The sequence below is a fragment of the Streptosporangium sp. NPDC051022 genome, from assembly GCF_040683035.1.
Lineage (GTDB): Bacteria > Actinomycetota > Actinomycetes > Streptosporangiales > Streptosporangiaceae > Streptosporangium.
The window spans coordinates 110308-199074 of record NZ_JBFBCF010000017.1 but is presented as its reverse complement, the minus strand read 5'-3'; the positions used below and the strand labels follow the sequence as shown (position 1 = coordinate 199074).

Here is an 88767-nt window from a genome sequence, read left to right as displayed (position 1 = left end):
CCCGCCCCGGCCACACCCCCACCACCACCGACCTGCGCACCCACCTGACCCCCCACCTGCCCGACTACATGATCCCCACCACCTACCTCCACCTCCCGTCCATGCCGCTGACCCACAACGGCAAAACCGACCGCAACGCCCTGCCCCCACCCCACACCTGCACCCCCCTCCCCACCACCGGAGAGGGAGAGGAACAGCAGGGACCGGCCACCCCCCTGCACCACACCCTCGCCCACATATGGACGGAGGTCCTCGATGTGCCGAACATCGCCCTCGGGGACAACTTCTTCACACTGGGCGGGCATTCGCTGGCCGCCGTACGGCTGCTGTTCATGGTGCGCGACCAGCTGAAGGTCGAGCTGTCGCTGCGCGACCTGTACGAGACCGAGGACTTCGCCGCCTTCAGCGCGCGGGTCGACGAGCTGCTCCCGCCCGACACCGGTTCCGCACCCGGCATGGAGCCCGCCGCTTCCGCATCCGATGTCGGTTCCGCGCCCTCCGGCGGCACGGCCGCCTCGGCGGACTCCCATGACGGACGTTGACGTGCCGAGGCGTTGCATATGACCCGGACCGACCGCGACGGCGCCGAACATCTCGCGCTGTCCCCCGCGCAGCAGCGGCTCTGGTTCCTCCAGCAGTTCGACCCCCGCTCGACGCAGTACAACGTGTGCCTGGGCTACGAACTGTGCGGTCCGCTCGACGTCGCCGCGCTGCACCGCTCCCTGAGCGAGGTGGTCGCCCGCCACGACGCCCTGCGCACGGGCTTTCCCGCGGAGCGGGGACGGCCTCGGATCCGGATCCGGCCGCCGGAGGAGTGGGTGCCGCTGCCGTACACCGACCTGTCGATCGTGCCGGACGCGGACTCGCGCGCCGCGGAGTTCGCCGCGGACCAGGTGGCGCGGCCCTTCAACCTGGCCAACGACGCGCTGGTGCGGGCGAACCTGCTGGGCTTCGGACCCCACCGGCACATCCTGCTGCTGACGCTGCACCACATCGTGGTCGACGCGTGGTCCGTGCAGATCATCCTCGCCGAGCTGGAGGCCCTGTACTGCGGGCACGCACGAGGAACGCCGGCCGATCTGCCGGCTCCCGAGACGCAGTACGCGGACTTCGCGGCCTGGCAGCGCGGCATGCTGGGCGGTGAGAACCTGGAGCGGGAGTTCGCCTACTGGGGCGAGCGGCTGGCGGGCGCTCCCGCCGTGCTCGACCTCCCCGTCGACAGGCCGCGCTCGCCGGAGCCGACGTCCTCCGGCGGCGAGTTGCCGAGCGCGGTGCCGTCGTCCGTGGCGAAGCGGCTGCGCGGGCTGTCGGCCGGGCTCAGGTGCACGATGTTCGTCACGACCGTCACCGCTTTCATGGTGCTGCTCGCGCGCTGGACCGGGACGCACGACATCGTGCTGGCCGTTCCGGTGGCCGGTCGCTCCAGGCCGGAGTTCCAGTCGACCGTCGGGTTCTTCGTCAACACCGTGCCGTTGCGCGGCGACCTCTCCGGCGACCCGACCTTCCGGCAGGCGGCGGCCCGGATCGGCGCGGCCACGCTGGAGGCGCTGGAGCACGACCTGGTCCCCTTCGACATGCTGGTCGACCGGCTGGAGGTGCCGCGTGACCCCGCGTGCAACCCTCTCGCCCAGGTGGGCTTCCAGCTCCTTCGCACGCCGCACCGCGCCGGTCCGACGCGCTGGCACGACGTCGAGGTCGGCGAGTGGGACGGGGTGCGTCAGCGGGTCACCCGGCTTGATCTGGAACTGCACCTGCTCGACACCTCGGCCGACGTCCTCGAAACGCTGCTCTGCTACAGCACGGACCTGTTCGACCGGAGTACGGCCGAGCGTCTCGCCGCCGACTACCAGGCCATCCTCGCCGAGGTGGCGACCGACCCCGACCGGCCCCTGTCGAAGCTGACGTTCGCGCCGGGCCGGACCACGGAGGGGACGCGCCCGGACGAGGCCGATGAGGACACCACGGAGAACGGGAGAAAGTGATGGCGTCGCCGATGCTGGTGACCGAGTGGTTCTGGGTGCCGGTGCCCAGACCGAACGCCGAGACCCGGCTGTTCTGCTTTCCACACGCGGGAGGGGACGCTCCCGCCTTCGCCGAGCTGGGCCGGGCGTTGCCTCCCGACATCGAGGTGTGGGCCGTACGCCTGCCGGGGCGTGGCGGCAGGTTCACCGCACCGCACGCCACCGACGTGAACGAGCTGGTCCACTGGGTCAGCGCGGCGATGCGGCCCTTCGTCTCCGGCCGGTACGCCCTGCTCGGACAGAGCCTCGGCGCGCTCGTCGCCTACAACGTGGGCAGGGAGCTCTCCTCGCTGAACCCTCCCTCGGCGTGCGTGCTGGCCGCGCTGCTGCCGCCGAACCTGTGGCAGGGGCCTCCCGGGCCGACGGGCCGGCAGGATGTCGTCTCCTTCCTGCGCAGCATCGACGACAGCGTGACGCAGATCCTCGCCCACCCGGACCTGAGCGCCCTGCTGCTCTCCGTCGTGCACGCCGACCTCAACCTGTGTCAGGACTACGTGCACCGGTGGGATCCGCCGCTCAGCTGTCCGGTGCTCGGCCTGGTCGGCACCGACGACCCGACCGTGACCGGCGACCAGATGTGGGGCTGGGCGCGGAGCACCACGGGACCGTTCAGCATGCGGGTTCTCTCCGGGGGGCATCTGGTGGTCCAGACGGCGCACGCCATGCTCGCGCGGAGCGTGTCCGAGTTCCTGAGCACTCCGGCGGGGGCGGCATGAACCGCCACGGCGACGCCCCCGCGGTGATCTCGGAGTCGGGCGTCCTGACGTACGGGCGGCTCGACAGACGGGCCGCCCGCTACAGCGCGGCGCTCGTGCGTGCCGGGCTCCGTCCGGGAGACATCGTCGTCATCACCGTGCCGGACGGCCCGGACGCCATCGCGGCGCTCCTGGCCGCGCAGCGGGCGCGCACCCCGTTCGTCTGGCTGACCGTCGACCAGCCACTGGAACGGCGGCTGTCGATCGTGGCCGACTGCGCGCCGCGCGCCGTACTCGCGCCCGCGGGCTCGGATCCCTTCCCCGTCGCGCTCGTCCAGGTCGACGGTGACGAGGCCGTGGTGGTACGGCGGGCCACCGGCACCCCGCCGCGGAGCGCGGTACCGCCCGGCACCGAGTACGTGGCGTACACCTCGGGCTCGACCGGCACCCCCAAGGGCATCATGCAGCGCACCGGCAACCTCGACCAGCTCGCGAAGTGGCTGACCGCCGAGAACGGCGTGCGCGAGGACTCGCGCCTGCTCCAGTGGGCCAGGCTCACCTACGACGCGGCCTACGTCGAGATCCTGACCGCCCTCCACGGGGGAGCCGCCCTGATCGTCCCGCCGGAGGAGGCCAAGGGAGACGCGGCGCGGATCCACGAGTGGATCGTCCAGCACGAGGCGACGCACCTGCAGACCGTGCCGAGCCTCTGCCGGCACCTGCTGGACGCCTGCCCGTACGGTTCGGCCCCCGTCGAGGGCGTCAGGACGCTCAGCCTGTTCGGCGAGTCGCTGCACGTCGACCTCGTCCACGCGGCCCGCAGGCACTTCCCCAAGGCGGTCGTCCACAACTTCTACGGACCCACCGAGTGCATCCTCGCCACCTGGCAGCCGGTGCCCGAGGAGGTCATCGACCCGATCCCCCTGGGCCGGGCCATCCCGGGGCGGGAGATCCTGCTGACCGACGACAACGGCGACCCGGTGCCGGACGGCGAGGTCGGCGAGATCCGCGTCCGCAGCGGGTTCCTGGCCCACGGGTACCTCAACCGCCCCGAGGAGACGCGGGAGGTCTTCCTGCCGGAGCGTACGTACCGCACCGGTGACCTCGGCCGCCGCACCCCGGACGGCGGGCTCCTCTTCGCGGGCAGGAGCGACGACCAGATCAAGATCAGGGGCGCGAGGGTGGAGCTCGGCGAGATCGAGGCCGCCCTGTACCGCGAGCCGACGGTCGCCCAGGGCGCCGTCCGCACCTACGGCGACAACCCCGAGTCGCTGCGCCTGGCCGCGTACGTCCAGCCGCGCCCGGACACGGTGGTCGACGTTCCCGCGCTCCACCGGCGGCTGACCCGGACACTGCCCACCTACATGATCCCGGCCTCCTACGTCGTCGTCGACCAGATGCCGCTGACCGCGACGGGCAAGATCGACCGGCTCCGGCTGCCCGCCCCCGACGCCCGGCACCGCGCCGTCGAGCCGGTCGAGTTCAGCACGGAGACCGAGCGCGGGCTGGGAGTGATCTGGTGCGAGGTCATCGGCTGTGAACAGGCGGGACCCGACGACGACTTCTTCACCGTCGGCGGATACTCGCTGCTCGCGCCGCAGATCACGGCCGAGGTGCTGGAGCGGTTCGGGATCGAGCTGCCGGTGCGGGCGGTGTTCGACCACCCGACGCTGCGGGAGCTGTCCGCCCGCATCGACCACGAGCTCGCGAGCGCGTCACCCCGGACATCGGACCACACGCCGGACCACACGCCGGATCACGCGGTGGACCAGGTGACGGAGCAGGTGGTGGATCACGCGCCGGACCGGACGGCGGCTCAGATGGCGGACCAGACGGTGGAAAGGAACCCCGATGCTGCTGGACACCTATGACCTGACCGATCCCGGATTCTGGGCCAGGGACGACGCGTACCCGATCCTCGACGAGATACGGCGCGAGGGCGCGGTCCAGCGGCACGAGTCGGCCGCCGAGGGACCGCTGTGGGCGGTGCTCACCCACCGCGAGGCCCTCGCGGTCCTCGGGGACGCGGGCTCCTTCAGCTCGCTGGGCGGCTCGCTGCTGGGCACCGGTCACGGGCCGCCCGCGGGGTCGGGCCGGATGATGGCCCTGAGCGACCCGCCCCGGCACCGCGCCTACCGGGAACCGGTTGTGCCCTTCTTCTCCGCCAGACGCGCGGCGGTGCTGGAGGAACGCGTACGCGAGCTGACCGAGCGGGTCGTCGAGCGGCTACTGGTCCACGAGAAGATCGACTTCGTCAGGGACGTCGGGGCGGTCGTCCCGCTCACCGTCATGTGCGACCTCATGGGCATCCCGGACGACGACCGTGACGAGATCGTGGACATGTGCGACCAGGCGTTCCTCGGGCGCAATCCGGCCGAGCGGCGGGCCGCCCACCAGAGGCTGCTGCCGTACCTCCTCCAGCTCGCGATGGAGCGCCGCGAGGAGCCGGGTGACGACATCATCAGCGCGCTGGCCACCAGGCTCGAACTGGACGAGGTGGTGCTGAACTGCGACAACATCATCGTCGGCGGGATACAGACCGTACGGCACACGGCCGCCATGGCGATGCTGGAGCTGATCCGGCACCCGGACGCGTGGCGGGAGCTGGGCGAGAAGGCCGATCCGGGACTCGCGACCGACGAACTGCTCCGCTGGACCTCGGTCGGGCTCCACGTACTGCGCACGGCGACGACGGACGTCGAGCTCGCCGGGCAGCGGATACGGGCGGGGGACCGGGTCGTGGTGTGGACCCCGGGCGCCAACCGCGACGCCGCCGTCTTCGAGGAGCCCCACCGTCTCGACCTGGCCCGGCGTCCCAACCGGCACATCGCCTTCGGCTGGGGTGAGCACTACTGCATCGGCGGCCCGCTGGCGAGGACCGAGCTCAGGGTGCTGTTCACGACGCTGTCCACGCTCGTGGCCGAGGTCGAGCCGCTCGGCGCGTTCGAGTACAACCAGTCCATCATCAACTTCGGGCTGGACTCCTTCCCGGTCCGTCTCCACCGCAGGTGACGCCGTGTGGATCCCGGACGCCCAGGTGGCGGACGCGCACGGTGTCCCGGCTCTCCGGTCTCTCGGCCAGGCGTTCCGCGACGTCGGCTTCACCGAGGACGGCACGGTACGGGCCCTGTCCGCGGAGAGCCCGGCCGAACTGCTGAGCAACGCGGCCTTCTACGCCTTCTGTTCGACCGACCGGGTGGACGAGCTGGTCACGAGCGCGGCCGGCGTCATGGTCCAGCTCTTCGTGCGCAACGGCGACGTGGCGTGGACCCGGTACGCGCGGGTGGTGCCCGCCCCGTTGCGCGGGCTGCTCGGGACGCTCGGGCTGGTCTCGTCCGACGGTGACGTGGTGACGTCGACGGTCTCCGTCTCCCCGGTGCGTTCCATGTACTTCCTGTCGGACCAGCTGTTCAGAACCGGCGCGCGGATCGCGATGTCCCGCAGGTCCACGGTGGTCATGCCGCCGCACGCCTCCAGCTTCGAGCTGCTGGACAACCTCGGCGCGGTGGACGGCAGGCTGGTCGACGTCGGATGCGGATGCGGCGTCCTCGCCCTCGCCCTGGGAGCGCGGTGCTCGTCGGTCGCCGGCGTCGACCTCAACCCGCGGGCGGTCGCCTACTCCCGGGCGAACGCCCTGGTCAACGGAGTGGAGGCCGGATTCCACGTCGCCGACCTCCGCTCGGACCTCGACATCGGCGGGCCCGCCGACCACATGCTGTTCAACAGCCCCACCGGTCCCGGACACCACGCGGAGGCGGAGATCGGGTGGATGAGCGCGGAGGACGCGCTCAAGTTCGTGGTGGCCGCCGCGCCGAAGGTACTCCGCCCCGGGGGGCGGGCCGAGGTGCTGCTGATCCTGGAGGTACCGGAGGACAGGGCGTCGGCGTCGGAACTGGTGCGGGGCTGGCTGCCGAGGGAGCCGGGCGTCGCCGTCACCGAGCTGCGCCGTTCCCCGCTGTCGATCTCCGCCGGGGCGGTGGCCCGGGGCAGGATCGACCCCGGCTGCCTCCTGGCGGACGACGCCCAGGAGGCGATGCGTCTGATCGCCCATCTGCGTGCCCGCCGGATCCGCGAGGTGGTCCCGGCCCTGGTCGCCCTCACCAGGCCGCACGCTTGACCTAGACGGTCGTGAGCTGTGGGGACCTGCGCAGCAGTACGGTGCCGGAGAGCATGAGGACCCCGCAGCACACGGCCAGCAGGATCCGGTAGTCGACCGCCGCGATGAGCGCGGCGCCGAGAGCGATGGAGAGCGTCTGCGGGCCGACCGTGAACAGGTCGGCCGCGGCGGCGACCCTGCCGAGGATCTGCTGTGGCGTGGACCGCTGCCACGCCGTCGTGTAGCCCACCACGAGCCACGGCACGCCGCAGCCGATCAGGGCGAAACCCGCGATCACCACGGGCAGGCTCGGGACCGCCAGCAGCGCGGTGCCCGCGGCGCCCAGCAGGAGGCCGGCGCCGACCGTCCTGGCTTCGCCGTACCGGCGGATCATCGCGGCGACCGTCAGCCCGCCGCAGATCCCTCCCGCGCCCTGGATCGACATGAGGACCCCGAAGAACGAGGGAGGCTGTCGCAGGCCGAACTCGATGACGGCGAAGTCGACGGTGTCCAGCAGCCCGATCACCGCGAAACTGGCGGCGACGGCCACCGTGGTGAAGGCGACGAGTGGGGTGCGCGCGATCTGCGCGGCGCCCGCCGTGATCTCCCGCAGGAACGGCTCGCGCGTCTGGGGCGGGGTGGGGGCGCTTTCCCGGACGCGGAGTCCGGCGAGCACCACGACCGCGACGGCGAAGGTGAGCGCGTCGAGCGCGGCGAGCATGTGGCCGCCGACCGCGGTGTAGAGGGCGGCGCCGGCCAGCGGGCTGAGCAGCCGCGTCCCCTCGCCGATCGTGCGTATCGCGGCGTTCGCGCCCGCGAGGTCCTCACCGGGGAGGATCTCTTTGATCAGCCCGATCTGGGCGGGGCGCAGAAGGATGAAGGAGAGGCCGTATCCGAAGGCGACCGTGTAGATGATCCACAGATCGGCCTCGGAACGCACCCCGAACAGGGCCAGCACTCCGAGGCCGGCGACGGTGTTGACCGCGATGAGCAGCGGTCTGCGGCGTAATCGGTCGACGATGTGCCCGGCGAAGGGGGCGAGGAGCACCGGCAGGGACAGGCAGAGGAAGACGGCTCCGGCCGCGGAGTTCTCGCCTGTCAGGTCCTTGGCCCAGATGCCCAGCGAGAGGTAGAGGGCGCTGTCTCCGAAGGAGCTGAGCGACTGCCCGACCAGGAGCCTGCGGAACCGGGAGTCGGAGAGCGCGCTCACCGCGGGGTCTCCTGACTGTCGGACGCATCGGGATAGTGCTCCGCGCTGCCGGCCATGAGCAGCCGTACGGGCCGCGCGCCCTCCGGCCTGAGCTCGGCCTTCTCCACCCGGTCGAGATAGCCCATGACCACCGATCGCAGAAGCTCACGGAACTCCGACAGCTCCGAGGAGGTCATCCACAGCGTGGCGCCCAGGAGCAGGCTCGCGCTCTGCCACTCCTCCGGCTCGGACTCCATCCGGCGCCGCCAGGCGCGCAGGCGTGCGAACTCCTTCTCCAGGAACACCTCGGTGAGCGCGTTGCCCATCGGGGTGTTCTCCGCGACGGTGTCGATGGACTGGACGGGCCTGGCCAGCCGCCAGGGCTTCTCCCTGGTGTTGGAGGGAGCCCGTTCGATGAACCCGTACTCGGCGAGGGTGCGGAGGTGGAACGAGCAGCTCGCGACGCTCTCTCCGGTGATCTCCGAGCACCGCGTCGCGGTGGCCGTTCCGACCACTCCCAGGGCCTCAAGCAGCGCCAGCCGGATGGGGTGTGCCAGGGCGCGCAATGCGCGAGGATCGGTGATGGTGGGGTGCTCGTCCATGGCGCCATTATGATGAGACAAGAAATCTTTCGCAAGGATCCTTTAGGATGCTGCGGCAGATGACGGAATGTCACCGAACCTTTCGTTCGAGTGAGGTGGCATGGCGGGCCTGCCCAGGCAGAGGCCCCTTTCCCCCTCGGGAAAACGGGATCGTTCCCGGCTTGCTCCCTTCGGGAGCGGAACCCTCCAGGCCCGCTGGTCGGGCGTCACATGGGCGACATCCTGAACCATTCGCCCCCGGCGTACGTCTCATCTCCGTGAAGAGAATCCTGACAGTCTGCACCCTCGCCGGCGTCATGGTGAGTGTCACGTCCCCCGTCTTCGCGGCCGCGCCCTCCGGCGCGATCCCCAGGGGGTTCCTGCTGTACGAGAAGGTGGCCGAACAGAAAGCCACCACCGCGGCCAAGTGGTCGATCAACCAGAGCAGAGACGCCAAATTCACGGTGAACCCCTGCCAGAACGCGTCGCTGGCGCTCCAGGGCCGGATCGCGGCCCGCACGATCAGCTATCTCTCCTTCAACTTCCAGAAGTGGGAGCAGGTGATCCTCTACTCCTCGGCGAAGGCGGCCGAACAGGCCCTGGCCGAGGTGCGCAGGGCGCTGCCCGTCTGTCCTCCGTTCAGGACGTCGCAGACGGCCTACAAGTACTCCGGCACGGCCGTGGCGCTGGGCGACGAGGGGCTGGCCGTCACCGGCCAGCTCTACCAGGGAGGAAAGGCCACGGTGGGCGGTGAGCGGGCGATCCTGGTCCGCAAGGGCAACGCACTGATCGTCTACTCGCAGGCGGGAGAGTCCGGCGCACCGGATAAGGCGGACTTCGCGCAGCAGACGAGGGACGCCAGGAGCATGCTCGCCAAGATCTGCCAGGTGGCGAGGTGCTCATGACCCACGGATCCGTGCCTCGCGGACTCAGGATCCGTGGTCTCGGGTCTGTGGGCCTGGGCCTGGGCCTGGGCCAGCCCGTGAGCCCGTGAGCCCGTGAGCCTGTGAACCCTGTGGTTCATGGACCCACGGTCCGTGAACTCGGAGTTCGTGGCCTCGTGGTCTGTGGATTCGAGCTCAGTGGCTTCGTGGTCCGTGGCCTCGTGACGTACGGGGCCGCGTCGTCGGCGGAATGAGGCCGCCCGCCCCCGGCGCTCTCGCGCCGGGGGATCGCCGCCGTCTCATGTCCGGGAGGCGTCGCGGTTTCATGTCCGGGAGGCGTCGCCGTCGAGCATGGCCAGTGCCTCGTCGGCCCAGGCGATGGCGGCGCGTGCGGAGTGCTCACCGGCCGAGACGGTGATCAGTGAGTAGGACCGCTGTTCCGCCGTGTCCTCGGCCGCTATGGCGGTGTGCAGCGACTCAAGGGTCGCCAGGCGTTGCTCGGCGTCGCACCTGGCCTGCTCCAGCAGGGCGCGGCACGTGTCGGAGCCGAGGAAGCGCCCGAAGAACAGGCGCAACAGCAGGCCGTTCCTGGGCGGAGTCCGCTGGACCGGTTCCCCGAGCAGTTCCTTGAGACGGGCCTCGCCGTCGGCCGTGATGGCGAACGTCGAGGACCCGGAACGGGTGCCGTGCTGACGCCGGACCAGCCCCTGCCGCTCCAACTCGGCCAGCGCGGGATAGATCTGGCCGACGCTTTCACCCCAGAAGTGCCCCAGCGTGCTGCGGATGGCCTCGTGGACGGCATAGCCGGTCATGGGCTCCAGACTGAGCGCACCCAGTACGGCGATCGTGGTCTGTCGGGTTCTCTTCACCTCTCACCTCATCGCCTTCCTGCCAGTACGTGACCGGAAACCCCCACCAGGCTGAGCGCCGCCCACCGGCACCGATCCGGCGGAGGCCTGCGTCTCCTCGCGCTGCTTTGGGCCATTGGGACGCCGATACGGCGAGTGGTGACGCGGGCCTGGTCGGCGCTGATGCGCCAGTGCGGTGACCGCTTGTCTTCGCCGCGTTCGTGACCGTTCCGGGCGCCGGTACGGCGAGCGGTGGAGCGGGGCGGATCGGCGCCGACGAACGGCGTCCGGCCCGGTGAACGTTCCCGGTCACAGCGCTGGGCGTCACCCGGTGGGCGTTCCCACTCCCGACCTCGGGAAGGTGATCCCGATGGTCTAGGGATGCGCGGTATTCATGATTTAGGGCGTGATCTGATGCTATGACTGACCGGTACTGAACGGAAGTCGAGCGTCACCGTCCCTCTTCGGCATCGGAAGGCACCTCCCGGCATCGGGAAGGCATCTTCCGGCATCGGGAAGGCATCTCCTGACATCGGAAGGCTCGGACACGGTCGCCCCGGCGCTCGCCGACTCCCGCCACGCTCGCCGGTATATGTGAGCCCGCCCCCATCTTCGAGACGAATGTGCCGGACGGCGGAACCACTCGTCGCGACAGGTCGCTGACAGAGCGATAGGCGCGGTTCATGGTGGTGCCTGACCATGGGGGCGATTACGGGGGCTTTTTTCGAAAAACGCATACATCAACCTGTGTGCTCCCCTACCCTCTGCAAGGTCGGACCCCGCACATCAAAGGAACAATGGCGTGGCGCAGTCGTGGGCCGAGTTGCCAACGCGCCGCGTCGTGTGGGTACGGGAAAAGAATTCCGCGACCGCCGAGGTGCCGGCCGACGCGTTACCCGAAGGTTTTCCCGCGATATTCCCCTATACCGCGAGCAGGGGCCGGGCCGTGGGGGAAACGGTCGCCGACATGCTCCACGAGCTGGAAAGGGCCGTCGTCGGTCTCTTCCCCGCCTGGCTCCCCGGTGCCGAGGAGATCGACGGTTCAGGGGGTACGGCCGTGGCCGCCGTACGCGAGCTCGCCAGGCGGGCGGCCTCCGGCCACCGCCACCTCGCGTCCTTCCTCGCCGAACTCGCCGTGCGCTCCCTGACGGGAGCGGCGTTTCGCGACCGCCGGCCGGACGCCGCCGAGGTACGCGCCGAGGGACTGGCCCTGGTGTTCGCTGCGAGTTTCCGCCGTTCTCGGACGGCGCTCCTCGTCCAGGTGCCCGGGGGACTGTCACCGGCCGAGGAGGAGGCGCTGGTGGCGGCCGGTGAATGGCTCGTCCAGCGGGACGGGCTCGGTGTCTGGTTCACCGGTGCCGCGCCGGTCGCCGTCGACCGGATCCGGACGGTCACCGTACGGCCCGCCGTACTCCCCGGGCTGCCCGCGCGGGCCGTACGGCCAGCACATCCCGCACGCCCCTCGCAGACTGCGTATCCCGCACGACCCGCACCACCCGCTCCGTCCCCGGACCCCGAACCTGCCCCATCCCGTCCCGCCGGTTCCCCGGCCACGGCGGGACGCCCGCATCCGGCGAGTCTTGTGGAGTCCGCGCTGGAACGGGCGCTCAGCTCCCAGGTCTGGGCCGAGGGGCGAGCCTGGAACCAGACCTATCAACCGCACCCGCTGGCCAACCCCATCCGGGTGGACCTGCTGTGGCGGACCGAGCGCTGTGTCGTCGAGCTCGACGGCCCCGAGCATCGTCGTCCGGACCGGCTCGCCGAGGACCGGTCACGGGACGCGCGGCTCCGAGAGGACGGGTACGCGGTCCTGCGGTTCAGCAACGAGCGGGTCATGGCCGATATGCCGGCCGTACTCCGGGAGCTGAAGCGGTTTCTCAAAGCCCACCGTGGTACGTACGAAGGATAGAGATATGTCGGAAAAAGGTCTTTCATTCTCTGAGATAACGATTTTGATGATTTTGATGGTTGAAGGGAAGGAGGTTTCCAACCCTGACCTCAAGGAACGCTACGGCGTGACCCTCGACGGGAAGTCGCGCCTGAAGCTGAACGATCTCAAACTCGTCGAGAGCCGGAAGCAGGGCCGCGCGTTCACTCACCTCCTCACCGACGACGGCTGGGTCAGGGTGGCCGAGGAGATCGCTTCCGGCATCCCCATGCCCCGTGGCGCGGCCGGGGCGATGAACCTCGCCCTGGTGACCCTGGTGCGAGGCATCCTGGCGGGGACCGGTCAGTCCCTCGCCGACCTCGTCCTCTCCGCGAGCGTCCCTGCCGATTCTCCGGCCGAGCCCGAAGCCGTTCTCACCGAACCCGACGCGCTCCTCCCCGCCGAGCCCGAAGCCGCACTCCCCGCCGAGTCCGAAGCCGCCCTTCCTGCCGGGACCGGAGACGGGGGAGGTGAAGGTGGCGGGGACGTCACCGAGCGGATCCGCGCCGCCTACGCCGAACTGGCCGCCGAACCCGGTGCCTGGGTCGGTCTGGTACGGCTGCGGCCGCTGCTCGGCGATGTGCCGAGGGCGGAGGTGGACAGGGCGCTCAAGGGAATGAATCGTCTGACGGAGGTGAGCATCGAGCCGGATCACAACCAGAAGCTCCTCACCCCGGAGGCCAGGGCGGCGGCGGTGACCATCGGCGACCAGGATATGCACCTGATCTCGATCGAGGCACGATGAGCGGCCGGGAACTCGAAGTACTGCAGACGCTCCGGTTCAACTGGGCCGAGGGGCCGGAAGACGTGTGGAGTCCCTCGGTCTTCCACGTGGAGGGTCTCAACCGGGCCGTGGAACGCGGCATTCTCGGCGGGCTCGCCGACGTGGCCGCCGGTGGTGCCACCAGCCCGATCGGTCTGGTCCTGCGCGGGTCGAAGGGTACGGGCAAGACCCATCTCCTCGGCTGGATCCGGGAGAGGATCCAGCTGGAGGGCGGCTACTTCTTCCTGGTCGGTCTGCTGGACGCCCGGAGCTACTGGGAGAGCACCCTGATCTCCATGCTCGACGGCCTCTCGCGGGACGGCAGCGAGGGGGAGACTCAGCTCAAGATCCTGCTGCGACGGCTGTCCGAACTGGCCGACATGCCGCGTGGGGTGCAGCGCGAGGTGATCGGGAACCGCTCGGTGACGCGCGAGAGCCTCGACACCTTCGTGGCGGGGGTACGCGGGGTCAACCCCCACGTCGGCCAGGCCGCCAAGGACACCCTGCGTGCGCTCGTGTTGCGCGCCTGCGCCGACTACGCCGTCCAGGACATCGGCTACGGCTTCCTGGCCGGGCTGCCCGAGGAGGAGACCGGCGAGCGCGCGGCCTGGGGGATCCGGCAGCTCCCCAAGACGCCGCAGGAGATCGTCAAGGACCTCTCCCACCTTCTCGCGCTGACCGGGCCGTCCGTCATCGCCGTCGACCAGATCGACGTGCTCATCGCACATTCTCCGGTCACCGGTGAGAGCGCGGCGGCGCGCGACTGGCACGACCTCATCGTGGTCGACCAGGTGGCGAGCGGGCTGATGGCGCTGCGCGAGGTCACCCGCAGGACCCTGACGATCGTCTCCTGTTTCCCGCAGACCTGGACCCTCATCGAGGAGTTCGCCACCTCCAGCGCGCGTGACCGGTTCCGGCCGATGCCCAGTCTCAAACCGCTCCCTGACGCCGAGGCCGCCCGTGCCCTGATCGAGAAGCGGTTCGCCACCCGGTTCGCCGAGTCAGGTTTCGAGCCGCCCTACCCGACCTGGCCGGTACGGCCGACGGCGTTCGAGGGCGCGGACGAGTACACCCCCCGGCAGTTCCTGATCAAGATCGACACGCACATCGGGGCCTGCCTGGACCACGAGGAGGTACGGGAGCTGGAGCGCCTCGACCAGGAGGCGGGCTCACACCAGCCGCGTGTCCGCGAGGACTCCGACCTCACGAGCATCGACGCCCGTTTCGCCGAGCTCAGGCAGCAGGCGCAGGTGGCCGACGCCCTGAACGCCGCCGTCGAGGACACCGTGATGCCCGCGCTGCTGGCGGCGGGGCTGTCGGCCTGGATCGACGGGCTCGGCGAGGGCGGGCGCCGGTTCGGCGTCGACCCGTCACCCAGCAGTAAGCCTCCGCTCCACGCCCGTCTGCGGCTCACCCTGAACGAGGAGACCGAGGACGAGGCGCACTGGGCGTTCCGCGCCATCGCCGCCACGCATCCGATCGCCGCGCTGAGCCGCCTGCGTGCCGCCTCCGTGACGGCCGGACTGAACGCCGAGGTTTCCCGGCGGCGGCTGTTCGTGCTGCGCAACGAACCCTGGTCGAAGGGGCCGCGCACGGTCGCGGCCGTCGCCGCGTTCGAGGAGGCGGGCGGCCGGGTGCTGGAGGTGAACGAGGAGGATCTCAAGGTCCTGGCCGCGCTGCGGCAGCTGTACGCGGACAACCCGCCGAACCTGCGGGCCTGGCTCGCCACGCGGCGACCGGCGGAGCACGTCACGCTGCTGAGCGAAGCCCTCGGCGACGCAGCCACCTACACCGCTCCCACGCCCGCCGATTCCACACACACGGCCCCCGCATCCACCGCTTCCGCGTCCGTCGACTCCACGCCCACCGTTCCCGCTCCCACCGATTCCACGTCCACGGCTCCCGCTCCCGCCGTTCCCACTCCTGCCGGCCCCGTGTCCGCCAGGCCCGTGGTCGCCGATTCCACGTCCGACGAGTCCACGACCCCCGCATCCACCGTCGGCCGGTCCGTGATCGCCACCCCGGTGCATGCCACCTTCGTGCCCGTCGGTACCGTTCCGACCGCCTCCACGATTCCCCACCCCGCGGTCGTCGGCTCCGAATCCACCGCCCCCGTGTCCAGCCGGCCGGTGGCTCCCGAACCGGTCGTCTCCGAGTCCACAGGAACCGGATCCACGGTCACCGAGCCCACAGGCGGGGAGTCCACGGTCAGCGAGCCCCCGGGCATCGGGGCGGCGGTCGCGGAGGTGGCGGGCGGCCTGCCGTACGTCCCCCTCGGTACCGCCGTCTCCGACGGTCGGCCCATCGGGATCGAGCTGGAAGCCCTCAGGAAGCACGCCGTGATCTTCGCGGGGTCCGGGTCGGGCAAGACCGTCCTCATCCGGCGTCTGGTCGAGGAGTGCGCGCTCCAGGGGGTGTCGGCGATCGTGCTCGACCCGAACAACGACCTGGCGCGTCTCGGGGACGGCTGGCCCGAGCCGCCGTCGCACTGGGGGCCCGGTGACAAGGAGAAGGCCGCCGAATACCTGGCCGCCACCGACGTCGTCATCTGGACGCCGCGCCGGGTCGCCGGACGGCCGCTCAGCTTCCAGCCCCTGCCCGACTTCGCCGGTGTCGCCGCCGACGCCGACGAGTTCGGTACGGCGGTCGACACGGCCGTGGCCGCGCTCGTGCCGCGCGCCAAGATCGACTCCAGGACGGCCAAGGCCCAGGTCGGACAGGCCGTACTGCGGGAGGCCGTCGCGCACTACGGGCGTGGGGGCAAGCAGGGCATGACAGGTCTCATCGAGTTGCTGGCCGCGCTGCCGGAGGGCGTGAGCAGGCTCGCCAACGCCGAGCGGATCGCCGCCGACCTGGCGCAGACCCTGAAGGCGGCGATGGTCAACGACCCGCTGTTCGCCGGTGCGGGCGTCCCGGTGGATCCCGGTGTCCTGCTCACCCCGCCGCCGGGCAAGCGGGCGCGGGTCTCGGTGATCAGCTTCATCGGCCTGCCGTCGGACGAGCAGCGCCAGGGCTTCGTCAACCAGCTCCAGATGGCGCTGTTCGCCTGGATCAGGAAGCACCCCGCCGGTGACCGCCCGCTGGGCGGCCTGTTCGTGATGGACGAGGCGCAGACCTTCGCGCCGTCGGGCGCGATGACCCCCTGCACCCAGAGCACGCTGGCGCTGGCGGCCCAGGCCCGGAAGTACGGTCTCGGCCTGGTGTTCGCCACCCAGGCCCCCAAGGGGCTGCACAACTGGATCCCGGGAAACGCGGCGACCCAGTTCTTCGGCCTGCTCAACGCCCCCATCCAGATCGAGGCGGCCAAGGAGATGGCCAGGTCCAAGGATGGCGTGGTCACCGACATCTCCCGGCTGACGACCGGCCAGTTCTATCTGGCCGCCGAGGGGACACCGTTCACCAAGACGCGGGTGCCGCTGTGCCTGACCCACCACCCCAAGGCCCCTCTCACCGCGGAGGAGGTCATCGCCAGGGCGGGCATCTGAGAGGCCGGGGCAGGCGTCCGAGGAGGACGCCCCTCCCGGAACCCGGAGATCGTCATGTCGCCGGGCGTGGGGCGGCCGGGCGGGAGAGTTCCCAGCGCAGCTGGATCTCGCTCGGTGACTGCGCGGGCAGGAAGGCCGCCTCGCGCAGCCGGCGGTTCGTCGGGCTGGACGTGACGTAGCCGAGCCCGCCACGCGCGGTCGCTTCGAGCCGTGTCGCCGCCAAGGTGAGCGCGGCGGCGTCGAAGCGGATCTGGGTGACCACGCGTGGATCCGCCGCCGTGGGCGCCCACTGGGCGTGGCGGGCACGGTCGCGCACATCGGCCAGGCACCCGGTGACCTCTTCGATGTCGGGCAGGAGCACGGAGCCCTCACCGGTCGCGGCGGAGCGGGCCTCGTCGAGGGCCCGGCTCGCCAGCCCGACGCAGAACGCGGTCTGCAACAGCAGGAGCACCGGGCGGGCGCGCCGGACGAACGCGTGCAGATCGTCGGTGACGACGTGCTCGGCTCCGGCCCACGCGCCCGAGAGGGTCACCGATGACGACGCGGTCGCGTCGAGAGCCAGCAGCCGAGGGGACGGGGCGATCGAGACGCCCGGGTCACCGGCGCGCACCACCACGACGACCCGGGCGTCGGTGTCCCCGACCCGGGCGGGCAGCACGATCGCCGCGCCGGGCACGAGGTTGGAGGCCCACCTGATCGGGCCGTCCAGCCGGAAACCGCCGGCCTGCGGGGTGGCGACGACGGGGACGATCCGCATGCCCGCGGCCTCCTGAAGTGCCGCGGCCATCGCGGTCGAGCCGACCTCCGTGCCCGCGACGAGGTCGTCGCGTAACCGTCCGAGGACCGTGTCCTGTCCGGTCTCGCCGAGGTACTCGATCACCATCCGGTGCGCCCAGAACGAGAAGGCCGAGCTCAGGCACTCGGTGGCGATCAGCTCGATCAGTTGCGCGACGTCGGTGACGCCCGCGCTCCCAGGTGCGGAGTCCAGGCCGAGCAGACCTCTTTCTCCGAGGTGGCGCAGAGTGTCCCGCAGGTCCGTCTCGCCGCGGTCGGTCGCGTCGGCCCGTCCCGCGACGTACTCGCGGAGATCGGGCAGATGCCGGTGCCAGGATGGCGGGGCGGTCGCCGTCCCGTTCACCGCGCCGTCCCCCGGTCCGCCGCCGTCCCCTGGTCCGTCGTCCCCTGGTCCGCAGTCGTTCCCCGGTCCGCGGCCTCCTGCTCCGCCGCTTCCCGGCCGGATCCGCGCTCCTGTCCGAGCCCGTGGTCGAGGCCGAAGAGCCTGCTCACCGGGGTGGAGACGGCCTCGCGGGCACGCAGTACGGCGGATTCGTCCGGACCGTCGTAGAAGCACAGGCACTTGGCGGTGTCCTCGCGCACGTAGGTGCGCAGGAAACTCACCTCGGGGACCTGCGCGTACAGCGGCGCGCGGGCTTTCTTGCGCGCGAGGTAGTCGTCCATGCCGAGGTCCTCGGGAATGTCCCATTCGACGAGGTAGTCTGCGGCGCCCCTGGCGCGCACGACGTCCTCGAGTGCGGCGCCGACGAGCCGGACCTCGTCCGGTCCCGTGACCGCCGCGACGCCCGGCAGCCGCGACGCGTCCAGCCGCAGGTCCGCGCACGAGTCGGCCTGGACGACGACGTACACCCGCGACAGGTCCCCCGTCACCTGTGACTCGATCAGCTCACCGCCCGCCCCGGCGGCCTGCCGGGAGACCTCGGCGATCGCGGCCTCGACCGTCGGCCGGTCAGCGGCTTCAACGCCCAACTCGATGAGGTACAGCGCCATCATGCCTCCTTTGGAACGGACGCACCCGGTTCTGGCGCGATGGTGGGAACCACGGTGGCTGTCCCATAATTCTCTAGTAGACAGATCGGTATATCGGGAAAAGCATACGCCATGCTTTGCCGGACACAACCCCGCCCCGGGCGTGGGGCGTAAACTGCCGTGGTGACCGCCCTCTCGTCTCCCAAACCCGCCGAACGCCTGCTGGAGACCGCGGGCAGGTTGTTTCCGATCCGGGGCATCCGGGCGGTGGGGATCGACCAGATCATCGCGGAGGCCGGGGTCGCGAAGGCGAGCCTGTACCAGGCGTTCGGTTCGAAGGACGCCCTTGTCGTGGCCTACCTCGAACGGCAGGACGCGGCTGACCGCGCCGTCTACCGGGCGGCGGTGACGGGGCTCACCGACCCGGCGGGGAGGGTGCTCCTCTCCTTCGACCTGGCCATGGCCGCGGCGCGGCGGCGTTCCTATCGCGGTTGCCTGTTCCTCAACGCGGCGACCGAGTTCCCCGATCCCGGCCATCCGGTCGCGGAGGCCGTCGAGGCCCACCGCGCCTGGATGCGCGCCCGGTGGGCCGAGGCGCTCGCCGGCCGGGGTGTCGAGAGGGCGGCTCTGGTCGAGCGGGTCCAGGTTCTCTACGACGGGGGAGTCGCCGGGGCGAAGGCCGCGCGCTCGACGGCGCCGATCGCGCTGGGGCGCGAGATGGCGCGCGAGCTGCTGGCCGGGTGAAGTCCACGGCGGGCATCTTCATGTAAAACCGATCTGTCTGATAGGTTTTCAGGGCGGGTGCTTCTCGTACCGTGCGCCCGTCGCCGCGTCCTGCCCTCGTGGCCGCCGCGGCGCTGAACACGGCCGTCGCGCCCACCGGCCAGGCCCCCCTCCAGGGACAGTCACATGCCGCAGCACGCCACCCCACCGCCGCACACCACCCCACCGGCCGTCGTCTCGCCGTACGTCGCCGAACTCTCCGCCGTCGGCGTCCGCTACGGCCGGCACGAGGTCCTCACCGGCATCGACCTCGCTCTGGAAGCGGGTGAGTTCCTCGCCCTCGTCGGCTCGTCCGGAGCCGGCAAGTCAACGCTCCTGCGGGTCCTGTCCGGGCTCCAGGCCCCGACCTCGGGTACCGTACGCCGTCCCGAGGACGAGGGGGGTGCGACCCGTTCGGTCTTCCAGGCGCCGCATCTGCTGCCGTGGCGGACGGTCGCGCGCAACGTACGGCTCGGCCTGGAGTACCGTGCCAACGGCGGACGCCGGGGCGGCGACAAGACCGCCGCCGACCGCCGGGTGAGTGAGGTCCTCGCCGAACTGGGCATCGCCGACCTGGCACATCGCTATCCGTCGCAGCTCTCGGGCGGGCAGGCCCAGCGGGTCGCGGTCGCGCGGGCCGTGGTCGCCGGGCCCTCGCTGCTGCTTCTCGACGAGCCCTTCGGCGCGCTCGACCCCCTCACCCGGGCCGATCTTCAGGACTGGCTGCGGGCCGTCCACGAGCGGCTGGGGCTCTCGACCGTCCTGGTGACCCACGACCTGGACGAGGCGCTGCTTCTCGGCGACCGGATCGGGTTGCTGCGCGCCGGTCCCCACCCGCTCGACGTGGTGCCCTCTCCGGTGAAGCGGCGCGAGGAACTCGCCGACGGATCGGCCAGGCGCGACCTTCTGTCGCACTTCACCTCCCGCGCCGAACGGTCCGAACCGGGCGGCCCCGACGCCGGCGCCACGAGGTCCGGAGCCCCGCCCGGCGTGCCCGGTTCCGGTTCCGGTGCCGCGGCGTCCGGAGTCGTGTCCGGGGTGTCCGGTGCCGTGCCGTCCGGTGACACGGGCGGCGGGGGTGCCGCCCCGGGCGCGGTACCGGTCGGAGCCTCCGGCGCCACCCGCAGGGAGGCGCTGGTCGTCGCGGGCTCGCTCGCCCTGCTTTCCGCTCCCGCCGTCGGATCCGCACTGACCTCCGGCGGCCGGGCGGGTGCCGCAGGTACGGCGGGCGCGGCCCCCCTCCAAGGGGAGCCCGCGACCCTGCGCGTCGGCTACCTGCCCATCACCGACGCCGCCCCGCTGCTGCTGGCTCACGACTCCGGCCAGTTCGCCAGACGCGGCCTCACCACCCCGACCCCGATCCTCTACCGGGGCTGGGCTCCGCTCGTCGAGGCGTTCCAGGGAGGAAACGTCGACATCGTCCATCTTCTGATGCCGCTCGCGATCCAGCTGCGCTACGACGCCAAGGTGCCGGTGAAGGTGCTCGCCTGGAACCACACGAACGGCTCGGCGCTGACCGTCGCCCACGAGGTCGGTTCGGTCGAGGACCTGGCCGGCACGAACGTGGCGATCCCCGCCTGGTTCTCCGTGCACAACGTGGTCCTGCAGAAACTCCTGCGCGGGGCCGGCGTCACCCCGGTCGTCGACACCGCGCCGAGCGCGGCCTCCCGTACGGTCCAGCTGGTCGTGATCCCCCCGGCGGACATGCCCGTCGCACTCAAGTCGGGATCCATCTCCGGATACATCGTCGCTGAGCCGTTCTGCGCCGTGGGAGAGGCCCTCGGAATCGGGAAGATCCTGCGGTTCACCGGCGACGTGTGGAAAGAGCACGCGTGCTGTGTCACGGTCGTGCGCGAGCCGCTGGTACGCGACCGGCCGGACGTGGTCTCGCGCGCCACCGAGGCCGTGGTCGCGGCGCAGCTCGCCATCCGTAACGATCGGGAGGGAGCCGCCCGGCGTCTGTCGGCGGGAGGCTACCTTCCCCAGCCCCTGCCCGCGCTGGAACGGACCCTCGCGGCGCGCCAGGATCCGGCCTATGTCAGATCCGGTGCGGTCCGGCACCCGCGGTGGGGGGCCCACCGCATCGACTTCCAGCCCCATCCCTATCCCGGCTACACCGCCGAACTCGTACGGGCGATGAAGGAGACGATCGTGGACGCGGATGTGAGCTGGCTCGACGCCCTCGATCCCGCAGGGGTGCACGCCGACCTCGTCGCCGTCGGCGTCGCGTCGGCCGCGATCGACGCCGTGGGCGGGCTGGGCGCCTTCGGCGTGACCGGGACCCGCACGGAGGTGGTCGAACCGTGAGCGTCCTCGCGGGATCCGCGGCGCGCCACCGGAGCGGGGAGCCACGACCTACCGTGCCGGACGGGCGGAGCGGGAGGGCGACCGTGACCCGTGTCATGGCGCGTGCGGGGGTGGTGGTCGTGGCCGGTGCGCTGTGGTGGCTGGCCACCCGGTTCGCGTTCGCGGACAACGTGATCCTGTCCCGGATGGGGCCGGACTCGGCGCTCCCGGCGCTGCTCGGGATGCTCGGCGAGCACTCCACTCTCTCGGCGATCACCGTGTCGTTGCGTCGGCTGCTCCTCGGGCTGCTGCTCGCGGCGGCCGCCGGTGTGCCGCTGGGACTCCTGTTCGGCTCCAGGGCACTGGCCGAGTACGCCACCGCCCCGGTGATCCAGTTCCTGCGCATGACGTCCCCGCTGGCGTGGGCGCCGCTGGTGATCGTCCTGCTCGGCTCCGGTGACGCCCCGGTGATCACGCTCATCGCGCTCGCCGCGGTGTGGCCGATCGTGCTCGGAGTCTCCGCGGGAACGCGCGCGCTCGACCCGGGCGCGGCACTGGTCGCGCGCTCACTCGGCGCGACCCGGTGGGAGATCGTCCGCAGCACCGTCCTCCCCGGACTGGCCGGCTCGCTGCGGACGGCGTCCCGGGTGGCTCTCGGCGTCGCCTGGGTGGTGCTCGTGCCGGCGGAGATGTTCGGCGTCTCCAACGGGCTGGGCTATTCGATCCTCAACGCCCGCGACAACCTCGACTACGAGGGGCTGGCCGCCACGATGCTGCTCATCGGGGCGATCGGCTTCCTGCTCGACCGGATCCTCGGCGGAGGACGCCCGGACCACCGCGCACGGTGACGCACCACCCGGACCCCACCACGGAGCTCCGCCACGCGGACCCCTTCGCCCTGCGGACCCCTTCGTCACGGAACCGCTGGCCTGGCCCACCCGCCGTCAGCCCTCCAGGCTCAGGGCGAGCCGGAGGGCCAGGCCGGTGTTCCTGCGGTGGCCGAGCCGGTGCACCGCCAGCTCCAGCGCCTCGCGCTGACCGACGAGGACCACCCATGCCTTCGCCCTGGTGACCAGGGTGTACAGCAGCCGGCGGCGCAGCATCACCCCTCCGGCCTCGGCCACGACCGGCGCCACCACGAAGGGGTACTCGCTGCCCTGGGAGCGGTGCACGCTGATCGCGTAGGCGTGGGTCAGCTCGTCCAGCTCGCCGAAGCCGTACCGCACGCTCTCCCCGTCGTCGGTGCGGACCTCGACCAGCCGGTCCTGCGTGTTCACCGCGGTGACCGTGGCGATCTCCCCGTTGAAGACGCCCTTGTCGTAGTTGTTGCGGATCGGCATGACGCGGTCGCCCACCCGGAAGACCGCAGGCCCCGACCAGTGCTCGTCCGTGCCCTCGCGCGCGGGGTTCAGCCGCTCCTGCAGCATGCGGCCGAGTTCGGCGGTGCCCGTGGCGCCCCTGCGCATCGGGCACAGCACCTGGACCTGGTCGCGGCCGATGTTCTGCTTGCGGGGAATGGCCTCCGTCGCCAGGTGGACCACCCGCTCGGCCACCTGGCCCGGGTCGTCGAGCTCCTCGAACCAGAAACCGCCCCGGCCGGGCAACGCGGGCAGCTCGCCCGCCCTGATCCGGTGGGCGGCCTGGACGATCCCGCTGTCCTGCGCCTGCCGGAAGACGTGGGTCAGCCGGATGCGCGGGATCTCCGGCACGTGGAGCAGGTCGGCCAGCACGCTGCCCGGCCCGATGCTGGGGAGCTGGTCGCCGTCGCCGACCAGCAGCAGGTGACTGCCCGCCGGTACGGCCGCCGCCAGCCGGGTGGCCAGCTGCAGGTCCAGCATCGACGCCTCGTCGACCACGATCAGGTCCGCCTCCGCGGGGGACTGCTGGAACAGCGTGCCCTCCTCCGGCTCCGGCTGCCGGGCGAGCATCCGGTGCACGGTCATGGCGGGCAGACCGGTGAGCTCCGACAGACGTTTGGCGGCCTTGCCCGTCGGCGCGGTCAGGGTCACCGTGCCGCCCATCGCCCGCACGGTCGCCGCGATCACCTTCACCGTGTGGCTCTTGCCGCAGCCCGGACCGCCGGTCAGGACGGACACGGTGCTGGTCAGCACCAGGTTCACAGCCGCCCGCTGGTCCTCGTGCAGTTCCTCGTCCTCGGCGTACGGCCGCAGCGGCAGCGTGGAGGGGGCCTGCCAGAGCCTGGCCAGGTGCGCCGCCAGCGCGACCTCGCGGCCGTGCTGCTCCTTGGCGTACACCACCGGCCGGTCCGGGTCGGCCGGTGACGCCTCGACGACCACCTGGCGCTCGGCGGTCAGCGCGTCGAGTGCCCGGCGGATCAGCTCCTCCTCCTGCTCGACCAGGGCCGCCGCCGCGGCGACGAGCGCGGGCAGCGGCAGGAAGCAGTGCCCGTCGCGGGCCGCGGCCGTCTCCAGCCGGTCGAGGACCGCCGCCTTCATCCGCTGCGGGCTGTGCTCGGGCATCCCCGACCGCAGCGCGATCCGGTCGGCGGTGTGGAAGGCGATCCCTCTGACCTGGCCGATCAGCCGGTACGGATCGGACCGCAGGACCTCGCGCGAGTCGTTTCCGTACACCTGGTAGATCTTGGCGGCGAGCAGCGGGCTGATCCCGAAGCCCTGCAGGACGACCATCAGCGCGGCGACCGCTTTCTGTTCCGCCCACGCCTCGACGATCTGCGCCTGCCGTACGGTGCCGATGTTGACGACCTCTTTGAGACGCTCGGGCTCGGTGTCGATGACCGTGAGCGTCCGCTCGCCGAAGTGGCTGACGATGGCGTGGGCGAGTCGCGGCCCGATGCCGCGGATCAGGCCGGAGCCGAGGTAGAGCGTGATGGCGCGCACGGTGGAGGGGGTCACCCGCTCGCACCGTTTGACCAGCAGGCGGCTGCCGTGGCGCGGGTGCTCGTCCCACTCGCCGGTCAGCCGCAGGGTCTCGCCGGGCTGCACGCCGGCCAGCGCGCGGCCGGAGGCGACGAACCCGCCCAGGCTCTCGGCGCTCACCCGCGCCACGGTGTATTCGTCGTCGCGGACGTAGACCAGCTGCTCGACGGAGGCCTCCACGTCCGCCGGGCCCGGCTGTGCGACCACGGTCACCGTACGCTCCCCGGAAACTCTGCGCGGTACCCCGGAAACTCTGTGGGAACTCTGTGCGGGTACCTCGTCACAGGACACTAGCGGGCGGCTGCGACAGTCCGGGATCCGTCACCGACGGCGCGTCGGCACCCGGCGAACGGGCGGAATGATCAAGTAGGGCGTGGGATCTGTGCCGGGAGATCCCACAAGAGTGCAGCCATCGTCAAGCTTTGGCACCGAGGGCGGTCCTACGGTCGTCGCGTGCTCGACGAACTCTCGAAGATGCCCATCGCACCGCGACGGCGACTGGGTTCGCGCTGGGGGCTCGGCGCGCTGCTGCTGGCGGTGACCGCCCTGCTGCTCTGGACCGTCGTCACCAGTCCCAACCTGGACTGGGAGGTGATCGGATCCTACCTGTTCGCCGAACCCGTTCTCAGCGGGGTCGGCGTGACACTGCTGCTCACCGTCTCCACCCTGCTGCTCGGCCTGCTCATCGGGATGCTGCTGGCCCTGATGAGACAGTCGGGCAACCCGGTGCTCAGCGCGGCCTACGCCGCCTACGTCTGGTTCTTCCGGGGCACGCCGCTGCTGGTGCAGCTGGTCTTCTGGTTCAACCTCGCCCTGCTGTTCCCCAGGATCGGCATCGGGATCCCCGGCACCTCCCTCGGCTGGTACGGCGAGGCCAACACCCTCATCACCCCGTTCGTCGCGGCGCTGTTCGGCCTGGCCCTGCACGAGGCCGCCTACATGGCGGAGATCATCCGGGGCGGTTTCCTGGCGATCCCGCGCGGCCAGGTGGACGCCGCACTCATGATCGGCATGACGCCGGGGCAGGCGTCGAGACGGATCGTCGTGCCGCAGGCCGTACGGGTGATCCTGCCCGCGCTCGGCAACCAGTTCATCCTCATCCTCAAGGGCACCTCGATGGTCTCGGTCATCGGCGGCGGCGACCTGCTGACCCGCGCCCAGCAGATCTACGGCCAGAACTACCAGGTCATCGCCCTGCTTCTGGTCGCCTCCCTGTGGTACCTGGCGCTGGTCAGCCTGGCCTCGATCGGCCAGCACTACCTGGAACGGGGTCTGCGATGAAGGGCGCGGTGAGCGTACGGGGCCTGCGCAAGTCCTACGGCGACACGCCGGTACTGCGCGGCATCGACCTGGACGTCACGCCGGGAGAGGTGGTCTGCTTCCTCGGCCCCTCCGGCGGCGGCAAGAGCACGCTGCTGCGCTGCATCGCGCACCTGGAGACGGTCGACGCGGGGCTGGTCGCCGTCGACGGCGAACTCGTCGGGTACGAGCCGCGCGACGGCAGGCTGGTCGAGTCGTCGCCGAAGCGGCTGGCCATGACCCGCCGCCGGATGGGCATGGTCTTCCAGCAGTTCAACCTGTTCGCGCACCTCAGCGCGCTGGAGAACGTCATGCTCGGCCCGGTGACGGTCCTGCGGCGTGACCGGGAGGCGGTCAGGAAACGGGCGGAGGAACTGCTGGCGCGGGTGGGGCTGGCCGCGCACGCGGACAAGCGTCCCGCGCAGCTGTCCGGCGGCCAGCAGCAGCGGGTGGCGATCGCCCGCGCGCTGGCGATGGACCCGTCGGTGCTGTTGTTCGACGAGCCGACGAGCGCGCTGGACCCGGAGCTGGTCGGCGAGGTCCTCGGGGTCATGCGCGACCTGGCCGGTCAGGGCATGACCATGCTCGTCGTCACGCACGAGGTGGGGTTCGCGCAGGAGGTGGGGGACACCGTGGTGTTCCTCGACGGAGGCGTCATCGAAGAGCAGGGCCCGGCGAAGCAGGTACTGCGTTCGCCCGCGTCGGAGCGCACCGCCGCGTTCCTGGCCCGCGTCCTGTAAGGCCCTTCGGGGCTCTGTACGGCCCTGAGGACACCGCAGTCCTCGGGGCACCGAAGTCTTCGGGGCGTCAAGCCCTCAGGGCGTCGAAGCCCTGAGGACGAGAAGTCCTGAGGGCTCCGTAAAGGCAGCAAGGAGCGACATGTCAGTCATCACTCGTGGTTCCGTCCTGGTCATCGCGGTGGCCGTACTCGCCGGGTGCGGCACCTCGACGCCCGCCGCGTCGCCGTCCGCGGCACCGGCCGCGCCGTCCGCAGGGGCTTCGGAGGCTCCGGCCGCGGGGTCGTCCGCCGCGGCGGACGGCGTGCCCGACCGGATCAGGCAGGCGGGCGTCATCAACGTCGGCACCACCCTGCCGAACCTGCCCTACCTGCTGACCGACGAGGCCAACAACATCACCGGCGGCATCACCCCCGACGTCGGCAAGGCGGTCGCCGCCAAGCTCGGCCTGAAGTACAACATCCAGAACGTGGCCTGGGAGGCGCTGCTGCCGGGTGTCGCGGGCGGGCGGTACGACATGGCGGACGACGGCATCTCCGACACAGTGGAGCGGCAGAAGCTCGGTTACTTCGTCGACTACATGGAGTCCTCGCAGGTCCTGGTGACCAGCAAGGACAAGGCGGCGACGATCAAGTCGCTCGACGACGTCTGCGGCAAGAAGGTCGCGGCGATCCGGGGCACCACCGACGTGCAGGTCGTCAAGGACGCCTCCAAGCAGTGCACCGACGGCGGCAAGCCCGCCGCGCAGGCGGTGGAGTTCCCGACCGCCCAGGACTCCGACCTGGCGCTGCGTTCGGGCCGGGTCGACGTGGAGGTCCTGGTCGCCGAGACCGCCAAGTACGCCATCAGCCAGGGCTCGCCCGTGGCGATCGTGGCCGAGGGCTTCGCGCCGACCTACGTGGGCATGTTCGTCGCCAAGAAGGACAAGGCCCTCGCCGACGCCCTTCTCGTCGCGCTGAAGGAGCTCAAGGCCGACGGCACCCTCGACAAGATCCTGGGAGGGTACGGCCTCAAGCCCATCGACGAGCCCGGAATCAACCTCGCCACGTCTTGAGTGTCTCAAGTCCGGTTTCCGCGTTCGGAGGTGTGAACCAGGTGCTGCCGATGCACGAGATCGAGGTGCCGGTACCGATGGGGCTCTCGCCCTTCGCGGTCGGCACCTTCGACGAGATGGGATCGTGGTCGCGGGCGGCCTTCCCGCACCGCCACGTGTTCTACGAGGTCCTCTACGTGAGCGCGGGAAGCGGCACGCACACGGTCGACTTCAGATCGACTCCCATCCGCCCCGGCACGATGTACTTCATCGCGCCGGGGCAGGTCCACCACTGGAACTACGACGTGCCCATGCAGGGCACCCTGGTCCTGTTCACCGAGGAGTTCCTGCTCTGGCAGGAGGAACCGCCCTTCTTCCACGGGCTCAGCGAACACAACGAGCTGAGCCTGACGGGCGACGACGCGGTCCGGATGACCACGCTGCTCGCGCGGATGTGCGAGGAGTACCGGGGGCGGGGGCCGGGGTTCGCCTCGATGCTCCAGTCGTACCTGCAGATCCTGCTGGTCACCAGCGGGCGGCTGGTGGAGGCGTGCGGCGGCGGCGGACGGGGCACGCGCTCGTCGGTCCTGGCCCGGGCCTTCACCCGGCTGGTCGCCCGGCACGTGGTCGACGTCCGCTCGGTGAGGGCCTACGCCGACCGGCTGGGCGTCACCTCGGGGCATCTGGCCGAGACGGTCAGGGAGGCGACGGGCCGCAGTCCCGGCGAGATCATCCGGGACGCCCTCACCCTGGAGGCCAAGCGGCTGCTCGCCCAGAGCGACCTGTCGATCGCGCAGATCGCCAGGTCGCTGGCGTTCGAGGACGTCTCCTACTTCGGCCGGTTCTTCAAGCGGGAGGCGGGTGTGACACCGGGGCACTTCCGCCGGGAGATCCGGGAAAAGTACCATCCTGGCCAGATTCAGTCCCTGTCTGCTCAGGTCAGTGGCTCCTTAGTGTGAGGGAAACCCTCGCACGGCTCCTTAGCGTGAGGGAAACCCCCGCACCAAGGAGGCCGCATGGCCGGCGCCCACGAACACCTGTCCGTCCGTGACAGGGTCCGCGAGGAACCGCCCAACGGGGAGTACGTCTCCTGATGGACGAGACGGTGTCGGTGACGTACGTCTCCGCCGACGACGTCGAGATGCTGGTGCTCGTACTGCCACGGCACCTGATGGCGGACGCCGCCACCGTGGAGCGTCTGAGGGATGTCGTGCAGGACACCGTCACCGGCATCGTCTCCGCCTCGGCAGGCCCCCGAGACGGTCTCCTGCCCCGCATCCGCGCCTACATCGACGACCACCTGGGCGACCCCGACCTGTCGCCGGAGGCGATCGCCGCGGCGCACCACATCTCCACCCGTTATCTGTACAAACTGTTCGCCCGGCAGGGCACCTCGGTGGCCCGCTGGGTCAGGCAACGCCGCCTGGAACGCTGCCGCCGCGACCTGTCCGACCCCCGGCTCGGCGGCAGGGCCGTCGGCGAGGTCGGCGCCCACTGGGGCTTCTCCGACTCCTCCTACTTCAGCCGGGTCTTCCGGGAGACGTACGGCTGCTCCCCCCGGGCCTACCGCCACGGCCTCAGGGCCTCCTGAACGCGGTCCGTCACGGTTTCAGGGCCTCCTGAACGGCACGGATCCGGGGGCGGGGAAGGCGGCCGGAAACCTCCGCCGGTCGCCTTCCCCGTCCCCGGGGGCCGAGGCGAGGTGGTCCTGGAGTTCGGCGTGGCGGAACTGCCAGATGGGGCCCACCGTCCGCAGCAGACCCAGCCGGTGCGCGTCGTCCAGAAAGGACATCAGGCCGCGGGGCAGGAGGCGACGGCGCGCGAGCCGGTGGGTGGCGATCAGATAGGCCACCCACGCGTGGTGTTCTCCCACCGCGAGGGCGAACAGGGACCCGAACATGAGCGCGATCCCCAACGTGCTCACGAGCCCGAACACGAACCTGTGCGTGTCTCCGAGGGGGTGTCCCAGCGCCTGTCTGGGTATGGCGTCGGGCAGGAGCGCGTAGGCGAGCCCGAACAGGAGGCCGAACACGAGCCCGAGTGCGACGAGGCGGACGAGGTTGAGGGCGCGGTCACCGCGCAGGCTCGACAGCGGGGTGCCGGCGGTCCCGGCCGTGGCGGGCGCCTCCAGCCGTCCGGCTATTCCGGACACGAGCCCGTACACCAGGCCGGACACGAGCCCGAACACGAGGCCGAGGACGAGCCCGAACAGCAGCCAGGCTCTGGGGCCGGAAACGAACACGTACGCGGGAACGGATGCGGACCCGTAGACGGGCCCGGCGATCGCCCCGGCCGCGAATCCGGCCGCGGCCCCCCTGAAGAACCTGGCGGCGAACCCCCTCCGGGGCCGGCCGGGAAGGCGGACCCCGCCGGACAGGGGAAACCGGGTGAAGCCCGGCGCCTCACGACTCCAATCCTTGATCTTGAACGCGAACACGAGCCCGAACACGAGCCCGAACAGGGCGTCGCTCAGGAGCCATTCCCGGACGTTGTGTGTGAGCCACCCCATCCCGAACACGGCCCCGTAGACGAACCGGCCCACGAACCCGATCACGAGCCAGGCGGCCATCGCGGTCATCGATCCGATCAGGAACCCGGTGCGGAACCGTCCGATGCCGGTGTGCCGGGCCAGGTGCCACCAGGCCAGGTCGCGGGTGTCGTCGGCGGTCAGCAGCCGGGCCAGGTAGACCAGGTGGTCACGAGTTCGGTCGGCGGCCCAGGGGCGGCGGGGGCGGAAGTGCTCGGCCGGATCATGGGTGGGCGGCCGGGAGCCGATGGCGGCGGGGATCAGCCGGTCCAGCAGGTGCGCCCGCAGCCGGACGGTGTCCTCGGCCGGCGGGCCGACGAGCGGGGCGGGATCGGCGGCGGGGACGACGTAGACGGTGCGGATCAGCCACAGTCCCAGCGCGGTCGAGGCGGCCTCGGTCAGGGCGGGCGCGGTACCGCCGGTCAGGGCGGCGAAGACGGGCTCCCAGTCGTGGCGGGGGCGCGGCGGCAGGCAGGTGCGCAGGTAGCGGACGGCCATGGCGGGGGTGAGGGGGCGCGGGGCGATGACGGCCGCGGCGGTCAGCACGTCCCCGGCCTGCCGTACGGCGGCGGCCAGCTCGTCGGTCCGGCTGGTCAGCACCAGCCCGTCCCGGTCGGACAGCGAGCCGTTCAACGCCCCGATCACCGCGACGCGCCGCTGCTCGGGCAGCTCGTCCAGACCGTCCAGGAAGGGCAGTACGTGCCCCTGGCCCACCAAAACCTTCGCGACGTCGGGGCCGAAGGCCGGGGCGGTCAGCGCGGGGTAGTCCCGGGCCAGCCGTACGGCCAGCCAGTCGTGCAGCCGGGGATGGGCGGTGGTGTCCCAGCCGTTGAGGGTCACCAGCACCGGCACCGGTTCGTCCGGGGTGGCGGAGTCGAGGAGTTCCAGCAGCAGTTGCACGGCCAGGGTGGTCTTGCCGCTGCCCGGCCCGCCGGTGACGATCAGCCGCCGCCGGCTCAGGGCGCGAAAGCTCTCGGCCAGTTCGGGGATCCGGCCGCTGGAGGCGGTGAAGGTGAGCGGCTCAGGTCCGACCAGGTGGGGGTGGTCCATCAGGCCCGCGTCGCCGGCGAGCCGCCAGGAGACGGGGATCGGCCGCGGGTCGCCCAGGGAGCGGATCGTCGCCTCCCGCCGCCACTGCTCGGCCACCAGGAGGCCGAGAGTCCTCTTCGCCGCCTGAACGGTCTCCTCGGTGGCCGGCGGCGACGGACCGGTACGGCGGGCGGCGAACGTCCCGTGGATCGCCAGGGCGAGACCGGCCACGCCGACGAACGCGCCCAGCACACTGGCCGCCTGGTCAGCCGTCCCCAGGTCGACCCGGGTGAAGTAGCGGACCATCCCGGCCACGGCACAGACGAACAGGGCGACGCCCGCCCACTGGAGAACGCGTCCCGGCATGCCCCCATCGTCGTGCGATAACAAGATCCCCGAAGGGAATCACGGCACACCCGCCACTTCCGGTCACGGCCAGGGGCCGAAACCCCGGGTTCCGTTCCGTGGATCACCGAGCGTTGAGGTGCGGCCCGCCCGCATGGGCCTCGCCGAGTCCGCTCGGCAGGGCCGGTCCCCGGGGCCCGGTCTGCCCGACGAGGCCCGCCGGTCAGGGTGTCGTCGCCGTCACGCGCTGTTCGGGACCTTCGCCATGATCAGTTCCCGGCTCACACCGTCGGCCAGGAGATCGCCCGGCTCGCCGGTGTCCTCGAAGCCGTGGCGCCTGTAGAGCGCGACGGCCCTGTCGTTGTCCGGCACCACCGCCAACCGCAACGTCGTGGCCCCCCGCTGCGCGGCCCACCGCTCGACCTCTCCGATCAGGAGGTCTCCCACCCCCTGACCTCGGGCTGCGGGACCGACCCACATGGAGATCAACTCCACACTGTCCGCCTCCTCGGCAGGGAGGCCGCTGACCATCCCGACCGGCCAGCCGTCGAGGAGCGCGACGACGTTGTGCGAGCCGGGAATCCTCAGACGCCCCCGCCAGCGTTCCTCACGGTCGCCGTCTCCCTGCCACTCCGCCAGCGTCGACCCGAAGGCGTACGCCGCCTCGGTGAGCGCCGTCAGCCGCAGCTCCCGCCATATCGGCCAGTCGTCCGGTTCCAGGGCGCGTAGTTCGATCACGTCTCCGACATTGCCGGTGGACGGGGGCGACGGCAACGGAATTACCGGCGGCACGGACGACACGGCCCGTTTGAAAGCCCGGCGACGCGTCGCCGACGGTCATCGGGGTCCCGCGGTGAAGCGGACGGGGAGATGTTCGACCCCGTGGTGGTGTCCGCCGCCGGTGAGGCCGGTCACCGTCGGTTCGCCGGCGAGTTCGTACTCACCGAGACGGGCCAGGACGACGTCGAGGGCGGTGACGAGTTCGACGCGGGCGATGAACTGGCCGATGCACGCGTGGGTCCCCGCGCCGAAGGTGAGATGGTCGCGGGCGTTCGGGCGGGTGAAATCGGCCTTCGCCGGGTCGGGGAACTTCTCCGGGTCCCGGTTCGCGGCCCCCCAGCCGAGCAGTACGGGGTCTCCGGCCTGGATCTCCCGCCCCCCGACGGTGGTGTCGCGGGTCGCGTCGCGCCGGAAGTTGTGGAGAGGCGCGTAAAGACGCAGCAGCTCCTCCACGGCGGCCGGAATCAGGGACGGATCGTCGATCAGCTGACGGCGCTGTTCCGGATTGCGCGCGAGGTGCAGCAACATGCTGCCCAAGACGAGGATCGTGGTGTCATGACCGCCGAAGGACAGGGTGAACATCAGCCGGGCGATCAATCGGTCAGAACCGTCCCACTCCCCGAAGTTCGCCTGGGTGAGGCTGGTGAGCAGGTCGTCGGCGGGTTCCTCACGGCGCTCGGCGGCCAGGCGTTCCCAGCGGGACAGCATCCGCTCCAGAGCCTCCGCCGCGTCCGGGGAGCCACTCGCGCACGCCAGGAAATCGAAGGCGTCCTTGCGTACCTGTGCCCGGTTCTCCGGGCTCAGGCCGAAGACCTCCCCGATCACGGTGAGGGGAAGCGGTTCGGCGAAGTCGGCGACGAGGTCGGCTTCCCCGCGGTCGACGAAGGAGTCGACGAGTTCGTTGACGATCTCGCGGATGCGGGGCTCCCACCGCTTGGCGACCATGTTGTTGAACCTCGACGCGAGCACCTTGCGGTACGCGCGGTGCTCGGGGTCGTCCATTTCGAGAAGCGGGAACCGCTCCTCGGAGACGGCGGGGAGGTACACGCCGTGGGCGGAGGAGAACGTGTCGGCGTCCAACGCGGCCGCACGAACATCGTCGTAGCGTGTGAGCAGCCAGTAGCCGCCGTACTTGCTGCCGCGGCTGACCGGGCATCCGCTCCGGAGGTCGTCGTAGATTTCGTGCAGGTTCGACGCCGTGATCGACGGATCGTGCGGATCGAACTCGAGCGTGGACGACGCCCGCTCAGGGTGGACTTGTTCGGACATCGGGAACCCGCCTTCCCAAAAGTGGATCATGATCGGTCGCGGGTGACCGATGACTGGGGACAGTAGGTGCGTATCGGCCTCCGGCGCAAGGACGGCGGCGTTCTGCGATTCGATTGCATTATTGAGGCAGATTTCTGCGTTTGACCTGGGGAAGTCGGTGGGCGACCGTGTTGAGCTGACACATGCGGGACTGCGCCCGCCTCGTGCTTGGGAGACCAGATGACCGCGTTGACCGGGGCGACCCCGCCACCCGTGACGGACGCCGATGTCACGCTCGAGGAGCTCTACGACGACCCGTTCCCGATCTACAGGCGGCTACATCGGCGGGCCTCCGTGCACCGGTTCCCTGCGATCGGGCGCTACCTCGTCATCGGCTACGAGGCCTGCCGCCAGGTCGAGATGGATCCGGAGACGTTCTCCAGCGACGACCCGGGCTCCCTGCAGCGCCGCAGCATGGGCCATTCGATGATCCGTAAGGACGGCGACCAGCACACCGCCGAGCGGAGGAGCTACGGCAACGTGCTCAAGCCCAAGGCGATCGCGCAGACGTGGAACGCCGTCTTCGCCGAGACGACCCGTGAGGCGGTGGAACGATTCAGGGCCTTGGGGCCCGGTGCCGACTTCCACACCGGGTTCGCCGCACCCCTCGCGGGCGAGAACCTGAGACGGGTCATCGGCTTTGCCAACGCCACCTCCGACGACCTGCGTCGCTGGAGCCAGGATCTCATCGACGGTGCCGGAAACTACCCCGACGACCCGGCGGTCTGGGCTCGTGCCGAGCGCTCTTCCGCGGAGGTCGACGAGGCGATCCGTGAGCTCCGGGGCGCCCTTGTGGCCGAGCCGAACGAGACGCTCCTGTCGCACGTCGTGAACTCGGGTCAGCCGTTCGAGTCGGTCTGCGCCAACATCAAGCTCGCCATCTCCGGAGGGCTCAACGAGCCACGCGACCTGATGGGGATGATCGTGTGGGCGCTTCTCGACCATCCGGACCAGCGTGATCTCGTGCTCGCCGAGCCGTCCCGCTGGAACGACGTCTTCGACGAGGCCGCGCGATGGGTGTCGCCGCTGGCGATGTACGTGCGCACCACGACGACCGAGACGGTTCTGGACGGGTACCGGATTCCCGCCGGCAGCGGCCTGGCCGTCGTGGTCGGGGCCGCCAACCGGGACCCCGCCCACGTCGAGGATCCGGACGGGTTCGACATACGCCGGGAGAAGAAGCCGCATCTGGCGTTCGGCAACGGCCCTCACTTCTGTGCCGGTTCGTGGGTGGCGCGCGCGATGGTCGCCGGCCACGCCGTGCCGGCGTTTCTCGACGCGTTCCACGACCTGCGGCTGGACCCGGACAACCCGCCGACGGCGGGCGGCTGGGTGTTCCGCGGGCCGCTGAGCCTCCCCCTGCTGTGGACCGAGTAAGAACGCAATCGGAAGGCGACGACCATGCCCGAAGTGACCTTTCACGAGCCGGACGGCACCTCGATCACCGTGACCACCGTACGTCCCGTCTCGGTGATGCACGCCGCCGTGACCAACAACGTGCCGGGCATCGTCGGTGAGTGCGGCGGGAACGCCATGTGCGCCACCTGCCACGTGTACGTGCGCGAGATCGACCTCGACCGGCTGCCCGGCATGGAGGAGGACGAGGACGAGATGCTCGAAGGCACGGTCGCCGAGCGGACCGGGCGGAGCCGTCTGGGCTGCCAGCTGATCCTTGACGACCGGCTCGACGGCATCGAGGTCGACATCCCCGCGGCGCAGCTGTGAGCGACGCGAGTGCCGCCGGTGTGGTCGTCGTCGGGGGCGGCCAGGCAGGAGTGCAGGTCGCGGACTCGATCCGAGCCGCGGACGCCGACATGCCCATCACGGTGATCACCGACGAAGTCGCGTTTCCCTACCAGCGGCCCCCTCTGTCCAAGTCGCTGCTGGAAGAAGACCTGGGGCAGGCATGCCTTCCGCTGCGGCCCATCGGCTTTTTCAGGGACCGGCGCATCACGCTGCTCGGCGGCGTCCGCGTAACCGCCGTCGATCGGGACGCGCGGACCGTCGGCCTCGACAGCGGGCAGGAGATCCCGTACGAGGCTCTCGTTCTGGCCACCGGCGCCCGTGCCCGCGAGATCTCGGCTCCGGGGACGCGGCTGGACGGCGTCCACACCCTGCGAACGCTTGACCAGGGCACGTCGTTGCAGGCGACGCTGCGCCGGGCGAGTCGAGTGGTCGTCGTCGGTGGGGGATTCATCGGCCTTGAGGTGGCCGGAGCGGCGGTGAGGCACGGCCTGAGCGTGACCGTACTGGAGGCCGCTCCCCGGGTTCTGGAGCGCGCCGTCACGCCCCAGGCCTCGGAATGGCTGACGGATTTCCATCTGCGGTGCGGTGTCGACGTCCGCCTGCGGACGGGCTTGGCGCGGATGTCGGGAAACCGGGGTCGCGTCTCCGGTGTCGTGACCACGCGGGGGCAGGAGATCCCCTGCGACGCGGTTCTCGTCGGCGTCGGGGCGACTCCCAACGTCGAGCTGGCCGAACGGGCGGGGCTGGCCGTCGACAACGGGATCGTCGTCGACGCCTCCCTGCGGACCGGCGATCCGTCGATCTGGGCGGTGGGCGACTGCGCACGCTTCCCGTGTGTTCACTCCGGCTCACCGACGAGGCTGGAGTCGGTACAGAACGCCACGGACCAGGCGCGCTGTGTGGCTGCCAACGTCGTCTCCGCCGTCCGGGGAGGCGGGGGCGAGGGCTCGCCGTACGACTCGGTTCCGTGGTTCTGGTCGCATCAGGGCTCGGCGAAGTTGCAGATCGCGGGCGTCGGGGACGCGGCTGACGCCGACGTCGTCGTCAGGCGCCACCACGACTCCAAGATGAGTTTCCTCTGCTTCGAGGACGGCGAGCTGACGATCGTCGAGTCGATCAACGCGCCCGCCGACCACATGGCCGCGCGATCCCTGCTCGCGCGCCGCGTCCGCGTTACCCCGGAGGCCGCCGCCGATGTCGGCGTCCCGCTGAAGTCACTGCTTCCCTCCTGACGGGGGTTTCTCCGTAACGGCGACCGCGCCGGTCCACTCGGGCGGGGTGGCCAGCCGCTCGCGGGCGAAGTCGATGAACGCCCGGACGCGGCGCGGTGTGGCGCGACCGCGACGGTGCACGAGGAAGACCTCGACCGGGTGCACCGGCGGGTCGATCTCCAGAGCGTGCAGCGGCGCACCGTCCAGCGAGTGGTTGTGCCGCTGGCGCTGGAGCATGACCGCGTAACCGAGGCCACTGCCGACCAGGGCACGGACCAGTTCGATGTCGTGCGTTCGCCATCGCACGTTCGGCCGTAGCCCGCACTGACGGAACCACGCCATCGTGTAGTGCCCGCTGGGCGGAAGGTCCAGCAGGATGAGGGGGTCGTCGGCCAGCTCCGGCAGGGCCACGGTCGTACGGGACGCCAGCCGATGGTCCTCCGCCACCAGCACGTAGGGGCGCCGGGAGAGCAGGTGAACCCACTCCAGGTCGCTGTCACCGGGCGACTCGTAGACCAGGGACACGTCGACCTCCCCGGCCAGCATCTGAGCGGCCAGGTCGTCCTGCGAACCCTCGAAGAGCTCGATGGCGACTTTCGGGTGCAGGTTGCCGAAGCCCTGCAGCAGCGGAGGGAGGAACGACGCGGCGAGAGGTGTGTAACACCCCAGCCTGAGTACCCCGGCCAGTTCACCCGAGCTGTCGTCCAAGGTGCTGGCCACTTCCGCGGCATCGGCGAGCAGTTGCTGAGCGAGGGTCCGCATCAGGCGGCCCTGAGGGGTCAGGACCACGCCCCGGGACTTCTTACGCACGCACAGCCGGGCGTGCACCGACCGCTCCAGCTCGGTGACGCTGGCGGATATCGCCGACGGTGAGCAGTGCAGCGACTCCGCGGCCCGGCTGATGTTTCCGGTGCGGGCGACGGCGAGGAAGATCTCCAGCTGGCGGAGCGTGAAGCGTGGGGCCTCCATGACACCCTTCTGCGATTCAGCGGTTGAGCACGCCCCCGACGGCTGAGCGGGCGGCCAGGGCGGACACGGCCTCGACGGTGGACCGGCGTTCGTCGAACCAGGCGAGGGTCCAGTTGCACATCCCGATGATGAGAAGCGCCTGGGAGGTCGCCTGGTCGCCGACGAAACTGTCGTCGCCCTGTCCTTCCCGGATGACCGAGGCCACCCGTTGGACGTAGTCGTTCTGCTGCCGGCGCAGCGCCTCGCCGCGCTCCCCGGGAAGCCGCCCCATCTCCTCGAACTGGACCCGGAACAGGTCCGCGTCGGTGAGGACCAGACGGACGTGTGCTTCGACCAGTGCCGCGAGTTTGTCGGCGGGCGGGATGTCCCGTTCAAAAATACTGTCGGTCGCCTCCTTGATGAGGGCGCCCGCACGCTCGGTGAGTTCCCAGAGGATCTCGTCCTTTGAGCTGAAGTAGTGATAGAGGGCTTGTCGTTTGACCCCGAGCGTGACCGCGACGTCCTCCAGTGTCGCCTCCCGGAATCCGCGCTCGGCGAAGAGACGTTGCGCTTCGGCGAGGATCTGCTCGCGGCGGTTGGGTCCTCTGCTTGGGCTCACGGATCCGAAGGATATCCGGTGTCAACGCGCCGGTCTGATCGACGTGGCACCCCGCCGGGGCGCCCCATCGTGTCACCTGCTGTGTCACCCGGCCGCGTCACCCGGCCGCCGTCCTCGCAGACCGGGAGACCTCCCACGACTGCGAGGACGCGACCAGACCGGTGGACGACCTCCGATCTCACCTCGTCACGCGCAGGTCGATCTTCCGGACCTTGCCCGACGCCGTGCGCGGCAGGCGGTCGACCACATGGAGCAGGCGAGGGATCTTGTAAGCCGCGAGGCGATCGGCGCAGTAATCATGCAGCTCCTCGATCGTCGGCGCGGCCATCCCGGGCCGGAGCGAGACGACCGCCGTCACCGTCTCGCCGTAGACCTCGTGCGGCAGGCCGATCACGGCGACCTCCGCGAGCGCGGGGTGACCCGAGAGCACGGACTCGACTTCCGCCGGATAGACATTGACCCCGCCGGCGATGACGACGTCCTTGCTGCGGCCGACGACGGTCAGGTAACCGTGCTCGTCCATGGTCCCGAGGTCGCCGGTACGGATCCAGCCGCCGGGAGCGAAGAGTTCGGCGTTGGCCTCGTCGTTGTTCCAGTACCCCGCGGTCACCGTCGGGCCCCGCTGCTGGATCTCGCCGACTTCGCCGGGAGCCGCCGCGTCGCCGTCGGGGCCGACCACCCGGACCTCGGTGTAGAGCGTGCTGCGACCGGCCGAGCCGATCCTGGTCTCGACGTCGTCGGGCAGGAGGATGGTGCTCATCCCGCCGCCCTCGGTGAGCGCGTAGGCCTGTCCGAGCGCCACCCCCAGCTCGCTGTAGGTGGTGATCAACGGAAGCGGGAGCGGTGCGGAGCCGGCGCTCACGACGCGCAGGGTCCGCACCGCCTCCGGACTGAACGACGGGTCGTGGGCGATGAGGGTGAGGATCGCCGGGACGGAAAGGTAGATCGTGACCCGGTGCCTGCGGATGAGCTCGATCGTGTCCGCCGCCGTGGTGAAGGTCGTCAGCACGATCGTGCCGCCGGTGAGCACCGGAGCCTGACTGAGGGTCAGCAGGCCGCCGGTGAAGTGCAACGGCGAGTTCACCAGGTGCCGATCCTCGGGCACGAATCCGAACGACGAGGTCAGCGTCTGGGCGGTGAAGTAGAAGTTGGCGTGCGTGAACGTGGCGCCCTTGGGCTTCCCGGTGGTGCCGGAGGTGTAAAGGATCGCGACCATGTCGTCGAAGCCGGGTCGCGGGATGTCCGCCATCGTCCGCGCGCCGGCGGGTGCGACGTCGTCGAGGTCGTCGACATCCAGGATCACGCCCGGGGGGCTGCTCTTCGCGGCCTGTTCGCGGTACACGGACTCCGTGACCAGCGCGGTCGCCCCGGCGTCGCCGACGACGAACGCCACCTCCGGTGGGGTGAACGAGGAGTTCACCGGCACGAACACCGCGCCGATCCGCGCCACCGCGAAGAAGACGAAGTAGTACTCGGCTCTGTTGCCCATCAGGCAGGCGACCCGATCGCCGAACCGCACGCCGCCGGCGACCAGTCGAGCGGCGAAGGCGTCGACCTCTCGGTCGAAGTCCTCCCACGATATCTCGGCGTCGCCGCACACGATCGCCGGTGCGGACGGTTTGACCATGGCCCAGTGAGCGATGGAGCGGCTGATGTCCCAGTGCGCCATGCAGTGTCCTCCTCATATTGACAACTTGCTTGCGCGCAAGCAAGGTTACAACCGTGGTAGACGAGAGCACCAGTGGTGGCACGGCTCCGGTCTTGAGACTTTCCGCGGAGCAGTACGCGTTGGCCGACGTGGCCGGCCAGGCGGCCGGTGCGCGCTGGGAGCCGGAGCAGATCCTGCGGAGCGGTCCGCCGGAGGCCGAGGCCGTCCGGGAGTTGTGGCGCGGGCTCGATCGAGATCTCGGGTTCATCGGCTTCGCCGCGTCGGGCGAGGCCGACGCCGGCACCGCCGTCGATCTCTGCGTGCTCGCGGAGGAGTGGGGGCGCCGGCTCCTTCCGGTGCCACTGCTGAGCCAGGCCGCGGTGGTGATTCCCCTGCTCTCCAGGGTCGGGTCCGAGGCGGCCGCTCACGTGCGCGACGAGATCGTCGCCGGTCGCAGGATCGTCGCGTTCGCCGAGAGCGGCGAGTTCGACGTGGGGCGGCGCGCCGGTTCGGACTCCGTCGTCGTGACCGGTGACCTCGACATCGTCCTGGACGGCCGGTTGGCCGACGACCTGCTTCTGGTCGCCGACGCCGGCGGCGGACCGCAACTCGTCCTGATCGAGCTGGACCGAGCCGGCGTGCGGCGCCGACGGCTGGAGGGACTCGACCTCACCCGCCTACCGGCGGCCGTCTCGCTGAACGAGGCACCCGGGCGATGCCTGGGACCGGCACCGAGGACACCTCTGGGGGCGACCGCGTACGCCTGTCTGGCGGCCGAGCTGGTCGGCACGGCAGGCTGGGCGCTCGACGCCGCCGTCGAGCACGCCGGGCAGCGGGTCCAGTTCGGCCGTCCGGTCGGGTCGTTCCAGGCGGTCAAGCACCGCTGCGCGCGGATGCTCGTGGCCGTGGAGACGGCCAGGTCGTTGACCAGGCTGGCCGCATGGACCATCGCGAGCGAGGGCGAGACCACCGCCGCCAGGCAGGCGGCACTTGAGGCCGCCCGGAGTGCCGCCACCGCGGCGGTGTCCAACACATGGGACGTGATCGGCGTTCTCGGCGGGATCGGGTTCACCTGGGAGCACCCCGCCCACCTGCACTACCGGCGGGCGCGAGCGGCCCGCATGTTCTTCGGCGGTCAGCGTGGCTGGCAGCACGAGCTGGAGGAGTCACTGTCGTGATCGATCTCGACGCCTTTCGTGATGCCGTGACCGCCTTCATGCGTGAGCACGCGCGCCCCCGCGGCGGAAAGGAGGCGGCCGCCCCGATCGCGGAGGCCCGCCGGTTCCAGCGGGCCCTGTCCGACGCCGGGCTGGCGGGACTCACCTGGCCCCTCGAAGCGGGCGGGCGCGGTCTGGGGCGCGAGCATCAGCGTGCCTTCGACACCGTCGCGCAGGAATTCGACGTCCCGACTTCGGATCTGACGATCGCCCTGAACGTGTGCGGGCCCGCGGTGGCGGAGTTCGGCGACGATGAGCAGCGCGGCCGGCACTGCCGGGCGACGCTGCGAGGCGAGCAGGTCTGGTGCCAGCTCTGGTCGGAACCTGACGCCGGTTCCGACCTGGCCGCCGTCCGGACCCGCGCGGATCGCGACGAGGACGGCGCCTGGGTGATCCACGGCCACAAGATCTGGACCTCGGTCGCCCAGATCGCCGACTTCGCGATCCTCCTGGCCCGCACGCAGCCCCACGCGTCCAAGCACAAGGGGCTGAGCATGTTCGTCGTGCCGATGGACAGCCCTGGAATCAGGGTCGAACCGCTGCGGCAGATCACCGGGGAGGCCGAGTTCAACGAGGTCTGGCTGGACGGCGTACGGCTGCCCGCGGACGCCCTCCTCGGCGAGGACGGTGACGGCTGGCGCGTACTCACATGGATGATGGGCCGCGAGCGGATCTCGGTCGGAGTCACCATGCGGAGCTCGAACACCCTCCAGTGGGAACAGGTCCGGGACATGGCCGCCGACCGCGGCCTCCTGGACGACCCCGAGGTGGCGTCCCGGCTCGTGTCGTTGCGGAGCCTGTACCGGGGCGCGGAGGCCCTCCGCCTGCGCATCGCGCAGGAGGTCGACGCCGGGCAGTCTCCCCCGACCCTGGGTTCGGCGACGAAGTTGGTGGAAGCCCAGTTCATCGCGGACGCGGCGGAACTCGCGGCGTTCATCACCGGCCAGGACTCGACCGCGTGGCTCCCGGACTCTCCGGGCGGTGCCGAAGCGGACTCTCCGGGCGGTGCCGAAGCGGCCGCCGCGCTGTTGAAGGCGCCGGCGTTCTCCATCGGCGGCGGCACGACCGAGATCCAACTCAACACGCTGGCAGAGCAGGTCCTCAAACTGCCGCGCGAACCCCGACCCTCGTGACACACATCCACCGAACGACTCAGGAGGCAGCACTGATGACCACACCGGACGTGGAGACCGTCCCGGGACGCCTGAACGGGCGTGTCGTGATCGTGACCGGCGCGGGCAGGGGGCTCGGTGCCGCATACGCGCGCTCCGCCGCCGCCTCGGGCGCGGCCGTGGTCGTGAACGACCTCGGCGTCGACCTGGACGGCACCGCCGGGCTCTCGCCGGCGGCGCAGGTCGTCCGGGACATCGAGGCGCTGGGCGGCGTCGCGGTCGCCTCGGCACACGACATCGCCGACGAGGACGGCGCCCGGGCGCTCATCGATCTGGCGGTCGAACGGTTCGGTGATCTCGACGTGGTCGTCAACAACGCCGGCATCCTGCGCGACGCCATGCTCGTCTCGATGTCGGCGGCGGACTTCGACGACGTCATGGCGGTTCACCTGCGCGGCCACTTCCTCACCTCCCAGGCCGCCGCCAGGTACTGGCGCGGGCGCGTGAAGCAGGGTGAGGTTCGCGACCGTGCTCTGATCCAGACGACGAGTATCGCGGGCCTGCACGGCAACATCGGGCAGTTCAACTACACCGCCGCGAAGGCGGGCATCGCCTCCATGGTCATCAACGGGCACCTGGAACTTCACGGCCGCTACGGCGTCCGCAGTTACGCCATCGCCCCCGGGGCGCGGACCCGGCTCACCGAGAACTCGCCGGGCGCGAAGGAAGTGGTCGCCCGCCCCACCGACGACGGCTTCGACTTCTACGCGCCGGAGAACGTCGCCCCCTTCGTCGTGTGGCTCGCGGCGCCGGACTGTCCGGCGCCGTCCGGCTCGGTGTTCGGTGTCGAGGGAGACCTGATTCGCCGGTACGCGCCCTGGACGGTCAGCGCGGAGGTGACCAACGGCGGCGTCTGGACACTGTCGGACCTGGACACCAGGGCGCCGGAGCTGTGGCCTGACGGCGGCAACCTCGTGGTGCCGGCATTCGAGATGGTCGAGCGCACCCAGAAGCGCGCCGAGCAGTTCCGGGCGGCGGCGCGATGAGCCGCGAGCCCGCACTGCTGAGCGCCTCTCGCGACGACGAGACGGGGGAGATCTACATTCCACCGCGAACCTACGCGGCCGACGGATCGCTGCGCCGGTGCACGGAAACCGGCATCCCGGGCGTCGGCACCCTGGTGGGCTGGACCGTCTCGGACGGCGAGCAGTACGGCCTGGTGGTTCTGGACGCGGGGCCGCGTCTGCAGGTCCTGCTCAGTGACGAGGCCCATGCCTACGGCGAACGCTACGTGGGTGTGGAGGCCGACGAGGAGGTGAGGTTCTTCCGTGCGTGATGTGTATGTCGCGGGTGCGGCGACCACGGCTTTCGGCCGGCACGGCGTGGGCACCGGCGTGAAACTGGCGACCGGGGCGGCAACGGACGCGCTCGCCGCCGCCGGTCTCACATTCGACCAGGTCGAACTGTTGCTCGGCGGTACCGCGCACCCCTTGAGTCCGCGGCCGGTCTACGTGGGCAGGGAACTCGGGCTGACCGGTGTACCGATCCAGCACGTGTCGAACGCCTCGGCGACCGGGCTCTGTCTCGTCCACGAGGCGTTCGAGGCGGTTCGGACGGGGCGAGCCGACGTCGTCCTGGCGGTGGCCTATGACGCGCCGGAGACCGACGTTCCGACCGCGCAGATCATCGCCGGTGAGGGCCACCTGTCGCCGGTCGTGTCGTTCGCTCTCACCGCGCGGGAGCGGATGGAGACCCACGGAACGACTCCTGAGCATCTGGCCATGGTGGCCGCCAAGAACTGGAACTACGCCCGATCGAACCCGTTCGCGGCCCGACGCTCTCCCGAGCCGGTCACCGTGGACATGATCCTGAAATCGCGGATGGTGGCGGATCCGCTCACCTCCAAGATGGTGACCCCCTGGTGTGAGGGGGCGTCGGCCGTGGTGTTCTCCTCCCGGCCCTCGGGGGCGACGCCCGCGGTACGGGTCGCGTCGAGCGCGCTCACCACCGCGCGGTACGCACCCGACCAGCTTCTGGAAGGGGCCATCGGCGGCCCGCCCGAGTTGAGCCGCGCGACCGCGGCTGCCGCGATCGAGCGGGCGGATGTCACGACGGACGCGATCGACGTGGTCCAGATCCATGACGGATTCGCCATCGAAGAACTGATCTACTACGAGCTGCTCGGCTTCATCGCCCCCGGAGAGGCGGAGAGTCTCGTCGAGCAGGGAGCCTTCGGACCGGGGTCGCGCGGTCGCTTCGGCCTTCCGGAGTTCTCCACCGACGGCGGCCTCATCGCGAGGGGTCACCCGGGTGCCCCGACAGGGCTCGCGCAGATCGTGGAGACGGTTCGGAGGCTCACCTCCGGCGGCGACAAGGTGGGCATGTGTCACCTTCTGGGAGCCGGTGGCGTCTGCGCCGCGCAGGTGTTGGTCCATGGCTGAGCCGAGCGCGTACCCGCCGGTCACGACACGCATCGAGGCCGACGACGTCAGACGGTTCTCCGAGGCCGTGAAGGCGGATCCGGACGCGGGCGTTCCGCCGACCTTCGCGGCGGTGTACGCCATCCGGCATGGAATCCACCAGATGCTCGCCGACGCGTCGTTGGCGATCGACCCGGCCCGATTGCTCCACGGTGAGCAGGACATCGTGTGGGACCGTCACCCGCGAGTCGGAGACACGGTCACGGCGCGATCGCGGGTGATCTCCGACGTTCAGAAGGGGAGCCTGCGGTTCCTGACCGTCGAGAGTGTGGCGATCGACCAGGACGGCGATCGGGTCTGTGTGGCGCGAGCGGTGATGGCGGTGCGGTCGTGACGGACACGGTGAAGACCGAGACCTTCCCCATCACCGCGGACGACGTTCGCCGTTACGCCGCCGCTTCGGGGGATCACAACCCCATCCACCTCGACGAGGGTTTCGCACGGGCCGCGGGTCTCCCGGGCCGAATCGCGCACGGAATGCTCGAAATGGGGCTCGTCGCCACCGCCGCAGCGCGCTGGGCCGGATCCGCCGAGAAGATCCGGCGGATCAGCTGCCGCTTCGCCGGCATGCTCGTCGTCGGTGACACCCTGAGCATCCGGGGAACCGTGGTGAGCCGGGAGGACGGGCTGGTGCGCGTCGCGGTCGAGGGCACCGGGGGAGACGGCCGCCCCGTACTGACGAACGGCATCGTGGAATACATGGAATGACGGCCGGGAGCCGGTCAGGGATCGCGTCCGGGGCATTCCGCCGGATGCGACCTGACAGGCTCTTGGTGCCCGGCGACCGCACCGTCCGAACGTCGGCTCGGTCAGCCGTTTGTCGGACCGAGCTGCGAGACTCCGCGCATGCACGATCTCCTCGTCTCAGAGGACCCCACCCCCGCCGCTCCTCCCGCCACGATCAGACGCTCTTCGGACACGCGTCCTGATCCCAGCCGCGGCAGGCGGCCGACGTGAGCGCGTTCGAGCGGTTCAGCCTTCAGGCGAGCCCGGAAGAGTGGCAGCCCGCGTGGATCGTTCGCGGAGAGCTCCGCGACCAGCGGTTCGACCTGCCCCCGGGAGTGTCCGGTGTGACCTTCGACCGGACACGACTGGCAGACGTGGACTTCTCCGGAACGCGGTTCACCGACTTCAACGTCCACGGCGGCGAGTTCGAAAGATGCGACTTCTCCGACGTCGTCTTCGAACAACTGTCGACGGGCATCACCCGCCAGGGAAGGCGGTGGGGCGGTTCTAGCCGGCCGCAGTCGGTCTTCCGCGATTGCGTGTTCCGGCGCACCCGCTTCGCACCCCTCACCCTCTTCGGCAACGTCCGGTTCGAGAGATGCGTGTTCGACCGGTCACGGCTGAACGGTCAGACGTCCACGTTCGAAGCCGAGTTCGTCGACTGCGTTTTCCGTGGTCGCGTGCGGAACGTCAACTTCTGGGGCCGACCGGTCGGCCACCGGGCCGCGCTGGGCAGAGACCGCAATGAGTTCACCGGCAACGACTTCACCGGCGCGGAGCTCGACTACGTCGCCTTCCACCACATCGACCTCCAGGCCCAACGCCTGCCCGGCCTGCCCGGCTACGCGCTCCTCGACCGGATCGGCGACCGGGTGGAGGCGGTGCTGCCCCTGGTGGAGCGCTGGCCGGACCTCCGTCACCGGGCGACGGCCCGCTCCAGCCTGGAGTTCCTCGCGGGCACGGCCCTGGAGCAGAACGACGACCAGGCGCTGGTGAGCCCGTCGGACATGGGCCGGAAGCTTCCGCCCGCGCTCCGCGAAGAGCTGTTCGAGGCGTTCAGACGCACGTCCAGCGATACATCCCCTGGTTGAGCCGTACCGCCTCGCGGGCCAGATCCCGCAGAGCCGTGACGCGTGCGAGCTCGAACTCGTCGAGCAGTTCCTCCTCGGCGTACTCGCGCAACCGCGCGTCGTCCGTGTCGGCGAGCGCGGCGACGGTCTCGGGTGCCGCCCGATCCACGCTCGTCGACTCACCGTCGTCCGCGACGACCTCGCTGTCACCGAACTCGCTGAGGTCGCGTCCGCTGAGCTCGGCTGCCAGCGTGTCGAGTCCGTCGAGCCATCCCTTGCAGTCGGCATACGGCAGGTTCGCGGCCCCAGGTCCGTCGGACAGGACCAGCTGGGCGGACTGTTCGGAGTCCGCCGTGAAGTAGTCGACGAGAACGCCCATGACGGGCCACTCTACTGGGGGTGCCCGCACCGGCCCATGGTCCGCCTCGAAATCGGAAGCTGAAGTTCAGCCGGGCCTCGCCAGACCGTCGCGCTCCGCGCGATCCAAGCTTGGGCTGTGCTCCTTGGGGCTCCGCCCCAAACCCCGGGCGAGGGACCTGCCGGTCCCTCACACTCCCCGGACACCGACCGGTTCCCCGGCGAACCACCGAGTGCGACACGGAGTCTCTGCGGTGAGGAGTAAGCGAGCCGCGTGGTCAGGGAGCTCCTAGGTGTTCGCCGGTGAGACACCCGTTCGCATCTCTCGCGCCCTAGTCGTCAAAGGCTTTCCCTATTGGCGTCGGCCCTGGTTTTTTACGATCGTCACCAACGAAGCGGTATCCCGCAGATCGGGGAGAACGCAGGTGGCTCCCGCATCACGCAGGTCGTCAGCGGTGCTTCGGCCCGTCGCCACTGCGATGACCGGCACTCCGTTCTGAACGGCCGCTTCGACATCGGCGGGCGTGTCCCCGATGAGCACCGCGTTGGCGGGTTCCACGGCTCCGCCGAACGCGGCTGCGGCCCGCTTCAGTGAGATTCGCACCAGCTCGGCGCGGACGTCGTCGTCCTCGCCGAAGGCCCCTATCCCCCACGTGATAGTGCGCTCAAGCCCGAAGGCCTGAAGCTTGATCTCGGCGACCGCCCGGACGTTTCCGGTCACCACTGTCTGTGTGACGCCGGGCAGTACGGCCAGGGCCTCCAGGGCGGCGGAAGCACCGGGGAGGGCGTGCCCCTGCTCTCGCACATCGGCGTTCCGCCGGATATGAGCTTCGGCGAGGGCGTCCGCGAAACGCTCGAAGTCGTTCCGGTCGACGGTCAGGCCGTGGAGCTTGGCCGTCTCCCGGAAGATCACAGATTCCGTGATGCCGTCGATCTTCGCCTGCCGGAGCATCGGCACCCCGGTTGTCCGCTCGAACGCCTGCGCGGACAATTCACGACCAATACCTCTCATGTCCACGAGTGTGTGGTCAATATCCCACAAAACGATCCGAAGCGCCGTCATTGCCACCTCCAGTCAGTTCATGCCGCTTCAGATTGTCGCACTGTTCTCTCGGACCGAGCCATCTCGATTCTCATCCGGTCTACGCTCAGTGCAGCGGTCAGGAAGGGGGCCGGAATGTCTGTGGATCTTCCCATTGGGGAGCGCATCCGCTACTGGCGAGAGAAAAAGCAGCGCAAGCAAGCCGCGGTCGCCGGCTTGTGCGGCATAACCGAGGAATATCTCTCGCAGATCGAGCGCGGCTTGAAAGTACCATCGTTGCCGGTTCTTCGAGCTCTCGCCGCCGAACTTGGCGTTCCAATGTCGGCACTGCTCGACGAGGCGCCCAGAAAAGAGGTGCCTGGGAAGGGCGGTGTCATCGACCAGGATGTCATCCACGCCCTGATGGGATACGGCCCGCCACGAAGTACTCCTCCACTCCCGTCCACCGTGTTGCGGGAGCGGGTGGAGGCGGCGTGGCGGATGTGGCAGACCAGTCCCACGCGATTCACCGACGCGGCAACCGTACTGCCAGGCCTGATTGCTGATGCCGAGCACGCCACGCGTGTCCAGCGGACGAGTGTCGACTCTGCTTCCCGGCGGGACGCCTTCCGGGCGGCGGCCGACCTTTACTTCCTGCTTCGGTCCTACTGTCGTCGAGCCGACCGCGTCGATCTTTCGCTCATGGCGGCCGATCGCGGTCTGCGCGCGGCCGAGGACGCAGACGACCCGATCCGTATCGCGGCGGCGCAATGGAACCTTGGCCATGTTCTTCTCGCGGACGGAGAGCACGAAGGGGCCGAGCAGATCGCGTGCCTCGGCATTGAGCAGCTCGGCGCTACGCGACACAGCGAGGCTGCGGCACTGGCCGGTGCGCTGGAACTCGTGGCGGTTGTGGCCGACGCTCGCCGAAAGAAGTGGGGGAGCGCCCGGCGACGTCTTCGGGACAGGGCCGTTCCCCAGGCACGACAGGCCGGTGAGGGTAACTCCATGTGGACCGTGTTCGGACCGACCAACGTCGAACTGCACAGCGTGAGCATCGAGATGGAGGCCGGGGAGGCCACCGAGGCGTTACGTGTCGCAGATCAAATCGACACCAGTCACCTGCCGTCGCTGGAACGTCGTTTCACTTTCCTGCTTGACGTGGCCCGTTGCCACGACCTGCGACGTGAGGATGCCGCCGTCCTTGTTCACCTGCTCGACCTGCTCCACATAGCGCCAGAGGATTTTGTCCGCAACTCTCTCGCCCGGGACATGGTTATCCGCCTTCGTCGTCGCCTACGTCCCATGTACCGGCGACAGGTGGACGTGCTCACAGAACATCTGCAGCTTCTTTGATCTCCCGAACCCTCGGTTACCCGAACTGCTGGTTCGGGTAACCGGCTCCGCAAGCGCCTACCGTCGCAGAGAGGTCACACGACGGCAGGGGCGTTGATGATGAATACGGCCGGAGTCACACCGCATAGCACCACGGATCCGCTCCCTCGGCTGAGGGGGGGGCGAGTGGGATGCGATCCGCGTACCGCGATATATCGGTCTGGTGGCGCTGACGCGACTACCTGCCGGTGACTTTCCGGTCATCGTCGATCCGATCGAGCGGGCCGTGTATTTCCTGGTTCCTCCTGGAGAGGTCGATGACTGGGAAATTCTGGACGCGCGAATCTTGACGGTGACGCGCCGCTTTCTTGTCCCGCCGGTTCAGCGGAATATGCCGCCTGGACGGTACTGGCTCGCAACGCCGCGGAATGCCTTCAAACCGAAGCTGTTACGAGCGGCTTTGGAGAAAGTTTACAGACTTACTCCGCACTAGTCCTGTAACGGCGCCACTGGGATGGAAACGGCCTTGCTGACGTGCCGCCCAGGCCGTACGGCCTGTCCTGGAGTTCTCTTCCCCACCGCATAAGGCGGACCCGCCCGGCGCTAGAGACGTCCGGACGGGTCCTTGATCGCAAAGGAGTGCGATCCATGGAAGATACTAAGTCCGGCAACCCCGTCGGGGCGATTCCCGGCTGGCGGATCATCCGCAGTGACAAGAACCGGCTGTGGGCCTCGCGGGTCGTTCCGTTCACCGAGGCCGAGATGGGGGTCGGCGCGACGCGGACGGTCGACGCCGACACCTTCGACGACCTGCGGGCCGAGGTCGAACGGCAGGAGACAACGGCCGAACGGCAGGAGACGACGGCCGGGCGGGGGGAGTCGTGATCGGGCGGGGTGCTCGCGAGCCGGGACGGCATCGCGACGGGCGGCCGTACACCACCGTCCATCGCCGTCTGTGGGACGGTCCGGCCCGTGCCGAGGCCGAGCGGCTCGGTCAGGCGTGGCCCGCCTGGCTCGTGCTGTACAGCCTGGGACGTCGCAGCTTCTACGCCATCGCCACCTGGCCGGCACCCGCTCCGCTGATGGTCACGGACGACACCGCCGAGGGGCTGGAGGAGCGGATGCACGACGTGGAGACCGCCTTCACCTGGAGCGATCTCCCTCTGGTGAGGCCGACGGTCTCACCTCCCCAGAGCAGGCGCGGCGGCACCGTTCCCCAGGCATCCGCCGCCGCGCCGTACCACCTTCGTCATCCCTACCGGAGGGCCGCGTGATCCTCCAGAGAAGGCCGCCCTCCGTGGATCCGGGCCTGCTCGCCGAGCGGCTGCTCGCGCTGAGGCGGGCCCACCCCGGCTGGAACATCTCCTACGACTCGGGCATCCGGGTCTGGAGAGCCTTCCGACGCCGCATCCCCGAGGCAGGAGAGGCGCGGGCGGGCATCCGGTACATGGTCAGAACGGCCACCCCCGAACGGATGGACGAGAAGCTGACCGAGCAGGCGGAGATCCTGAACGCCCTGCCCCCTCTTCCGCCGCCCGCTCCTCCCCGCACCTTCCTGCGGTTCTGAAGCCGGTACGGCTCGGCGAGCACCCCTCGCCATGCCGTACTTCCCTCGTGCGGCTCGGGAAGGAGGGGCCCGGGCCGCACCTCAACGCGGTTCCCACGTGCTCGGGGAAGGGGAACCGCCCCACACCGGCACGCCCACCCAAGCCGGTGTGACCCCGGTGCCCGGCCGGTCCCCACACCGGCCGGGCACCACCTACCCCGCAGTTCTCCGCTCCGCTACGACGAGAGAAGGGAAGGCGCCATGACAGCAGTTCTCGCCGAGATGACCGAGGCTTCGACCATGCTCGGCTGGCGGGTGGAACTGGAGATCACCGGACGGTGCCAGCTCCAGTGCGTCCACTGCTACGTCGACTCCGGGCCGTCCGGCGACCACGGCACCATGACTCCCGCGGACTGGCACGCCATCATCTCCGAGACCTCCACCCTGGGCGTGACCCGCCTGCAGTTCATCGGCGGCGAGCCCACCATGCACCCCGCCTTCCCGCAGTTGCTCGGCCACGCCGTCGGCACCGGCCTGCGGGTGGAGGTGTTCTCCAACCTCGTCCACATCAGGGACGGGTGGTGGCCGCTGCTAAAACTGCCCAATGTCAGCTTGGCGACGAGCTACTACTCCGAGCGGGACGACGAGCACGCGGCCGTCACCGGCAGCGCCAACAGCCACCACCAGACTCGGGCGAACATCGGTCGCGCCGTCAGCTGGGGCATCCCGATCCGGGTCGGCGTCATCGACACCGGGGACGGCCGGCGCGTCGCCCGGGCCCGTGCCGATCTGATCCGGCTCGGAGTGCCCGCCGACCGCATCAAGGTCGACAGCGTGCGGGAGGTCGGCCGCGCCTCCCGCCTTCGGCCGGATGTCTCCCAGCTGTGCGGGCACTGCGGTCGCGGCAAGCTGGCCGTCGGCCCGACGGGGGAAGTATGGCCCTGCGTGCTGTCCCGCTGGATGAAGATAGGCAACGTGCACACCGCCTCTCTGGCCGAGATCGTGGGCAGTCCCGAATGGCGGGCCGCGGTCGCCACCATCCCCGTCGCCCGCCGCGGTGGCGACTGCGTCCCCGACACCGGCGACAGCAACGACTGCTCGCCCGCCGCCGCCCGCCTTGACGCCTGCAACCCCGACGACGGCACGTGCAACCCGAGCAGTGACGGCAATGACTGCTCGCCCGCCGAGACGGACGCCGACTACTGATGGACTGGATCCCCCAGGCCGAAGCGCTCGCCGAGACGGTCACCCACCCTGACTCCCGCTGGCGCGTTCCTGTCGCCTCCACACCCCGGCACGTGTTCGTGCCCCGCTGGTGGGATCGGGGTACCGGCTTCGCGCTGCGCGACGGCTCCGCCGACCCCCAGGCGTGGCTGGAGGCGGCCTACAGCGATCGGACCCTGGTGACGAAGGTCGGCGCTCTGCACGCCGACCACGCCGCCCCCGGTATCCGGCCGGTGGGCCGCCCCACCTCCTCGTCCACCCATCCGGGCCTGGTCGTGCAGATGCTCCGGCATCTGCGCCTTCATGACGACTCCGACGTGCTGGACGTGGCGACCGGCTCCGGCTACAGCGCGGCCCTGCTGTCACGGGTCGTCGGGGAGGAGCGGGTCACCAGCGTCGATGTGGACCCGTACCTCACCCATGCCGCGACCGCCCGTCTGGACGAGGCGGGTCTGCGTCCGACGGTCCTCACCGTCGACGCGACCGGTTCCCTGCCGGGGGAGTACGACCGGATCGTGTCGATGGTGTCCGTGCGGCCGATCCCCGCCTCGTGGCTGGCCGCGCTCCGGCCCGGTGGACGCCTCGTCACGGTCGTCGCGAACACCTCGATGATCGTCACCGCCTGGAAGAACGAAGACGGCGGCGCCGTCGGCCGGGTGGAACGCGACTGGGCGATGTTCATGAACACCCGCCACGGTGAGGACTACCCACCCGGCCTGGCCGACCGGCTCGCCACGATCCGCGACCAGGAGGGCGAGGAGGTCACTCAGGGGCGCTACGGAGTCCTGGAGGTCCGGGAAGCGTGGGAGGTGGCCTCCATGCTGGAGATCCTCGCCCCCGGCGTCGAGCACCACTACGAACGTGACCAGGACGGCCGCCGCACCGCGTGGATGGTCCACGCGGACGGGTCGTGGGCACGCGCCACCGGCCTGAGAGGGGAGCCGCCGACCGTGCACCAGGGCGGTCCCCGCCGCCTGTGGGAGGTGCTGGAGGAGATCAGGCACCGGCAGAGCATGACCGGTGGCCTGCCGGTGTACGGCTCCACCGTGGAGATCAGCCCGGACGGGACGATTCATCTACGGCGCGGCCACTGGACGGCCACCGTCGGGTGACGTGGCCGGAGTACCGCACCTTGCCGGAGCATTCGGAACCCTACGGATGGCCGGTGGACCCGGTCGTCCACGTCTCCAGGAGGCGGATGATCTCGGCGTGGCCGGTGCCGAGCTGTGTCTCCGAACGGAGGGCGCCGGTGTCGTCGCGCATCTCGGCCACGATCCGTACGTCGCCTCCCTCGGACTCCTCGCGGCGGAGGGTGATCCGCGCCCCCTGTGGGGCGTGCTCCTCGGCCCGGGAGAGAACCTCCGCCTCGATGTCGAGGCCGGCGTACCGCCGGGCGAGATCGATGGGGCGCCGGCCCCGGACGTCGGCCGGAGCGGGGTTCGCCCCGTGGACGAGCAGCTTCCTGACCACGGCCGTCGCGCCGCGCTCGGCGGCGTGGGAGAGGGCGGTACGCCCGGCGGAGTCACCGATGTCGGGGGCGGCGCCCCGGTCGAGCAGTGCCTTCACGACGGCCAGGTGCTCGTTCGACGCCGCCCAGTGCAGGGCGGTCATCGCGCTCCTCGCGACATCCTCCCGCCGGTCGGGATCGGCACCGGCGTCGAGCAGCGCGGTCACCACCTCGGTGTGCCCCCAGCAGGCCGCCGCGCACAGGGGCAGTCCCTCGCTGTCGCCGCCGACACCAGCTCGCCTCCGGTCATGCGGCCATTTTGTGCGGCGGCACCTCCGTGATCCATCGGTTTTCCCCGGTGGGAAGGGGGCGGGGTGTCCAGGCCGGTCGTCGCGGACGGACCGAGCGCGGACACCCCCGCCTTGTTCATGTGGTCACCCCGTGGGGTGGATCGTCTAGGGGGTCAGGATGTCGTCGATCGCCGCGTGCAGGTCGGGGCGGGGGCCGATGTGGTGGGGGTCGCCGGTGGCCTGCGGCGTACCGGTCAGTTTGAGGGTGTCGCGGACCTGGGCCGGGGTGAGCACCCCGCCCGCCTGCTTGGCCACGCCCTGGAGGGCCGCCACCGCACCGGCGACGATGGCGCTGGCGCTGGAGGTGCCACTGAAGACACCGGTGTACATCTTGTTCGGATCGGTCTCCGACGGGGTCAGGTCCTGGGAGCCGGGAATGCCCAGGGTGGCCACGCAGGTGCCGTAGGCCTGGACGTCCACGCGGGAGCCGTACGTCGAGAACGACAGCGCGGTCAGCTCGGCGGGTGCGTTGGGGCCGTGGCAGTTCGTCCCGCCGGGGCTGGGCGCTGCTCCGGCTCCGACCATGATGGCGCCGGAGTCGGGACGGCCCATGAGGGTGGTGGCGTGGACATCGGCCGGGTCGTCGAGGTCGTTGCCGCCGTTGCCGGCCGCCTCGACCACGGTCACCCCGGCGGCGGTCGCCAGCACCGTCTGGTCGTAGATGCTGCTCTCCACCTCCCACGGGTACCAGCGGGTGGCGGGTCCGTCGAATGCGACCTCGACCTCGTACAGGATCACGTCACCCGGACCGGAGTTCGCGGTGGCGTAGGCGACGGCGTCGGGAACCTCGGTGCCGGACAGGTGCAGGGTGGCGTGCGGTGCGATGCCCGCCATGCCGAGCCCGTTGTCGTCCTGGGCGCCGATGACCCCGGCGACGGCGGTGCCGTGCTTGACGATGAAGTCGTTGGCACACGGTTCGCCGAACAGAGCCGGAACCTGGACCACCGCGCCGGTCGCGACGCGCCCGGCCAGTTCCTCGTGGCACATGTTCCACTCGTTGGTCAGTCTGCTCAGCTGGACCGGGCTGGTGCGGTTGGTGGTGGTGCCTTCACCGAGTCGTCCGCTGCCGTTGGCGCCCCAGACGTGGACCACCGGACCGACCTTGCTGATGTTGTGCGCGGTGCCCGCCGTGATCGAGTCGGCGGTCAGGGAGGTCGCGACGGGGGTGGTGGAGTCGGTGGTGGTCCCGTTGCCGAGCTGCCCCTGGGCGTTGTCACCCCAGGTGTAGGTCGCCGAGGTGGCCGAGGAGGTGGCGGCGGTGCTGTGCAGGGAGCCCGCGGCCACCTGGGTGACGCCGGTCAGGCCGGAGACCGAGACCGGGGTCTTGCGGTCGGTGGTGGTGCCGTCGCCGAGCTGGCCCTGGCTGTTGTCACCCCACGCCTTGACCGTGCCGCCGTTGATCAGGGCGAGCACGTGGTCGGCGCGGCTGCTGACCTGCTTGACGCTGGTCAGGCCGGACACCGTGACCGGGGACGTCCGGTTGGTGGTGGTGCCGTCGCCGAGCTGGCCCTGGCTGTTGTCGCCCCACGCCTTGGCCGTGCCGGTGGCGAGCACGACGACGGAGTGCGCCGCTCCCGCCGCGACGGAACCGAACGCGGTGGACACGCTCGTGAGGCCGGGAACGGCGAGCGCGACCGTGGAGTCAGCGGTGCCGTAGCCGAGCTGGCGCTTGCTGTTGTCGCCCCAGGCCCGGACGGTACCGTTCGCCAGTACGGCCAGCACGTGACCGGCGCCCGCGCTCACCCCCACCGCGGTGGAGATTCCGGTGACCTGCACCGGGACCGAGCTGTCGGTGGTGGTGCCGTTGCCGAGCTGCCCCTGGCTGTTGTCACCCCAGGCCCACACGGTGCCGTCGGACTTCAGCGCCACCGAGAAGCCGGTGCCGGCCGCGACGGCGGCGACGCCGCTCAGGCCGGGGATCTTCACCGGGACCTTCCTGGTCGTGGTGTTGCCGTTGCCGAGCTGCCCCTGGGCGTTGTCGCCCCAGGCCCACACCTCGCCGGCCCCCGAGCCCCAGGCCGTCATCAGCGAGTGGTCGTCACCCGCGGCGATCGTCTGAGGGCCGGACTGCGGGGTCACCGCTGAAGTGACCTCGATGTCGGTGACGGTGACGCCGTCGCCCTTGCCGCCGGTCTGCGCGTTGGCGTAGTCGGCGTCGACCCCGCCGCCCTGCACCGAACCGGTCGCGTTGCGGTACTTCTGGTGCGAGCTCAACGGCTCGGTGGGGGACGTGAGGATCGGCCTGGCCTGGGCGATCTCCACCGACGGCAGGGCGTTCAGGTCGCTCAGCAGCGACTCGATGCCCTGGGGCACCGTGACGACGAACCACGAGTTCAGGTCGGGCAGCTCACGGCCGACCCGCTTCTCCAGCTGAAGCCGCCGCTCGGTGACCTTCGTCTCCGGCGTGGACGACAGCGGCCTGATCGACGCGCCCTTGTACCTGGCCAGCACTTGCTGGATCTCGGAGGCGTCGGCGGCGTTCTTCGCGACCGGCTTCAGGCCTCGTACCCGTACCTCCCGGTCGGACTTGAACTTCACCGACAGCTGGGTCGTGGAGAACCCCTTGGGCAACGGCCCGTGCGTCCCCGGCGCGACCCCCTTCTCCCTGCTGTGGTCATAGGCCGGGGGTGGTTCGGCCGAGACCGGTCCTGGCGAGATCAACCCCGAGAGCGTGCCGACGATTACGGCGAGTGCGGCGGCGAGCCGACGGCGCGACGATCGAAAACTTCCACGGTCCTGAGCAGTGGAGCGAACCGACAACGAATTCTCCTCTGGCGTCTTCTGTGACGCGCGGGTTCAGAGTCTTGCGATTGGTGAATCCGGGCGTGCCGAGAAGTAACGGCATGCTCATCCGAGCACGACGAACCGAGGCGTCGCCGCCATCGGAAGACCCATTACCCGCGCAATCAGCGTGTATCGTGAAAACAACAGACCTGACGGGTCAGCATAGGCTGATCGCCCACTCGGAAATCAACCATTTAAATTGCCGTACGGTCGGCCATTGAGTGATCACGAGGAGTGATCATGTCAATTGTCGACAGAGTCGGCTGATCGGCGAAAAGTTAATCAATGTGTGCTTGACGGCGATCGGAAAACGTCGTAGAAATGACCGTTCTCCGCCCCTGGTCGCCGCGGCGCTCCATGTCCGCTCGGTCGTCGTGCGCCGTCACGCTGCGGGAATGGCGGCTACCCGGTTGGTTTCAGCGCGGCGGAGGGCGTGCGCGGACCACGCGTTCTCCTGGGAAAACGGGGCGCTCCAATAGGGGGCGACTTCCGGTGCGGGGTGTGAGCCGGGCGGAACACCCGGCGAAACGGGGCGGAAGGAAACAGGCCGCGAGGGTCCACGCCGCACGAAAACCTCCGTGCCGTCAGGGTGAACCCCGTGGTTCTCGGGGCACGAATGTAACGCGGTGGGGGGTGGGCTGTGCCCGGTCATGCTAACGCCGATCCGGGCACCGTTCGAAATGTCGTGGAAACGCAGGGTGAATCTTTCGAGGGGAAACGCTGGAAAGGCAATGGTGTGCCTGTCGGCTCAAACCGGCGGAGAAAGGGCCTGATCTCGCACACCGGAGCCGCGTGAAAGGCGTTCCCGCCGGAATCCCCGAATCCTCGAATCCCTGAACCCCGTGAGGGCGGGGTCGTGGCGGCCGGTGATTGTTCCGTGCGTCGACGTCCTTCCCGTATCCCGTGCGTCGACGTCCTTCCCGGGTCCCGTGAGCCGTCCGGACCCTCCCATGTTCCTGCCGATCCGGCCCGCCGCCGAGCCCCTCGTCGGCCCGGTCCGGCCTGCGGCCGACGCCTTCGTCGGCCCGGTCCAGGTGGGTTCGGCCCCGTTGTGGCACGTGAAGGCCTAGGCGCCGGATTCTTCCCGACAGTGCGTTGGTATATTTACCGACGATGCGTCGGCAAGGTTGGCCGCGCATCGTTTCCGTCGTACGGCGAAGCCCGTCCCCGTTCCCCGGTGAGGCAGAGCCGTGCCCTCCCCTCGCTGAAGGAGTGCCATGTTCCTCGCCTGGCGCGAACTGGTGTTCGCGCGCGCACGTTTCGGGCTGATGGGAGGGGTGGTCGCGCTCATCGCCGTCCTTGTCGTGCTGCTGTCCGGCCTGTCCTCCGGCCTCGTCAACGACGGCATCTCCGGCCTCCAGCGGCTCCCGGTCACCGCCTTCGCCTTCGCGCAGGGCACCAAGACCGACTCCGCCTTCTCCCGCAGCTCGGTCGAGCTCGCGCAGGCGGACACCTGGAAGAAGCAGGACGGCGTCGCCGACGCGGCACCGTTCGGCAACATGCTCGCCAACGCCAAGGCGAGAACGGCGGGCGGCACCGAGATCCCGGTCGACCTGGCGCTGTTCGGCGTGGATCCCGGCTCGTTCCTCTCTCCCGAGGTCTCCTCCGGGGCCCGGCTCGGCGCCGACCCCGCCGGGATCGTGGTCAGCCGGACCGTCCTCGACGAGGGACTGTCGATCGGCGACACCGTCACGATCGACCGGCTGGGCACCCGGCTCACGATCGTGGGCACCACGGGCGACCAGCGCACCTTCGGACACGTCGACGTCGCCTACATTCCGCTGCGCACCTGGCAGCGGACGCACGCCGGGGCGGGACCGGACGACGAGGTGCGCGAGAGCGCCTACCAGGAGGCGACGGCCGTCGCCCTGCGCCTGAGGGACGGGGCCGGTACGGACGCCGTCCTCACCGCCGGTGACGCGGCGGCCGGCACCACGAGCATGACGCTGAAGGAGTCCTACGGCGCGTCGCCCGGCTACTCGGCCGAGACCTCCACGCTCACGCTCATCCAGGTCTTCCTGTACGCGATCTCCGCGCTGGTCGTCGGGGCCTTCTTCACGGTCTGGACGATCCAGCGCAGGCACGAACTCGCCGTCGTGCGCGCCATGGGCGCCTCCACCGGCTACCTCATGCGCGACACCATGATCCAGGCGACCGTCGTCCTGGTGTCGTCCACCGCCGTGGGCTTCCTGGCGGGTGTGGGCGGGGGCGCGTTCCTCTCCGGGACCCCCATGCCGTTCGCCCTGGAGGCGGTTCCCCTCGCCTTCGCGGCCCTGCTCCTGATTTTCCTCGGTCTCGCGGGCGCCGCCACGGCGGTCGGCCGCGTCGTCCGTGTCGATCCGCTCACAGCCCTGGGAGGAAACCGATGAGCGCGCACTCCACGCTTCCCGAGCAGCCGGTCCGGCCCGGAGACCCCGCGCGGGAGGGGCTCTTGCTGGAGGGCGTCACCCTGCGCCTGGGCGACGGCGACGCGATGGTCACCGCGCTCGACGACGTCCACCTCGCCGTCGCGCCCGGTGAGCTGGTCGCGATCGTCGGCCCGTCCGGCGCGGGAAAGTCGAGTCTGCTCGCCGTCGCCGGCGCGCTCACCACGCCGGACAGCGGCCGCGTCCTGCTGCACGGTGTCGACGTGGCGCGGGCGAGCGCGCGGGAGAAGACACGACACCGCAGGGAGAAGATCGGCTTCGTGTTCCAGTCGGGCAACCTCATCCCGGCGCTCACCTCGGCCGACCAGCTCCGCTTCGCGCTCGACGTCGCGGGCGTGCGCCCGCAGGACGGGTACGCCCCGCTCGATCTCCTGGAGCGGGTCGGCATGGCGCACCGGGCCGGGCACCGCCCGCACCAGCTCTCCGGTGGCGAACGCCAGCGGATCGGCATCGCCCGGGCGCTCGTCACCCGCCCCGCCGTACTGCTGGTCGACGAGCCCACCGCGGCGCTCGACCGCGCCCGCAGCCACGAGATCGTGGAACTGCTCGCCCGCGAGACCCACGAGTCCGCCGTCGCGACCGTCATGGTGACGCACGACCACGACGTGCTGGGACACTGCGACCGCGTCCTGGAGATGGTGGATGGGAAACTGTCCGGGTAAGGAGAAGCCCACGATCGAGGAGTGCCCGTGCCCCGCATCCAGGCGGCGACCCTCGCCGAGCACCGTGCCGCCCAGCACCGTGCGCTTCTCGACGCGGCCCGGGCGATCCTGGCGGAGACCGGCAGGCCTCCCACGCTGAGCGGCGTCGCGGCGCGCGGCGGGCTCGCGCGTCCGAGCGTCTACCAGTACTTCCGGTCGGCGGAGGATCTCCTCGTCGCGATGGTCGAGGACGTCTTCCCCCGCTGGTCGGCGCGGGTCGCGAAGGCGATGGACGCCGCCGCCGGTCCCGGGGAGCGGGTGCTCGCCTACGCGCGGACGAACTTCGAACTCGTCGCGGAGGGAGAGCACGCGCTCGCCACGGCGCTCGCGGAGATCGCCCCGAGCGACACGGTCGCGGAGAAGACCCGCGCCATGCACGGGCAGCTCCTCGAACCGCTGGTGGAGGCGCTGCGCGATCTCGGCGTCGGTGACGCGTCGTCGACGGCGGAGATGGTCAACGCCGTGGTGCACGCAGGGTCCCGCATGATCGAGGCCGGTGCCGACCCGGAGAACGTGTGGGAGTGCGCGAGGGCACTGCTCGAACCGTTCGCCCGCGACGCGGGACGGACCCCTCCCAGTACGGCGCCACGGACCCGGATCGGGTGAGGCCTGCATCGGACCGTCCGGGGAGCGCCGTCCGGGGAGCGCCGTTTGGGAAGCGCGGTCCGGGAAACGCGGGCGCGGGGGTGCCCACGCCGGTCGTCACGGACGAACCGAGCGTGGACACCCCCGTCCTGTCCATGCGGTGATTCCACGGGGTGGATCATCTAGTGCGGTGATCGGGAACGTTCACCGGGTCGAGCGCCGCTCACCGGCGCCGATCCGCCCCGTTTCACCGCCCGCCGTACCGGCGCCTGGACGGCCACGAACACGACGAAGGTAAGCGGTCACCGCGCTAGGAAGGTAAGTGGTCACCGCGCTAGGAAGGTAAGCGGTCACCGCACTAGGGGGTCAGGACGTCGTCGACCGCGGCGTGCAGGTTCGGCTGCGGGCCGATGTGGTGGGGGTCGCCGGTGGGCTGGGCCGTACCGGTCAGTTTGAGGGTGTCGCGGACCTGAGCCGGGGTGAGCACCCCGCTCGCGGCCTTGGCCACGCCCTGGAGGGCCGCCACCGTTCCGGCCATGACGGCGCTGGCGCTGGAGGTGCCGCTGAAGGTGCCGGTGTACATCTTGTTGGGGTTGGTCTCCGAGGGGTTCAGGTCATGCCCGCCGGGGGTGCCCAGGGACGCCACGCAGGCGCCGTAGGCCTGGACGTCCACGCGGGAGCCGTACGTCGAGAACCACATCGCGGTCCGCTCGGCGGGCGGGGTGGAGCCGGTGCAGTTCGTCCCGCCGGGGGCGGGCGGCGCCCCCGCTCCGACCATGAGGGCGCCGGAGTCGGGGCGGCCCATGATGGTGGTGGCGTAGGGGTCGGTTGTGCTGTCGAGGTTGTCGCCGCCGTTGCCGGCCGCCTCGACCACGGTCACCCCGGCCGCGGTGGCCAGCACCGTCTGGTCGTAGACGCTGCCGTCCAGCTCCCACGGGTACCAGTGACCGCCGGAGCCCACCTGGATCTCGTACAGGATCACGTCGCCCGGGTTGGAGTTCGCGGTGGCGTAGGCGACGGCGTCCGGAAGGGAGGTGCCGGAAACGTGCAGCGTGGCGTGCGGCGCGATGCCCGCCAGGCCGAGCCCGTTGTCGTCCTGGGCGGCGATGATCCCGGCGGCGGCGGTGCCGTGGCCGACCGGGGAGTCGGTGGAGCACGGGTCGCCGAACAGGGCCGGCACCTGGACCACCGCGCCGGTCGCGACGCGCCCGGCGAACTCCTCGTGGCACAGGTTCCAGTGGTTGGTCACCCCGCTGAGCTGGAACGGGCTGGTCCGGGAGGTGGTGGTGCCTTCGCCGAGCCGCCCGCTGCCGTTGGCGCCCCAGACGTAGAACCACGAGCCGAGCTTGGCGACGTTGTGCGCCAGGCCCGCCGAGATCTCCTCGCCGGCCAGGGAGGTCGAGGTCGCGATGGGGGTGGTGGAGTCGGTGGTGGTGCCGTTGCCGAGCTGCCCCTGGGCGTTGTCACCCCAGGTGTAGGTCGTCGAGGAGACCGACGACGTCGTGGCGGCGCTGTGCAGGGAGCCCGCGGAGATGCCGCTGACGTTGGTCAGGCCGGACACCGCGACCGGGGAGGAGCGGTCGGTGGTGGTGCCGTCACCTAGCTGGCCCTGGCTGTTGTCGCCCCACGCCTTGACCGTACCGCCCGTCATCAGGGCCAGCACGTGGTCGGCGCGGCTGCTGATCTGGCTGACGCCGGTCAGGCCGGGGACGGCGACCGGGGAGAGCCGGTTGGTGGTGGTGCCGTCGCCGAGCTGGCCCTGGCTGTTGTCGCCCCACGCCTTGAGCGTGCCACCGGCCAGCAGGACGACGGAGTGGCCCGTCCCCGCCGCGACGGAACGGGATCCGGTGGACACGCCCGTGAGCCCGGGGACGGTGATCGCGATCGCGGAGTCGCCGGTTCCGTAGCCGAGCTGGCGCTTGCTGTTGTCGCCCCAGGCCCGGACGGTGCCGTCCGACAGTACGGCCAGCACGTGACCGGCCCCCGCGCTCACCCCCACCGCGTTGAAGATTCCGGCGACCTGCACCGGGACCGAGCTGTCGGTGGTGGTGCCGTTGCCGAGCTGGCCATGGGTGTTGTCGCCCCAGGTCCACACGGTGCCGTCGGACTTCAGCGCCACCGAGAAGCCGTTACCGGCGGAGACGGCGGCGACGTTGGTCAGGCCGGGGACCCGAACCGGGACCTTCTTGGTCGTGGTGTTGCCGATGCCGAGCTGGCCTTGGGCGTTGTCGCCCCAGGCCCACACCTCGCCGAGCACCGGGGTCCACGACACCATCAGGGAGTGGTCGTTTCCGGCCGCGAGCGTCTGCGGGCCGTACAGCGGGGTCACCGTTGAACTGACCTCGATGTCGGTGACGGTGATGCCGTCGCCCTTGCCGCCGGTCTGCGCGTTGGCGTAGTCGGCGTCGACCCCGCTGCCCTGTACGGAGCCGACCGCGTTGCGGTACCTCTGGTGCGTGCGCAGCGGCTCGGTGGGAGACGCCGCGATCGGCCTGGCCTGGGCGATCTCCACCGACGGCAGGGCGTTCAGGTCGTTCAGCAGCGACTCGATGTCCTTGGGCACCGTGACGACGAACCACGAGTTCAGGTCGGGCAGCTCGCGGCCGACCCGCTTCTCCAGCTGGAGCCGCCGCTCGGTGACCTTCGTCTCGGGCGTGGACGACAGCGGCCTGATCGAGGCGCCCTTGTACTTGGCCAGCACCTGCTGGATGTCGGAGGCGTCGGCGGTGGCCTCGGCGACCAGCTTCTGGCCGCGGAGCCGTACCTCCAGGTCGGACTTGAACTTCACCGACAGTTCGGTGGTGGAGAACCCCTTGGGCAGCGGCCCGTGCGTCCCCGGCGCGACGCCCTTCTCCTTGCTGTGGTCATAGGCGGGAGCCGGTTCGGCCGAGGCGGGCCCCGCCGAGACCATGCCCGACAGCGCGCCGACGGTCACGGCGAGTACGGCGGCGGCGAGCCGATGCCGCGACGATGGAAAACCTCTGCGATTCCGGGAAAAGGAGCGGACGGACAAAAAAATCTCCTCTGGCCTCTTCCACGCCATGCGGGTTCGGAACCTTGCGATCAGTGACCCAGGGCATGCCGAAGAACGGTGGCACGCTCCCCCGAACGGATTGGTCCGAGGCGCCACAAGCCCCGTTAACCGCGTAATTGGCGTGTCATGAAAACAACAGACCCGACGAGTCAGCATAGGCCGATCACCCATATGAAAATCAACCCATTAATCGATTTACACGGTCGGCTGTTAAGTGAACGCGAGGAGTCATTGTGTCGATTCGCGATGGGCTCGATACTTCAATGAAAAGTGAATCGAAATGCGCTTGACGGTGGCCGGAAGGCGCCGTAGAAATGACGGCCCTCCTGTGCTCTGCCGTCCGCTGCGCTCCGTGTCCGCCTGATCTTCATGCGCCATCACGCTGTGGGAGGGGCGGATTCGTGGTGAGCGGTCGCTTATTTCACCGTTGTTGAAAATGTTCGCGCGGTGCGCTCTCCTTTGGGTGGGCGAGACGCTCCGGTGGGAAGTTTTATTTCCGGCACGAGGTGAAGATCGGGCGAAACCATCAACGAAGTGGGACACAATCGAACGCGGCGGTCGGAGAGCGCTCTTACCGCTCCGCAGGTGCGAAACCAGAAGACTTCGGGGAGTGAATGTGACGCGACGGGCACCGAATGTCACCCGGTTGTGTCGGTAGCGCGCCGGATACCGTTCGAAAGGACGTTGAAACGCAGGGTGAACATGCCGGAGAGAAATGCGGGAGTGACAATGGCGCGCCGTCCATCGGCGCCGAGCCGCCCCGCGTCACCGCCCGCCGTACCGGCGCCCGGAGGGTCACGAGCACGGTGGGAATGGGCGGTCGCGGGTGCGGTGAAGGTGAGCGCCGCGGGTGTGGTGGAGGTGGACGGTCGCGGGTGCGGGCGACGGTCGAGCGGGTGGGCACGCGGGCGCGGTGGGAGTGAGCGGTCGCGGGGCGGTGGGGGTGAGTGGCTGTGGTGAGGGTGGACGGTTGTGGGGCGGTGGGAGGGGGCGGTCGTTGGTTAGGTGGGGCGGAGGCCGGCGAGGGCGGCGACTCTCAGGCCGGTGTGGAGGTCGCGGCGCACCCGTCCGTCGGACAGGTCGTCCTGGACGATCTCGTGGATCCGGCCGAGCCGGTAGTACAGCGTGCTGCGGTGGATGACCAGCACCCGGGCCGTCTCCTGGGCGTCGGCGCCGTTGTCGAGGTAGGTCTCCAGGGTCTCCACCAGCTTCGCGCCCGAAGGGGTCTCCAGCAGCCGCCGGACCGCGGGCGGGAGGTCGTCCAGGGTGAGGGAGTCCAGGGGGAGCTGGACGAGCAGGCGGTCCAGTCCCAGGTCGTCCCAGTGGGCCGAGTGCCCGTAGCGGGCCGGGTCGGCGGCCGCGGCGCGCCAGGCCATGACGGCCTCGCGGTGGGACTCGTGCACCCGCGCCAGGGAGTCACGCGGGCCGCCCGCCCCGGCACGCAGCGACTCCAGCCCGGGGCGCCGGAGCAGGCTGGCGAGCTTGCCGGCCTTGACGGGGCGGGGGATGACCACCACCCCCTCGTCGCCGAGCACCGCGCCGCACGCCTTCAGCGTGGTCAGCCTGACGATCACCGACAGCGCCTGCTCGACCGCGAGCCTCGGCCCGCTCGCGGAGCGCGCCGTGGGGTGGGCGGCCCTGAAGACCATCACGGCGTATTTGGCGGCGGAGCTGAGCATCCCGGAGTCGACGAGCTCGGCGGCGGCCGCGGCGCGCTGGGAGGGCTCCGCCGACAGCAGCCCGACCAGCAGGCGGCGCGAGTCCTCGGAGGTCTGGCGGCGCTGGAGGGTGCGCAGGGCCAGCAGCGCGCCGATCTCTGACTCCATCGGGGCCAGGGCCGTCCGGTGCTGCGCCTCCAGTTCCTCGTCGGGGGTGTCGCCGATGTAGGCGATGTAGCCGACGAGGTGCCGGTCGAGCCAGACCGGGTAGATCACCCGGGCGGGCATCCCCTCGTGCGGGGGCAGCCGTACCGGGGAGTGCGCCCTGCGCACCTGGTGGGCGGCGATCATCTCCTGGGCCCGGGCGCTCGCCTTGCGCGACAGGATCACCGACTTGCGGGCCTCGTCCACGTCGTTGGCGTGGACGCTGAACGCCACGAGGTTCAGGTCGTCGTCGTAGAGCACGACCGGGACGTCGAGCTGCTCAGCGAGTGTCTGGATCATGTCGTCGAGGCTCATGTCACCCCCCCTCCCGCGCCGACATCGCGCCGACGTCGCACCGGTATCACCGGTATCACACCGGCATCGCGCTGATACCGCTCCGGCGCCGCCGCGGCGCCGCTCCGAGATCGTTCCGGTGTCGTTCCGACACCGTGTCGGACTCCTACCTCGGAGATTAGTTCACCTGTAGCGAGACGCCACCCGGATACCGCGGCGTAACCTCCTCTAAACGCCGATTTAACCCCTCTGACCTGGGTTGCTGCCGTGATTAGGAGCGTTTTCAGTGAGCCAATGTGATTTCGCGTCGGTCTCCGGTCACCTGTTCTCCGACGGGTGGCGTCCCGGCGGTGCCGGGACCGCGGACGTGCTGGAGGTGGCGACCGGCGAGCGCATCGGCGAGATCGGCCTGGCCGACGAGGCGGACGTCGAACGCGCCGGGGCGAGCGCGTCGGCCGCCCAGCGCGAATGGGCCCGTGCCTCCTACAAGGAGCGCTGCGCGGTGATGGTCAGGGCGGCCCAGGCGCTGGAGTCCATGCGGGCGGACATCGTGGAGACGATGATCCGGGAGACCGGCGGCATCCGGTCCAAGGCCGAGCAGGAGGTGACCAAGGCCCTGGACGAGCTGCGTTCGGCCGCGGGCCTGGCCGACCAGCCCTACGGGCAGCTGCTGCCGCACGAGGACCCGTCCGTGCTGAGCATGGCCCGGCGGGTCCCGGTGGGCGTCGTCGGCGTGATCGCGCCCTGGAACGCTCCGCTCATGCTCGCCATCCGCTCGGTGGCCCCGGCGCTGGTCCTTGGCAACGCCGTACTGCTCAAGCCCGACATCAAGACCTCCCTCAGCGGAGGCGTCGCCCTGGCCCGCGTGTTCGAAGCCGCGGGCCTGCCCTCCGGGCTGCTTCACGTCCTGCCCGGCGGCCCGGAGGCGGGCGAGGCCGTCGTACGCTCCCGGCACACGTCGGTCATCTCCTTCACCGGCTCCTCCGCCACCGGGCGGCGGGTCGGCGAGATCGCGGGCGGCCTGCTCAAGCGGGTGGTGCTGGAGCTGGGCGGCAACAACGCCTTCATCGTCCTGGACGACGCCGACCTGGACGCCGCCGTCAACAACGCGGCCTGGGGCTCGCTGCTGCACCAGGGCCAGATCTGCATGGCGACGGGCCGTCACCTCGTGCACGAGCGGATCGCCGACGAGTACGTCGAGCGCCTCACCAAGCACGCCGCCTCCCTCGTCATGGGCGACCCGCGGCGCCCGGAGGTGCGGGTCGGGCCGCTCATCGACGCCCGCCAGGCGGCCAGGGTCCACGACATCGTCACCTCCTCGGTCGCCTCCGGCGCCGTGCTCAGCACCGGCGGCACCCACGACGGCCCCTTCTACCGCCCGACCGTGCTCGACCGGGTCACGCCGGAGACCCGCGCGTTCTCCGAGGAGATCTTCGGCCCGGTGATCCCGGTGACCAGGTTCGCCTCGGACGACGAGGCGGCCGATCTCGCGGGCCGGACCATGTACGGCCTGTCCGCCGCGATCCACACCGGGTCCATGGCGCGAGGGCTCGCGCTGGCCGAACGGCTGCGCACCGGCATGGTCCACGTCAACGGGCAGACCATCAACGACGCCGCCCACATCCCGATGGGAGGCATGGGCGCCTCCGGCAACGGCGGCCGTTACGGCGGCCACTGGAACCTGGACGAGTTCACCTACTGGCAGTGGGTCACCGCCCGTCCCACCCCGCCCGCCTACCCCGTCTGATCACCCCGGACTCCCCACAGAGGTACTGACATGAGGATCATCGTCGACGAGACGCGCTGCGAGGGCTACGGATTCTGCGCCGAAGCCGCCCCCCACCTGCTGGAACTCGATGACGAGGGCGAGCTGACGGTATTGGCCGAGGAGGTCGCGCCGGACGAGGCGGCGAACGCGGAGGCCGCGGTGCGCGTGTGCCCGGTCGCCGCGCTGAGGCTGCAGCAGTGACCGAGGACGTCCGGGAGATCGTGATCGTCGGCGGCTCCATCGCCGCCGTCACCGCCGCCGACACGCTGCGCCGGCACGGGCACGAGGGCTCGATCACGATCGTGAGCGACGAACGCTACACGCCCTACGTGCGGCCGCCGCTCTCCAAGGGGATGCTGAAGGGCGCCGAGACCGTGGAGTCGGTCTTCATGGCGCCGCTCCGCCCCGACGTCGCCTTCCGTTCCGGGTGCCGGGCCGTCGGGCTCGACCGCGAGCGGCGGCGGGTGCTGCTGGACGGCGGCGAGGAGCTCCCCTACGACGGCCTGGTCGTGGCCTCGGGAGCGCGGGCCAGGCGGCTCGGGCCGCCGGAGGCGGGCGAGCTGGTGGTGCGCGACCTGGACGACGCGCTGCGCCTGCGCGCCGCGTTCGCCGAGGCGGGCTCGCTGGTCGTCGTCGGCGGCGGGTTCCTCGGCATGGAGATCGCCTCGACGGCGCGCGGGCTCGGGCTGGAGGTCACCGTCGTCGACCAGGATCCCCCGCTGGTCCGGCAGTTCGGCGGCTTCCTGGCCGAGCACATGACGCGGGCCGCCGTGGACGAGGGAGTACGGCTGGTCCGCTCCCCGGGCACGGTCGAGCTCGTCGGGGGAGCCCCGGTCACCGCGGTGCGGACGGCCGACGGGCTGCTCCTGGAGGCCGACGTGGTCGTCAGCGCGGTGGGCGACGTGCCCAACGTCGAGTGGCTGGCCGGATCCGGCCTCGGCGGTCCCGAGGGCCTGCTCGTCGACGACCGCTGCCGGGTCGCGCCGGGCGTCGTCGCGGCCGGGGACGTCGTCACCCGCGTCAGCGACCGCACCGGCAGGCCCCGGCGCTCCCCGCACTGGGGCAGCGCGATCGACCAGGCGCGGGCCGCCGCCCAGGCCCTGCTCAAGGGGGACGAGGCCCCCGTCTACCGCCCGGCGCCGTACTACTGGACCGAGCAGTGGGGCCTCGACATCAAGATCTGCGGCCGGATCCTGCCGGGGGCGACCCCGGAGATCCTCAGCGGATCGCTCGACGAACGCAGCGCCCTCATCCGCTGGACCCACGAGGGCGTCCCCGTGGCCGCGGCCACCGTGAACCACCGCATGCCCGTGGTCAAACTGCGCAAGCTCGCGACCGCGTCTGACCCCGTACCCCCCGCATTTCTCGAAGGAGCACGTGGATGACCAGCATTCCCGAGGGTCCGTCCCTGGACCTCGACCTGTTCGACGACGCCGCCCTGACCGACCCGTTCCCCAACTACCAGATCATCCGGGACACCGCCCCCGCCGTCTACCTGCCCCACTACGGCTCCTGGGCCATGGGCCGGTACGCCGACGTGCGAGGCGCCCTGTCCGACTGGGAGTCCTTCAGCTCCGCCCAGGGCATCGGCCTGAACGACATGGCCAACGCCGCCACCCAGGGCATGATCATCGCCACCGACCCGCCCGAGCACGACAAGCTCCGCAACGTGCTGGCGTCGAGGCTGTCGCCGAAGGCGATCAGGAACCTCAAGGCGGACATCGAGCGCCGGGCCGACGAACTCGTCGAGCCGCTCGTCGCCGCGGGGAGCTTCGACGCGGTCAACGACCTCGCGCGGGCCTTCCCCATCTCCGTCGTCCTGGACCTGGTCGGCATGCCCCAGGACGGGCGCGACAAGGTGCTCGGCTGGGCCGACGCGGCCTTCTCCGCCAGCGGCCCGCCCGGACCGCGCACCGACGCCGCCTTCCCGCTCCTGCAGGACCAGCTCGCCTACCTGTCGAGCATCCAGCCCGACCAGCTGACGCCGGGCAGCATGGGACGCGCGATCTACGACGCCGCCGAGGCCGGGGAGATCCGCCAGGAGTCCTGCGTCCCGCTCATGTCGGCCTACGTCACCGCCGGGCTCGACACCACGATCAACGCGATCAGCAACGCGGTCTGGTACTTCGCGCAGTACCCCGAGCAGTGGGACCTCGTCCGCCGGGACCCGTCCCTGATCCCCAGCGCGCTCAACGAGGTCCTGCGCATCGAGGCGCCGGTGCAGTTCTTCTGCCGGGTCGCCACCCGCGACGTGGAGGTGGACGGCCAGAAGCTGGCCGCCGGCTCCCGCGTCATGATGCTGTACGCCTCGGCCAACCGCGACGAGCGCAAGTGGGAGGACCCCACCCGCTTCGACGTCACCCGCAACCCGGTGGACCACCTCGCGTTCGGCTACGGCATGCACGGCTGCGCCGGCCAGGGCCTGGCGCGCCTTGAGGGCCACTCGATCCTCGGCGCGCTGGCGCGGCGGGTCGAGCGCTTCGAGGTCGGCACGCCGGTCCGGCGCCTCAACCAGCTCATCCGCGGACTCGACGCGCTGCCCGCCACGGTCGTCCCGGCCGCCTGAGACCGACGAACGACGAAAGGCCGAAACAGCATGCGCGCAGCGTGGTTCACCGAACCGGGCCGGATCGGGGTCAAGGACCTGCCGGAACCGGAGGTCGTCGATCCGGGCGACGTCGTCGTCGACATCCTCTACGCCGGGATCTGCGGCTCGGACCTGTGGACCTTCCGGGGTCTCGTACCGCACGGCGAGGGCGGCATCGGGCACGAGTTCATCGGCCGGGTGCGGGAGGTGGGCCAGGACGTCGCCACCCTGAGCCCCGGTGACGTCGTCATCGCGCCGTTCCTGTTCTCCGAGGGCGGGTGCGAGGAGTGCCGGCGCGGTCTGCAACCGCTCTGCGCGCACGCCGGGATCTGGGGCAAGGACTGGGCGGGCGCGCAGGCCGAGGCCATCCGCGTGCCGTACGCCGACGCGACGCTCGTCAGGCTTCCCTGGCCGGAGGCGGAGATCGACGACGATCTCGCCCGCCGGCTGATCCCGCTGTGCGACGTCTTTGCGACCGGCACGCACGGCGTCGTCCTCGCCGGAGTCGAGAGCGGCGACACCGTCGCGGTGATCGGCGACGGCGCGGTCGGCATCTCCGCCGCGATGGCCGCGGCCCGCGCCGGGGCCGCCCGGGTGCTCCTGCTCGGCGAGCGGGACGAACGGCTGAAGGTCGCCGAGGGAGCCGGCGCGCGGACGCTGCGGGTCTCCCGGGACGAGTCGCCCGTCGAGGCCGTGCGGGAGATGCTGGACGGCCGCCTGCCGGACCGGGTCGTCGAGTGCGTCGGCATGCAGGCCGCCTTCGACACCGCGCTCGACGTCGTCCGCCCGGCGGGCTCGGTGGGCTTCGTCGGCGTTCCCCATGGCGTGGGACAGATCGCCCCGATGCGGCTGTTCGGGCGGCAGGTCCGGCTCGCGGGCGGGGTCGCCCCCGCCCGGCACTACCTGCCCGGTCTGATCGACGACGTCGTCGGCGGCCGTCTGGACCCGTCGCCGCTGATCGACCGGGTGTACCGGATCGACGACCTCGCCGAGGGCTACGACGAGATGGACCGGGGAACGGCGCTCAAGGCGATCCTCCGGATGACCTGACCCACCCCGCCCCCACACCCCACACATCCCCGATTTCACAGTTCGCGGTGCCACGGGCGCCGACGGGCCATGCCGCCGTGCCCTCACGGCGGTGTGCCCGCCCGCGCCCGGGCCGTACGAAAGCGGGCGGCCAGCCCGTGCAGAGCACGTAGTAGAGGAAGGAGTCGCAGATGGCGACCAAGCCCAGGGTCACGATCCTCGGCGCCGGGATCGGAGGTCTCACCCTGGCGCTCGAACTCCACCGCTCGGGGATCGAGTGCGTGGTGCTGGAGGCCGCCCCGAACCTTGGCGCCCTCGGAGTCGGCATCAACCTGCTCCCGCACGCCACCAGGAACCTGTCGCGGCTCGGGCTGGAGGAGGACCTCGCCGCCGTCGCCGTGACCACCCGGGAGTCGGCGTTCTTCAACCGCTTCGGGCAGCTGATCGCCGCCGAACCGGCCGGGCGGTACGCGGGCTACGAGTGGCCGCAGTTCTCGATCCACCGCGGGGACCTGCAGCAGGTGCTGCTCGGAGCCGTCCGCGACCGGCTCGGCCCCGACGCCGTACTGCTCGGCCACCGCGGCGTCCGCGTGACCCAGGACGAGACCTCGGCCACCGTCCACGTCGAGCACCCGGACGGGTCCACCTCGGACGTCAGGGGAGACGTCGTCGTCGGCGCCGACGGCGTGCACTCGGTGGTGCGCAAGCAGTTCCACGGCGACGTCCCCCCGCACTACACGGGATACATGATGTGGCGCGGCACGACCGTCTGGCCGCGCTTCCTCACGGGCGCGAGCATGGTCCGGGCCGGATGGCTGGCCACCGGGAAGATGGTCGTCTACCCGATCCGCGACAACGTCAACGACCGCGGGGACCAGCTGGTCAACTGGGTGGCCGAGGTCGAGGCCCCGATCAGCGACTCCCGCGACTGGAACCGCCCCGGGCTGATCGACGACTTCATCGGCCCCTTCGCCGACTGGCACTTCGACTGGCTCGACGTGCCGGCGATGATCCGGGCCGCGGAGGCGGTGCTGGAGTACCCCATGGTCGACCAGGACCCGCTGGACCACTGGACCGAGGGCCGCGTCACCCTTCTGGGCGACGCCGCGCACCCGATGGTGCCGCGCGGTTCCAACGGGGCCGCCCAGTCCATCCTGGACGCGCGCGTCCTGGCCGCCCGCCTGGCCGACGCCGGGGACCCGTACCGGGCGCTGCGCGCCTACGAGACGGAGCGGCTGGCGGCCACCTCCCGCGTCGTGCTGACCAACCGGACCAACCCGCCGGACGCCATCCTGCGGGAGGTCCACGAGCGGACCGGGGACCGGCCGTTCGAGCGTGTCGGCGACGTCATCACCCCCGAGGAGATTCGGCGGTTCAGCGAGGGCTACCAGGCCGTCGCCGGGTTCTCCCACACCGCCCTCACACGTTCCTGACCCGCACCGCCCCAGCACGTTGCTGACGTGCGACATCCCGACGACCACGAGACAACCACGAGGAGGAAACCGTGGACATCACCAACGCCCGCGGCGTCATGACCGGCGACAGGTACCGCGAGAGCCTCAACGACGGACGGGAGGTCTGGCTGGCCGGCGAGCGGGTGAAGAACGTCGCCGAGCACCCCGCCTTCCGCGACACCGTCGACGAGTTCGCGCGGCTGTTCGACCTGCGGCTGGCCGACACCGAGGCCCTGGAGACCAACACCTTCGTCTCCCCCGAGACGGGCAACCGGGTGAGCCGGTCGTACGCGCTGCCCACCACCCCCGAGGAGCTGCGGGCGAAGTTCGCCGCCTCGGAGTGGTGGATGCGGGAGAGCTGGGGACAGCTCGGCCGCTCGCCCGACTTCATGGCCAACGTCGTGGTCGGCCTCCACGACTACCGCGACGAGCTGGAGAAGGGCCGGGCGGGCTTCGGCGCCAACGCCGTCGCCTACCACCGCTACGCCATGGAGCACGACCTGGTGCTCACCCACGCGCTCGGCGACCCGCAGATCGACCGCAGCGCCAGCCCCCTCGACGACCCCGACCTCGCGCTGCGCGTCGTCGAGGAGAACGAGCGGGGCGTCGTGATCCGCGGCGCCAAGCAGCTGGCCACCCTCGCGCCCTTCTCCCACGAGGTCCTCGTCTACCTCAACGCCGTCACCGCGCAGCGCGGCGCGGAGAAGTTCGTCATCTGGTTCGCGCTGCCGATGAACGCCAAGGGCCTGAAGATCCTGTGCCGGGAGCCGCTCGGCGACCGGGGCAACGGCCACAGCCACCCGCTGGGCCGTCGCTTCGACGAGCAGGACGCCATGCTCTTCTTCGACGACGTCGAGATCCCGTGGGAGCGGCTCTTCCTCCTCGGCGACGGCATGCTCGCGCTGCGCGGGCTCAGCCGCCTCAACGCCTGGAGCATGCAGAGCACCCACATCCGCTTCCACGAGCGGCTGAAGCTCTTCGTGTCCGTGGCCGCCATGCTCGCCGAGAGCATCGGGGTCAACGCCTTCCGCGGCATCCAGGAGAACGTCGGGGAGCTGATCTCCTACGCCGAGACGCTCCGCCTGGGCATCGTGGGGGCCGAGATGTCGGCGCAGCCCACCCCCGGCGGGCTGCTCGCCCCCGCGCCCAGCTACGGCCTGGGGTTCTGGTCGGCCGACGTCTCCGCGCGCGTGGTGGAGATCGTCCGCCGCATCGGCGCCTCCGGGCTGATCATGCAGCCGACCGAGGCCGACCTGGCCAGCCCCGAGCTGCGGCCGTTCCTGGAGAAGTACATGCGCGGCCACGACATCGACGTGGACCGCAAGGCGCGGCTGTTCCGCATCGCCTGGGAGCTGGTCGGCGACGGCTTCGGCTCCCGTCAGGAGCTCTACGAGTACCTGCACCGGGGCGACCCGGGCGCGGGCCGTACCCGTCTGCTGCGGACCTATGACCGCGCCGCCGTGGACGGGCGCATCACCGAGTTCATCTCCTCGCCGCTGTCCGCCTGATCCGCGGCCGGCCCGGCCGACCCGGCCGGCCCGGCCGACCCGGCCGACCCGCCGTCCGCCTGATCCGCCGCCCGTCCGTTTGGCCGCCGTCTGTCCGACACGCGGTCCGGGCGGGCCACCGCCCGTCCCGACCGTTCCCCGCCCGGCCCGCACCCGCGGCCGGGCGGGCCCGCACCCCTGGAAGAACGTCATGATCATCGATGTCCACGGCCACGTGACCGCTCCGGCGAAGCTGTACGCGTGGAAGGCCAACCTCCTGTCCCACCGCGGGGCGCACGGCGGGAAGGGCCCGTCCATCAGCGACGACCAGATCCGCGCCGTGCACGTGGAGCCGCACCCCAGCTTCGGGAACGTCTCCCACTTCCACCACATCGACGGCGCCGGGGTGGACGTCCAGCTCATCTCGCCCCGCCCGTACCAGATGATGCACAGCGAGCAGCCCGCCAAGATCGTCCAGTGGTTCACGGAGGAGACGAACAACGTCATCCACCGCACCTGCGAGCTGTTCCCCGGCCGGTTCAAGGGCGTGGCGGGGCTGCCGCAGAGCCCGGACCTGGGGCCGGCGGAGTGGGCGGGGGAGCTGCGCCGTACCGTCACCGAGCTGGGCTTCGTCGGCGCGCTGCTCAACCCCGACCCGTACGAGGGCACGGCGACGCCGCCCGCGCTCGGCGAGCGGTACTGGTACCCGGTGTACGAGGCATTGTGCGAGCTGGACGTGCCCGCGCTCATCCACGCCGCGGGGTGCAAGCCTCCGGCGCGTGAGCCGTACAGCCTGCACTTCATCCAGGAGGAGACGGTCGCGATCTGGAGCCTGCTCTCCTCGCAGGTCCTGAAGGACTTCCCCGACCTGAAGATCGTCGTCTCGCACGGCGGCGGGGCGATCCCGTACCAGGTCGGCCGGTTCCTGCCGTCGGGCGTCCGCGCCGGGGGCACGCCGTACCTGGAGAAGCTGCGCCGCCTGTGGTTCGACACCTGCCTGTACACCCAGGAGGCCATCGAGCTGCTCATCAAGGTCGTGGGCGTCGACCGCTGCCTGTTCGGCACCGAGAAGCCCGGCACCGGCTCCCAGATCAACCCGGAGAACGGCCGCTGGTTCGACGACATCCACCTGCTGGTCAACGACATCGACTGGCTCACCGACGCCGAGCGCGAGGCGATCTTCAACAAGAACGCGAGCGACCTCTTCCGCCTCTGACGGCGGACCGGTCGCACACCGAACGAAAGGCAGATGATGGCAACCGTCGTAGCCGGCATCGGCACCTCACACGGGCCACAGCTGAAGACGCCCCCGGTCCGCTGGGCGGAGCGCGGCGAGGCCGACCGCCGCAGCTCCACGCTGGAGTTCCGCGGCGGGCGTTACACCTTCGACGAGCTCAGGGCCGAGCGCGAGGACTTCTCCCACGAGTGCGCGCCCGACGTCCAGTACAACCGCTGGGCGGCCTGCCAGCGGGCGATGGACCGCCTGGGGGGACACCTGGCCGACGCGGCGATCGACGTGCTGGTCATCGTCAGCAGCGACCACAAAGAGGTCTACGACGACGAGCTGCTGCCCGCCTTCGCGGTCTACTGGGGGGACGACGTCGACCACGTGCCGTTCACCGCCGAGCAGATCGCCGCGATGCAGCCCGGCCTGGGCGAGGCGGCGCTGGGCGACGTGCCCGTCGACACCGTCACCCGTCCCTGCCACGCGGGCCTGGCCCGGCACCTGATCGAGCGCTCGGCCGAGGAGGGCTTCGACGTCGCCGCGTCGCGCTCGCTGCCCGCCGGGCGGTACGGCAACCACGGCATCCCCCACGGGTACGGCTTCATCTACCAGCGGATCATGGGCGAGACGTCGAAGGTGCCGATGGTGCCGGTCTTCGTCAACACCTTCTACGAGCCGAACCCGCCCACGGCGCGGCGCTGCCTCGACTTCGGCCGGGCACTCGGCCGCGCCCTCGCCTCCTTCCCCGACGACCTGCGCATCGGCGTGGTCGCCTCCGGCGGGCTGTCGCACTTCGTCGTCGACGAGGACCTCGACCGGGCTTTCATCGAGGGCCTGGAGACCGGCGACGAGAACTACCTCGCCTCGGTCCCCGCCTCCGAGATGCGCTCGGGCAGCTCCGAGCTGCGCAACTGGATCGTCGTGGCCGGGATCGCCGCCGAGACCGGGCTGAGCGTCGGCTCCGTCGACTACCAGCCCTGCTACCGGACCGAGGCCGGTACGGGCAACGCCATGGGATTCGTGACCTGGTCACCCACCACCGAGGAGTCCGGCCGATGAGCCCGAACGAGACCCCCGCCCCGGAGGCCCCCGCCCCGGAGGCCAGCGCCGCGGAGGTCACCGCCGCGGAGACAGGTGTCGCGAAGACGGGTACCGCGCCCGCCGAGGTCGCCAGGCTGCGCGCCCTCGACGCGTGTGCGATCTCCGACGCCCTCGACACCCTCGGACTGCCGGGGGCGGTGACCATCCTGCGGCCGATGTGGGCCGCAGGCCGGGTCGTCGCCGGTGTCGTCCGGACCGTCAAGGCGGCCCCCAAGTCCGCGGCCGGGCCCGCCACGCACATCGCCACCCCGCTCGTGGCCGTCGCCGACCCCGACGATGTGGTCGTCATCGACAACCACGGGCGCACCGACGTCTCCTGCTGGGGCGGCCTGCTCGCCGAGGCCGCCGCGCAGCGCGGGGTCGCCGGGGTCATCGTCGACGGCGCCTGCCGGGACGTGCAGGACTGCGAGGGCGTCGACCTGCCGCTGTTCGCCCGCGCCGCCGTGACCGTCAGCGCCAGGGGCCGCATCGTCCAGGAGGCCATGGACGTGCCGATCCAGGTCGGCGGGGTCCGCGTCGTCAGCGGCGACTTCGTGATCGCCGACCGCAACGGCGTCGTCTTCGTCGCCCGGCACGAGATCGGGCGCGTCCTGGAGCTCGCCGAGCGCATCGCGGCCCGCGAGGCCGACATGGCGCGGGCCGTACGGTCCGGCCGCGACGTCATCGACGTCATGCACGACTCACAGTTCCCGACCATCACCGCGGAGGCGGCCCCATGACCGGCGGCATCGAACAGACCGGCACCATCGAAGAACAGTTCGCGGCCTTCTCCACGGCCACCGTCTCGGACGCCCTGGACCGGCTGGGCCGTACGGGCAGCCTGCTGGGCATCGCCCCGCTCGGACCGGGACAGAAGATGACCGGCCGCGCCTACACCATCCGCTACGTGTCGGCGAGCACGCCGCCGGGAACCGTCGGCGACTACCTCGACGACGTGCCCGCCGGAGGGGTGGTCGTGCTCGACAACGACGGCCGCACCGACTGCACCGTCTGGGGCGACATCCTCACCGCCGTCGCGCACACCCGGGGCATCGCCGGGACCGTCATCGACGGCGTCTGCCGCGACGTCCACCGGGCGCTCGACCTCACCTACCCCATCTACAGCCGGGGCCGGTTCATGCGCACCGGCAAGGACCGTGTCGAGGTCGCCGAGGTGCAGGCGCCGGTGAACATCGGCGGCGTGCAGGTCCGCCCCGGCGACCTGATCGTCGGAGACCAGGACGGGGTCGTCGCCGTCCCGCAGGACTGCGAGGAGCAGGTGCTCGCGGTCGCCACGGAGATCGCCGAGCGCGAGGAGGGCATCCTGCGCATGGCGCTGGCCGGATCGTCCATCGCCGAGGCCCGCGCCGCCTACGGCTACCACAACCTGCAGCGAAAGGCCGAGTCGTGACCGCGCCGGGCCCGGCGGGCGTTCCCACGGGCGTCCCGGTGGACGTCTCGGCGGATGTCTCGGCGGATGTCTCGGTGGACGTCTCGGTGGACATCTCGGTGGACGAGGTGCTGGAGATGGGGTCGGCGACGCTCTACGAGGCGTCCGGCCTGGGCTGCGACCTCGACCCCGCCTTCCGGCCCGCCTGGGCCGGGGCCCGGCTCGCGGGGCGGGCGCTGCCCGTCCAGGCCGCGGCCGGGGACAACCTCCCCCTGCACTGGGCGCTCGAAGCGGCCCGCCCGGGTGACATCCTCGTGGTGGACGCGGGCGGCGCGCCCTTCGGCTACTGGGGCGAGGTCCTGGCGGTGGCCGCGCAGCGGCGCGGCGTGGCCGGTCTGGTGATCGACGGCGGCGTCCGCGACACCGACCGCATGCGCGCCCTGGACTTCCCGGCCTTCAGCACGCACATCGCGATCCGGGGGACCGGCAAGGAGTGGCCCGGCACGATCGGGTCCCCGGTCATCATGCGCGGCCGGGTCGTCCACCGGGGCGACCTCGTCGTGGCGGACGAGGACGGGATCGTCGTCCTGCCCGCCGCGTCCGTGAACGGCGTCCTGGAGGCGGCCCGGCAGCGGGTGGCCAAGGAGGACGCCTTCATGCGGCGTCTTCGGGAGGGGGAGCTCACCCTGGACCTCTACGGGTTCCGCGGCCTGGGGAACCCGCTGGTCGCCGAACTGCCGGGAGCCGCTTCGGCGACCGCCGAGCGGGCGGGAGGCGCGCCGTGAACGCGCGGGCGAACGCCGTACCCGGCGCGGCCTCGGACGCGGCTTCGAACGTGACCTCGGACGTGGCCTCGGACATGGCTTCGGACGTGGCCTCGGACGCAGCCGCCCTCGCGGACTCCTTCCGGCACGCCGCCGGTCGTTTCGCCTCCGGCGTCACCGTGGTGACGACCCGCAACGGCGACCACCTCTACGGCATCACCGCGACCTCGTTCGTCTCGCTCTCCATGAACCCGCTGCTGGTGGCCGTGTCCATCAACTCCCACAGCCCCTTCCTGGACGAGGTGAACGCGACCGGCTGCTTCGCCGTCAGCGTGCTGGCGAGCGGCCAGCGGGACGTGTCGCAGTACTTCTCCACACGTGGCAGGGGCCGCGCCGAAGGCGCATTCCCCGGGGTCGGCACCCGCACCGAGCGGACCGGCGCCCCCGTCGTCTCCGCCTGCCTGAGCTGGTTCGACACCCGGCTGCACGCCATCCTCCCCGGTGGGGACCACCAGATCCTGATCGGTGAGGTGGTGGCCGCGGGCGGTACGGAGAACGGTACGGCAGGGCCGGGAGGAACCGCCGGGAACGGTACGGCGGTGCCGGGCGGGACCGAGGAGAACGGGCCGCTGCTGTACTGGGCGGGCGGCTACCGGCGCCTTGACCCCGACGATCAGGGGACCCCCGCCAGGGTCGAGGCGTTCGCCGACGCCCTGTCGGCGCGGCTGCACGAGGACGGCCTGTCGCCCAGCGAGCTGATCGAGGCCCAGCGCGCCCTCGAACCCGCCGCCGCCGAACTGGCCGCCTTCCGGCGGCTGCCGGAGGGGCTGGCCGCGCTGAAGCGGGCCATCGACGGCTCCCGGGTGGCCGCGTCCACCCCCGAGCGCTTCACCGAGGAGTCGGTGCGCTTCCACGCGGCACTGGGCATGGCCAGCGGCAACCCCGCCATCGCGGCCTCGCTGCACTCCCTCGCCCGCTCCCGCCACGCGCACTACTCGACCGGGACGAACCCCGAGGCGACCCGGCGCGCCCTGGCCGCCCACCAGGAGATCTACGACGCGATCGCCGCGGGCGACGCGGTACGGGCCAGGGAGGCGATGACCGCGCACCTGGCCGTGGTGAGCAAGCGTCTGTGCTGCCCGGCGGAACCGGCCGAGACCCAGACCGCGCCCCAGACCGAGACCCAGACCGAGACCCAGACTGTGACCCCGGCCGTCCCTTCGACCGCCACTCCGGCAAAGGAGTCATGAACATGTCTCTCGACAGAGCAGAGGAGCTCGGCGGCGCGCAGGGGTTCGGCGGTACGGAGGGGATCGTCCGTCTCACCGCGGGGCAGGGACCCGGCCAGCCCGAGCACACACCCGCGCTCGACTCCCTCTACCGGGACTTCGAGCGGGAGCTGCTGGTGCCGCTCTGGACCGAGATCGGCGACCTGATGCCGAGCAGCCCCCGCTCCAGGGCGGTGCCGCACATGTGGCGCTGGAACTCGATGCTGCCCCTCGCCGAGCGGGCCGGTGACCTGGTCCCGGTCGGCAGGGGCGGGGAACGGCGGGCGATCGCCCTGGCCAACCCCGGCCTGGGCGGGCGGCCGTTCGCGACCCCGACCCTGTGGGCGGCCATCCAGTACCTGTGCCCGGGAGAGGTGGCGCCCGAGCACCGGCACACCCAGAACGCCTTCCGGTTCGTCGTCGAGGGCGAAGGCGTCTGGACGGTCGTGAACGGCGACCCGGTGGCCATGCGCAGGGGAGACCTCCTGCTCACCCCCGGCTGGCAGTGGCACGGCCACCACAACATCGCCACCCGGCCGATGGCCTGGCTCGACGGCCTGGACATCCCGTTCGTCCACGCCACCGACAGCGCGTTCTTCGAGTTCGGCCCCGAACAGGTCTCCAGCGACGAGACGCCGGACCACTCCAGGTCCGAACGGCTGTGGGCCCACCCGGGCCTGCGCCCCCTGTCCCGGCTCGGCGAAACCCCCAGCTCGCCGATCGCCGCCTACCGCTGGGAGCACACCGACGCCGCGCTCGCCGACCAGCTCGCCCTGGAGGACGAGGGACACCCCGGCGTGGTCGAGCCCGGTCACGCCGCCGTGCGCTTCACCAACCCCACGACCGGCGGGGACGTCATGCCGACGATCCGCGCCGAGTTCCACCGGCTGCGCGAGGGCGCGCTGACCGCGACGCGCAGGGAGGTCGGATCGTCGGTCTGGCAGGTCTTCGAGGGCCGCGGCCGGGTGACGGTCGGCGACCGGGAGTGGACCGTCGAGAGCGGGGACCTGTTCGTCGTCCCCTCCTGGCAGCCGCTGACCGTCGGCGCCGAATCCGGCCTCGACCTCTTCCGCTTCAGCGACACCCCGATCTTCGAGCGCCTGCACCAGGCCCGCTCCCAGCAGGATGGAGATATCCGATGAGGCTCGCGACACTTCGCGTCCCCGGTGGCACCCGCGCGGTACGGCTCGACGACGGCCGCTACGTCGACCTCGGCCTGCCCGACGTCGGCGCCCTGCTGGCCCGGCCGGACTGGCGGGAGTACGCCGAGATCGCGGACGGCGCCGACGGCGCCGACAGCGGACTCGACGGCGCCGACCTGGCCCCGGTCGTCCCCCGGCCCGGCAAGATCCTGTGCGTCGGGCTCAACTACCGCAACCACATCCTGGAGATGGGCCGCGAGCTCCCCGAGTTCCCGACCCTCTTCGCCAAGTACCCCGAGGCCCTCATCGGCGCCGCCGACGTCATCGAGCTCGCGCCCGAGTCCGGCGCGGTCGACTGGGAGGCGGAGCTCGGCCTGGTCATCGGCGAGACCGTACGGCGCGCCACCGAGGAGCAGGCCGCGGCGGCGATCGCCGGGTTCACCGTGCTCAACGACGTCACCATGCGGGACTGGCAGTACCGCTCGCCGCAGTGGCTGCAGGGCAAGACGTTCGAGCGCACCACCCCCGTCGGCCCGGTCATGGTCACGCCCGACGAACTGCCCGGCGGCGTGCGCCCCGCCCTCACCATGACCTGCTCGCTCGACGGCGAGACCGTGCAGAAGGCCCAGACCGACGACCTCGTCTTCGACCCGGTCGCGCTGGTCCGGTACGCCTCGACCATCCTGACGCTGCAGCCCGGCGACGTCATCGCCACCGGCACCCCCGGAGGAGTGGGACACGCCCGCAAGCCGCAGCGGTACCTGGCCGACGGCGCCCGCCTCGTGACCGAGATCGGCGGCATCGGGCGGCTGGACAACATCGCCCGCGTCCCGGCCGCGGAAGAGTCGTGACCCCGCCCGTCGAGCTGTCGTCGCGGTGGACGCGTGAGGGAACGGACCTCCTGCTCCGGGCCCTGGACGGCCTCCGCGACGCCGACCTCGCCGCGCCCACCCGGCTGCCGGGCTGGTCGCGCGCCCATCTCCTGGCCCACGTGGGGTTCAACGCCGCCGCGCTGCGACGGCTGGTCTCCTGGGCGCGCACGGGTGAGCCGACCCCCATGTACGGCTCGGCGGAGCAGCGGTCCGCCGAGATCGAGGAGGGGGCCACCTGGGCGCCGGAACGGCTGCGCCGCATGGTCAGGGAGAACGCGGCGTGCTTGTCGGCCGATCTCGCCGCCCTCATCGGGGAGCAGTGGGACGCCTTGGTGGTCACCGCGCAGGGCCGTACGGTCCCGGCGTCGGAGATCCCGTGGATGCGTACCAGGGAGGTCGCGGTGCACGCCGTCGACCTGGAGGCGGGGGTCACGTTCGCCGACCTGCCGGACGATCTGTGCGAGGAACTGGTCTCCGACGTCGTCGCCAGGCGCTCCGGTCAGGCGAAGGACCCCGCCCTGTCGCTGGTGAGCACCACGGGACGCGCCTGGTCGCTCGCCGGCACCGGCACTCCGGTGGAGGTCCGCGGCGAGCCGGGAGAACTGGCGCGCTGGCTGACCGGACGGGGCGCGGGAACCCTGCGAACCACCTCCGGAGGCCCCCTTCCCACCCTCACCCCCTGGCTCTGAACGGGGCGGTGCGGTGGCCGTACCTTCTCGCCGTGTCGGTGGTGTTCCGGGGCGCCGGTACGGTGAGGGGTGGAACGGGGCGGATCGGCGCCGGTGAGCGGTGCTCGCCCCGGCGGGGGTTTCCCGGTCACCGCGTCCGGTCTCGAACACCGGCCGCCTCCCGTCTCCGGACGGCCGGGGGAGGTCCGTTCCGTGCTCCGAAGCCCGCGTGCCGAAAACAATGGGGCGGCGGTCCGGAAGCATGCAAGGGAGAAGACCCCAAAAGACCTCCACGGAGCTTGGCCGTGAGCACATAGCCGGGGAACGCGCGTCGCTGGTGAAGTTCCTTGGTGTCGCCGTGAAGCGTGAGGAGCGTCGCACATGCAGGTCTACGTGTCGATCGACATGGAGGGCGTGGCCGGGATCGCCACCATGGACCAGGTGGTCCGGGGCGGCCACGGGTATCCGGCCGCGCAGCGGCTGATGACCGCCGAGGCCAACGCGGCCATCGCGGGCGCCTTCGACGCGGGTGCCGACAGCGTCCTGGTCAACGACAGCCACGGCACCATGGACAACCTCATCCACGAGGAGCTCGACCCCCGGGCCCGGCTCATCTTCGGCTCGCCCAAGCTGGACTGCATGGCCGAGGGGATCAGCGCGAACCACGACGTGGCGATCTTCCTCGGCTACCACGCCGCCGCGGGCGATCCCGGAGTGCTCGCGCACACCTACTCCTCGAACTTCGCCGAGGTCCGCCTCAACGGCCGTCCCGTGTCCGAGGCCGAGGTCAACGCGTTGCAGGCCGCGGCGGTCGGCGTTCCCGTGGGACTGGTCACGGGGGACGACGTCATCTGCGCCACCGTCCGGGCCCAGCTTCCCGCGGCGCGGACCGTGGAGGTGAAGACCGCCCACGGGATCTACTCCGCCGACAGCCTCTCCCCGACGGTGGCGCGTGAGCGCATCAGGGCCGCCACCGCCGAGACCGTCGCGGCGGCGGCGGACCTGCCGCCCGTCGAGATCCCCGCCGAGCTGCACCTGGAGATCGACATGCCCAACGCCGCGGCCGCCGAGCTCGGTGCGATGATCCCCACCTTCACCCGTACCGGCGACCGCACCGTCGAAGGCCGGTTGGCCGGTCCGCGCGAGGTGCTCGGCGTCATCTCCGTCTGCTACGAGCTCGCCGCAGGTGCGGTGCGGTCCAGGGCACTGCTGTTCAACCGGCTGTGAACGGGATCGGCGCGCCGCGTGTCGGCGCGTGTCACCGTGCGCCGAAGTACGTCGCCGCGATCCGGGTGTGCAGCGGGAAGGCCAGTTCGCGCGGTCCGTCGATCACCAGCCACTCCGTCGTCTCGGAGGTGGGGGCGAACGGCGGGAGAGAGGCCGCGTCGAGCCTCGGCCCCAGGGCGAAGATCAGCACGGTGCCGTCGGGGGCGCTGAGCACGTCGAAGAGCCGCACGTCGTCGGCGTCGACGACGATGCCCGTCTCCTCCTGGAGCTCCCGGACGGCCGCCTGCTGCCAGGACTCGCCCATGTCGATGAAGCCGCCGGGCAGGGCGAGCCCGCCGCGATGCGGTTCGATGCCACGGCGGATCACCAGCAGGCCGTCGTCCACCGGCAGCACCATCACCGCGACCGGCAGCGGGTTGAGATAGCCGGTGTTCCCGCAGCCGGAACAGGTGCGCGGCCAGGCCTGATCGGGGGCGAAGGCCTGGCCGCAGAAGGAGCAGTGGGAGTTCTTGGTCGTCACGACCGCGAGACTAGTGCGCCGATCACCCACCTTCACCGCGTTCATGACCATCCAGCACCACGTTCGTGACTATTCGGCCTTGTTCACGGTCGTCCGGCACGGCGTTCGCGGCTGTCCGGCTCTGTGCTCATGGCTGTCGGGCCTGTGTTCGTGGTGATCCGGCATCGTGTTCGTGGTCGTCTGATATCGCGTCCGTGACTGTCCGGCGCTGCGTTCGCGGTCATCTGGGCGCCGGTACGGCGGGCGGTGGGGCGGGGTGGATCGGCGCTGATGAGCGGTGCTCGACCCGGTGAACCTTCTCGGTTACCCCAGGGCTCGCCACAGGGCGGGGACACCGGGCGGCTCCCAGCCTGCCAGGGAGGAGTGCGCCTGAATGCACTGGTAGATGTGGCCGTCATAGCTGATCATGTCGGCGACCTTGTAGTCGCGCGACACCGTCCAGGCGGGGAAAGGGCTGGTGGGGGTGGTGGTGCGGATCGCCCGGGAGTGGTCGGCGGGGGCGGCCGTGGCCGACGAGGCACAGTACAGGCCGGCGCCCAGCACGACCGTTGTGATGAGTGCGATGGCCGGTGCCGCGCGGTCTGGTTTCACAGGGAGTGACTCCTCTGGGGGGAAGGGGAGGCCGATTCCCTCACAGTGCCCCAGATCGTCGGCAGGTGAGGAGCCAACGTTTTTTCATAAGGTGCTCTTATGGGCCCCGGAGGACCTTATGGCCGGTTTCTCCGACGGTCTTGGCCTGTGGTGCCGTGTGACGGCCGTTCCCAGGTGAGGTCCCCGATGCCGAGTGCTGCCTCCCGGGTGTCGCCCTGCCGAGAATCGGCGCGACCGGGGAATCACCCGCCAGGGCCGTCCCGGTCGGCGCGGCGGGCGGTCAGGCGGCCGGGGTCGGGCCAGTGCACGCCGTACGCCCAGTTCGCCCGCTCGAACCAGTGGATCAGCCGGGCGCTCGGGTCGAGCTGCCCCCTGAGCACCCCGTGCCGGGCGCAGGTCGGCTCCACGTGGTGCCAGTTGTGCCAGCCCTCGCCGAGGGTCAGCAGTGCCACCCACCACACGTTCGAGGAGCGGTCCCTGGTCCGGAACGGGCGCTCGCCGAAGGTGTGCGCCATGGAGTTCACCGACCACGTGACGTGGTGCACCACGGCGTAGCGGACCAGTCCGCCCCAGAAGAAGGCCGACCACGCGCCCGCCCATGACATCGACCACAGCCCGCCCACCGCCGTGGGCAGCGCGAACGACAATGCCACGACGGCGGGGTAGGCGGCGTCGAACCGTCGCACGTCCGGATCGGCCAGCAGGTCCGGGACCCAGTGCCCACGGCTGGAGCGCCGGCGCGCGGTGTAGAACCAGCCGACGTGGGCGTGCGCCATGCCGCGCAGCAGCGCCGGGCCGCCGTCGCCGTAACGCCACGGTGAGTGCGGGTCGCCGTCGCGGTCGGCGTACTTGTGGTGGCGGCGGTGCTCGGCCGCCCACAGAGTGACCGGACCCTCGACGGCCATGCCGCCGGCCACCATGAGCGCGATGCGCAGCGGCCTGCGGCACCTGAAGGACCGGTGGGTGAGAAGCCGGTGGTAGCCGATGGCGATCCCGAAGATGTTGACGAGGTACATCACGACCGCGATGACCAGATCTCGCGGGCCGACGCCCCATCCCCAGGCGGCGGGCACGGCCAGGGCCAGAAGCAGCACGGGGAGCACCACGAGGACGACCAGGTAGACGGTGCGGCGACCGGCGGTGATCGTCTCCGTCTCCACCGTGCCCGATGCGGTGCTCGTTGTCGTGGTCTCCACCGTGCCCGATGCGGTGCTCGTTGTCGTGTCCGGCACCGGGGGCGGCGGAGCCTCCGACGCGGTGCCCGACGTCGCGCCGGACGTGGAGCTCACTGCCGTGTCCGGTGCCGTGTCCGGTGCCGTGCGTGACGCGGTGCCCGGCAGCGTGCCCGAGTCCCGCTGTGGGACGGGCGACGAGGTCACGCTGCCTCCCTGCGATCGGCGAAGACAATTGGCCACTCATTCAACGGCTGTGCTCTCACGTCACGGCAGTGGCCTGCGGGTGACATCATGATTACCTAGAGGAGTCAAAACAATCCATACGGTAGCCATCGGGGGGCGGTGTATCGCGCGCCTAGATTGTGGGCTACGCAAAGTGATGATCTATGTTCGCTACGTTCACATGTGGAGGGGCCCACGGCATGGGTGCTGTCGACCAGGCGACTACCGGCGGCCATCTGGAGAGATACGACGAGGTTCTGGCCCGCGATCCGATGGCGGCGTTCGGCCTCGTCCACGAGTGGATGCGCACCGGCTGGCGTGCCCTGTTCGCCGAGCTCCGCGAGCGGCGGCCGATCTTCGTCACGCCCGCCTTCACCGTCGTGACCCGCTTCGCCGACGTCGTCGAGGTGCTCTCCCGGGAGGAGGTCTTCACGGTCCGCGCCTTCGGCCCGCGCCTGGAGGCCGCGCTGGGCGGCCCGTTCATGCTCTCCAGGGACGCCACCCCGATGAACTGGCGGGACAAGGGGCTGATGCGGGTCATGCTCGCCCCCGACGACGCGGCCGGTGTGCGCGAGCTGGTGGGGCGCATCGCCGACAAGGCGCTCGACGAGGCCTGGCCGTACGGTCGCGTCGAAGCGGTCCACGGACTGTTCCGCCGCGTCGCGCTGGGCGTGTGCGCGAAATACTTCGGCTTCCCCGGCCCCGACCCGCAGACGCTGTCCCGGTGGACCAGAGCCATGATCACCGACGGGTTCGCCAACTTCTCCGGTGACCCGGTGGTCCAGACGGCATCGGTTCGCGCGGGCACGGAGATGATGACCTACCTGCGCGACCGGCTCGCCGAGCGCAGGGCCGCGCTACGGATGGGGCAGGACCCGCCGGACGACGTCTTCGCCCGTCTCGTCGGCACCGTCCTGCCCGAAGAGGTGGCCGTCGACGACGAGCGCATCCTGATCAACATGGCCGGGCTGCCCCTCGGGTTCGTGGAGAGCGGCCCCGGGGCCATGGTCGAGGCGGTCGAGCAACTCCTGCTGCGTCCGAAGGTGCTGGCGGAGGCCGTCGAGGCCGCCGCCGACCCCGATCCCGCGCGCTTCGACCGCTACGTCTGGGAGGCCCTGCGCTTCAACCCGTTCTTCAAGCTGCTCCCCCGGCTGTGCGAGCGCGACCACGTCCTGGGCGCCGGCACCCCGCGCCGCACCGTGATCCCCGCCGGTACGTTCGTGCTCGCCGCGCCCGCCTCGGCGATGTTCGACGCCGACGTGGTGACGGAGCCGGAGGAGTTCCGTCCCGACCGGCCCGAGCACCACCGGCTGTTCTTCGGGCACGGCCACCACGCCTGCCTCGGCGTGCATCCCGCCAAGGTCGTCATCTGCGAAACCGTACGCCGCCTGCTGCTGCGTCCCGGTGTGCGCCTGCTCCCACCGCCGGATGGGGAGGTCACCCGCTCCAACGGGATCTTCCCCGACCGGTTCGTCCTCGGCCTCGGCTCCGAAGGTTCCGGGAGCTTCGGGGGCTCCGGGGGTTCCGAGAGTCCCGAGGGTTTCGAGGGGGGACGGGCGTGACGGCGGCGGGCGGGTCCAGGGCGCGGAGCATCGCCACCGACGGGGCCGCCAACCGGCTCAGATTCCTGGCCCTGACCAGGGGGAAGCCGTTCTGGGACCTCGTGCAGGCCGTCGAGCCCGTACGGCGCCGCGTCAACGCCTCGCTGATCGACCACGCGGTCCGCGAGATGCCCCCGCGTCCCGAGCCGCTGAGCACCATGGCCGACTACACCTCGTGGGCCTCGCTGACCGACCGCACCTACAGCGGCCGGCACCTGCCGCCCGTCCCCGGGGACGAGAACGGCCGGCCGAGCCCCGAGCGCGCCGCGGACCTGTTCGCCCGCGGCGACACGATGATCCCCTGTCCCCGCTCCTCCGTGCTGTTCGCCTACTTCGCCCAGTGGTTCACCGACGGCTTCCTGCGCGGCGACGTCAACGTGCCGCGCGACCCCCGTAAGAACACCTCCAACCACCACATCGACCTGAACCAGGTCTACGGCCTGCGCGAGGCGGTGACCGCCGCCCTGCGCACGTTCGACGGCGGGCTGCTGAAGAGCCAGATCATCGACGGCGGCGAGTTCCCGCCCCACCTCTGCGAGAACGGCAAGATCAAACCGGAGTTCGCCCCGCTGGGCGTCATCCGCTTCGACGAGCTCACCGAGGCGCAGCGCGACACCCTGTTCGCGACCGGCAGCGACCGCGGCAACATCCAGATCGGCTTCACCATGCTCACGGTGCTGTTCCTGCGCGAGCACAACAGGGTGGCCCGCGAGCTGGCCGAGCACCATCCGCGCTGGGACGACGAGCGGCTGTTCCAGACGGCCCGCAACATCCTCATCGTGCTGCTCATCAAGCTGGTGGTCGAGGAGTACGTCAACCACATCACCCCCTACCACTTCCGTTTCACCCTCGACCCGCGGCTGACGACGATGCTGGCCCGCGCGACCTGGTACCGCGAGAACTGGGCCTCGGTGGAGTTCAACCTCGTCTACCGCTGGCACGGCCTGATCCCCTCCACGCTGGTGGTGGGCGGCCGAGAGCTGCCGATGGCGCGGACCCTGGTCGGTGGCGCGCTGATTCCCGAAGCCGGGCTCGGCCGGCTCTTCGAGGACGCCTCCCACCAGCGCGCGGGACGCATCGGCCTGTTCAACACCGACCCCCTCCTGCGGGAGGTGGACGTGGCCAGCATCGCCGAGTCACGCGTCCTGGACCTGGCTCCCTACAACCGCTACCGCGAGCACTGCCGCTTCCCTCGGGTACGCGGGTTCGAGCAGGTCTCCGGCGACGAGAGGATCAGCGGCGCGCTGCGCGAGCTCTACCGCGGCGTCGACGACCTCGACCTGTACGTCGGCCTGTTCGCCGAGGAGCCGGGAGCCCCCGACGCCATACTGCCGCCGCTCCTGACGAAGATCATCGCCATCGACGCCTTCTCCCAGGCACTGACCAACCCGCTGCTGGCGCCCCGGGTGTTCAACGCCGCGACCTTCTCCCCACACGGAATGCGCATCATCGCCACAACGCGGACGCTGTCGGACGTACTGCACCGCAACATCCCGGAGGACCCACGGCCCCGTTTCGTCGGCATGGCCCGGCAGGCGGAGTCGTGAGCGGATGGCTCGGCCCGGTGAACGGATCCGCGGGCGGCCGGCACGACCCGGTGGACGAGGGGGTGGGCGGGCAGTCCGGTCCGGTGGATGGCGGTGTGGGCGAACGGTCCGATCCGGTGAACGGATCCGTAGGCGGTCGACACGACCCGGT

79 protein-coding genes are annotated in these 88767 nt (G+C 70.9%); 58 read left to right on the top strand and 21 right to left on the bottom strand.

Annotated elements, in window-relative coordinates; genetic code table 11:
- The 6 genes from AB0N02_RS26500 to AB0N02_RS26475 form a co-directional block, all read left to right on the top strand.
- A partial coding sequence (locus tag AB0N02_RS26500; RefSeq protein ID WP_363951672.1) for a phosphopantetheine-binding protein occupies nt 1–542 on the top strand: 542 nt, incomplete at its 5' end.
- Between the two features lie 18 nt (nt 543–560).
- Nucleotides 561–1982, top strand: a complete 1422-nt coding sequence (locus tag AB0N02_RS26495) for a condensation domain-containing protein (RefSeq protein WP_363951670.1) — start codon at nt 561–563, stop codon at nt 1980–1982.
- On the top strand, nt 1982–2737 hold the full coding sequence (locus AB0N02_RS26490) for an alpha/beta fold hydrolase (RefSeq protein ID WP_363951667.1): 756 nt from the start codon (nt 1982–1984) through the stop codon (nt 2735–2737). Before AB0N02_RS26495 ends, AB0N02_RS26490 begins: the two co-directional genes overlap by 1 nt.
- A complete protein-coding gene (locus tag AB0N02_RS26485) occupies nt 2734–4587 on the top strand; it encodes a non-ribosomal peptide synthetase (protein WP_363951665.1) in 1854 nt (617 codons plus the stop codon). The genes AB0N02_RS26490 and AB0N02_RS26485 overlap by 4 nt, the downstream gene beginning before the upstream one ends.
- On the top strand, nt 4568–5728 hold the full coding sequence (locus tag AB0N02_RS26480; RefSeq protein WP_363951662.1) for a cytochrome P450: 1161 nt from the start codon (nt 4568–4570) through the stop codon (nt 5726–5728). The genes AB0N02_RS26485 and AB0N02_RS26480 overlap by 20 nt, the downstream gene beginning before the upstream one ends.
- 4 nt (nt 5729–5732) lie before the next feature.
- Nucleotides 5733–6833, top strand: coding sequence for a methyltransferase (locus AB0N02_RS26475; RefSeq protein ID WP_363951659.1), 1101 nt, complete (start codon nt 5733–5735; stop codon nt 6831–6833).
- Nucleotide 6834: 1 nt separating this feature from the next.
- On the opposite strand, the gene AB0N02_RS26470 is transcribed toward AB0N02_RS26475, so the two are convergent.
- Nucleotides 6835–8022 (bottom strand): MFS transporter, encoded by a 1188-nt coding sequence (locus tag AB0N02_RS26470; RefSeq protein WP_363951656.1) that lies wholly within the window; start codon nt 8020–8022, stop codon nt 6835–6837.
- A complete protein-coding gene (locus tag AB0N02_RS26465) occupies nt 8019–8603 on the bottom strand; it encodes a helix-turn-helix domain-containing protein (RefSeq protein ID WP_363951654.1) in 585 nt (194 codons plus the stop codon). Before AB0N02_RS26465 ends, AB0N02_RS26470 begins: the two co-directional genes overlap by 4 nt.
- 296 nt (nt 8604–8899) lie before the next feature.
- Between AB0N02_RS26465 and AB0N02_RS26460 the strand changes: the two genes are divergently transcribed.
- Complete coding sequence (locus AB0N02_RS26460; protein WP_363951651.1) at nt 8900–9487, top strand: hypothetical protein; 588 nt, start codon at nt 8900–8902, stop codon at nt 9485–9487.
- Between the two features lie 302 nt (nt 9488–9789).
- On the opposite strand, the gene AB0N02_RS26455 is transcribed toward AB0N02_RS26460, so the two are convergent.
- Nucleotides 9790–10335, bottom strand: coding sequence for a PadR family transcriptional regulator (locus AB0N02_RS26455; protein WP_363951648.1), 546 nt, complete (start codon nt 10333–10335; stop codon nt 9790–9792).
- 925 nt (nt 10336–11260) lie between these two features.
- Between AB0N02_RS26455 and AB0N02_RS26450 the strand changes: the two genes are divergently transcribed.
- From AB0N02_RS26450 to AB0N02_RS26440, 3 genes are read left to right on the top strand one after another with little or no spacing between them, the layout of a single operon-like run.
- Entirely contained in the window at nt 11261–12223 is a 963-nt protein-coding gene (locus tag AB0N02_RS26450; RefSeq protein ID WP_363951646.1) for a DUF559 domain-containing protein, read from the top strand.
- 55 nt (nt 12224–12278) lie between these two features.
- On the top strand, nt 12279–12986 hold the full coding sequence (locus AB0N02_RS26445; RefSeq protein ID WP_363951643.1) for a hypothetical protein: 708 nt from the start codon (nt 12279–12281) through the stop codon (nt 12984–12986).
- A complete protein-coding gene (locus AB0N02_RS26440) occupies nt 12983–16489 on the top strand; it encodes a DUF87 domain-containing protein (RefSeq protein ID WP_363951641.1) in 3507 nt (1168 codons plus the stop codon). Before AB0N02_RS26445 ends, AB0N02_RS26440 begins: the two co-directional genes overlap by 4 nt.
- Before the next feature lie 52 nt (nt 16490–16541).
- Here the strand turns inward: AB0N02_RS26440 and AB0N02_RS26435 are convergent, their stop codons facing one another.
- Together AB0N02_RS26435 and AB0N02_RS26430 are read right to left on the bottom strand one after the other, a co-directional pair.
- Complete coding sequence (locus AB0N02_RS26435) at nt 16542–17627, bottom strand: acyl-CoA dehydrogenase family protein (protein WP_363951638.1); 1086 nt, start codon at nt 17625–17627, stop codon at nt 16542–16544.
- Complete coding sequence (locus tag AB0N02_RS26430) at nt 17624–18277, bottom strand: DUF4242 domain-containing protein (RefSeq protein ID WP_363951635.1); 654 nt, start codon at nt 18275–18277, stop codon at nt 17624–17626. The genes AB0N02_RS26435 and AB0N02_RS26430 overlap by 4 nt, the downstream gene beginning before the upstream one ends.
- 159 nt (nt 18278–18436) lie before the next feature.
- On the opposite strand from AB0N02_RS26430, the gene AB0N02_RS26425 reads away from it, so the two are divergent.
- The 3 genes from AB0N02_RS26425 to AB0N02_RS26415 all read left to right on the top strand — a co-directional run bounded on the left by AB0N02_RS26425 (nt 18437) and on the right by AB0N02_RS26415 (nt 22149).
- On the top strand, nt 18437–18997 hold the full coding sequence (locus AB0N02_RS26425) for a TetR family transcriptional regulator (RefSeq protein ID WP_363951632.1): 561 nt from the start codon (nt 18437–18439) through the stop codon (nt 18995–18997).
- Nucleotides 18998–19162: 165 nt separating this feature from the next.
- Nucleotides 19163–21322 (top strand): ABC transporter substrate-binding protein, encoded by a 2160-nt coding sequence (locus AB0N02_RS26420; protein WP_363951629.1) that lies wholly within the window; start codon nt 19163–19165, stop codon nt 21320–21322.
- Between the two features lie 83 nt (nt 21323–21405).
- Nucleotides 21406–22149, top strand: coding sequence for an ABC transporter permease subunit (locus AB0N02_RS26415; RefSeq protein WP_363951626.1), 744 nt, complete (start codon nt 21406–21408; stop codon nt 22147–22149).
- 96 nt (nt 22150–22245) lie between these two features.
- Here AB0N02_RS26415 and AB0N02_RS26410 read toward each other — a convergent pair whose 3' ends face one another.
- Entirely contained in the window at nt 22246–24411 is a 2166-nt protein-coding gene (locus tag AB0N02_RS26410; RefSeq protein WP_363951623.1) for an ATP-dependent RecD-like DNA helicase, read from the bottom strand.
- A 240-nt stretch (nt 24412–24651) separates the two neighbouring features.
- Between AB0N02_RS26410 and AB0N02_RS26405 the strand changes: the two genes are divergently transcribed.
- The 5 genes from AB0N02_RS26405 to AB0N02_RS26385 all read left to right on the top strand — a co-directional run bounded on the left by AB0N02_RS26405 (nt 24652) and on the right by AB0N02_RS26385 (nt 28858).
- A complete protein-coding gene (locus AB0N02_RS26405; RefSeq protein ID WP_363951620.1) occupies nt 24652–25479 on the top strand; it encodes an amino acid ABC transporter permease in 828 nt (275 codons plus the stop codon).
- Nucleotides 25476–26237: an amino acid ABC transporter ATP-binding protein gene (locus AB0N02_RS26400; RefSeq protein ID WP_363951618.1), complete on the top strand. Its 762-nt coding sequence runs from the start codon at nt 25476–25478 to the stop codon at nt 26235–26237. The genes AB0N02_RS26405 and AB0N02_RS26400 overlap by 4 nt, the downstream gene beginning before the upstream one ends.
- Nucleotides 26238–26376: 139 nt before the next feature.
- On the top strand, nt 26377–27288 hold the full coding sequence (locus AB0N02_RS26395) for an ABC transporter substrate-binding protein (RefSeq protein WP_363951616.1): 912 nt from the start codon (nt 26377–26379) through the stop codon (nt 27286–27288).
- A gap of 50 nt (nt 27289–27338) precedes the next feature.
- Complete coding sequence (locus AB0N02_RS26390; protein ID WP_363951614.1) at nt 27339–28226, top strand: AraC family transcriptional regulator; 888 nt, start codon at nt 27339–27341, stop codon at nt 28224–28226.
- Between the two features lie 134 nt (nt 28227–28360).
- Entirely contained in the window at nt 28361–28858 is a 498-nt protein-coding gene (locus AB0N02_RS26385; RefSeq protein WP_363951612.1) for a helix-turn-helix domain-containing protein, read from the top strand.
- Nucleotides 28859–28876: 18 nt separating this feature from the next.
- On the opposite strand, the gene AB0N02_RS26380 is transcribed toward AB0N02_RS26385, so the two are convergent.
- From AB0N02_RS26380 to AB0N02_RS26370, 3 genes are all read right to left on the bottom strand, one after another.
- Nucleotides 28877–31189, bottom strand: coding sequence for an NACHT domain-containing protein (locus AB0N02_RS26380; protein WP_363951609.1), 2313 nt, complete (start codon nt 31187–31189; stop codon nt 28877–28879).
- A 219-nt stretch (nt 31190–31408) separates the two neighbouring features.
- Nucleotides 31409–31906: a GNAT family N-acetyltransferase gene (locus tag AB0N02_RS26375; protein WP_363951606.1), complete on the bottom strand. Its 498-nt coding sequence runs from the start codon at nt 31904–31906 to the stop codon at nt 31409–31411.
- Nucleotides 31907–32005: 99 nt separating this feature from the next.
- Nucleotides 32006–33217, bottom strand: a complete 1212-nt coding sequence (locus AB0N02_RS26370) for a cytochrome P450 (protein WP_363951603.1) — start codon at nt 33215–33217, stop codon at nt 32006–32008.
- A 219-nt stretch (nt 33218–33436) separates the two neighbouring features.
- Here AB0N02_RS26370 and AB0N02_RS26365 point away from each other — a divergent pair, with 219 nt between their 5' ends.
- Genes AB0N02_RS26365 through AB0N02_RS26355 form a run of 3 tightly spaced genes read left to right on the top strand, consistent with a single transcriptional unit; the run spans nt 33437 to nt 36234 of the window.
- Nucleotides 33437–34633 carry a cytochrome P450 gene (locus AB0N02_RS26365; protein WP_363951600.1) on the top strand — a complete coding sequence of 399 codons (1197 nt, stop codon included), beginning with the start codon at nt 33437–33439 and terminating at the stop codon, nt 34631–34633.
- A gap of 24 nt (nt 34634–34657) precedes the next feature.
- The gene (locus tag AB0N02_RS26360) at nt 34658–34981 is read left to right on the top strand and encodes a 2Fe-2S iron-sulfur cluster-binding protein (RefSeq protein ID WP_363951598.1); all 324 of its coding nucleotides are present in this window, start codon (nt 34658–34660) and stop codon (nt 34979–34981) included.
- On the top strand, nt 34978–36234 hold the full coding sequence (locus tag AB0N02_RS26355) for an FAD-dependent oxidoreductase (RefSeq protein WP_363951595.1): 1257 nt from the start codon (nt 34978–34980) through the stop codon (nt 36232–36234). Before AB0N02_RS26360 ends, AB0N02_RS26355 begins: the two co-directional genes overlap by 4 nt.
- Here the strand turns inward: AB0N02_RS26355 and AB0N02_RS26350 are convergent.
- From AB0N02_RS26350 to AB0N02_RS26340, 3 genes are all read right to left on the bottom strand, one after another.
- Nucleotides 36217–37182 carry a LysR family transcriptional regulator gene (locus AB0N02_RS26350; RefSeq protein ID WP_363951593.1) on the bottom strand — a complete coding sequence of 322 codons (966 nt, stop codon included), beginning with the start codon at nt 37180–37182 and terminating at the stop codon, nt 36217–36219. The genes AB0N02_RS26355 and AB0N02_RS26350 overlap by 18 nt on opposite strands.
- 16 nt (nt 37183–37198) lie before the next feature.
- Complete coding sequence (locus tag AB0N02_RS26345) at nt 37199–37780, bottom strand: TetR/AcrR family transcriptional regulator (RefSeq protein WP_363951590.1); 582 nt, start codon at nt 37778–37780, stop codon at nt 37199–37201.
- Between the two features lie 178 nt (nt 37781–37958).
- Complete coding sequence (locus AB0N02_RS26340) at nt 37959–39449, bottom strand: AMP-binding protein (protein ID WP_363951587.1); 1491 nt, start codon at nt 39447–39449, stop codon at nt 37959–37961.
- 92 nt (nt 39450–39541) lie between these two features.
- On the opposite strand from AB0N02_RS26340, the gene AB0N02_RS26335 reads away from it, so the two are divergent.
- From AB0N02_RS26335 to AB0N02_RS26300, 8 genes are all read left to right on the top strand, one after another.
- Nucleotides 39542–40606 (top strand): acyl-CoA dehydrogenase family protein, encoded by a 1065-nt coding sequence (locus tag AB0N02_RS26335; protein ID WP_363951584.1) that lies wholly within the window; start codon nt 39542–39544, stop codon nt 40604–40606.
- Complete coding sequence (locus AB0N02_RS26330) at nt 40603–41778, top strand: acyl-CoA dehydrogenase family protein (RefSeq protein ID WP_363951581.1); 1176 nt, start codon at nt 40603–40605, stop codon at nt 41776–41778. Before AB0N02_RS26335 ends, AB0N02_RS26330 begins: the two co-directional genes overlap by 4 nt.
- A gap of 35 nt (nt 41779–41813) precedes the next feature.
- Nucleotides 41814–42803, top strand: coding sequence for an SDR family NAD(P)-dependent oxidoreductase (locus tag AB0N02_RS26325; protein WP_363951579.1), 990 nt, complete (start codon nt 41814–41816; stop codon nt 42801–42803).
- Nucleotides 42800–43093, top strand: coding sequence for a hypothetical protein (locus tag AB0N02_RS26320; RefSeq protein WP_363951577.1), 294 nt, complete (start codon nt 42800–42802; stop codon nt 43091–43093). Before AB0N02_RS26325 ends, AB0N02_RS26320 begins: the two co-directional genes overlap by 4 nt.
- Nucleotides 43086–44198 (top strand): thiolase family protein, encoded by a 1113-nt coding sequence (locus AB0N02_RS26315; protein WP_363951575.1) that lies wholly within the window; start codon nt 43086–43088, stop codon nt 44196–44198. The genes AB0N02_RS26320 and AB0N02_RS26315 overlap by 8 nt, the downstream gene beginning before the upstream one ends.
- Nucleotides 44191–44571, top strand: a complete 381-nt coding sequence (locus AB0N02_RS26310) for a MaoC family dehydratase N-terminal domain-containing protein (RefSeq protein ID WP_363951573.1) — start codon at nt 44191–44193, stop codon at nt 44569–44571. Before AB0N02_RS26315 ends, AB0N02_RS26310 begins: the two co-directional genes overlap by 8 nt.
- Complete coding sequence (locus tag AB0N02_RS26305) at nt 44568–44945, top strand: MaoC/PaaZ C-terminal domain-containing protein (RefSeq protein WP_363951571.1); 378 nt, start codon at nt 44568–44570, stop codon at nt 44943–44945. The genes AB0N02_RS26310 and AB0N02_RS26305 overlap by 4 nt, the downstream gene beginning before the upstream one ends.
- A gap of 245 nt (nt 44946–45190) precedes the next feature.
- Nucleotides 45191–46054, top strand: a complete 864-nt coding sequence (locus AB0N02_RS26300) for a pentapeptide repeat-containing protein (RefSeq protein WP_363951568.1) — start codon at nt 45191–45193, stop codon at nt 46052–46054.
- Here the strand turns inward: AB0N02_RS26300 and AB0N02_RS26295 are convergent.
- Together AB0N02_RS26295 and AB0N02_RS26290 are read right to left on the bottom strand one after the other, a co-directional pair.
- The gene (locus AB0N02_RS26295) at nt 46020–46412 is read right to left on the bottom strand and encodes a hypothetical protein (protein ID WP_363951566.1); all 393 of its coding nucleotides are present in this window, start codon (nt 46410–46412) and stop codon (nt 46020–46022) included. The genes AB0N02_RS26300 and AB0N02_RS26295 overlap by 35 nt on opposite strands.
- A gap of 330 nt (nt 46413–46742) precedes the next feature.
- Entirely contained in the window at nt 46743–47453 is a 711-nt protein-coding gene (locus AB0N02_RS26290; RefSeq protein ID WP_363951563.1) for a haloacid dehalogenase-like hydrolase, read from the bottom strand.
- 114 nt (nt 47454–47567) lie between these two features.
- Here AB0N02_RS26290 and AB0N02_RS26285 point away from each other — a divergent pair, with 114 nt between their 5' ends.
- From AB0N02_RS26285 to AB0N02_RS26255, 7 genes are all read left to right on the top strand, one after another.
- Nucleotides 47568–48767, top strand: a complete 1200-nt coding sequence (locus AB0N02_RS26285) for a helix-turn-helix transcriptional regulator (RefSeq protein WP_363951560.1) — start codon at nt 47568–47570, stop codon at nt 48765–48767.
- A 202-nt stretch (nt 48768–48969) separates the two neighbouring features.
- Nucleotides 48970–49239: a hypothetical protein gene (locus AB0N02_RS26280; RefSeq protein ID WP_363951558.1), complete on the top strand. Its 270-nt coding sequence runs from the start codon at nt 48970–48972 to the stop codon at nt 49237–49239.
- Between the two features lie 155 nt (nt 49240–49394).
- Nucleotides 49395–49631 (top strand): hypothetical protein, encoded by a 237-nt coding sequence (locus AB0N02_RS26275; RefSeq protein ID WP_363951556.1) that lies wholly within the window; start codon nt 49395–49397, stop codon nt 49629–49631.
- A complete protein-coding gene (locus tag AB0N02_RS26270) occupies nt 49628–50020 on the top strand; it encodes a hypothetical protein (protein ID WP_363951553.1) in 393 nt (130 codons plus the stop codon). Before AB0N02_RS26275 ends, AB0N02_RS26270 begins: the two co-directional genes overlap by 4 nt.
- Complete coding sequence (locus tag AB0N02_RS26265) at nt 50017–50313, top strand: hypothetical protein (protein ID WP_363951550.1); 297 nt, start codon at nt 50017–50019, stop codon at nt 50311–50313. The genes AB0N02_RS26270 and AB0N02_RS26265 overlap by 4 nt, the downstream gene beginning before the upstream one ends.
- 240 nt (nt 50314–50553) lie before the next feature.
- On the top strand, nt 50554–51498 hold the full coding sequence (locus AB0N02_RS26260; RefSeq protein WP_363951547.1) for a radical SAM/SPASM domain-containing protein: 945 nt from the start codon (nt 50554–50556) through the stop codon (nt 51496–51498).
- Entirely contained in the window at nt 51498–52628 is a 1131-nt protein-coding gene (locus AB0N02_RS26255) for a methyltransferase domain-containing protein (protein WP_363951544.1), read from the top strand. The genes AB0N02_RS26260 and AB0N02_RS26255 overlap by 1 nt, the downstream gene beginning before the upstream one ends.
- A 40-nt stretch (nt 52629–52668) precedes the next feature.
- Here the strand turns inward: AB0N02_RS26255 and AB0N02_RS26250 are convergent, their stop codons facing one another.
- Both AB0N02_RS26250 and AB0N02_RS26245 read right to left on the bottom strand, forming a co-directional pair.
- Nucleotides 52669–53226 (bottom strand): ankyrin repeat domain-containing protein, encoded by a 558-nt coding sequence (locus tag AB0N02_RS26250; protein ID WP_363951681.1) that lies wholly within the window; start codon nt 53224–53226, stop codon nt 52669–52671.
- 192 nt (nt 53227–53418) lie between these two features.
- Nucleotides 53419–55974, bottom strand: coding sequence for a S8 family serine peptidase (locus AB0N02_RS26245; protein WP_363951541.1), 2556 nt, complete (start codon nt 55972–55974; stop codon nt 53419–53421).
- Nucleotides 55975–57314: 1340 nt separating this feature from the next.
- Here AB0N02_RS26245 and AB0N02_RS26240 point away from each other — a divergent pair.
- The 3 genes from AB0N02_RS26240 to AB0N02_RS26230 are packed head-to-tail and all read left to right on the top strand — an operon-like array spanning nt 57315 to nt 59830.
- The gene (locus tag AB0N02_RS26240; RefSeq protein WP_363951538.1) at nt 57315–58466 is read left to right on the top strand and encodes an ABC transporter permease; all 1152 of its coding nucleotides are present in this window, start codon (nt 57315–57317) and stop codon (nt 58464–58466) included.
- Nucleotides 58463–59185, top strand: coding sequence for an ABC transporter ATP-binding protein (locus AB0N02_RS26235; RefSeq protein WP_363951535.1), 723 nt, complete (start codon nt 58463–58465; stop codon nt 59183–59185). Before AB0N02_RS26240 ends, AB0N02_RS26235 begins: the two co-directional genes overlap by 4 nt.
- A gap of 27 nt (nt 59186–59212) precedes the next feature.
- Entirely contained in the window at nt 59213–59830 is a 618-nt protein-coding gene (locus tag AB0N02_RS26230; protein WP_363951532.1) for a TetR/AcrR family transcriptional regulator, read from the top strand.
- Nucleotides 59831–60167: 337 nt separating this feature from the next.
- Here AB0N02_RS26230 and AB0N02_RS26225 read toward each other — a convergent pair whose 3' ends face one another.
- Nucleotides 60168–62744: a S8 family serine peptidase gene (locus AB0N02_RS26225; RefSeq protein WP_363951529.1), complete on the bottom strand. Its 2577-nt coding sequence runs from the start codon at nt 62742–62744 to the stop codon at nt 60168–60170.
- A gap of 1100 nt (nt 62745–63844) precedes the next feature.
- Nucleotides 63845–65020 carry a helix-turn-helix domain-containing protein gene (locus AB0N02_RS26220; RefSeq protein WP_363951527.1) on the bottom strand — a complete coding sequence of 392 codons (1176 nt, stop codon included), beginning with the start codon at nt 65018–65020 and terminating at the stop codon, nt 63845–63847.
- 265 nt (nt 65021–65285) lie between these two features.
- Here AB0N02_RS26220 and AB0N02_RS26215 point away from each other — a divergent pair, with 265 nt between their 5' ends.
- The 17 genes from AB0N02_RS26215 to AB0N02_RS26135 all read left to right on the top strand — a co-directional run bounded on the left by AB0N02_RS26215 (nt 65286) and on the right by AB0N02_RS26135 (nt 82960).
- Nucleotides 65286–66746, top strand: a complete 1461-nt coding sequence (locus AB0N02_RS26215; RefSeq protein ID WP_363951524.1) for an aldehyde dehydrogenase family protein — start codon at nt 65286–65288, stop codon at nt 66744–66746.
- Between the two features lie 30 nt (nt 66747–66776).
- On the top strand, nt 66777–66968 hold the full coding sequence (locus AB0N02_RS26210; RefSeq protein ID WP_363951521.1) for a ferredoxin: 192 nt from the start codon (nt 66777–66779) through the stop codon (nt 66966–66968).
- On the top strand, nt 66965–68152 hold the full coding sequence (locus AB0N02_RS26205) for an FAD-dependent oxidoreductase (protein WP_363951518.1): 1188 nt from the start codon (nt 66965–66967) through the stop codon (nt 68150–68152). The genes AB0N02_RS26210 and AB0N02_RS26205 overlap by 4 nt, the downstream gene beginning before the upstream one ends.
- On the top strand, nt 68149–69333 hold the full coding sequence (locus tag AB0N02_RS26200; protein ID WP_363951515.1) for a cytochrome P450: 1185 nt from the start codon (nt 68149–68151) through the stop codon (nt 69331–69333). Before AB0N02_RS26205 ends, AB0N02_RS26200 begins: the two co-directional genes overlap by 4 nt.
- 30 nt (nt 69334–69363) lie before the next feature.
- The gene (locus AB0N02_RS26195; protein WP_363951512.1) at nt 69364–70404 is read left to right on the top strand and encodes an alcohol dehydrogenase catalytic domain-containing protein; all 1041 of its coding nucleotides are present in this window, start codon (nt 69364–69366) and stop codon (nt 70402–70404) included.
- Between the two features lie 170 nt (nt 70405–70574).
- Nucleotides 70575–71816 (top strand): flavin-dependent oxidoreductase, encoded by a 1242-nt coding sequence (locus AB0N02_RS26190; protein ID WP_363951509.1) that lies wholly within the window; start codon nt 70575–70577, stop codon nt 71814–71816.
- 71 nt (nt 71817–71887) lie between these two features.
- Nucleotides 71888–73345 carry a 4-hydroxyphenylacetate 3-hydroxylase N-terminal domain-containing protein gene (locus tag AB0N02_RS26185; RefSeq protein WP_363951507.1) on the top strand — a complete coding sequence of 486 codons (1458 nt, stop codon included), beginning with the start codon at nt 71888–71890 and terminating at the stop codon, nt 73343–73345.
- A gap of 190 nt (nt 73346–73535) precedes the next feature.
- A complete protein-coding gene (locus AB0N02_RS26180; protein WP_363951504.1) occupies nt 73536–74540 on the top strand; it encodes an amidohydrolase family protein in 1005 nt (334 codons plus the stop codon).
- A 36-nt stretch (nt 74541–74576) separates the two neighbouring features.
- Nucleotides 74577–75608, top strand: a complete 1032-nt coding sequence (locus tag AB0N02_RS26175) for a hypothetical protein (protein WP_363951501.1) — start codon at nt 74577–74579, stop codon at nt 75606–75608.
- The gene (locus tag AB0N02_RS26170) at nt 75605–76369 is read left to right on the top strand and encodes a 4-carboxy-4-hydroxy-2-oxoadipate aldolase/oxaloacetate decarboxylase (protein ID WP_363951498.1); all 765 of its coding nucleotides are present in this window, start codon (nt 75605–75607) and stop codon (nt 76367–76369) included. Before AB0N02_RS26175 ends, AB0N02_RS26170 begins: the two co-directional genes overlap by 4 nt.
- Nucleotides 76366–77040, top strand: a complete 675-nt coding sequence (locus AB0N02_RS26165; RefSeq protein WP_363951495.1) for an RraA family protein — start codon at nt 76366–76368, stop codon at nt 77038–77040. Before AB0N02_RS26170 ends, AB0N02_RS26165 begins: the two co-directional genes overlap by 4 nt.
- Nucleotides 77037–77804 (top strand): 4-carboxy-4-hydroxy-2-oxoadipate aldolase/oxaloacetate decarboxylase, encoded by a 768-nt coding sequence (locus AB0N02_RS26160; protein ID WP_363951492.1) that lies wholly within the window; start codon nt 77037–77039, stop codon nt 77802–77804. Before AB0N02_RS26165 ends, AB0N02_RS26160 begins: the two co-directional genes overlap by 4 nt.
- Nucleotides 77801–79033, top strand: a complete 1233-nt coding sequence (locus AB0N02_RS26155; protein ID WP_363951490.1) for a flavin reductase — start codon at nt 77801–77803, stop codon at nt 79031–79033. Before AB0N02_RS26160 ends, AB0N02_RS26155 begins: the two co-directional genes overlap by 4 nt.
- A gap of 2 nt (nt 79034–79035) precedes the next feature.
- Nucleotides 79036–80193 (top strand): cupin domain-containing protein, encoded by a 1158-nt coding sequence (locus tag AB0N02_RS26150; protein WP_363951487.1) that lies wholly within the window; start codon nt 79036–79038, stop codon nt 80191–80193.
- Nucleotides 80190–81044, top strand: a complete 855-nt coding sequence (locus AB0N02_RS26145) for a fumarylacetoacetate hydrolase family protein (protein WP_363951484.1) — start codon at nt 80190–80192, stop codon at nt 81042–81044. The genes AB0N02_RS26150 and AB0N02_RS26145 overlap by 4 nt, the downstream gene beginning before the upstream one ends.
- Entirely contained in the window at nt 81041–81754 is a 714-nt protein-coding gene (locus AB0N02_RS26140) for a maleylpyruvate isomerase family mycothiol-dependent enzyme (protein WP_363951481.1), read from the top strand. Before AB0N02_RS26145 ends, AB0N02_RS26140 begins: the two co-directional genes overlap by 4 nt.
- 360 nt (nt 81755–82114) lie before the next feature.
- Nucleotides 82115–82960 (top strand): M55 family metallopeptidase, encoded by an 846-nt coding sequence (locus AB0N02_RS26135; RefSeq protein WP_363951479.1) that lies wholly within the window; start codon nt 82115–82117, stop codon nt 82958–82960.
- Nucleotides 82961–82991: 31 nt separating this feature from the next.
- Here the strand turns inward: AB0N02_RS26135 and AB0N02_RS26130 are convergent, their stop codons facing one another.
- The 3 genes from AB0N02_RS26130 to AB0N02_RS26120 all read right to left on the bottom strand — a co-directional run bounded on the left by AB0N02_RS26130 (nt 82992) and on the right by AB0N02_RS26120 (nt 85450).
- Nucleotides 82992–83480 (bottom strand): NUDIX domain-containing protein, encoded by a 489-nt coding sequence (locus AB0N02_RS26130; RefSeq protein WP_363951476.1) that lies wholly within the window; start codon nt 83478–83480, stop codon nt 82992–82994.
- A 303-nt stretch (nt 83481–83783) separates the two neighbouring features.
- A complete protein-coding gene (locus tag AB0N02_RS26125) occupies nt 83784–84071 on the bottom strand; it encodes a carbohydrate-binding protein (protein WP_363951473.1) in 288 nt (95 codons plus the stop codon).
- A gap of 242 nt (nt 84072–84313) precedes the next feature.
- Nucleotides 84314–85450: an acyl-CoA desaturase gene (locus AB0N02_RS26120; protein ID WP_363951471.1), complete on the bottom strand. Its 1137-nt coding sequence runs from the start codon at nt 85448–85450 to the stop codon at nt 84314–84316.
- A gap of 218 nt (nt 85451–85668) precedes the next feature.
- Between AB0N02_RS26120 and AB0N02_RS26115 the strand changes: the two genes are divergently transcribed.
- Both AB0N02_RS26115 and AB0N02_RS26110 read left to right on the top strand, forming a co-directional pair.
- Nucleotides 85669–87030, top strand: a complete 1362-nt coding sequence (locus AB0N02_RS26115; protein WP_363951468.1) for a cytochrome P450 — start codon at nt 85669–85671, stop codon at nt 87028–87030.
- Complete coding sequence (locus AB0N02_RS26110) at nt 87027–88616, top strand: peroxidase family protein (protein ID WP_363951465.1); 1590 nt, start codon at nt 87027–87029, stop codon at nt 88614–88616. The genes AB0N02_RS26115 and AB0N02_RS26110 overlap by 4 nt, the downstream gene beginning before the upstream one ends.
- Nucleotides 88617–88767 lie beyond the last annotated feature (151 nt).

Bases quoted from the DNA above. Each gene is read 5' to 3' on its own strand.
- AB0N02_RS26255 (WP_363951544.1), top strand. From the start codon at position 51,498: ATGGACTGGATCCCCCAGGCCGAAGCGCTCGCCGAGACGGTCACCCAC.
- AB0N02_RS26495 (WP_363951670.1), top strand. From the start codon at position 561: ATGACCCGGACCGACCGCGACGGCGCCGAACATCTCGCGCTGTCCCCC.
- AB0N02_RS26190 (WP_363951509.1), top strand. From the start codon at position 70,575: ATGGCGACCAAGCCCAGGGTCACGATCCTCGGCGCCGGGATCGGAGGT.
- AB0N02_RS26210 (WP_363951521.1), top strand. From the start codon at position 66,777: ATGAGGATCATCGTCGACGAGACGCGCTGCGAGGGCTACGGATTCTGC.
- AB0N02_RS26165 (WP_363951495.1), top strand. From the start codon at position 76,366: ATGACCGGCGGCATCGAACAGACCGGCACCATCGAAGAACAGTTCGCG.
- AB0N02_RS26240 (WP_363951538.1), top strand. From the start codon at position 57,315: ATGTTCCTCGCCTGGCGCGAACTGGTGTTCGCGCGCGCACGTTTCGGG.
- AB0N02_RS26400 (WP_363951618.1), top strand. From the start codon at position 25,476: ATGAAGGGCGCGGTGAGCGTACGGGGCCTGCGCAAGTCCTACGGCGAC.
- AB0N02_RS26260 (WP_363951547.1), top strand. From the start codon at position 50,554: ATGACAGCAGTTCTCGCCGAGATGACCGAGGCTTCGACCATGCTCGGC.
- AB0N02_RS26480 (WP_363951662.1), top strand. From the start codon at position 4,568: ATGCTGCTGGACACCTATGACCTGACCGATCCCGGATTCTGGGCCAGG.
- AB0N02_RS26295 (WP_363951566.1), bottom strand. From the start codon at position 46,412: ATGGGCGTTCTCGTCGACTACTTCACGGCGGACTCCGAACAGTCCGCC.
- AB0N02_RS26285 (WP_363951560.1), top strand. From the start codon at position 47,568: ATGTCTGTGGATCTTCCCATTGGGGAGCGCATCCGCTACTGGCGAGAG.
- AB0N02_RS26145 (WP_363951484.1), top strand. From the start codon at position 80,190: ATGAGGCTCGCGACACTTCGCGTCCCCGGTGGCACCCGCGCGGTACGG.
- AB0N02_RS26180 (WP_363951504.1), top strand. From the start codon at position 73,536: ATGATCATCGATGTCCACGGCCACGTGACCGCTCCGGCGAAGCTGTAC.
- AB0N02_RS26115 (WP_363951468.1), top strand. From the start codon at position 85,669: ATGGGTGCTGTCGACCAGGCGACTACCGGCGGCCATCTGGAGAGATAC.
- AB0N02_RS26395 (WP_363951616.1), top strand. From the start codon at position 26,377: ATGTCAGTCATCACTCGTGGTTCCGTCCTGGTCATCGCGGTGGCCGTA.
- AB0N02_RS26490 (WP_363951667.1), top strand. From the start codon at position 1,982: ATGGCGTCGCCGATGCTGGTGACCGAGTGGTTCTGGGTGCCGGTGCCC.
- AB0N02_RS26350 (WP_363951593.1), bottom strand. From the start codon at position 37,182: ATGGAGGCCCCACGCTTCACGCTCCGCCAGCTGGAGATCTTCCTCGCC.
- AB0N02_RS26275 (WP_363951556.1), top strand. From the start codon at position 49,395: ATGGAAGATACTAAGTCCGGCAACCCCGTCGGGGCGATTCCCGGCTGG.
- AB0N02_RS26340 (WP_363951587.1), bottom strand. From the start codon at position 39,449: ATGGCGCACTGGGACATCAGCCGCTCCATCGCTCACTGGGCCATGGTC.
- AB0N02_RS26365 (WP_363951600.1), top strand. From the start codon at position 33,437: ATGACCGCGTTGACCGGGGCGACCCCGCCACCCGTGACGGACGCCGAT.
- AB0N02_RS26150 (WP_363951487.1), top strand. From the start codon at position 79,036: ATGTCTCTCGACAGAGCAGAGGAGCTCGGCGGCGCGCAGGGGTTCGGC.
- AB0N02_RS26370 (WP_363951603.1), bottom strand. From the start codon at position 33,217: ATGTCCGAACAAGTCCACCCTGAGCGGGCGTCGTCCACGCTCGAGTTC.
- AB0N02_RS26465 (WP_363951654.1), bottom strand. From the start codon at position 8,603: ATGGACGAGCACCCCACCATCACCGATCCTCGCGCATTGCGCGCCCTG.
- AB0N02_RS26220 (WP_363951527.1), bottom strand. From the start codon at position 65,020: ATGAGCCTCGACGACATGATCCAGACACTCGCTGAGCAGCTCGACGTC.
- AB0N02_RS26175 (WP_363951501.1), top strand. From the start codon at position 74,577: ATGGCAACCGTCGTAGCCGGCATCGGCACCTCACACGGGCCACAGCTG.
- AB0N02_RS26385 (WP_363951612.1), top strand. From the start codon at position 28,361: ATGGACGAGACGGTGTCGGTGACGTACGTCTCCGCCGACGACGTCGAG.
- AB0N02_RS26235 (WP_363951535.1), top strand. From the start codon at position 58,463: ATGAGCGCGCACTCCACGCTTCCCGAGCAGCCGGTCCGGCCCGGAGAC.
- AB0N02_RS26200 (WP_363951515.1), top strand. From the start codon at position 68,149: ATGACCAGCATTCCCGAGGGTCCGTCCCTGGACCTCGACCTGTTCGAC.
- AB0N02_RS26290 (WP_363951563.1), bottom strand. From the start codon at position 47,453: ATGACGGCGCTTCGGATCGTTTTGTGGGATATTGACCACACACTCGTG.
- AB0N02_RS26420 (WP_363951629.1), top strand. From the start codon at position 19,163: ATGCCGCAGCACGCCACCCCACCGCCGCACACCACCCCACCGGCCGTC.
- AB0N02_RS26390 (WP_363951614.1), top strand. From the start codon at position 27,339: ATGCACGAGATCGAGGTGCCGGTACCGATGGGGCTCTCGCCCTTCGCG.
- AB0N02_RS26170 (WP_363951498.1), top strand. From the start codon at position 75,605: ATGAGCCCGAACGAGACCCCCGCCCCGGAGGCCCCCGCCCCGGAGGCC.
- AB0N02_RS26195 (WP_363951512.1), top strand. From the start codon at position 69,364: ATGCGCGCAGCGTGGTTCACCGAACCGGGCCGGATCGGGGTCAAGGAC.
- AB0N02_RS26380 (WP_363951609.1), bottom strand. From the start codon at position 31,189: ATGCCGGGACGCGTTCTCCAGTGGGCGGGCGTCGCCCTGTTCGTCTGT.
- AB0N02_RS26325 (WP_363951579.1), top strand. From the start codon at position 41,814: ATGACCACACCGGACGTGGAGACCGTCCCGGGACGCCTGAACGGGCGT.
- AB0N02_RS26320 (WP_363951577.1), top strand. From the start codon at position 42,800: ATGAGCCGCGAGCCCGCACTGCTGAGCGCCTCTCGCGACGACGAGACG.
- AB0N02_RS26310 (WP_363951573.1), top strand. From the start codon at position 44,191: ATGGCTGAGCCGAGCGCGTACCCGCCGGTCACGACACGCATCGAGGCC.
- AB0N02_RS26445 (WP_363951643.1), top strand. From the start codon at position 12,279: ATGGTTGAAGGGAAGGAGGTTTCCAACCCTGACCTCAAGGAACGCTAC.
- AB0N02_RS26135 (WP_363951479.1), top strand. From the start codon at position 82,115: ATGCAGGTCTACGTGTCGATCGACATGGAGGGCGTGGCCGGGATCGCC.
- AB0N02_RS26460 (WP_363951651.1), top strand. From the start codon at position 8,900: ATGGTGAGTGTCACGTCCCCCGTCTTCGCGGCCGCGCCCTCCGGCGCG.
- AB0N02_RS26440 (WP_363951641.1), top strand. From the start codon at position 12,983: ATGAGCGGCCGGGAACTCGAAGTACTGCAGACGCTCCGGTTCAACTGG.
- AB0N02_RS26430 (WP_363951635.1), bottom strand. From the start codon at position 18,277: ATGATGGCGCTGTACCTCATCGAGTTGGGCGTTGAAGCCGCTGACCGG.
- AB0N02_RS26485 (WP_363951665.1), top strand. From the start codon at position 2,734: ATGAACCGCCACGGCGACGCCCCCGCGGTGATCTCGGAGTCGGGCGTC.
- AB0N02_RS26360 (WP_363951598.1), top strand. From the start codon at position 34,658: ATGCCCGAAGTGACCTTTCACGAGCCGGACGGCACCTCGATCACCGTG.